This is a genomic window from Singulisphaera rosea, from assembly GCF_054877945.1.
Genome location: NZ_JBTYIP020000003.1, coordinates 115344 through 230686, shown reverse-complemented (window position 1 = coordinate 230686; position 115343 = coordinate 115344). Strand labels below are relative to the sequence as shown.

The window sequence follows — 115343 nt, the reverse complement described above, 5'->3', positions numbered from 1 at the left end:
GGACGCAGATTGGAAATGCGACTGGATTTTCTAGGTATTCCTATAATTTTATTGTGCTGATGTTTGTAATCTGTTTTAAAAAATAATTGTCTCATTTATTGGGTCATGGAAATTAGGCCGATTCCATTCGTTGCGTTCCCTCTTCGCTCCTCTGTGAAGACTTCGGGGTCCGGCTCGTCGCATGCTTTCGAGGAATCCATGAATCGACGTTGGCTTGGTTGTGCCGTGCTCTCCCTGATCCTTGCGCCTGGCATCGCTTCGGGTCAGCCCCTGCCGGCCCCGGCGCCGATGGCGATCGAGCATGTCAACGTGGTTCCGATGACCAGGAACGGCGGCATTCTTCGGGACCAGACGGTGACGCTTCGGGACGGACGCATTGCGGGGGTTGAGGCGTCGGCGGATGCGAGAGTCGGTACGGACGTAAGGCGGATCGACGGCGCGGGAAAGTTCTTGATGCCAGGTCTCACGGATGCGCATGTTCATATGGAGAACGACCGCATTCTGCGGATGTTCTTGAAGAACCCCAAGATTCCTACGGGGACGATCCACACCGAGGACATCCTCCTGCCGTACCTGGCGAACGGTGTGCTGCAGGTGTTCAATTTGTCGGCGACCTCCGAGACGGTGGGGCAGCGCGATGAGGTCGAGAGTGGTCGGGTGGTCGGGCCTCACATCGCTTTGGCCGCGATGATCGATGGGCCCGATCCGCTCTGGCCGCTGGGGATGACGCGGGTTGCCGCAACGCCGGGTGATGGACGGCAAGTGGTGCGCGACGCCTCCGTTGAGGGCTACGAGATCATCAAGGTGTACAGCAAGCTGGATCTGCCGACGTTTACGGCGATCGTGGACGAGGCACGCAAGCTGAACATGCCGGTCGTCGGCCATCTTCCCCAGCGCGGGAAGGGGATCACGGAGTCGTTCTTTCAGCCCGGGTTCGGGATGGTGGCCCATGCGGAGGAGTTTGCACAGCAGACCGCGACTCCGACCGAAGCAGACATTCCTCGCTATGTTGAGATGGCGAAGCGGAACGGGACGTGGCTGACGGGCACCCTGTCACTGGACGAACGTCTGCTGGAGGAGACCTCGCATCCGGAGACGTTGAAGTCGCGGCCCGAGCTGCGTTTCCTCACTCCACTGGTTTATGAGATGGTGACCGAGCACAACCCGTACGTGGCGCAAGCAAACGGGAAGTATGTGGAGTATCTGCGTTCGATCGTGGCGTTCAACCGAAAACTGGTCCAGGGCTTCGCCGAGGCGGGGATACCGGTGCTCGCGGGTTCGGACACGCCGGTTCCGGGGATGGTGGCGGGCTTCTCCTTGCACGATGAGCTGGAGGTGATGGCCCGGTACGGTCTGAGCAACACGCAGGTGCTGGAGGGAGCGACGCGGCTGCCGGCGGAGTGGCTGGGTGTCGCGAATGACCGCGGTGTGGTCGCATTGGGAATGCGCGCGGATCTCTTGCTGCTGGATGCCGATCCGATGGCGGATGTCGCAAATACGCGGGGGATCGCGGCCGTGGTCGTGGGTGGCCGCTTCCTGTCGCGTTCCGAGCTCGATCAACGGATGGCAGCCCTGGATGAGCGATATGCGAAATTGAGAAAGGAAGCTGCCGCGAGGCCTGTCCGCTGATTGGCCCAGATGGAATTGCCATCCATTCTCATCTCATCGGAGTCGATCGGTGCCGTCTGCAGATCGTCCCCAGCCTTTCTTCCTTGGTGTGAGGAACTCGGGGCGCATCGAAGGAGCCGGGGAATCCGACCGTCTTCTCCTGGTGGGAGAGGACGGAGGGGACTCCTCGGCTCCTTGAGACCCAGCGTCAGCGGGGTCGGCCCTGGACGCGATGATTGTCGAGGGTTCAGGCGCCCGGGCGTCGCTCGAAGCGGACTTCGAACGGCTCGCCCGTCATTTCCTTCCAGCTCTTCTTCTGGTCGTCGCTGAGGAGGGCGGCGGCCTTCTCGAATGACTCTTTTCGGAGGGTCGCCATCTTCTGCATGGCGCCTTCGCGGTCGTCCTGGAAGGACTGCATGATCTCTCGGCTTTGCTCGCGGGTGTCTTCCGAAATGTCCTGGATCTTGGCGGCCTGGTCTGAGGACAGGCTCAGCTTCTCTTTCACCTTCGCGTCGGCGAAGGCCTCGAGGCCCCGCTGCTGGAGGACGATCTGGTCGAGCCGCGCGAACTGCTCGGCGGTCAGGAGATCCTTCACGGCGGCCTTCACCTCTTCGTTGTGGGCCTTCATGAGCTCGGGCATCTTCTCACGGCGCTCTTCCTGGGGGATCTCCTGCATCTTCTCGCGGAGCTTCGCATTGATCTCCGTAACGGCCGCTGTGACCTTCTCGGCCTTGTCGTCGCTGAGCTTCAGTTCCTTCTGGACGCCCTTGTTCGAGAGCAGCGCGTAGCCGCCTCGTCCCCCCATGCCGCCGCCGAAGCGGCCGCCGCCCTGACCCTGGGCTTGGGCCGCGGTCGAAACCATCAGGATCGCGGCGAGAGCCGGGAACGCGAACACAGGTTTCTTCATCGTCTTCTCCCCTCAGATTAATGGTGCCGGCACATTTCGAGACCGACCGATCCGCTCGCCTGAGCGACCTGCGACGCGAGCCTTTTCCGCCGCGTCGGGCCGGTCCCGCGCATCGAGTTGCGTGTCCCCTCTTGTAAGCGACATCGGCCGAAGAAACGGCCGGTGATCGAACCCCGGATTGATGGGATCGTGGGGACGATCGCCCAGGTTATGGAATCCTAAGGAATTCGGCAGGAACGTCCGCCAAAAAAGGACGCCGCGTTCGCCAGTCGGAAACGGCGATCGCGGCACGAGGAATTGGCGCTCGGCATCTCCTTCAGCTTCCAGGTGCGAGTGACGCGGGAGGGCGCCGGCTCAGGCCGGCCAGGCGGTCTGGATCGCCTTGGCGAGCTCGATGTAGATGGGGATGCCGACCGTGACGTTCCACGAGAAGGTCAGGCCGAGCGAAGCGGCCAGGGGGAGGGTCGGACTCGCCTCGGGGATCGCGAGTCGTTGGACGGCCGGGACGGCGATGTACGACGCCGCGCCGCAGAGGACGGCGAAGAGGACGTAGGTCCCCGGCTCGAAGTGGGTGCCGGTGAGGTGGCTGTACACGTGGGCGATGAGGATCCCGGTCGGGGCGAACAGGTTCGGGGCCAGCAGGCCGTAGATCAAGAACCCGGTCCCGGCCGACCGCAAGTCCTTGAGCTTCCTCGACGCCGTCATCCCCATCTCGAGGAGGAAGAGGCAGAGGATCCCTTGGAACAGCCCGATGAACAGCCGGTCGTCGTCGGCCGTAACTTTCTCTCCTTGGAGGCCACTGATGAAGCCGATCGTGATGCCGCCGAAGAGGAGGTAAAGGCCCGCGTTGAGGAAGACCTCATGGAGTAACTTCCCGCTGAGCAGGCCCGGGGGCGTCTTCAAGTCGACGACGGGCATCTCGCCCGAGTCGACGACTTCGAGGGTCAGCTTATCCACCTCGTCGATGATGTGCTCTCCATGTCCGTGTGCGTGTTCATGCCCGTGCGAGCGGATCGGTGCGGACGCCCTGGGGTTGTACCCCGTCTCATCGGGCATGTTGCCGAGGGCATCCATCCCCTTGTGGCGGAGCCTTGAGACGAGGTAAAGGGCGACGAGGCAGCCGGGGATCTCCATGACCGCCAGCATGACCGGCATGTAGGCGTCGAACTTGATGGCGCTCATCGTGAGGACGCCCTGGCAGATCGCGAACGTCCCGGCCGAGTCGGAGCCGTAGTAGCCCGCCACCGTCGCCTTGTCGACCCGTCGCATCTTCGTCAATGCGCTCAGCAGCGCGTAGGCGACGATCCCGATGACGACGTTCGTGACGAAGCCGGTCAGCATGAAGCCCAGCACCGGCCCCAGTGCGCTGGCTTCGAGGTGGGCAAGCTCCTCCCCGCCTTTCCAGCCGATCGCCAGGAGCAGGTAGATCACCAGGGCCTGGTAGACGGTGTACGGGAACTCGAGCTGGACCTTCAAGATCGGGACGAGGAAGCCCATCGCGAAGAAGAGGAGCAACGGCTTGAACAGGTTGTGCGTGAAGTTGTGCCAGAACTCGGCGAGGACTCCCCTCGATCCTTTCTCCATAAGGATCTCGGCCGCCGCGATCTTGGGGGGCGATCCTGGTTCCTTCGCGTGCGCCGCGGCATCCCTGGTCGGACTCGCGCCGGCGTCCTTCGGGGCCTCGGCGACGGCCGGGATCGGGGTTGTCGCCAGCGCGACCACCCCACTCAACAGCGCGAGGACCATGACTTGCCGCAACATCTTCATCAAAAGGCACTCCTCGAAGTCACTCCGGCCGACGACTCGGTGCCCGATTGGCGCGGGGCGTTCGCGGGTTCGGTGGGGGGAAGGCTGTGAGGCGGACTCCTCTCGGACGGCGAGCACGGTACTACCTTCGCGAAACCCAGCCCAGCACCTTGGGCGGGACGCGCATGCTCATCGGACCTGAGGCGTCGCGTGTGGCTCGGGGATCGCGTCGTTGCGACGTGGGGAATGGTCGGCACGCGGGACCTCGAAGAGGTGTCGGGAACCGATCCGAGGCGGGATCGTCCTTCGGCTCTCCGGACTCGACGAGACTTGCACCATCGCTGAACATTCTGGGCGAGACCGACGGTCGTTGACTTCGATGTACGTTTCACGGGATAGAGACGGGGGCCACGATTCGTCGTGGTGAGATCACGGAGGATCGAGTTGCACCGATTCCCACCCCTTCGCGCCTTCTCAACTTATCGAGAACGACGGGTTGCCGCAAGATTTGGAGCAGGCTCGAGGTCGACGGATTGGGCTTTTCCTGCTGGGAATGCTGTGTGAAGTAAATGGTAAGATTTTTTAGCCACGGATTGAACACGGATGAAACACGGGTAATGAAATGAATGAAATTCATTATCTAAAATAAATTATAAACGTGTCGATTTCGAGTGGGTCGGCAGTTGGGTTTTGGGGTGATTTCTGACTGGGTCTGGTAAAGCGCGAAGCCCGCCCCTCTTTCCAAAAGGGGCGGGCTTCGGGATAGGCGGCCTCCGCCGCGACGAACGTGTCAGGAGAGCGTCCGTCGTGGCGGAGGTTGGTGAGGGTGGGCGTTTCGTTGGGTCTTTTAGGCGCGACCTCCTCGCCCGAAGGCGTTGCCGGTGCGGTTGGCGTTCGTGTTGTGGACGAACCCCACGGCTTGCGTGCCGGTCGAATGGGATGCCTGGGTCCTGAACGTCGAGGCCCAGTTCGCGGTGACCCTCGGGCCTCCCGGCACGGCCCCACCTTGACGGAGCGACATGCCGGTCGCGCCTCGGACGGTGCCCATGCGGAAGCTGGCTCCGGCGCCTCCGAGACCCACCTCGCCGCGGGAAAGCGTCACCGTCCCCTGGCCGCCGGCAGCCGCGTTGATGGATGTCGTCTGGGCCTGGGAGGCGTCTCCTTGGCCGCCTCCCATCGGGGCGGAGGTGGGTATTGCCTGGCTGCCCGCTCCCGAAGTGGTGGGCGTCGCCTGGCTGCCGGAATCCTGCCCTCCCATCCCAAGGCCCACCGGGAATCCGTGCGCCCCGACGTCGAAGGCGCCCGACGAGGTCATGTCGGAGTAGCCTCCCATCGAGCCCGAGACGTCGCCGCCCGAACCGTCCATCGGCGTGCTGTGGGCGTCGAAGGGGATCGCGAACGAGGAGCCACCCTGGCTATCGAAACCTTGCGTCATCCCGCCGCCGAACGGCATGCCCATCCCTTGGCCCGTAGACGAATACGACCAGGAGGCGTCGGGCCCGCCCGCGAACTGGAACGAGTGCGGGGCCTGGCCCGAGACGCTGAGGGACGTCGGGGTGGCCCCGCCGTTCAGTTGGACGGCGAACGCCATGGCGATGGGATTGCTCGACAGGTCGTCGGTCGAAGTCCCCAACGCGCCCTGGATCGCGGCCTGGTCGGTTGCGATCGTGGCCAGGTCGTCCGACGTGATATTCGAGGACGTGAAGACGGCCCCGAGGTCGGTGATCGCCTGGGTGATGTCGTTTTGGTCGGTGACCCCCGCGCTGGTGAGCACGGCGGTGAAGTCGGACTGGAGCTGGGTCGTCTGGTCGGCGGTGGGGAGCTGGTTGCCGACGGCCTTGAGGTCACTCATGAGGGTCGTGACCGAGGCCTGGGACGGGGACGACGTGGACTCGGCCTCGAGTTTCTTCGAGTCGGCGGTGATCGCGGCGATCTGCGCCGGGGTCACGCTCGACTTGTCATAGATCTTGGTGAGGTCGGACTGGAGCGTGGAGAAGGCCGTCTGAGCGTCGCCGGTCGCTCCCGTCGAGCCCGAAGTGGCCGAGGAGTCCGAGCTCGTCGTCGTGCTCGGGTCGGTTTGGCTCGGATCACCCGCGAAGTCCTTGAGGAGCCAGGAGAACGGCATCGACGAGGAAGGGCTCGCCATCGCGCCTCCCGGGCTCATGGAGGTGCTCGCACCGCCGTTCAACTCCTGTCCGAGGACGACCATGAGAGGGCTGGCGGCCAGGGGGGCCGAGGCACCCGCCCCCTGCCCTCGGTCGTTCTGCACGGCCGTGAGGTCGGTCGCGATCGTGGCGAGGTCGTCCGACGTGACATTCGAGGACGTGATGATCGCCTCGAGGTCGGTGACCGTCTGGGTGATGTCATCCTGGTCGGTGACCCCCGCGCTGGTGAACACCGCGGTGAGGTCGGTCGCGAGCTGAGTCGTCTGGTCGGTGGTGGGGAGTTGGTTGCCGACCGCTTGAAGGTCGGTCATGAGGGTCGTGATCGAGGCCTGGGACGGGGACGACGTGGATTCGGCCTCGAGTTTCTTCGAGTCGATGTTGATCGCCGAGAGTTGGGCCGGGGTGACCCCCGACTTGTCATGAATCTTCGTAAGGTCGGACTGGAGCGTCGAGAGGTCCGTCTTGAGGTTACCCGTCGGGCTCGTCGTTCCCGAGGAGGTCGACGACGACGAGTCGCTCGAAGTCGTGCCGGTGCTGGTCCCTGAGAAGAGCCAGGCGTAGGGGTCGGACGTCGCCGCGTCGGTCATCCCCCCCGATGGGCTCATCGAGGTCGGTGCAAAGTCCCCGGTCGGAGCTCCCTGGGAGAAGAGAGCCGGCACGTCCGCCTGACTTGCCGCGGCCGTCGACAGGAGTTGCCGGCCTTCGAGCGATTCGCAGCTCGGCGCTGCGGAGGTGGACCGATGTCGGGCCGGCGCTTGATCCTTCGTGCCCAGCCCGAGTCCAACCAGCTTGCGCAGGGACGAATCCATTTCTTCACCTTGTGTTCGGGTCTTCTTCGGACCCCGAGCATCGGCCGCCTGCCGAATTCACTCGGACCCCATCTTCAGGTGTCCGGTGCTCAATCCTTCGTAGCGTTCTTCTAACCACTCTATTGGCGTTTTCCGGCTCCGACTCCGTTAAGGTTTGTTAATTTGCGGAAGATTTGTCGATTGTAACGGACTGTGTAGGCGGCTCGATTATGTGAACAAAGTTATACAGCTCCGGAGTCGTCCGGCGAATCGACGCACCGAGAGTCGCGGCTCGGGTGTCCATGGGGCAAAGGATTTAGAAAAATAGATTCTTCGCCTCGTCGAGACCGGAGTCGCTCTGCATGTCCTAGAGTCCAAGGGTGGGTCTCGGGCCACGGTGAATGGGCCCGATGGTGGAGTACAGCCCGACGCTCTCGCCGATTCGCCGTCGGAGTTCGATCCTAATTACAACCACGGTGATGCACCGGGATGCTATTAATTGTTTTGGGCATTGTTGTTTAGGCCGGACGCCGGTAATATCCTCCTCGCGAACGTCGGCTTGGTTGCGATGGATGGCGGGTTCCCGACGTCGATGGCGGATGGAGTTCCGTCCGGCGGACGTTCGACACGGACGAGGGTACGGCCGGCTCGACCATCGGAACCCGCGTCCCTTCGCCTCTGCTGCGGCCGGTAATCCCGAAGATCTCCCTGGCGCGGGTTGCCGGAGTTCATCCGGAATGATATGAGGATTTCCCTCTAACTGCCGTGCTCCCATCCTCGATGACATTCGGGACGCCTCCTCCACTCCCATGCCCAGAACGTGGGCATCACTTCTCGCCGAACTGTAGTGGTTGAAGGATTTACCCCGATTGGACGCTCGGTCGTATTGTGTAGTCGCCGCGAATTCCGGCGGCTCTGTAATCCGGAAAATCTTTTGAGATTGCGGTGTCGTGCCGCGCCGACCCCACCGGCCCAGACTTGCGATTTTGAGATCCTTAACACTCCAACTTTTTTGGAAATGACAGTATTTTGTAGTTGCCTTTGTCGGGAGATTTCGTTTATTTGTTAAGACGAGCATGCCCTTCGACCCATGGTCGTGGCCAGCTCATGCGTGCGACATCGCCCGTCGAACGCTGCGCCGGGATTCGCGTCGGGCCTCTCGAGAGGCTTCGGTCCGCCGAGGGACCGTGACGACGTCCGGGATCCCCGGCGGCCTGCCTCCCAACTAAGGGGAGTGCGATGCGTCCGGGATGGGGTTCGGAAAACTTTTTGGGGAGGGCCTGAATTTCTTGTCGCGGCGGATCCTCGATTACGGTTCCTCAATCATGGCGGGACGTGGTGGCGAGGAGTGACGCAACGTTCGCCGGGATGAGGTGATCGTGCTCGCGACACAAGAGATGATCGAATCGTTGGCGTTGCGGATCGAGCGGGCGTATGTCCTGCGACAACCCGTCTGGCTCCCGGCCTGTTCGGCTCCGGGCGTCTGGTCGGCCGCGGCAGCGACCCTGCTCCAGGTGCATCGCGACCATCCGGCAGTCCCCCTCGACCCCGAGTTGTATGTCGCGGCGCAGTCGATTTCCTCAACCCTGGTCGACCCTTGGGCTGACCTGGTTCAGGCGTCCTCGGCGCAGCGGTATGTGAAGCGAGTCCGCCGGATCATCGCCACGCTCCGACTCGAGCTGCGTTACGAGGTCCGACGGGCCCACCGCCGGATCGACCGCGGCGAGAGCATCGCAACGGTCCTGATCACCAAGAGTCGGTCGCTCTCCCCCCTCGGTCGCTACATCGTCGCCCGCCGCACAGGCCGGCACGACCTGGCGGACCGCCTGAGGCCCGACGCCGCGAATCAACATTGGATGTGTCCGCTCTATCGCCAGGCCAGTCTCTCGCTGCTGTCCCCGGAGTCTTATCCGGTTCGAGACCTCGAACTCGAGCGTGACGGCACGACGGACCTTTTGACCCGGATGGAAGACTCGAGCGTCGACTGGAACTGACGCTCGGGCGCCGAAGGTCATCGAACATGGACAGGCGGGAGTCGCCTCGCAACACGCGGGGTGTGCGCCCCCGCTTCGTCCCGAAGAGACTCAAGGAAGGTGCCCTCCGGGGCAGATGAATTGAGTGAGGAGTCAGGAGCGTGCTCGCGGCCGCCCCTGCGCCGAACCCCGCGTGGCGGGGGGCGTGGAAGGTACGTCCCGAGGGAATCCGGAAGTCCTCGTCCTAAGTCCGAAAGCTGAAGGGGATGCGGTCCGATCCCCGAGCCCGGGGAATCCCAGGCTGCGAATCCCCCGAACATATGAATCGTTTGCGTGGTTAGGCAGTTAGGAGAAGTCAACGTGCGAAGCCGCCGATACCGTCCCCTATTCGATGAACTCTCCAGCCGTATCGCCCCGTCGGGGGTGACTCCGCTGGCCGCAGCGGCGACTTCCGCCGCCGTCGTGGCCTCGCCACCCAAGGCCAACACCAACGACGGCTCGGACCCGCCCACGGCGGCCGTCCCGGCGCCCCCCCTCCCGCCGCCCCCTTGATCGATCGTGAATCGCACTCGGTCGCGGCTCGCACGATTCTCCTGGCCGTGGGCTCGCTTCGACTCGAGCCACGGCCACCGGGGACGTCCGGGACGGGTCGGATTCCGTCGGCGTCCCCAAGCTCAAGCCTCCGCTAGGTTTGCAATGCCCGTTCGCAGCCCTCGACACCCCCGAGGACGACGAATGGGCCTGTTCGCATTTCGCATCGCGACGAAATCCCGAGGTCACTGCTTTCTCCCGCGGCACGACGACGCTACAATCGGTCGTGGCGGTGGGAGACCCGGGTAAGATCGCCTCGACCTCCACTTCATCCTGAAGGGGCGGTGCATCGATCGATCCTCCTCCCATCCCTACTCCGGGAGGATCGGTCCCATGACACCAATGTCGGAACCGCAATCCCTCGACCCCAGCAGCCTCTTGGCGCGCGCCCGGGCCGGGGATCAGGACGCTTGGGAAGAACTCTTTCAGACCTGCTACCCCAAGGTCGTCCGTGTCGTCCGGCGCAAGCTCGATCGGCCGCTTCGTAACCTGTACGATTCGACCGACTTCGCCAACGACGTCATGAAGAGCCTTGCCGCGAACTTCGACCGGCTCGACTTCCCCTCGCTCCACTCCCTGATGGCCTTCCTGGCGCAGGCCGCCGAGCAGAAGGTCATCGACGAATATCGCCGACGCCATACGCTCAAGCGCGACATCAAGCGCGACCGAGCGATTACGAACGACCCTGACTCGGGCTCACCGACGATGGGCCTCGCCTCCCCCGATCCCACGGCGAGCCAGGTCGCCCAGGCGACCGAAGTTCATCAGCATCTCCTCGCTCACCAGGGCGACGATGAACGAACCATTATCGAGCTCAAACGCGAAGGCTATTCGAATAACGAGATTGCCATCCGGACTGGGTGGAATATCCGGAAAGTTCAGCGCTTCCTCAAAGACCTCCAGGAATCGCTCCGTGATTCGGAGGCGAGTTCATGAGGACGGGCGTCAGTGTCGCCTCCGACATTCGGCATGCCGCCGACCTCGGACCGGGTCGTGAGGCCGCCCTCGCCTTTCAAGATGCGTGGCGTTTCGGGGAACCGTCGCTTGCGGAGCACTGGGCCGCCGCCGGCCCCTCGGCCCCGATCTCATGGCTCGTCGGCCTGATCAAGGTCGACCTCCGTTGCCGTCATCGACGTGGCGACGGGGTAACCGTTCAGGACTATATCGTCCGGTTCCCTGAGCTGCGTGCCGAGAACGATCGAGTGTTGAGCCTCATCTATGAGGAATTCTGCATCCTCGAGGAGTCCGGCGAACGCCCGGAAGCGGATAGCTTCTGTGATCGCTATGAGCCCTGGCGCGACTCGCTGGCTTCGCAGTTGGACTATCACCACCTCTTGAGCCAGGCAGCCGGTGTCCAATCGGCCCCGGCCCCGAAATTTCCCCTGCCCGGCGAGGACTTCGAGGAGTTTCACCTCGAGTCGCTCCTCGGCCAGGGGAAGTCGGCGCGGGTCTACTTGGCGCGTGATGAGTCGCTGGCGGGGCGTAAGGTCGCGCTCAAGGTCTCGCCCGATAGCGGTCAGGAACCGTCCATCCTCGCGAGGCTCGACCACAAGCACATCGTGCCGGTCCATTCGGTCGTCTTTCAGATCAAGACGAATCTCCGCGGCCTTTGCATGCCGTATCGGCCGGGGCTTCCGCTCGATCAGCTCATCTTTCGCCTCGACCCCGAGGGCCTGCCCAGGCACGCCTCGGCCCTCCGCGATTTCGTCGCCACCACTCCGCTTCCCGCGGAGAGCGGCATCGCCTCGAAAGCCGGCGGTTGGGAAGGCTTCCCGGCCCAAGGCACCTATGCGGAAGGGGTCGCCTGGGTCGTCGCCATGCTCGCCCGGGCCCTGGCGCACGCGCATTCGATGGGGATCCTCCACCGCGACGTGAAGCCGGCCAACGTGCTCATCACGGCGCGAGACGGCCCGCAGCTGCTCGACTTCAACCTCGCCCACGACCCGCACTCCGCCGACCAGGCCGAGGCGGCGCTCCGGGGCGGGACGTTGCCCTACATGGCGCCCGAGCAGCTCGAGGCCTTCCTCGATCCCGAATGCTGGGAGAGTGTCGGGGCTTCGGCGGATCTCTACTCACTCGGCCTGCTGATGTGCGAACTGCTCACGGGCCGGGCGCCGGAGACGCCCGATGTCGGCCATTCGTTGCCCCGGACGATCCGCACGATGCTCGACCTCCGGAGCTGCCCCCCCGTCCTCCCTCGCCGATTCAATCCGGCCGTTCCGCATGCCCTCGAAGCCATCGCGGCGCGTTGCCTCGCCTACTCCCCAGCGGACCGCTATTCGAACGCGACGGCATTGGCCGAGGATCTCGAGTGCTTCCTCGACCGTCGCGACTTGCAACACGCTTCGAACCCGTCGATACGGGAGCGGACTCGAAATTGGGTCAGCCGGCATCGCAAGGTTCTTCTGGCCGCGTCGCTCGTCATCGGCATCGCCGGTGCGGCAACCGCTCGGCCGCTCGGCAAGCTCCTGATCCCGGTCGAGCGGAGTTCAGCCTTCTTGACTGCCATCCGGGACATCGATGCCTCGCGGTTCCGCGACGCGGTCCGGCCACTCGAGACCATGGTCGAGGATTCGCCCAACTCCCCCGTGGCTCGATTTTACCTCGCGATTGCCCGACAGGACACCGACCTGGACGGGGCCAGCACGGAGCTCACCGAGGCGATTAAGAACAAGGCTGCTCTCGTCGAATGGGGGAAGACGCATCCGAAGGTCGTCGAGCAGCTCGAATCGCTTGGAATGGCTTTGTTCAACGAGAACCATCGCGAGCTGGCGGGGAGTGCCTTCCTGACCACGCTTGAGCTCGACGCCTCGCGGCAGATCGCGCGACAGGGGGCGGCGGACTTTCACGAGTTTATGCGACGGTATCCGGAGTCCTACAAAATCCTTTCGGGCCTGATCAAGGAGGCCGAGGGACACTTGAACGACAAAAACCGGAACTATCTCGCTGTCTGGTACCCGATGCGGGCCCGGACAGCCGTGCGGTTGGGCGAGTATCTGCCGAGCTACCCTAACCCTGACGCGAAGTCGACAACCGGATCGGCCCGAGATCACTTCCTATCCGCCCTCAACGACCTGGAACGTGGCCAGACGTACTTGGGCGAGATCCATGACAAACGGGCCTTCCTGGCCCAGGCGGTTCGGGTTGAGGCTTTGATTGCCCTGGGGGCTCTCGACGCCAATGAAAGTCGGCTTGTGGCGTCCCGAGAGCATTTCCAAGAAGCTCGCCGCGTCTTCGAGAAAATCGTCCCGGATACTGAGAAGCAGAAGGAAGAGCGCGAGTCGTTGAAACGGAAGATCGAGGGCACCGAAAGGTTAGTTCAGAACCTCGCCGTCCACACCTCGAATTGAGTGCTCATCCCGAAGCCCACTTGTCTGACAACGGCCCTGGTGCAGCGTCAACGCTAGGAATCGGGGTCATCTGTACGGCTTTATCGCGTGAGGGCGGTCCCCCCCCCCGTTAGACGGAGCATACCTGTTCCGTCGAGGGTAATGACGTCTGTCAGACATGTCTCCCATGTCAAGGCGTGATGGGGCACTCAATTGATTGAAAGGGTCGTTAGCTTGGGACTTCGCGCCCAAGGCTCCCCTGAGTCACTCTGAGGACGGAGCCATTCAAAACGGCCTGAAGGCAAATCGCCGGAGATGCCTCGGTTTTCGCCTGGTCTTCAACCTAACGATCGCTCATTGATGATTCGCTGAGGGCGATACTCAGCGCGTCCGGGGCGAGAGCGACCCCTCGAGGGTCACGGGGCCGAGGGTCGTCCGATCACCTGGGAGTGTGGGGGCGGGTGAGCCCGGTCGAGTGGTTGGCCTTCGGGCTGGACCGGACGAAGGTGACGGCGGAGACGCTGGCCAGGATCTGGGACGAGCCCGGGTAGTAGGCATAGGCGAAACGTCCCGCTGCGCGGACGAGCGGCACGACGGTCTTCGCGGCGCCATGGTCGAGGTCGAGGATCCTGGCATGATTGGGCCCGAAGACGAGGGTGACCGTCCCCGACGGCTCGCCCGTGCCGAATGCGCCGACCGGGGCCACGCGGACCTCGAACGACAGGAACCGGCGTCCGCGCACGGTCAGATAGGTGGGGATCAACTGCGTCACCGATCCCGGGACGGTACTCGGGGGCGGCAGATAGATCGGCGTAACGGCGGCCTGAATGATCTCGTCGAACGCGAGTGACGCGCTCGAGGCGAGCACGGTATTGCCATGATAGGTCGCTACGATCGAGTGCCCGCCCACCGCGAGATTGGAGGTGCTCAACGAGCCCTCACCCGTGCTCGAAAGGGTCGCGTCTCCGAGGGGCTGGTTCGTGGTCTGATCGAAGAACGTGACGGTGCCCGTTGGTGCGGGGAGTCCCGTGCCGATCGGAGAGACAATCGCCGTGAACGTGATCGCCTGGCCGGCCGTCGCTTCGCCCTGGGAGCTGAACAAGGTTGTTGAGGACGCGGCCGCCGCGGTTGTCGTCGTCTGCGACAACGGTGCTGAGAGATAAGCCTCGTGAGTGGGATCGCCACTATAGAAAGCCTCGATGTTCACCGTACCCGCCGGCATCGAGGGGAGAACCAGTGTCGCGGTCCCCGACGCACTCAGGGGGACCGTTCCGAGGATCGCTCCGGGGACCAATGACGGTGAGACGAGCGCATCGAAGGTCTCACTGACGACGACCTCGAAGGTCACGGTCCCCGTCGGTGCCGTCCCAGCCGCGACCGGCGGTATGACCTGCGCCGTGAGCGTGACCGCCTGGCCGGCCGAGGCGGTGGGGGCGGAGCTCGTGAGCGTGACCGCGGGCTGCGAATTCACCGCGAAGTTGACGATCTCGGCGTCCGAGAGCGGTGCGACCGCGGGCGACGCCCCTGGGAAGAGAGCGTTGATTTGGGTGACGATCGCCTGCGCCAGCACTCCCTGGAGGATCGTCCCCGGGTGGAACCCATCCGCGGAGAAACCGTCCGTGTACGCTTGACCGGCCGCCGACATGTTCACCGAGACGCCGTCGATCACGGGATCCTGCGCGAAGTCCTTGATCAGTTTCTGGGTGTCGACCACCTTCACGTTTGTCAGATTTCCGTACGTCGCGTTCAGGTAGGTGTCCAGATCGGCCGCGTCCCGGTTGATGGCGGGCTCGAGGTTGGGGTAGAACGCGCCGACGGCGGACAGCAAGTCCTGCATGAGCGGGGTGGCGGCGATGTTGGGTGTTGTCATCAGCACGATTTTGGTATTCGGACTCGCAGCCTGGATCGCCGAGATCGCCGATGCGATGGAGGTCTCGATGGCGTCATTAATCACCCATTGGCCGGACGACCCTTTGGTTTCCAGGGGCGCCGTGTCGCTCTTCAAGACGTAGTTCACGGCCGCCTGGGCATAGTCGTTGCCCCCGATGAGAATCGTCGCCACATTGACGTCCTGGATCGTGTATTGCGACGAGGGGGTGCTCTGTGTGATCAGACCAGGCTGGGACTGGTTGCCTGTCGTGGCGAATTCGTTGGGGAAACCCTCGTATTCTTGCGCGAAGGTGGTGCCCGTCCGAGCGATGTTGTATCCCGCCGCGGTCGTCCCGCTGAGTGCCCAGTTCTCCTCGAACCCTTGGTTTCGCGTCTGGCCTCGGCCGGCACTGACGAAATTGCCGAAAGTGAGTTCGGCGGACCGATTCGCGGCGAGGTTCTCGACCCAGTTGCGTGCGGAGCTACGGCCCGTGAGGAATAACTCGGGGGGGAGTGTCAGGAGTGCCGAGCCGGCCCTGTCGCCGGGGGCCGAGGAGGCGCCGGAGAGCAAGCTCAGCAGGCTCGTCACCTCCTCCGACCCGCCCACGACACCGGACGTACCCGGGGAGCCGACCAAGGTGCTGACCGAGCTGACCGGTAGGGGACCGTAGAACTGGTATTCATCGGTCAAACTATCGCCGAGTGACGCCAGGACGAGCGGTTGAGCGGCGAGCAGGGTCCGCGCCTCGACGCCTTCGACACCGGGACGGAGCCCGAGTCGCAAGGCCCGGCCGGTTCGACGTAGCCCCCGGGAGCGGCCTCGCTTCACGGAAGACCAGACGCCCTTGACCCTCGAGATCGCTCGCATAATAGGCCTTTATCTCATCCTTGGAAAAATGAAAATAAATACGAAGTGTCGATCGCACCGGGAGGAAGTGGCCCGACGCGAGCGGAGTGGCGCGGTTAGTCGCTCGACCTCAGTCAACGCGTCGCCCTGGCCTGCCTCGTCACGAGTCCGCGGGTGTGCGTGGTCTCGCCAAGACCAAGGATCCTCCGAGGAGTTAAGTGTCTCGATCCCACCGTCGAACTCTCGGTGGGGGGCGACATGCCCCGACGGGCCTGCAATTCGGACCGGATCGGGGTGGCTGAGAACGATCCTCGAATGACACGACGACCAGTAACCCACGCTCTCGCTCGCACATCCTCGTGGTCCCGTTGCGCAATGGCTACGGCCAGGAACGTCATCGTTCCACTAAGATTCGGCCGCTCTGATAGATTTGTTTAGGTCGGGGAGATGGTTCGATTACCGCTTCGGCCAATAAAGGGTCGCAAAATGTAACGGGTATGGTTTGCTGATTTTGTGTTTGATGGGAGGATTTGACCGTCCTGTTGGACTCCGATTGCCGAGGCCCGATGGCACTCGTTCGTGAGTCTCGTCGCGAAGGATTGCTCTGTTCGAGGCCTGGTCCGTAGCACAGAGTCTCGAAGGGATCGCTGCGCAGTCCGCGACGATTCGATATGGAATAGTTCGGAGGGTCAACCTTGGTCGCGGTTGAGTTCGGTTCGACGTCGATCGTCAGCCACGGGGGTGGAACTTCCCGTGGACCTCGCGGAGCCGGCTCAGCTCGACCCGGGTGTAGATCTGGGTCGTGGCGATCGAGGCGTGGCCGAGCATCTCCTGCACGACGCGGAGGTCGGCCCCACCGGCCAGGAGATGGGTGGCGAAACTGTGCCGGAGGGTGTGCGGGCTGATCTCGCCGTGCAGCCCCGCGGCCTGGGCGTGGATCTTGACGATTCGCCAGAGCCCGATTCGTGAGAGGGGCCGCCCGGTCCTCGACACGAAGACCGACTCCGTCTCGGGGCGACGTGCGACGAGGTTGGGGCGGTCCTTGGCGAGATAGGTCTCGATGGCGTCACGGGCCTGGGCCCCCAGGGGCACGATCCGCTCCTTGTCTCCCTTGCCGATGCAGCGAGCCGTCCCCGATTTCAGGTCGAGGTCTCTGGGACGGAGCCCGACGACCTCGGAGGCCCGGCATCCCGTCGCATAAAGCGTCTCGAGCGCCGCGCGATCGCGACGGCCGAGTCGAGTGTTCTCGCTCGGCGTCGTGAGCAACTTCGCGACGGCGGTAGGGCCGAGCACGGTGGGGAGGCTATCCCAGATCGCCGGCGCGACCAGGAGCTTGGCCACGTTCTCGGTGACGTGGCCGTCGAGGATCAGGAACCGGAAGTAGGTGGAGAGGCTGGCCAGGTGGCGAGCGATGCTCGTCGGGGCCAGGCCGCAACCCCCGAGATAGGCAACGTACCCGGTCAGGACGGTGATGCCGATCTTTTCGAGGGGGCCTGGCGCATGCTCCTTGCGCCACTGGACGAACTTGGCGAGGTCGGTCCGATAGGCCGTCTGCGTGTGCGGCGAGACGCCGCATTCCGCCATGAGATAGTGGAGGAACGGCCCGACATGGTCCGGCACATTCCGAGGGGCCTTCGGCATCGGCTTGAAACCTCCAGTCGCCAGGCAACAAGACGGGTGTCCGGCGATGCACCCGCACCTTGTTCCTTCGACCGGCCCGACTCGTCGACTTCATCGCGGTACGGCGGCGGCGATCCGATGCGTTCCGGACCGGGCGGATGTGACGCTGGAGACGAGGGGGTGACTTTGGTAGGGTGGCGGGTCGGCAAGACTTGAGACGATCGGATGTCGAGGGGTGAGAGCGATGGGCGGGAGCTTTGACCGAGGGCGGTTGTTGGAACTGTTGAAGCGTGATGCCCTCAAGACGGGGACATTCACCCTGGCGAGCGGGCGGAGCTCGCACTACTACGTCGACGGTCGCAAGGTGACCCTCTCGGCGGAAGGGGCCGCGGTGATCGGGGCGGGCGTCCTCGACGCATTGGCCGACCTCCCCGGCCTCGCGGCGGTGGGGGGCCTCACGATGGGGGCCGACCCGATCGTCGGGGCGACGCTGGCCGTGGCCGGGGCGCGGGGCGGGTCGAGCTTGCGCGGGTTCCTCGTGCGCAAGGAGGCCAAGGCCCACGGGACCGGGCAACTCGTCGAGGGGCCGCTCGAGCCGGGCTCGACCGTCGTGATCGTCGACGATGTCGCGACCACCGGTGGCTCGTCGCTCCAGGCGGTCTCGGCCGTCGAGGCGCTCGGATGCAAGGTCGCGCGGGTGATCGTCGTGCTCGACCGGCTCGAAGGCGCGGCCGAGGCCTTCGCCGCCCGAGGGCTCGACTTCCACGCCCTGGTCACGATCCGAGACCTCGGGGTCGAACCGCTCGCGCGTTGACCGCGCCGGGGAAGGACGCCGAGTGGGTTTGGATCTCGATGGGGGGACGGATCGTGGAGATGAGCCTGCACCGAGAGCTCAAGGAACGCTACGGCATCGGTGCCGGCGGGCAGAATGAGGTGGTGCTCAAAGGCTTTCGCGTGGATGCGTTGGCACTCGACGGCGCGGTGATCGAGGTCCAGTCGGGGGCACTCGGCCCCCTGCGGCCGAAGCTCGCACGCCTCCTCCCCGAGCATCGGATCCGCGTGGTGAAGCCCGTCGTGGTCGCGCGACGGGTCGTTCGCCGGACACGCCGCGACGGGAAGGACCTCTCGGCACGATTCAGCCCGAAGCGTGGCGCGTTGTGCGACGTTTTCGACGACTTGATCGGCCTGGCCAAGGTCTTCCCCCACCCGAACCTTCGCGTCGATGTCCTGGCCGTCGAGATCGACGAGGTCCGCACGCCTCGACGGCGATGGCCGGGCTACACGGTCGTTGATCGCCGGCTCCGCGAGGTCTCGGCGACCGTCTCCTTGCTCGAGGCCCGAGACCTGATGGGCCTCCTTCCTTGCGAGTTCTCAGACGCATTCACGACGCTCGACCTGGCAGAACGCCTCGGGCGATCGCTCGCGTTCGCCCAACGTGTGGCCTATTGCCTCCGGCACTCCGGGGCGGTGGACGTCGTCGGCAAGGCCGGGAATCGTCGAATCTATATATTCTCGAAGAATCCTGCCCTTTCCCCTGCCCCGTTGCCGGTCGGTTCCACGGCCTGAGCCCGGGTGACTGTCGCGGCGTTCGTCTCGGCCACCACACAAAAGCACCTCAAAATGGCGGAACGCTGGGTTGCGCCTTGTGGTCGGGCGCGGGGCGAATTAGTTTCGTTGGACATCGTCATCTGCTCGACGTCGAGGTGTCCATTCGCGGCCCTCGGCGACTCCGCCGGAACACCCGGGACCTCGACGGTGAATGCTCCTCGCCTCCGCCCCGCCTTTGCCTGGATCTTGGTTTCCCTGGCGTTTACAACGCCCCCGCTCCGGGCGCAAAGCCCGATCGTCCGTCTCGAAACCCCGACGCCGCCGCCGAGTTGGGCCCTCCTGGAAAGGGAACTCCTCCGAGTCCAGGCGGACGCCTGCCGTGAATACTTTCACAAGTATTTCGGTGATCAAGGCGACTTGCTCTGCGTCGAGCGTTGGGGGGGAGACGACGGGCCCGACGACGCCATCGAATGTCTCAGCGACTGGCCGGTGCTCCATGCCCTCGGAGCTCCCGACTCGATTCGTCAAATGTACGAGCGGGCCTGGGAAGGGCACTTGCGCCAGTTCACGTTGGCGAAGACCGTCGACGTGGCTTTCGCTCGAGACGGGATGTACTACAAAGAATTCCCCGTCATGTTCGACTGGGTCCACCACGGCGAAGGCTTGACCGTCTTCGACCTCCAGGGGCTCTCGGACCCCCATGACCCTCGCTTCCTGCGCCGGGTTCGGCGGTTCGCCGGCTTCTATATGAATGAGGAGCCCAACGCGGCGAACTACGACCCCGTACACCGGATCATCCGGAGTCTGTTCAACGGGAGTCGAGGGCCCCTGCTCCGCGAGGCCACGCCGGTCGAGTGGGCGGGCGACCCGATCGAGGTCGAGGGCCGGTTCCGGCCGAAGCACGGCGAACGCACGTATGCCGAAATGCTGGCGCATTTCAAGGATTATGGGCCGATCGTCGGCGACCATCCCCAGAACCTTGTTGCGACCTCGTTGGCGACGAACGCGTTCATGGCGACGGGCGAGAAGAAATATCGAGATTGGGTCGTCGAGTACGTCGACGCCTGGGTCAAGAGGGCGGGCGAGAACGGCGGCATCCTCCCCACGAATATCGGGTTGAACGGAAAGATCGGTGGCGCGGCCGGCGGCAAGTGGTACGGCGGGGTCTACGGCTGGGCGTTCTCCGTCGTCGAGCCCCAGTCCGGGAAGATCATCCACCGGAATACTCATCAACTCGGACTCAACGGCTTCGCCAACGCGCTCCTCCTGACGGGAGACCCGCGCTACGTCGACGTCTGGCGGAAGCAGATCGAGACGGTCAACGCCCAGAAGAAGGTCGTCGACGGCAAGACCCTCTATCCCCACATGTTCGGCGACCAGGGGTGGTACGACTTCACACCGAGCCCGTATGCCCACGGGGTCGCCGAGGTCTATTACTGGTCGATGCGGGCCGAGGACCGGTCGCGACTCCCCGAGGGGGGATGGTACGGGTTCCTCGAAGGGCGTGATCCGGGTTATCCGGAGCGGGCGCTGCGTGAGGACTTCGCGACGCTCCGCACCAAGGTCCGCGGCATGCGCGAAGACGAGACGACACCCGACACCCGTCTCGCCGATGACCCGTTGCCGTTCAACCCGGCGACCGTCGGCAACCTACTGAACCTGATGCTGGGAGGCCTCGCGACCAAGCACCAGGGGGAAGTGCTCCACTCCCGCGTCCGATACTTCGACGCCGAGGCACGTCGACCGGGCCTTCCGCCGGATGTCGGGGCGCTCGTCGAGCGGATGACGGCCGACGAGGTGACCCTCACACTCGTCAATCTCGACCCGTCGAATGACCGCAAGGTCATCGTCCAGGCCGGGGGCTACGGCGAGCACCAATTCACCGACGTGTCCGAGGATGGCCGGACCGTCCCGGTCAATCGGTCGATGCTCGAGGTCCGGCTCGCGCCGGGATCGGGGGGGCGCTTGACGATCCGGATGAAGCGTTACGCGAATCCGCCGACGTTGTCCCAACCTTGGGACCGAAGTTGATGGATTTGGTCTGACTGGAGACCCGAAGGCGAGGTCTTTTTGGAGGTCCGGATATGTCGGCAGGACGTCCGTGAGACGGGCGAGAGGGCCATTCGATCGCTGTCGGAAGGCGATCGGCATGAGGCGTGGAATGGACGCTTTGTGAACACATCACGCGGAGAGAATGGAGGACGCCGCTTGGTGGTCGAGGTGTGGGGTGAGGAGGGAGGTCGCGATGGGGACAAAGCGAGGGGGGAAACGAAAACAGCGGCAGCCCTCCGAGAACGGAGGGCGCCGCCGTGAGTCATGGAATGACCGGGCCGCCTCGAACGGGCGGCCCGGCCTCGTCATGAATCAATACTGCGGGGCGGCCTTGATCGGGGCCTGGGGGGCGCTCAGCGGGGCCGGGGTGTACTTGGCCGGGGCCTGGGGAGCGGGCAGGACCTTCGAAGGAGCCGGGGCGCACTTCGTCGGGGCCTGGGGGGCCGGGAGGACCTTGCTCGGGGCCGGGGCGCACTTGGTGGGCGCCTGGGGGGCCGGGAGGACCTTGCTCGGGGCCGGGGCGCACTTGGTGGGCGCCTGGGGGGCCGGGAGGACCTTGCTCGGGGCCGGGGCGCACTTCGTCGGGGCCTGGGGCGCCGGCAGGACCTTCGAGGGGGCCTGGGCCGAGGCGTAGGTGGAGTGGTGGCCCAGACCGGTGACGCTCAAGGCAAGAATCATAGCCGCAGTGGTCATCGCGATGTCCTCTATTATAAGTGAGGTTGTCGGTCGACGTCTCGATCGAGTCTGTGAACAGACAATCCCTTGGTGGCTTGGCACGGTCGATGCAAGACAACGTCCGATCGCCAACACCACCATCCCTGTCGGGGGATCTCCTCGACCTTCGGCCGATTAAGGCGAGGGTCTCGGAAAGCCTTGTCCCCAACCCGCAACGGGGACTCGTCTCACGTTGGCCTCGGGACGGTGGCGGGAGCCTAGGGTCGGTCATCTTGGCCGGCCTTCGCTCTCCACCCCAAAGGTGGCCAGGGTTGTGTATCGTCATCCGCCGCCGTTCGGTTCACTGAACTTGATAAGATCGAGGGAATGGCACCTTTGGCGAACTCTAGGGTCTCTGCCGAGTTTCAAGACTCTGGGGTGAGAGTCTCCCGGATTTGGCCCACCTCCTGATCGCGGGATGCCGAACCATCATGGGTATCAAGCAGGCGGTGAAGTCCCTCGACGTCCGCGTCGGCCTTGGCCGCCGGCGAGGCGGAGATAAGAGGGATTCGGCGGATTTCACTCTATGAGTTTTCGGGAGGCAGCATGCGTACTGGCAACAGGCTCGGCGGGTCGATGATATGGTCGCTCGTCATCCTAGTCACCGGCTCCTGGGCATTCGCCCAGGCCCCCACCGAGCGAGTCCAGCCGATTCCATTGGGGGGGACGCTTCCCGACCAGTCTGGGGATCGCCACTTCGGCATCTATATCCCCACGCGCTTCGGCGGCGACCTGACGCTCAAGGCCTCCTCGGGCACGATCGGCAAGATCGTCGGCCCCGATGGTAAGGAGCGTGTGAACGGGCAGGACGTCGGGCAAGGGCAGCAAGGGTGGTATTCGTTCTCCGTCACCGGGGCGACCGGCACCTACTCCGTGGACTCGACCTTCATCCAGGTCGGGCAGAGCACGAAGAAGCCCTGGAACTACTACTACTGGCCCACCAAGTCCGACGCGATCCACGAGCCCTGGGCCGGTGGCAACGGCCGGGTCGACACGATGCAGGCCTACGGCGACGACGAGATGGTCGCCACCCCCGGCGGGTACATCCCCCCTGGCCAGGACATCGTCCGCGCGGGGGCCAACGGCATCCTCGAGACCCCCGTCGCCCCCGGCGACGACTCGACCTGGTTCCCCAACCAGTACGACAACCTGACCTTCCGAGGCGCCGACGGCACGCTCTTCAAGACCCCCGCGCCCATGCTGAAGTATGACCAGATCTTCCGCAGCTCGGCCCGGAACTGGGAAGCCGCCAACAGCCAGAACCACGACATCTCGCGCTGGCCGGGCCACTGCCTCGGTGGAGCCGTCGCCTCGATCCTCCTCAACGAGCCGACCCCCTCCCCCGGCTCGGGGATGACCCAGGACGAGCTCAAGGCGCTCTGGGCCGAGCTCGGCGAGAACCACTACAACCATCAGATCGGCGATTACGCCAACGAGATCCCCGCCGGCCCGCCGCACGCCGGCTCGGACCCCTGCGACTACTCGGTGGCCCGCTTCCATAACATGCTCGAGAAGCACATCCGAGGTGACAAGCGAGCCCTGCTCGCCAACCTTCGGGCGTTTCCCCCTCGCGGGACGATGAACGAGGTCTGGAATCACGGCGTCGGCAAGTACACCGCGGAGTTCCACGCGATCCCCGGCAAGGGCCCCCGCGCGGTCGATCTCAAGATCACCCTCGAAGGCACCTCCGGCTCGTGCCTCAACGGGCAGGATGACAAGCCCCGGATCGTCAACTACGAGTACACCCTGGTCTATGGCCTCGACGGCAACGTCGACCTGAACAATCCCTACGGCTGCGACTGGATTTCGGTGGGTGGCGAGGCGATGTTCGCCCCGCTGAACATGCTCCAGGTGGTCCAGACGCGATGGGCCGGGCACAACCCGTACGTCACCGAGTCGAACGTCCGGGCCATCGACCTGGCGAACGGCGGCGGCGGCTACAACCGGTCCATCTCGAACCGGGCCCCGGACTTCAAGCCGGTCGAAACTTATGAGTCCGGCCGCGCTCCGCTCTTCGCGGGGAACACCCCCAACAACAACGGCGACACCAACAGCCTCCTCCCGCGCCGGGGCCTGTTCCGGATCTTCGGAGGCCGCTAATCACGGCCCCCTTCTCCGCCTGGCCAACACCCCTGTTTGCTCTTCCCCGCCCCGGGGCTGCCGCCTGAGACGGGCGGCCCCGGGGCGGGGTTGCCGTTGCTCCGAACCGTCGAGACCCCTTCGTCTTCGCACTCGCCAAGGTCAACCGGTACGGACAACTTCCCGGTTTCGGTATTTTCGTCACGGCCGTTCAAGTTTCCCGCGGTGCCCGGTCGATACCATTGGCGAACGGAAGAGTCTGCCGAGCTTCGCTAGACGAAGCGACCCGCGCGACGATCCGAAACCCACAAACCCGACATGCTTTCCAAATTGATGAGTGTGGGGGACCCCGCCGTGAACCAGGAACAAGGTCTCCGAGCCTATTCACCAACCCGACGCCCACGCCTTCACGAACGTCCGACGCTTCCCGTCCTGATCGAGGTCCCAACGCTCTCGGCCAGAGCCCGCCCTTCGGCATGTGCCACGGTCCGAACCGGCGTCCGCCGTCGCCGTCGGCTTCGCCGAGAGGTTCGAATGGTGGCCTGGGCGTTGCTGATGGCCATCCCGATTGCGATGGCGTATTCGTTCTATCGCGTGGGCCGGACGAGTCTGTCGATGGCCTCCGCATCCGTGTCGGATGCAGGAAGTCTCAATGCATCGACGACCAAGGATCGGTCGCCCCGTCCTCCTTCGATCTCGATGTCGATCGAGCCGGCCGTGCTGGCTCCGGTCGTCGAGGTTGAGCCTCCGGTCGTCTTCCCCGGCTACCTCCTTCCCGACGACGATTCCGAGGAGCCCTCCCATGCGGGAAGTTGACCAGGCGCTTGCCCGAGCCTATACCCAACGCGTCACCTCCGATAGGACGGCCGTCCCACCGGCGCCCCACCTCTCCTCGAGGGCCCCGGAGCCTGCGGCCCCTCTCATCGACGGGATGCCTACGGCGAGCGACATCGAGGCGAATGCCCATGTCGATTCGCCCCAGCTCCAGTGGCCGGCCACGATCCGTACGCTCGAGCGTCAGTTCGGCGACAGGTTCTCCCGGCTGGCCGACGCCTTGATCGAAGCCCGGGACCTCCAACACCTGAAGGTCCTCCTCTTCACGAGCTGCCATCGAGCCGAGGGGAGGACCACGCTCGTCCTGACCTTGGCCCGTGCCCTGGCCCGGCGCTCGGGGCGGACCCTGCTCGTGGACGCCGACTTGACGGGCCCGATGCTCGCGAGGCAACTTGGCCTTCGTCCTGCGCTAGGCCTGGACGACGTGGTCGAAGGGGGCCTTGCCCTGTCCGACGCCCTGATCGAGGCCCCGGATGATCACCTGACGATCCTCCCCTTGCGTGCCCCGATCGCCCGTCCTCGCGAGTTCCTGGAGAACCCGGCCTGGTCGTGTTCGCTGGCCCGGCTTCGTCGGGAATATGACCTGGTGCTCCTCGACGGGAGCCCGCTTTTCTCCGGGCTTGGTGCGTCGGCGCTCCACCGATCAGTCGATGCGGCGATCCTGGTCCGTAATCGGTCGTTGACGGGCGAACGCGCCCTCCTTAGAGCCCGAGAGGCCCTCGACGAGGGGGGGATCCCGCTCCTTGGCCTTGCGGAGACCTTCGTCTGAGGTCCCGGAGGCACGGTCGTCTTCCGGGGCGACACCACGTTTCGGTGGTCAATCGTCCCGGGTCACGGAGGACATCCGTTTGTATGAGGCGCATTTCGGCCTGATTGGCCGACCCTTCGGCGAGTCCGTGAGCCCGTCGGCCTACATCTCCCTGCCGAGCCGACAGTCCGTGATCCGTCGAGTCCGCTATGGCCTCGAGGAAGGACCCGGTCCCGTACTGGTCTTCGGACCTCCGGGTACGGGAAAGACGCTCCTGGCCCGGGCCCTCTGCCACGATTCCGGCGTGGCCTCCGCGCACCTCACCTTCCCGTCGCTGTCGTCGGCCGAGCTCCTCGCTCTGGTTGCCGACGAATTCGGCGTTGGTGGAGGTTCCGAGGCGACGCTCGTCGGCGGCCTGCGCCGGGTGCGAGACTGGCTCTCGGGTGCCTCCGCCCGGGGGGAGCGTCCCCTGCTGGTCGTCGACGAGGCCCAGTTGATCGACGACCCGGCGACTTTCGAGACGTTGCGCCTTCTCCTGAACTTCGCGAGCGCCGGCCCCCCCGACCTTTCCTTGCTGCTGGTCGGCGGTCCCGAGGTGTTGCTGCGACTCCCCGCCAGCCTCTCCGAGCGCCTGATGGCCCGCTGCCTGCTCGGGCCCCTCACGGAATCCGAGTCGGCCACCTACGTCCTCGGCCGACTCGCGGCCGCCGGTGCCCCGGACCCGCTCTTCACACCCGATCAGATCGCGATCCTCCACCGCGCCTCCGACGGCATCCCCCGCCGGCTCAATCGCCTCGCCGACCTCGCCCTCCTGATCGCCTACGCCGAAGGGCTCCCACACCCCGACGCCCGCGCCGTCGCGGTCGCCGCACGGGAGTTCGAGATCGACGGACTCGCGGCTTGATAGTAAGAGATCGATTAGCCACGGATTGAACACGGATCGTGTAAAAGCGAGTGTGTCAACCGATGGCGCGGATGAACGCAGATTTTAAAGAGAATTTTAAAATCTGCGTTCATCCGCGCCATCGGTTGAGATGTTGGGTTTTTAACTATTTTCCGGACTTTGCGGATATCCTCGTGAGCCACTTAGCCGGGTTCAACCCCTCGGAACATACCGGAGGTGGACGTCGCCGAGGTCGACCGTCTCGCCCGGCTTGGTGGTGATCTTGCGGAAGACGTCGTCGACCTTCAGCCTCTGGTTCGGTTGGGGTTGGCCTTCGACGCTGACGCCGACGCCGAGTTCGGGGTTGATCCCTTCGATGCGGAATCGCCCGTCTGTTCCCGTGGTGACGACCTCGCCCTCCGGCCAGAAGCCCGAGTTGCCAGGGACGGTGCGGCCGGCCTGGACGATCGGGGACGGCCGAAGCTTGACGCCGGCCAGGGGTCGGCCGTCTTCGTCGACGATGCGGCCCGTCGCGGTGCCGCAGGGGACGAGGTGGACCTGGAGCTGGCTCGGGTCGAGTCCGTCCTTGACGACGAGGGAACCCGCGAGTCGTCGCCCTTTGTGCGAGAACGCGACGAGGCGTTCGTTCTTCGCGGCGAGGCCTGGGACCTTGAAGGTGTCGCCGTTCGAGTTCCGGACCTTCTCGAGGCCGAGGACCTCGAACGTGTCGCCGTCCAGGATCCGGACCTGCCAACCGGAGGTGAGGCCATAGGTCTGGACGCCGGTCACGGGCCCGCCGTCAGGCCCGATGACCTTGCCCACGCGGGTCGCCCCTCGAGTCAACTCCAGGTCCAGGTTGAAGACGTCGGCGTCGGCGGGTACGTCGATGAACCGGTAGGTGTGATTTGCCTCGAGGACGATTCGTCTCGGCTCATTGTCCTCGATCCCACCGACCCCTTTGCCCTTGTCGGCCGGGGCGAGCCGGGCGCGGAGATAGGGAATGTCGGGGCCTTTCACCCTGGCATAGAAGATTCCCGGCCCCGGGGGGACGGTCATGACGAACCTCGGGTCGGTCCCGGAGGTCGGCACGGGGTCGGCGTGGCCTTCGTTGAGGTTGCTCGGGAGCTTGGTGTGCGAGACCTGCGGGCTGGGGACGGAATGGCCGTCCGACCTGTCCACAAGCCTCCCCTTCACGATGACCCCCTTGGGAAGGTCGAGCCTAATCTCGACCGGGCTCAATCCAGCGGTGTCGGTCACCCTGGCACTGGTCTGGAGGAGGGGGGTGCCCCGTGGCGGTGTGGCACGGACCTCATAGGCTTCGGCCTTGGGTAGACCAGTGAGGAGGAAGCGACCCTCGGCGTCGGTCGTGGCCCCGACCTCGGTCGACGTCAAGGGTTCGACCCCATAGACGTTCACCCCGGCGACGGGCTTTCCCGAGGCCTTTGCTCGCACCACCCCGGCGATCGGCTTGGTCGGAGCGCCGACCTGCTCGAACGTCGCCCCGAAGAGCTGGGGTGGCGGGGGCGGGCCGATCCTCGGGCTTCCCGCCTCGGCTCTGCTCGGTCGTGGGCGTGGCTTGGTCGGGGCCTTCGACGGCCGGGTCATCGCATAAAGAACGACCTTTTCGAGTCGAGGGCTCGCGAATTCGAGGGCGACAACTCGGTCCTGGCCGATCCCACGGACTTCGAACCGGCCGTCCGCGTCCGTGGAGAGCGTGTTGATCCGTTCCAGCCAGCTTGGTCCTGGGAAACTCGAGGCGGAGTCCCGGTAGTTGAACTCGCCGGACTCGAGCATGGCATCGCGGTCCGCGACATCCTTGACCTCCATAATCTGGGGGATGCGGAACCCGACGCCCGGGACGGGTCTCCCTTGCGTGTCGAGGATCCGACCGCGGATCGGGACATCGTCGCGCACCAGCCTGAGTACCGCCTCTCCACCCTTGGCGATGGCGCCGGCGTCGATCCAGGCGGGGCCGAAGCCCGGCGCGCTTGCGGCGATCCCCGCCTGACGCCAGGCGGGTTCATCGCCATACGGCCAGTCGCTGGCCGCCTTGTCGAGCATGAATCGGAATCGACCGTCGGCGTCGGTCGCGGCGACGCGGTCGGAGTGGTAGTGGGGAATCGTGTTGGTCGTCCCCTCGCCGATCCGAACGTGGTTGCGGAGGAAGATTTCGGCGCCCGCGGTCGCCTTTCCCTCGGGGTCGAGAACGCGTCCCCGGATCTCCAACGACCCGACCGAATCGTCGAGCGGTGCGGCCGCCTTGGCTCGAGAGGCCGTGGATGCTGAAGCCTTCGGCGGATCCGCCTCGGGTACTGGCTTCGGCCCGTCGACCGACGCGGCCCCCGCCGCCCAGGCCAAGGCGCCGACCCCGGCGAGCGTCCCGATGGTGATGCTCAACTTGGTCCGTCCCATCATTTTAAGAACCTCCTCGGAGAGTCTTGTCGCTGTTGATAGTCCCCCGGCTCCCGCGACCGACCCGGTCGCGGCATCGACCGCGGCCCGAATCCAGGCGTCGGGGACGTTCGCATCCGCCTGCCGAGCGAACGCCGTGGTGACGAGGCCGGCCGAAAGCGTGACGCCTCGAAGCGCGAGCCGGTCTCTCAACCGATCTCGCCCCCTGGCGAGGCGGCTGCCGACCGTGCCGGGAGGAATCCCGAGTTGTTCAGCCGCCTCGTCGCGAGTCAGGCCTTCGAATTCGCAGAGCACGACCGGGGCGCGGAATTTCTCCGGCAACCGATCGATTTCTTCGTGGAGTGCGGGGAGGAGGTCGTGCCAGGGGCCAGGCCGCTCCGATCCGGGGTTCATCTCAAGCCCTCTCCTCCATTCGCTCGCCCGACGTCGGGCCGTGGCCTTGTTCGCCTGGAGGGCGACCCGGTAGGCCACGCAGTAGAGCCAACTGCTCAACGATCCCCTGAGCCAGAGCGTCCCGGCCTTCTTGACGAGGACCAGGAAAGTCGCCTGGAAGGCGTCCTCGGCGTCGTGGGGATCCTTGAGGATGTCCCGACAGACGGCCAGGACCATCCGGCCGTGTCGGGTGACCAGGGCCTCGAACGATGCCCCGTCGCCCACGGAGGCAAACCGCTCCAGGAGCTGCGCATCGGTGAGCCCCGCGGTCGTCCCCTCGCCGAAGAGCCGGTGGACCTGTCCCAGGGCAGCCCTGATTCGACCGTCGTTCATCTCACCGACCCTTTTGCCTGGACGTTGACTTCGCTTTCCCGCTCTCCAAAGACTGGAGAAGTCGCGAACCCTCGCGATTGATCCGTCGATTTTCGGTACGTCTCGGTTTTCGGGCGGAGACGGTCCGAGAGGTGCCGACGGCTCGTGATTGAACGCTCGAGCGTCGGTTCAATCTGGTTTGGAGGGGAAATTCGACCCCGAACCGACCGGGTTCTCGGACGATTCCGGTGGGCGAGACTTGGCCCCATGCCTAACATAATGACGCCGGGCGTCGGGTCACGTCGCGTCGGGCTGGCACACGACTCGAGATGTTTCGGGGGCCGTCGTCGAGACTGTCGGGCGCGGCCGGCCTTCCACGGCTCTTCCAGAGAGAGGCTACTGGCGAAATGAACTCCCAAGGTGCGGCCGCGGACCAGGAACTCTCGCTCAACGCCCTCGCCGAGGCCCAGTCCGATCCCGACCTGCTAGGAACGCGGTATCAAGACGTCCGACGCGTCACCGAGTTGCTCTGCGCGCCGCTGGAGACCGAGGATTACGTCGTCCAGTCGATGCCCGACGCCAGCCCGGCGAAGTGGCACCTGGCGCACACGAGCTGGTTCTTCGAGACCTTCGTCCTCAAGCCGGCCTCGGCCGAGTTGCCCGCCGAGTCGAGCGAGCAGTTCGGCTTCCTGTTCAATTCGTATTACAACGCGTTGGGCGAGCGGATCGCCAGGGCCGACCGAGGACTCCTCTCGAGGCCCACGGTCGCCGAGGTCTATCAGTACCGCGAGGCCGTCGACGCCCGGATGTATTCGCTGATCGCGGGCGGCGACGAGGAGTTGTTGAAGAGGCTCGCCCCGAGCATCATCCTCGGACTCCACCACGAGCAGCAGCACCAGGAATTGATCCTCACCGACCTCAAGCATGCGTTCTCACGGAACCCCCTCCGCCCCGTCTATCGGGATCGAGACGAACCGGCGGCGGTCGAGATCCCGGCGTTGCGCTGGCTCGATTGCTCGGAAGGATTGCATCGGGTCGGGCACCACGGCCCGTTCTTCGCGTTCGACAACGAGAACCCTCGGCACTCGGTCTTCGCCGACGCCTATCAACTCGCCGACCGCCTGGTCACGAACGCCGAGTATCTCGCCTTCATCGACGACGGCGGATACGATCGACCCGAGTTCTGGCTCTCCGACGGCTGGAATACTCGAAAGACGAGAGGTTGGACGGCGCCTTTGTATTGGGAGACGTCCGAGGGCGGTTGGCGCGTGATGACGCTCGCGGGCATGGTCACGCTCAATCCGAACGAGCCGGTCTGTCACGTCAGCTTCTACGAGGCCGACGCCTTCGCACGCTGGGCCGGGGCTCGCCTGCCGACCGAGGTCGAGTGGGAGGTCGCGGCGGAGGCCGTCCCTCGCGCCGGCAATCTCCTCGAGAGTGGTCGGTATCACCCGTTGCCGCTTGCTGGGCCCGGCAAGGACGGGATCCCTTCCCAGCTCTTCGGGGACGTCTGGGAGTGGACCGCCAGCCCCTACACCCCCTACCCCGGCTTCAAGCCTGCCGCGGGGGCCCTCGGCGAATACAACGGCAAATTCATGTGTAATCAAATGGTGCTCCGCGGCGGTTCCTGCGCCACGCCCCGCTCGCACATCCGCTCCACCTACCGGAACTTCTTCCCGCCCGACGCCCGATGGCAATTCTCGGGGATCCGGCTGGCCAAGGACGGAGCGGACTCGGCTTCTGGGTGAGATCGAGCCACGGATGAGGGGAGATTTTTGGCCACGGATTGAACACGGATGTAACACGGATAAGAGAGTAAAATTTAAAAATTCTCTCTATTCTGTTTGTTGGATCTGCGTCATCTGTGAAATCTGTTGATTGGTTGCGTTTTGGGGCGTCTCATGACTCCGGTCGGAGTTGTCGTCGAGAGGCTCGAGAATTGGCTTGGTTTTGCCCGTATTTATACGCGACGGGAGTAGGGGTTTTGGCCGCCGGAACGGGTCTCGCGCCGATAGGCCCCCGGAGTTGTCCCGGTGGCAAGACGGAACGCGGCGATCAGGTATTCCACGTGGGTGAAGCCGGCCCGCTCGGCGACGGCAGGGAGGGCGAGGTCGGTCTCGATCAGGAGTTGCTTGACGCGTTGGATCCGGACCCCGGCGATTGCGTCGTGGATGGTCCGGCCCAGCGTCTTCCGGAATCGGCGCTGGAGGACACTGCGAGAGACGGCGGTGTGCTCGAGGACGTCTTCGACCCGGATCCCGTCGCAGGCCCGTTCGCGGATGAACCGCATCGCCTCGGCGAGGAGGGGGTCGGAGATCGCCATGATGCTCGTCGACTGCCGGGTCGCGATCCCGATCGGCGGGACGCTCGGGTGCGGGCCGGAACCGTCTTCGCCCTTCATCAGTCGGTTGAGGATCTCGGCCGCCCTGTAGCCGATGGTCCGGCAGTCGGGGATGACGCTGGAGAGCGGCGGGTAGGCGAGCTCGCAGGCAAGGGTCTCGTCGTCGACGCCGATGACCGCGACCTCCTCCGGGACCGCGATATTCGCCCGGCGGCAGGCGTCGAGCGCCTGGAGCCCTCGGAAGTCGTTGCAGGCCATCAAGCCCAGGGGCTTGGGACGGCTCGCGATCCATTCCGAGACCGCGTTGATCTCTTCTTCCCAGGAGGGCAGTTGGTGGCCCCAGGAGACGGCCTGGGCCAGGAGGTATTCGTCGGAGGTGTACCCGGCGGCCCGGACGGTCTCGGCGAACCCGTCGCGACGCCTGCGCGACCACTCGAACTGCGAGTAACCGAAGTACGCGAACTGCGTGAATCCGCGCTCGAGCAGGTGCTCCGCGGCCAACGCGCCGATGGCTTCCTGGTCGCTCTGAACCGTCGGGAGCTTGGAACTCGGCGTCTGGTCGTCGAGGTCGACCGTCGGGATCTTGGTCCCCAGGATGATCTCGGAGAACTGGGGGAAGAGCGTCGTGATGATCCCGTCGCCGTCCCAGTCCCTCAGCCAAGGGGGCGCCGGGTCCTGGAGCGATCGGGGCTCGAAGAAGATCGTCCAGGGCCCGTTCTCGCGAACGTATTGGGCCATACCGTGGAGGATCTCGCGCCCATACGCCATGGACGTCTCGACGATGAACGCGACGTGCAGAGGGCGAGATCCCGATTTCGGTTTCATGGTCTCTTCGGGCGTCCGGGCCGGGGCTGCTTCGTTGGCCGGACGAGGCTCGCGTGGGTTAGGTCGGTCGCATCATCAACGCATCAGCGTCGCAGGTTCTCAATCGATGCCGGCGGCTTTGGGGCTGCGACGAATCCGCGACGATCCATTTCGAGACGTCCTCGCACACTTCGATCAGAGACCAGATTGTGAAGATACGGCCGGATTGACTCATGTGGCGAAAATGGCGATGAGGATCTGTACCTGGGTGCCACGGGGTCCGAGGACGGAACCCGTGGCACCCACATCCGATTTTATGCTCACCTATTTCGCCCCATGAGCAAGTCGAGGGTCGGGGCAGGGTCTCAGGCAAAGGCCCGGAAGCCGCACGACTCGCCGAGCGAGAAGCATTCCGCGACGGTGCGGAGGCCGGCCGAGGCCGTCGGGTGGGAGAGCGACGTCGCGGCGGTGCAGACCGCCAAGCGGAGCCGTTCCTGCGGCGAGAGTCCTTCGTGCAAGCCATAGAGGTAGCCCGCGGCGAACGCGTCCCCGGCGCCTGTCGCCCCTTGGCTGAACGACGGAGGGAGGCACAAGGCCCCTTGCGAACAACTCGGGCCGTCCTTCGAGGCGGCGACGGCTCCGGCCTCGGTGTGGATCACCGCGACCTTCGCCACGCCGGCGTCGATCAGGGCGCCCGCCGCGGCCAAGAGGTCGCGGGCGACGTCCGCCGGCAGCGGGCGGCCCAGGATCCTCGAGGCCTCGACCTCGTTGATGATGAGGTGGTCCGTGTACGGCAGGGCGCTCCGCGCGATCTCGACGAATTGCGGGTGCTCCGTGCTCACGATGTCGACGCTCGTCTCCAACCCCGCCCGCTTCGCCTTCTCCAGCACGCGCGCGGCCCGCGTCGTCCCGGTCTCGTCGAAGGTGTCGAGCCGGTCGAGCAGCATCAGGTAGCCCAGGTGGAATAGCCTGGCGGAGGTCTCGTCGAAGCGGAAGTCGTCGACGTCCAGGAGGGCGTTCGCCCCTCGCTGGTGGAAGAACGTCCGCCGACCCGTCCCCTTCACCGTCATCGCGTCGGTGTACGAGGTCGGGCTGGTCGTGCTCCGGCGCAACTGGCCGGTGTCGATCCCGTGGGCGGTGCAGTCTTCGAGGATGTAGTCCCCTTCGGCGTCCTGGCCGACCATGCCGGCGGCGGCGAGCGGGAACCCGGCCTTCATCGCGGCGAGGTCCTTCAAGACGTTGTACGGCCCGCCGCCGTTCGAGCTGGACCTGGACAGGATGCTCGCCAGCATGTCTTGCGCCGGGTAGTGGTCGATCACCTTCACGTGATCGACGATGAAGTTCCCCCCGGCGAGGATGCCCCTGCGCTCGGAATTCATGCGGTCGGCCCCAATCGAGAGAAGACAGAACCGACGCGCGGGCGGCTGCGCGTCGGCGGAGAGGTTCGGTCCGGCGGCCGACTTACTTCGCACCCATGAGGTGCTTCAGGACGTAGAGCTCGAGGGCTTCGTAGTCCCGTGCGTCCTGGTACTGCTTGACCAGCTTCGAGTCGAGCGTGCGGACCTTCTCGACGAGGAGGAGGAAGATCTCGCGGCTGCCTTCCAGGTGCTTGGTGACGGGCACGCCGGCCTGGGTCCGCATCGCCTTGACGTCGAGGCCGACGAACTCGCCGCGCTGACCGTAGCCGGCCTCTTCGAGGACGCGGACCTGGTTGAAGCCGGCGCGGAGGTTCGAGCCGCCGAAATTCTTGTCCTGGTCGTACTTCAAGCCGTTCTGGTCGTTGAGGTGGACGCTGCCGAGCTTGTCGTGGGCCAGGGCGAAGGCCATCTCGTCGCTCGGGTCCAGGCCCGCGAGCAGGGCGTGGGCGCTCTCGATGAGCCCCTTGACTCGGGTGTGGTCCTTCGAGGCGTACGAGAGCGCGACCGCGTGGCCGATCGTGGGCACATAGGCCTGGTCGGTCGGCTCGTTGGGCTTCGGCTCGATCCAGATCTCGATTTCCTTGTCGTAGTCGAGGAGCCGATCGATCGTCTCGGCGATCCGCTTGTAGGCCAGGCGTGCGTCCTTCGCTTCGCGGATGTAGGTCCCTTCGCGGGCGAGCCAGAAAACGATCGCCTTGCAGCCGATGGCGCGGGCGATGTCGACGCAACGGGTGGTGCGTTCCCAGGCATAGAGCCGGTCGGAGGCGCTGTTGGAGGTATATCCGCCGTCGATCGTCTTCTCGCTGAACCAGAGGCGAGGGGCGACGAATTCGGGGGTCAGCCCGGAGTCGTCGAGCATCGCCTTGACTTCGCCGGCCTTGCGGAGGACCTGGTCGGGCGACTGGGCGTCGAGGTCGGGGACCACGTCATCGTCGTGGAACTGGACGCCGTCGAAGCCGAGCGACTTGTAGAGGGCGAATTTCTTCTCGTGGGGGAAGGCGGCCCGGACTTCGGGGCCGAACGGGTCGGACCCTTCGGAGATGTTCCAGGGGCCGAACGAGAATCGGTACGTGGTGGGCGTACTCATTTAAGGCGCGTCCCGTCGTGTGGGTGGGGGCGAGGGGGGTACCCTCGTGGAAAGGCCCGAGACTGAACGCCGAATGTTCAGCCATCAAAGGCTCTTATCGCATTTTTGCCGGCGTGCTTCTACGCCTTACGTCTCGTCTGCTGAGATGATTGTCTCACGTTTCTCGCCCAAGGCCCGCCGGACGGGATATTATTGGGGTATGCTCGGAAGTCCCGAACACATCGAACTCCCCAGCGGGCATTCGTTCCGAGTGCTCCGATGGGCCCGTAGCCTCCGAGAGACGGAGGTGATCCTCGGGCCGGGTGCCTTCGCGCCCGTGCGAGGCGAGGGGGAGCACTGGCATTATCACGTTGCCATGGAGCTCACCCTGTTTACTTCCGGCGAGGGGACGCGCTTCGTCGGGGACAGCATCGCCCCCTTCGCCGAGGGGGACCTCGTGCTGATCGGCAAGACGCTGCCGCACCACTGGCACGTACGAGGGCGCTCGGCGGGGGTCTCCGTCCAGTGGGACTTCCCGATCGGACACCCCTTCTGGGCCTTCCCCGAATCGCGACCGCTCGGACCGCTTTTCTCGGAAGCCTCACGCGGGCTTCGCTATCAAGGGAGGCCCGCCGAAGACGTCGGGACGGGGTTGCTCGAGTTGGCGAGGACCACGGGGCCCGACCGCCTCGGCCTCCTCTTCCGGCTCTTCGCAAGGATGGCCGACGTCGCGCCGGCGGACCGGGACCAACTCTCCTCGCAGGCGTTCGACCTCCGCTCGGCCTCGGCGCACGAGCCGGCGATGGCGGAGGCGGTGCGCTACCTGATCGCCAACTTCCGCGAAGAAATCCGGCTCGAGGACGTGCTCCGGCGGACGGGGATGTGCAAGCCGACCTTCTCGCGACAGTTCAGGAAGCACTCGGGGAAGACCTTCAGCGACTTCGTGAACCACCTCCGGCTCGACGCCGTCTGCCGCGACCTGCTCGAGACCGACCGGCCCGTCCTCGAGATCGCGCTCGCGAACGGCTTTACCCAGGTCTCGTTCTTCAACCGCGTCTTCCGCCGGATCCACGGCTGTAGCCCGAGCCAGCTCCGGGCCTCGCATCGGCGTATTCGGAATTGAGGAATCGCCAGACCCATCCGACGATCTCGTCCCGGACAGGGTAGGCTCGCATGGGCGTTGACCGGCAACGCCGAATCGCGGCGGCGCGACCCGATTTCTTAGGGAGCGATACCGGAAACCTCAGTGTTCACGGCGGGTCCCCGCTTGCTACGATCCTGCCAACGCCCTTACGGCTCCTCGCCGGATCCGCGTCCCGAGACGGGCGGGATGGAGGCCCGAAAACTTCATCGCCCGGCTCCCTTCCCTCGTCGATTGGCGTTCTCGGTCGGGCGATCCCGGCCGGTGCTCCCGCCCCCGGCACTTGACTCGAGTCGTCCGTCGAATTATCTGAGGACGTATGGTGGCCCTTCCTTCGACGACCGAGCCGGCCGAACCCGTCCGGAGAGGACGTGGCCCGTCTGCCGGACCGCGTGACGTCGACGGCTCTCGTGGCGGCCCCTCCTCGACCCTCACCAGGAGTCTTCTTGCGTGAACGCCCGATCGCTCGTCGTGCCCCTGTGCGTTGCCGGCCTCCTCGGCCCCGGCGGCCAGCTCCTCTTCGGTGCCGACCAGCCCGCGTCCGCGTCCGTTACACCCCCGTCGACACCGAAGGTGGAGACGTTCGAACCGCTCTTCAATGGACGCAACCTCGACGGGTGGTACACGTTCCTCCAGAAACACGGGAAGGATAGCGATCCCGACCACGTGATCAGCATCGAAGACGGCGCCATCCACCTCTACAAACATGCCGAGGAGAAGAGCATGGTGGTGATGGGCTACATCGCCACCCAGAAAGAATACGGGAACTATCATGTGAGGTTCCAGTATCGTTGGGGCGAGAAGAAGTTCGAGCCGCGATACGCGCTCAAGCGTGACGCCGGGTTCTACTATCACATCCTCGGGCCCGACCTGGTCTGGCCTCGCTCGCTCCAATTCCAGGTGCAGCAGACCGACGTCGGCGACCTGATCACGCTCTTCGACATCTATGCCGACACCTGGATCGACTCGAAGACCAAGGACGACGAGATCCCCACCTTCCAGCCCCCCGAATCGGGGGGGCACCCTCGCGTCCTCGGCCAACGCGGGATCGCCTACCAGAAGCGGCTCCCCGGGCCCTTGGAGGTCGACGGCTGGAACACGGTCGAGGTCATCGCCCGAGGCGACTCGACGGTCCACCTCCTGAACGGTCACGTGGTCAACCGGGCGGACAAGATCCGACTGGTCGACTCGACCAAGCCCGGGACGACGGTGCCCGTGACCAGGGGCCGGATCGCGCTCGAGATCGAGGCGGCCGAGATCTACTTCCGGAACGTCGAGATCCGGAGCCTGGACGAGACCCCCGCCGCGAAACCCTGACCCTTGACCCTGACCCCTGACCCTGAACCTACCCCGCCGGGACGGCCGAACCGCGAGCGGCCTCCCGGTACCTCGGCGTCCCCAGACGACCTCCCACCACCTCTGTCGTCGGTGAGGCCTGCGATGGCCCAATCCCCAGGGCCGTCGTCGCGCCTCGCGCGAGTCCCACTCCCCTCGAATGAGGAAATCGATTTGATGCGCCGAACCTCGACGTGTTTGATACTCCCGATCCTGCTGTCCTTGATCCCCGCCGTACCCGCCGCGGAGCTCGAAGCCGGCGCCGCCGCTTCGGGATTGGTCGCCGACGACACCCTGGTCATCGGCGGCGGAATCGGGCCGAACAAAGTGAAGGGCCAGGAGGGCGAGCTCCGCGCCTCGGCGATCGTGATTCGGGACCCCCAGGGGGGTAAGGTCGCCCTCGTCGCCTGCGACGTCTTGATGGTCAACCGCGACATCCTCGACGACGCCGCCAGGCGGATCGAACGCGAGACCGGGATCCCGTTCGACAACATCCTGATCAACGCGACCCACACCCATCACGCCCCGACGACCGTCTCGATCCACGGTTATCGACGCGAAGAAGCCTTCACCCGCCTGGTCGGCGACAAGGTCGTCGAGGCGACTGTCGCCGCCTCGAAGCGGCTCGGGCCGGTGACGATGCGTTTCCGGCTTGGCGAGGAGTCGTCGGTCGGCCGGAACAGTCGGCTCCTCCTCTCGAGCGGCAAGATCTACTGGACCGGCCCGATGGCCGACGCCGTCCGGCCGACCGGCCCGTTCGACCCCGAGCTCCCCGTCTGGGCCTTCCAGCGGCCTGATGGCGATTATGAGGCCGTCCTGTTCAACCACTCGACCCACACGATCGGGACCCACGCCGCGGGCGTCCGGTCGCCCTCGTTCTACGGACTCGCGGCCCAGGGGATCGAGAAGGAGAAGGGGGGTACGGTCATCTTCTTCGAGGGTGCCTCGGGCTCGACCCACAACCTCGACCTCAACGCCAAGGAGGCGACGCTGCGGATCACCCAGGCGGTGAACGACGCGTTGGCCCAGGCCACACCCCGGCCCGTCGCCCGCGTGAAGGGGCTCCGGACCGAGATGAGCTACAAGGTCCGCCGCTTCGACGAGGCCAAGGACGACAAGGCCGTCGTCGAGTACGAGACCAAATACATTCAGCCGATCAACGCCCAGGCCGCCGAGTTCGTGATCGACACGTTCCGCGAGATGCGCAAGGAGCTCGCCCCGCTCCAGGGGCAGGAGCGCAAGACCTGGATCCAGGCGATCGCGATCGGCGATACCGCGGTCGTGGGCGTCCCCGGCGAATTCTTCACGGTCCTCGGCGAAGACATCAAACGCCGTTCTCCGTACCGGTATACTTACGTCTTCGAGCTGGCCAACGACTACATCGGGTACATCCCCGACCGCGTCGGCTTCGAGCGCGGGGGATACCAGGTCTGGACCGGCCTGCATAGCTTCCTCGAACCGGGGACCGGCGAGGCGATCGTCGACGAATCGGTGAAGCTCCTCGAACGACTCCACGACGAGAAGGCCGCCCCGGCCATGCCTTGAGCGAAGTTGCCCAACGTGAATGACTGTCCCAAACCCCGGACTCTTCTCCAGGGCCGGGGTCGTGAGGCCACGGATGGGAATCGGGGATTTTTAGCCACGGATGGAACACGGATCGATCAGGGGATCGGAGAATTTATCAACAGATGGCGCAGATAGACACAAATCACAAATTCAATAGAAAATTAAACTATTGAATGAATGGTCTCGGCCGTCTTCCGATCGTTCTCTCCCCTTGCTTATCCGTGTTCCATCCGTGGCTAAAGAATCTTCGATTTCCATCCGTGGCGGATTCTAGCCCGCTACTGGAACGGATCGCCGCCCATGACCGCCTTCCCCGCTCCCTCTCGGATCCTGGCCCTCGGCCTGCTCGGACTTCTGTGGCTCTCCTCGCCGACGAGGGCGGAGGGCCCGTCGACCTCGCCGATTTCGCCGGCCGACGAGCACGCGAAGTTCCGGCTGGCCGACCCGGGCTTGCGGATCGAGCTTGTCGCCGCCGAGCCCGACGTGGTCAGCCCGGTCGCCGTCGCCTGGGACGAAGATGGGCGGATGTACGTCGCCGAGATGATCGACTACCCCTCGGGGCCGACCGCGGGCCGCATCAAGCAGCTCGAGGACCGCGATGGTGACGGCAAATATGAACGAGTGTCGGTCTTTGCCGAAGGGCTCCCCTACCCCTCCGGAGTCCTCCCTTGGCGGGGCGGCCTCCTCGTGACCGCCGCGCCGAACCTCTGGTACTTCCGCGACGCCGACGGCGATGGTCGGGCCGAGGAGCGCCGGGTGATCCTCACCGGTTTCGGCGAAGGAAACACCCAGCTCCGGGTCAACGGCCTGACCTGGGGACGGGACAACTGGGTCTACGGGGCGAACGGCCGGAGCGACGGCGCGATCCGGCGCCCGGACGACGCCCCCGAGAAGGCCATCCCGCTCCGGTTCCACGACTTCCGCTTCAGGCCCGACACGGGTGAGCTCGAGCCGGTCACCGGCTTCAGCCAGTTCGGGCTCCCGAGGGACGATCGGGGCGACCGGTTCCCCTCGTGGAACACGATCCCGATCCGGCACGTCGTGCTCGAGGAACGGACCCTGAGCCGGAACCCATACCTGGCCGAGTCGTCCACCGTGGCGCCGATCCTCGACTCGGCCGACGGCGGTCGCGTCTATTCGATCAGCCCCGCCCCGGCGACGTTCAACCGCGAGCCGGTCGCCTACTTCAACGCGAGTTGCGGCCCGACGATCTACCGGGGCGACGCCCTCGGCGCCGACTACCGGGGCAACGCATTCGTCTGCGAGTCGCTGACGAACCTCGTCCACCGTCGGGTCCTCGCCGAGTCCGGTCCCACCTACGTCGCGCGCCGGGTCGAGAAGGAGAAGGAGTTCCTCGCCTCGACCGACTCCGCCTTCCGCCCCGTGAACCTCGCCACCGGCCCCGACGGGGCCCTCTATGTAATCGACTTCTATCGCGAGATGGTCGAGCACCCGCAATTCGTCCCCGAGGATGTCCGGCAGAAGGTCGAGTTCCGGCGCTGGAACAACCGAGGTCGGATCTGGCGGATTCTCCCGACGATGTCCGGTACCGGCGCGAAGGTGGCCTCGCCGTCTCCTCGGCTCGGCAAGTCCTCGACGGCCGAGCTCGTCGCGTCCCTGGGGCATCCCAACGGCTGGTGGCGTGACACCGCCCAGCGCCTGCTCGTGGAGCGTGGCGACCGGGGCGTCGTGCCTGCGCTCGTCGAGGCCTCGACGGGCTCGAGGGAGCCACTGGGCCGCCTGCATGCCCTCTGGACCTTGGACGGGCTCGAGGCCCTCGATGATGCCGTCCTGGCGAAGGCGCTCCGTGACGCGCATCCGATCGTCCGCGAAGGGGTGGCCCGGCTGTCCCTCGGCCGGGAAGCCCTGGCCCGTGATCTCGTCACGCTCGCCGACGACCCCGAAGTCCGCGTCCGGTTCCAGGCGGCCATCGCTCTCGGCGGGGCCAACAACTACGCTCCCGCCGCCCTGGCCCGGATCGCCGCCCGAGATGTCGGCGACGACTGGATGCGGCTGGCGGTCCTCAGCGGCCTGCGCGACTCGTCCTGGACGTTCCTGAAAGCCTTGCTCGCCTCCCACCCCGACTGGTTGACCACCCCTTCGCCGGCAGGGGCCAGGCTCCTCGCCCAGACGGCCGCCATCCTCGGCGCCCGGAACCAGGCGGAGGAGCTCAAGGCGCTCGCCGACGTGTTGAAGCCGGGGCCCGCGGACCAGCCCGACGTCGGCCGGATCGCCCTCCTGTCCGGCCTGGCCGAAGGGCTGGCGAGGAGCGGCGACCCCTTGCCTACCCGCCTGGCCGGGGGGCCGAACACCTGGGGAGAGTCGTCCCGCAAGGCGATCGAAGGCCTGTTGGATCGGGCGAAGGTGATCGCCCTGTCGTCGGAAGGGAACGCCCAGGCCCGAGACCAGGCCCTTCGCGTCCTCGCCCGTTGCCGGCCTTCGGCCGCCGCCGAACTAATCCCTGGCCTGTTGAGTGCGACCCAGCCGCAAGCCGTCCAGTCGGCCGCAGCTCGCGCGATCTCCGACGTCGGTTCCGCCGAGTTGGCAACCCAGGCCTTGAACCAGTGGGGCGAGCTCACGATCGCCACCAGACGCGAGCTCCTCGCGGCTGTTTTGGGCTCCGTGGCCCTGACCGGGTCGCTCGTCGATGCCCTCGAGCAGGATCGCGTCGGCCTGACCGAGCTCGACGTGGCGACCCGCGACGTCCTCCGGCGGATCCCCGACGCGGCGCTCCGTGACCGGGCGTTGGCCCTGTTGGCGAAGTCGGCCCCTCCCGATCGTGCCGACGTCCTCAAGGCGTTCCAGCCCGCGCTCTCCCTCTCGGGTGATCCCAGGCGAGGCGCCGAGCACTTCGCGAAGAACTGCCAGTCGTGCCACCAGCGACAGGGCCAGGGGAACCGCGTCGGCCCGGATCTCTCGGGCGTCGCGGGCCGCCCCGCCGCCGCCCTCCTGAGCGACGTCCTCGACCCGAACAAGAACGTCTCGCCCGACTTCGTCAGCTTCCTCGTCGTGACCAAGCGTGGCCAGATCTTCTCCGGCCTCCTCATCGAGGAGACCCCCTCGAGCCTCAAGCTCCGACGCGCCGAGGGCAACGACGAGACCGTCCTCCGCTCCGAAGTCGAGGAGTTCCGGTCGACCGGCCGCTCCCTGATGCCCGAAGGTTTGGAGCAGACCCTCGGCGTCCAGGGAGTCGCCGACCTGCTGTCCTTCCTGCGGCAACCCTGAGTCGAAGCCCTCCGCGAGTGGTACCTCGAACGTGTGGGGCGGTGTGGAACCCGGCCGGTTTATGTCGCGAAAGGGCGGCTGATTCCAAGATCCGGGTGCCAAGGACCGAGACTTGGCACCCGTGAAAGGATTGCCTCCTCCAAGCGATATCGAGTGCAACCGTACAGGAAGACTACAGTCTTCGGCTGTGCTTCTGCTATTCCAATTCGTCGTTCGTATCCTCGTTTTCGACTTCTTCGGTAAGAACCCCGTCGTAGCCGTTCACGGCCCAATCCAGCTTTTTCGGCCTGATGTCGATTACTTTTTGAGGATGAGCGCAACATCCAGCGAGTGTCCCCGGTGCCAAGCCCTCGCGGCCAAAGTGGCTGCACTCGAAACGGAATTGGAGAGTATCCGCGCCCAGTTGGCTGCCGCCAAGAAGGACTCCGCGACCTCGTCCAAGCCGCCTTCCTCGGACATCGTCAAGCCGAAGCCTCCCGAGAGATCCGACGGCATGCCTCGCTCCATCGGCGGGCAACCCGGGCACGAGAAGCACGAGCGTCAGCCGTTCCCGCCCGAGCAAATCACTCGGTTTGAGACACACGACCTCCACGCCTCCCCGATTGCGGCGGGAGCTTGCGACCCAACCCGACGATCCCTCGCGTCATCCAACCGATCGACATCGAAAAGATGCCGTTGACCATCGAGCCGCATACCTGCCCCGAATACTGGTGTGATGCCTGTCGGAGGCCGTGCTGGGCACCGTTCCCCCTGAAGATCGCACGTGGCGGCCTGGTGGGCCCCTATGACGAGTTGCTTCGATTCCTGCCCGACGCGAGGCTGTTGAACATCGATGAGACGGGCCACCAGTGCAACAAGGAGGCCTGGTGGACTTGGTGCCTACGGGCCGACTTGTATACGATCTTCAAGATCGACCCGCATCGCAGCGCCGATGTGTTGATGGACCTCTTGGGCCGGGATTTCCAGGGCGTAATCGGTTGCGATTATTTCTCGGCGTACCGGAGATTCATGCGGGAATGCGGCGTCACGGTCCAGTTCTGCATGGCGCATATCCTTCGTGACCTCACCAAGGCGGTGCTGGGCGCCGTGGCAAAGCTCCGGAAGGCCTTGGCGGCCGAGGCCCCCAAGGTCCCTCGAGGTCGTCCCGCCTCGAAGGCGGCCAAGCGAGCCGCTCGGCTCAAGAAGCGGTTGATGGCGAAGGTCGCCGATTTGTTCGAGCACCGCTACCTGTTCGTCAGGAAGCACCTGACCGCATCCGAGCGTAAGACCTTGGCACGGATCACTCGAGGCCAGCCGCAACTGCACCGCCTCCGCGAGCTGATGGAGGAGATCTATCGACTGTTCGATCGTCGCTGCCGGATGGCGACCGCGTTGGCGAAGCTGGCCCGACTCCGGGCGCACTTGCGGCGATTCGTGCGACTCCGGGAGGTGCTCAAGAAGTTGTTCAGTCCGAGCCTTGAGAAGGCTCTGATGTTCCTGGACGACAAGGGCCTCGGGACGACCTCAAACGCAGTCGAGCGAGGTAACCGCCGATATCGCAAGATGCAGAAGACGGTGTACCGAGTGCGGACGCAGGAGGCGATCGAGGAGCGATTGGCGTTGGACCTACTCCGAGAGCAGCAGGCTGGCGGTCGGTCCGAGACGATCGAGGCGCTTCACCTGGCGAGGGCTGCATAATCGGACAACCCGATATCCTTGCTACAGTGTCGCAAAATGGCGATTTATGCCAAACGCGGTTGTCTCATCAACCCTAGGGCCGCGGACTACGTCCGAGGGTTCAGAGATCCAGGCGTGAGTTTCGAGGATTGCGGAACTTGCCTGCACCCACCTCCCGATTCTCGGTTCGTTCGTTAATCCTCTGCCGCTCTTCGAGAGCTCGAAATCAGGACGGGGGAGTTTCTGCACGCGAGCTTGGAGGCCACGCTGGCAGACGACATCCTGCCGCTTTGTCGGAGCATGGTTCATAAAATTGATGACACGTTAGAATTCATGCTCAGTTGAACCAGAGGGCGAATCCGATGAACTCGCCCCGGAAGATCCGGTTGATGCGGGCCCAGGTCTCGGCGGAGGTGACGTGGCCGCGTTCGAGGTAGGGGGAAACGCCGGTTCCCTGGATCCAGAGGACGAGGTCGAAGATGCGGGGCTCGGTGAAGACCTTGCGCACGTTGATGCCCCGGCTCCGGTCCTGGCCTCGCCAGAAGGGGGCGAGGGTCTTCCCCTTGAGGATCGACTCGAGCTCGTCCAGGACATGCCCCCAGCCTTCAACCATCTCGGCGTTGACCTCGACGTTGGGGACGACCGAATGCTGGCCGGGCTTCGGGATCCATTCGCGGTCATCGTCCGATTCGGCCTTGATGAAGGCCCAGGACGATCGGCTGAGCGCGACCATCGACTCGAGATGGGCGAGGGCCGAGGTGAGCCGGGCGGGCTCGGTCGCGGGCAGTCGGATCAGGTGGATGGTCGCGGCGATGTCGAGGATCTGGCCGACGAAGTCGTCCTTCTGGCCAGTCCCTTCCTCGAGGAATTTCTCCGGAGCCTTGGCCCCTCGGAAGAGGAGATAGGACGTGTGGTTGAAGACGTCCTCGAAGTCGTAGGTGAGCAGGATCTCGGTCAAGGCGGAGAGGACGTGGCAATAGCCTCGGAGCCAGTCGACGTCGCCCCGGTCGAAGGCGATCACGAACGCCCGGGCCGCTTCGGCCGTGACGTTCGCTTGCCTGTTGAAGTTCGCATAGATCTTCCACAAGGTCTCGTCCTCGCCGGCGGTGCCGTCGCCGTCGAAGTCGAGCCGGATCAGGCCGAAGCGGAGCGGCAGCTTGACGTCGGGGGACGTGATCCCGGCCAAGGTGGCATCGACCTCGGCGAGGTCGTGGAGCCAGGCCTGGAGCAGCGCCCGGGCGGTCCTGTAGTCGAGCGGCTCGGGCTTGGCATTCGCCCGGATCGGGAGATTTGTCGCCGAGAACGCCCCCCCTAGATCGGTCCGGTAGCCGTGGCGGTGGAACGCCTGCATCCGACGTTCGACCGCGTGGACGAATTGGACCACGCCGAGCGCGAACCTCGACCGATCGTCCTTCGGATCGGCCTTCAACGCATCGTCGAGCACTCGCTCGGCTTGCGTGAACTCCCCTCGCGAGAGGACGTCTTCGTACGGGGGCTCGGCCGCTCGGGCCCGGGCCGCCGAGACGCCGGCCAACGCCACGGCGACGACGAACGCCCACCTCGATCTTGTGCGGAACATCGGGGGGAAACCCTCCTGGCTTTGGGAATTGTCGAGAGGTGTGGCCACTCCATCCCCGAGATCAGAACCGATCGCTCGCGATTTCGCCAGCCATCGGCGGTCGAACTCCTCGGGCGTTCGTGCCTGGACGCAATTTCAGCTCGAATCGTGCTCGATCTTTCGAGGAATTCGATTGTGCCGCCAAGACAGGACGATAATAACTCTGCTACGATGAATCGCTGAGGATCTGAGGACGCAACACGCCGGCCCGAGCCGGCGATGTCCCCGAGGAGCGAGCGTGGCGCAGGATGTGCCGCGTTTGTGCTGGGATGCTCATTCCAGGATCGGAGAATCCGGGGCCGTTATCCGCTTTGATGGGGCCGGTCCGCGACTGGTTCGCGGCGGCCTTTCCGGGGGGGCCGACGCCTGCGCAACGTCTGGCGTGGCCGATCATCGGCTCGAGCGAAAATCTCCTGCTGGTCTCGCCAACGGGGACGGGCAAGACGCTGGCCGGTTTCCTCGCGATCCTCGACCGGCTCTTTCGCGAGCACGCCTCCGGGACCCTCGTCCCGGGGATCCGCTGCCTCTACGTCTCGCCCCTGCGGAGCCTCGGCTACGACATCGAGCGGAACCTCTCGGGCCCTCTCGACGCGATTCGGCAGTCGCTCGGGCTCGAACGCAGCCCGGTCTCGATCGGCGTCCGGACCGGGGACACCTCGGCCTACCAGCGCCGGAAGCTCCGCGATGACCCTCCTCATCTCCTGATCACGACCCCCGAAAGCCTCTCGCTGATGCTCGCGCAGTCGGCCTGGCATGACCGCTGGGGCGGCGTTGGCCACCTGATCGTCGACGAGGTCCACGCCCTTGTCTCGAACAAGCGAGGGGCCGACCTCGCGGTCTCGCTCGAGCGACTCTCGGCCATGGCCAAGTCCGACCCGGCCCGCGTCGGCCTCTCGGCGACCTGCCGCCCCGCCGAGCCGGTGGCACGCTTCCTGGTCGGCAACGGGCGTGATTGCCGCGTGGTTGAGGCTGCGCCCCCCGAGGGGACGCCCTCCCTGGAGCTCGAGGTCGACTCTCTCATCCGGTCGGACGAGGAACCCCACCGCGGCCTCTCGTATCGAAGGCTCCTGAGGCGCATCGGGCAGGAGGTCGGGCGCAACCGCACGACGATCGTCTTTGCCAACACGCGTGCCCTCACCGAGAAGCTCACCCACGACCTTCGCCGGACGCTGGACGGGGGAGACGCGACCGTCGCCGCGCACCACTCGGCGCTCGACGCGACCCGGCGTCGCGAGGTCGAGGCGGCGCTGAAGGCCGGAGACCTGCGAGCGGTCGTCACGAGTACGAGCCTCGAGCTCGGGGTCGACATCGGCTCGGCCGACTTGACCATCCAGGTCGGCCTGCCGGGGGGCGTCTCGAGGTGCCTCCAACGTGTCGGCCGTTCGGGGCACCGTGTCGATGCGGCCTCTCGAGGGCTCCTGCTCGCCGCGACGGCCGGCGAGCTGGCCGGGGCCGTGGTCACGGCCCATGAGGCCCGCACCGGGAACGTCGAGCCGCTCCGGGTGCTTTCCGCCCCGCTCGACGTCCTCTGCCAGCAGCTCATCGGCATGGCCTGCGGCGGCGAGTGGTCGGCCGACGCCGCGTATGACCTCGTCCGCAAGGCGTCCCCGATGGCGACGCTCACCCGGGCCGACTTCGACGCCTGCCTCGTGTTCCTGGCGGGGGAACTCGCGTCCCCGGCCGGGGCGTTCGAGCCGGAGCCGGGGGCCACCCCGCGCTGGACCTCGCCGAGGATCTGGAAGAAGGCGGGGCTGTTCGGGCTCCGGAGCCGTCGCGTGCTCCGTTGGTTCCTCGGCAACGTCGGGACGATCACCTCGGAGGAGTCGGTCCGCGTCCTGGCCGACGGCGCCGACATCGGCACGCTCGAAGGGGCCTATGCCGAGCGGCTCCAGCCCGGCGAACGGTTCGTTCTCGACGGACGTGTGCTCGAGTTCCGCAGGCTGGAAGGCCTGGTCGTCCACGCCAAGGCGGCGGAAGGAGATCCGACCTTGCCCCGCTGGTCGAGCGACCGTCAGTCGCTCACCCCCGAGCTCGCGCTGGCCCTGGCACGGTTCCGCGACGAGTCGGCCCGGTGTCTACTCGACGGCCCCCAGGCGTTCCGAGCCCGGCTCTGTGAGGAGCACGGCCTCGACCCCGAGTCGGCCGAGGTCCTGGTCGACCTGTTCGAGGCGCAAGAGCGATACAGCGAGATCCCGACGGCCGACGCCTTGCTCGTCGAGGAGTCGCCCCGGGAGGATAACTCCTGGACTTACACCTTCCATGCCCCGCTGAGTCGATCGACCTGCGAGGCGCTCGGCCGAGCGATCGCGGCTCGCCTCGGTCGACGGTTCGGCCGGAACCTGACGATGGCCGCCTCCGACCTCGGTTGGTCGATCCGCCTGCCCGAAGGGGCCCGCCTCTCCCGCGACGAGCTCGGCTCCCTGCTCGATCCCGAAGGCTTCGACGACGACGTGATGGAAGGCGTCGACCGGGGCGAACTCCCCGCACGGCGGTTCCGCCACATCGCCGGGACGGCCCTGATGGTCTTGCGGAACCCGGAAGGGGGCCGACGCCGGGTCGGGGGCTTGCTCTGGGTCAGCACCCGGCTCTATCCTCTCGTCAAGGCGGCCTGCCCCGACCACCCCCTGCTCCGCGAGACTCGCCGCGAGATCCTGGAAGACCTGCTCGATGCGCCGGGAGCCCGGGAATGGCTCCATCGCCGGCCTCATCTCCATTTCCGGAGCCTCCAGGGCCCTTCACCGTTCGCGACGGCCTGGATCGAGCTGTCCGAGCCCGAGCCGTTGCAGTACGAGTCCCCCGCCGACGCCCTCCGGCGGCTGCACGCCCGGTTGAGCACCGGTTGAGGAGGTCGCCGTTGACTCGGATGCGGAAGTCGAACGACGGGTCGAAGACACTCATGGCTCCCGAGTCCGGATCCTCAACCTATTCTGCATCGGCAGAGCGGGTCGTTGCCCCGCTCTTCCCTGGCCCCGAAGGCTGGTGCCTCTCGCCCGAAGGGGCGGCGGTCCACCCCGGTGAGCGGATCGCCGTGATCGCCGACGTCCACCTGGGGTATGAGTGGGCACGCGGCAACGGGGGCGACTGCGTCCCGGCCCATTCGCTGGCCGAGACCCTCGCCAAGCTGTCACTGCTTCTGGAGCGTTCGACGATCGAGCGCCTGGTCGTCGCGGGAGACCTCGTCGAATCCAACACCCCTTGCCCGAGGACCCTCGCGGACGTCCGGCAACTCAGGAGATGGCTCGCCGACCGTGGCGTCACGCTCGTCCCGCTGTCGGGCAACCACGACCCTCGCCAGTACCCCCCCCTCCCCGAAGCCTGCGTGGTTGCCGGTTGGACGATTGCCCACGGCCACCGACCAATCGCTTCCTCACGCACGATCACAGGGCATGTCCACCCAGTCTTCCGGGCGTCGGGTGTGACCGCCCCCAGCTTCCTCGTCGGCCCCGAGACGATCGTCCTCCCCGCCTTCTCGGCCAACGCGGCCGGCTGGAACGTCGCGGCCGGAACCTGCCCTCCTCCATTCCCGGCCGGGACACTCCGTTGCCTCGCCAGCACGGGCTCCGAGTTGCTCGACTTCGGCCCCGTCGCCCGCCTCGCTGGCCAGTTCGAGGGACGTTGAATCACAAACCGAGCCGGAATACAGTCGCAGGGGGCCTCGTCCGGGCGTTTCCCCTGGGAAATAGAAAGGTGCGATGGTGTCGGGCTTGCCGATAATTTTGAAAATCGCGGCTGCGGTGACGCGCCGACGTCGGACCTTCCCCGGATCGAGGAGTGCGAACCATGTCCAAGCCGTATCCTTGTGGCGGTTTCGGCCGTCGGCAATTCCTCTGGAGCGCTGCCGCGATGCCGGCGCTCGCGGCGATGAACGTCTCGGCCGCAGAGCCGAAGGCCGTGAAGTCCCCGAGGAAGCCCGAGGGGAAGCTCGGGATCCCGGGCCCCTACCCCGGCCAGGTCGTCGAGGCCCGCAACAAGGCGATGATCAAGGACGGCGTGAAGGACGAGAAGGCGATCCGCGCGACCGTCGACCGGGGCATGAGAGAGCTCACCGGCGCCGACGACGCGGTCGAGGCCTGGCGGGCCTTCTTCGAGCCCGGTGACGTCGTCGGCATCAAGATGAACCCGGTCGGCAACCCCCTCGCCAACACCTCGAGCGAGTTGATGCTCGCGGTGATCGATGGCCTGAAGACGGCCGGCGTGAAGACGAAAGATATGTTCGTCTTCGAAAGATATAAGAGCGAATTTGTCACGTCGGGGATGTCCGCGGCCGTCCCCGACGGGGTGCGCTGGGGGGGCCTGACGCCGGAGGACGACCCGTCCCAACTCACGATCCACTGGCCGGGCGACGACCCCGTCTCCGGATATGACCCCGACGAATACATGACGATGGAACTCGTCGGCCAGGGGGCGGACCCGAAGGACGATCGCACGATCCGCTCGCACCTGGGCCTGCTCGTGACCCGGCGGGTGAACAAGCTCGTGATGCTCCCCGTGCTCAAGGACCACGGCTCGGCGGGCGTCACCGGGGCGCTCAAGAACATGAGCCACGGCCTGGTGAACAACGTGGCCCGGTCGCACAGCACGGCCGCCACCAACGTCTGCAACCAGTTCATCCCGCAGGTCGTCAGCCACCCGATCATCCGGAGGAAATGCGTCCTCCAGATCCTGGACGGCATCCGAGGGGTCTTCCAAAAAGGGCCGTTCGGGCGCAATCCCGAGTTCGTCTGGGACTACAACGCCCTCTTCTTCGCGACCGACCCGGTGGCCCTCGACCACGTCGAGTGGCGGATCATCGACGCCAAGCGCAAGGAGAAGAACCTGCCGCCCGTCGCCGCGACCGGCAAGACGGGCCTCGACCCGCTCGGCACCGAAGGGTTCGACGTCCGGCAGCCCCAGCACATCGCCCTGGCCGGGAACCTCGGACTCGGCAACTTCGAGTTCACGTCGCCCCTGGGGAAATCCCGCTCGATCGACCACCGGATCCTCGACGTGAGCTGAGTTTGTGAACAACGCAAGTCGGCTCTCGGCATCGGCTGCACCGTCTTGTGACGATGCTGTCGATGGCGAGAGCCGTTTGGTTGGTCAGATCCGGGACCCGCGGCTTATCGACGCCTGGTCCTCGAGGCGAGTTTCTGACGCGAGGTGAGGTCGAACGTGAAGGCGTTTGCTTCAGCCGTCTTCACCTCGACCTTCAACTCGGTCTGGGCGTTATAGCGGACGGGGATGATGTTTTGGACTTCCTCGATCGTTTCGGAGGGGAGGTCGGGGTGGGGGATTCGCTTGCCCGTCGGGCGGACGGCGAGGATTTCCACCTGGTAACGCCCCGCGGGCGGACCCGAACTCGATCCGAACTGGAATTGGCCGTCGGAGACCTCGCCGGTCGCGGCCGCACCCCCCTCGATCGGGGCGAAGGTGATCGACCCCGAGGGGAGCGGCTTGCCGTCGAGCTTGATCGCACCCGAGACCGGTTGCCGGGGCGGACCTTGCTCGCCGCCGCAACCGACGGCGAGCAGGATCGCGGGGGTAACCAGCCAAGGCCGCCGAGCACGAATCGGGAACCCTCGGCGACGGACCGGATGACCGTTCTCGGTCCTCATCAGTAGCTACTCCCGTCGATCACCTCTCCCCCAGCCCGGCTGCTCAGGGCCTTCCAGACGGGGATCGAGAGCGAGTCCTTGGTGAATCGGACCGAGCCGTCAGCTAGCAGGGTGTTGACCCCGCCGGGGTGCTGGCTCCGCGAGGCGATGTAGTGGTTGATCGCGTCGCCCGTGTTCCGGTTGCAGGGGGCCTTCGGCTCGGTCCAGCAGGCGCCGTAGTCGGGGACCTGGCTGTTCGGACCGTTCCGGGTCGAGATCTGGTGCGACGAGGCTTGGTCGCTCCAAACTCGGCCCCGGCGGTCGATCACCGAGACGTCCTGGCCGGGCGGGTGCGGCGTCTGGATCAGCTCCGACATCAAGAACGTCTGGCTCGTCCCGTCCGTGATCTCGGCGAGCGACGCGCCGTAGTTCAGGGCGAAGGTCGCGGGGAGGACCTGGTTGTTATAGGTGTTCTGCCCCCAGTTGACCCCGTAGCTCCCCTTCACGTCCGTGATGCCCCCGGCATTATTCACGAACAAAACTTGCTGATCCGAGGGGCAATCGAAGGCGTTCACCCTCGCGGCCCGGGTCGTGCTGTTGGCCGTCTCCTGGAAGGAGAGGCTGTAGTTGAAGCTGTTGGAGAGGTTCGACTGCTCGAGGTACGGCAGGAGCGAGGTGATGAAGGGCTGCCGATACGAGTAACCCTTGGTCGACGTCACCTGGATCGAGCCGGGGGCGAACCGGCCGTGGACGTCGTGGTAGTTGTGCATGGACAGCCCGAGCTGCTTCAGGTTGTTGGTGCACTGGATCCGACGGGCCGCCTCACGCGCCGACTGCACCGCCGGCAACAGCAGTGCAATGAGCACCGCGATAATAGCGATCACCACCAAAAGCTCGATCAGGGTGAAGCCCCGTCGGAATCGCTCGCCGCGACGCGATCCCATCTCGCACGAACCCAGACCCTCGAACCCAACCGGAACCATCCTCAAGCTTTGACTGCCTTTCATCACCTCAACTCTCCTTTCCAACAATCTTCCGAGGAGCGACGGCCGATCGCGTCGACCCGGTCCGCGAATTTTTCGCCGTCCGTAATGCCGCCGGCATCCTCAGGATTCGGGGGGCGTGTCGGCTGTTATTCTTGCTAGTTCATCGGTATTGTCAAGATTATTCTTTATAAACTTGACCGGATTGGTGATCGATTGGTAGGCTTGGCCTCGACGAAGGCGGAGGATTTGGCCACAAGCCGAGGGAATTCGAGCCACCCGAGGGCGGTTCGGGGGTTTCTCGATAGGACGAGGATGCCGAAACTGGGCTGCAGTCGGCTCATTCCGGCATCCCGGCCGGCCGTGCTTTGGGGCGACCCGTGTTCGATGGCCATCGCAATCGACGGGGAAACCCGCAACCCGATCGGCAAACCAAGTTCGAGAGGAGTCAGCCTTGATGCGAGAGCTGAGACAGAGATCGATGGGTCGGCTTTTGAGGATGATCGCCCTCGTGGCCGGCCTGGCCGCGGCCGGGGGAACGGACGCGGTCGCGGCGGGCCAGCCGAATATCGTGATCCTGCTAGCTGACGACCTGGGCTATGCCGACGTCGGCTTCCACGGGGCCCGCGACATCCCGACGCCGAACCTCGACGCCCTGGCCAAGGGGGGCGTCCGCTGCTCCAACGGCTACGTCTCCGGGCCGTATTGCAGCCCGACGCGAGCCGGCCTGTTGACGGGCCGCTACCAGCAGCGTTTCGGCCACGAGTTCAATCCGGGGGCGGTCGCCGCGCCCGGCGTGCGCCTGGGGCTCCCGCTGTCTGAGTCGACGATCGCCGACCGACTGAAGGCCGCGGGGTATGCCACCGGGCTCGTCGGCAAGTGGCACCTGGGGGCGGATCCGGATTTCCATCCCAACAAACGAGGATTCGACGAGTTCTTCGGGTTCCTCCCCGGGCACCACGATTATTTCGTGGAAGAGAGTCAGGATATCTATAGAGACCAAAAGATCGTGACCGAGAAGGCGTACCTCACCGACGCCTTCTCCCGCGAGGCCGTCGCGTTCATCGACCGACACAAGGACCAGCCGTTCTTCCTCGAGCTGGCCTTCAACGCCGTTCATACCCCGATGCACGCGGATGACGCCCGACTCGCGAAGTTCGCGTCGATCGAGGACAAGACCCGGCGGACCTACGCGGCCATGCTCTTCGCCCTGGACGAGGCCGTGGGGGCCGTCCTCGCGAAGCTCCGTTCGGCCGGCGTCGAGGACAACACGCTCATCGTGTTCCTGAGCGACAACGGCGGCCCGACCATGCTGGGCACGACGATCAACGCCTCGCGAAACACGCCGCTGCGTGGTTCGAAGCGGACCACGCTCGAGGGGGGAATCCGCGTCCCGTTCGTGGTCAGTTGGAAGGGCAAGCTCCCCGAGGGGGCCGTGTACGACAAGCCGGTCATCCAACTCGACATCCTCCCGACGGCCCTGGCCGCCGCCGGCGTCGCGATCGACCCGAAGGCCAAACTCGACGGTGTCAACCTCGTGCCGTTCCTCAGCGGCAAGGACCAGGGTACCCCGCACCATTCGCTCTACTGGCGGTTGGGCGACCAGTTCGCGATCCGTCGAGGTGACTGGAAGCTCGTCCGCTACGACAAGGCGCTGGACACCCCCGGGGCGAAGTCGGACGCCGCGACCGCCAAGAGTGGGCCCGTCCGTCTCTACAACCTCGCCAGCGACATCGGCGAGGCCCATGACCTCATCACCGAGCAGCCGGAGAAAGCCCGGGAGCTGCAAGAGGCCTGGAAGTCCTGGAGCGACCAACTCGCCAAGCCGCTCTGGGGCCCCGGTGCGGCCGCCAGGACGGCCGTGCGATAGTCGTCGGCCCCCTTGTCTGTCCCGAACCACGGTTTTCCCTCGAAGACCGGGTTTCTGACGTACTCGACATGGACAACCCCTTTCGGGGTATCTTCGCCGACTCCCATAGAAACTCGGCATATCAAAAAATCAATTGGCGTGGTCCGATCTCAAAGGACCATTGCAAGACAAGGAGTATGCTCCCTTGAAACGACTCGGATTCCCCCTCGCCGCGACCCTGCTGCTCGCGGCGATCGCGGGCGGGCCGGCGGTCGCCGCCGAGAAGAAGCCCAACGTCCTGTTCATCGCCGTGGACGACCTGAATCACTGGGTCGGCTACCTGGGACGGAACGCCCAGACGATCACCCCGAACATCGACAAGCTCGCGGCGAGGGGCGTGCGGTTCTCCCGCAGCTATTGCGCGGCGCCGGTCTGCAACCCGTCGCGAGCGGCCCTGATGTCGGGCCTGCGGCCGTCGACCTCGGGGGTCTACGAGAACAACAACGACTGGCGCAAGGCGATCCCAGAAGACCTGCCGCTGACGACGACGTTCCGCAAGGCAGGGTATTACGTCGCGGGGGCGGGCAAGATCTACCACGAAGCCTACCGCCGTCGGGCCGAGTGGGACGACTACTTCGAGTCCGAAGGGAAGGACCCGCTTCCTAAGGGTGACACGGGCGTCGGCGGGATCAAATTCGCGCCTCTCGACTGCAACGACGAGGACCTTCGCGAGTGGAAGATCGTCCAGTATGGCATCGACCAACTGGCCAAGGCACGCGACAAGCCGTTCTTCCTTGCGGTCGGCCTGCACAAGCCGCACATGCCCTGGAACGTCCCGCGCAAGTACTACGACATGCACCCGCTCGACGCGATCCAACTCCCGCCGCATCGCGAGGACGACCTCGCCGACATCCCCCCCGCGGGGATCAAGATGGGCAAGCCCGAGGGTGACCACAAGGCGATCCTCGAATCCGGCCGTTGGAAGGAGGCCGTGCAGGGCTACCTCGCAGCCATCTCCTACTGCGACGCGATGATCGGCCGCCTCGTCGAGGCCTACGACAAATCCCCCGAGCGGGACAACACCATCGTCGTCTTCTGGGGCGACCACGGCTGGCACCTCGGCGAGAAGCAGCACTGGCGCAAGTTCGCCCTCTGGGAAGAGGCCACGCGCGCCCCCCTCATCTGGGTCGTGCCCGGCCTCACCCAACCCGGCCAACTCTGCGAGCGCACGGTCGATTTCATGAGCATCTATCCGACGCTCACCGACCTCTGCGGGATCCCGACTCCTTCCCACATCGAGGGACGGACTATCCGCAACCTCCTCGCCGATCCGAAGGCCGCCTGGGACCAACCCGCCCTCACGACCTATCGCTTCGGCAACCACGCCGTGCGGTCCGACCTCTGGCGCTACATCCGTTACGAGAACGGCGACGAGGAACTCTACGACGAAAGAGCGGATCCCTACGAGTGGACCAACCTCGCGAAGGATCCAAGCCATGCGGCCGTCATCTCGGAATTGGCCAAACGGCTCCCCGCAACGAACCATCCCGACATCGGCGGGGTCGTCGGAGCCGCCGCGAAGAAGAAGGCGGCTCGATAGTCAAAAATCCTGTCCTGATCTGATCTGCCCTGCCCTTCCCTGCCCGAAACCCGGCTTCTTCCTCAAGCCGGGTTTCGGGAGGTTCATTCAAACGGATTTGAGCCCGAACACCTTGGCATAGACGTCGAGCTTTTCGCCGAGAGAGGGGGGCCGGACGCCGTCCCCCGTGTGGAAGAGAGCGACGAGCGTCGTGTCGTCGTCGGCCGATCGCCCCCCCCGGTAGTCCTCGACTCTCGCCAGGAGCGTTGGACCCATTCGATGAGGGTCGGAGAGGTCGAGCCCTCGAGCGAGGTTGAGCAACCCTTCTTCACCGAGCATGGCACCGGACGGGGTCGTCGCCTCGATCAGGGCGTCGGTGTAAAAGAAGACAGCGTCGCCCTGGCCGAGCGTGACCGAGAACTGGTGATAGTTCGTCTCATCGTCGAATCCGAGCGGGAGATTCCCGGCCTCGCCGACGTTCCGATCCATCAGGCCCCACGTCCCTGCCTTCGCGTGATACCAGAGCGGTCGAGGGTGGCCGGCGTTGCAGACAGTGAGCGTCTTCTTGTTCGCCAGGTAGGTGGCGATCACCGCCGTGGCGAAGCGCTGCCATTGGGCGAACTCGGTGAACTGTTGGTTGAGCGAGCGGACCAGCCTCGTCTGGCTCTTCGTGTTGATGTTCTTCCGCATGAGGTCGCGGAGCGTCGCCGAGAAGTCGGCGACTTGTGACCCGTGCCCCGACACATCCGCGACGATCAGTCGACTCGTCATCCCCCCGCCGCAGACCGACAAATAGTGAATGTCGCCCCCCCGCGCGGCCCCTTCATACGGCAGGCTGTATACCCAGGCCTCGAGCCCGGGCATGCTCAGCGCCTCCTGGACGGCATGGCTCCCGCCCCGGATCTCCATGCAATGCATCGCCGCCCCCTCGCGTGGGCTCGCTTTCGATGTCATCGGGTCCCCTCGACAAGGGTCTTCGATCGTGGCGGTTCCCGCCGGAGCCGACCTCGGTCGGTGACATCTCGGCGTTCGACGTCCAACCCGCCAGCGTAGCCGGCGCAGACGACTCTGGAAAGAGTCCTCATCGCCTCGTGACCGTCACCCCGAAGGCCGTAGATGAACATCGTCGCCGGCTGGCTCTCAGGCACTGAGACGAGCACCTTCAGTCGGAGGATGTGGTCCGCCGCTCGTCAGAGCACTTGCACGACACCCATGTCGAAATGTCCTCGTAAAGCAACATCCAACCGGCCAAAACGCGACGTATCCTAAGCAGTAGCCCGTCTCCTGCCAACGGTTCAACACGACGGCCGACGCCGACCGCCCTCATCCTGTATACGGGTTCTGATGCTTTATGGCGACATGCCACGCGATCGTGACTTGCCTAGATCTCCTCGATTCTCGGAATTCCCTCGGACGGATGGCGAGAAGAATCGGGTCGAGAGTATGAATTGGGTTGAATTCGTAGGCGGCGGGGATTGGGTTGAGCGGGGGGGTGCCAGGTTTTGATTCTGTGATCAAAAATGAATCGGCGAATGCGTGGAATGGAAAAAAGGGATGAATGTCGCGAAGAATCTTCGCCAAGACTTGGGAATGCATTCTATTGTCGAAATAGATTGAAAAAACGTGATGTTGTTACGATAAGCCTGCGAGAAGGACGGTCGGGGACGTTGTAGGAACACCGACCAACGTAACAAGACGGAGCGGCGGCCCGAAGTCCGCGCCCCCTCCGAGTCGTGCAACGACGGAGAATGCACCCTCGATGCTGGGAATCCGAGCTCTGCGCCCGCGAAGAACTCCCCGAAGATCGACCCGCCAGGCCTGGACGTTTTCGGGCGGGCTCGAATCACTGGAATCTCGGGTCGTCATGTCGGTGGCGATCCAGTACGACTACACCTATGACAACTCCGGCTTCTTCGCGAACAATCCCGCGGCGAAGACGGTCCTGGAGCAGGCCGCGGCGATCATCGGGGGTGGCCTGCACGACAGTCTCACGGCGATCACGCCCAATGCGGCCGGGGGCAACAACTGGTCGATCACTTTCGCCAACCCGAGCAGCCCGAGGTCGGGCTCGTTGGTCACGGTGAAAAATCCGACCGTGGCTGCCAACACGCTGCTCGTCTACGTGGGGGGCTTCGCCTCGCCGACCAGTGGCTATTCGTATTACACCGGCGCGGGGGAGTCTTATAGCGGCTCGAAGGATTTCATCCAGAACATCAATTCGCGAGGCCAGGCGGGGGCCCTGGGGGCGAAGCCGACGGACACCTCCCCTTGGGGCGGCATGCTCACCTTCAGCGCGAATTCGAACTGGAGCTTCGCGGGTACCGGCGGGACGCCCGGGGCCGGCCGGTACGATTTCCTCTCGGTCGCCGAACAAATGCTCGTGAGCACGCTCGGTTTCGGTACGTCGCTCCCATGGACGGCCAACGTCGACTTGATGAACCGCACCTTCACCGGAACCCATGCCTCGGTGAGCAACGGGGGGCCCGTCCCCTTGGCGACCGACAGCAACGGCATGTGGTCGACGAAGCTCTCCTCGAACGGCAAGGAGCCGTTGATGGACGGGCTGCTCGCCCCGGGCCAGCGTCGCGGGATGACCTCGCTCGACTGGGCCGGTCTGGCCGACGTCGGTTGGGTGACCGACGCGCTCTCGTTCACGACCCAACCCCCAACGAAGGTAACAACCGGAACCCGATTCGGCGTGGCCGTCACGGTCGTCGATCCCAACGGGTACAAGGATGCGTCGTTCAACGGTCCCGTCACCCTGAGGATGGGAGCAAACCCGGGCGGCGCGACGCTCGGCGGCACCCTCACCGTAAATGCCGTGGGCGGGGTGGCGACCTTCACTGGTCTGACCCTCGACAAGTCCGGCACCGGTGAGACCCTCCTGGCCACGAGCTCGCTCCTCCCCGCCTTCGCGACGACGACCCCGTTCTCCTCGTCCGCGTCATCGGCGGCGCAGCTGGCGATCACGACGTCGCCACCGAGCCGCGTGACGATCGGCGCCCCGTTCTCGATGGCTGTTACGATAAGGGACGGTAATGGGAATCCGGACAATAGCTACACCGGGCCCGTCACTCTGAGCCTCGCGACCAACCCCGGAGCTGGCGTTCTCGGTGGGACCTTGACGGCCCAGGCCGTCCGGGGGGTGGCGACATTCTCGGGCTTGACCCTAAGTGCGACAGGGGCGGGCTACCAGATCAAGGCGACCGCAACCGGCGTGTCGGCGGCGACATCCTCGGCAATCACGGTCACTCCGTCGGCGGTGACGGTCAAACCCGCGGCAACGCAGTTGGCGATCACCGCGCAGCCGCCGAGCAGCGTGAAGACGGCGGGCAGCTTTGGTCTGACGGTGACGGCGAAGGACGCGAGCGGGAATGTGGATCCCAACTACTCCGGATCGATCACGTTGAGCCTCGCGGCCAACCCCGGCGGTGCGGTCCTCGGAGGTACACCGACGGTCCAGGCGGTCCGAGGCGTGGCGACGTTTACGGGCCTGAAGTTGAACACCTCTGCGTCCGGTTACCAGATCAAGGCGACCGCAACGGGCCTTTCCGCGGCGACGACCACAGCCATCACGGTGACGCCCGCTGCGACGCGATTGGTGGTCTCGACGCTCCCGCCGAGCAGTGCGAAGACGGCGGCCGGCTTTGGTTTGAAGGTCACGGCGAAGGATGCGCAAGGCAACGTGGACCCGAATTACTCCGGCCCGGTGACGCTGAGCCTCGCGGCGAACCCTTCCGGCGGGGTGCTCGGTGGGACGCTGACGGTCCGGTCCGTGGGCGGTGTGGCGACGTTCTCGGGACTGACGTTGAACGCGGCCGGGGCCGGCTACCAACTCCTGGCTACGGCGGCGGGCTTGCAGTCCGCGACGACGACGTCCATGACCGTGATTCCCGCCGCGACACAGTTGACCATCTCAACTCAACCACCGAGCAACGTGAAGACGCTGAGCGGATTCTCGCTGACGGTCACCGCGAAGGACGCGAGCGGCAACATCGATCCGAACTACACCGGTACCATCACGCTCACCTTGGCCGCAAACCCCAGCAACGGCATGCTGGGTGGGACCTTGACCGTCAAGGCCGTCCGCGGTGTGGCGACCTTTACCAACCTCTACCTGACCAGGTCGGGAGTCGGTTATCTGATCAAGGCCACAGCCGCGGGGCTGACCCCGGCCACGACGTCGACGATCACGGCCAAGACGGCGTGAGGAGGCTCGGGGGCTCGGGGCCTCGCGATTGGGACCGCCGCTCCTTGACTGGGGCCGATGAGGTTGGTTCTAATCCCATGCTCGACGGGTGCTCCCCATCTCGAGAGGGGTCGGGAGATAATAGGGAAGACGGTGAGAATCCGTCGCGGGGCCGCCGCTGTGATCGGCTAGGCCCCCGGACATTCGTGCCACTGCCGCGAGGTGGGAAGGCGGTCCGGGAGCCGTTGGATGCCGAGAGCCAGAAGACCTGCCCGTCGAGTCGCTGTTCCGATGCTTCGGCCACGAGCATCCGGACGGGCCGCTGGCAGACGTTCTGCAACGGGCCGTGCGCTCGAGGGCCGAAGCTGGTCCCTTGCCCGTCCCGGCAGAAAGATCTCACCCCATGCCTTCCCTCCCGTCCGTCCGCCGTCAGGGTTTCACCCTGATCGAGCTCTTGGTGGTGATCGCGATCATCGCCGTCCTCATCGCGTTGCTCTTGCCCGCCGTCCAGGCCGCCCGCGAGGCCGCGCGTCGCGCCCAGTGCTCGAACAACCTCAAGCAGATCGCCATCGGGGCGATGAATTACGAGTCCTCGACGGGCGTCCTGCCGTCCAGCAGCTTCCCTTATCCCGCCGACCCCACCAGCACGAAGCCTTACCCGGACCACAGCGCGTTCGAGCGGATCCTCGGCTTCATGGAGCAGGTCCCCGCCTACAACGCCATCAACTTCTCTCGGACGATCTACGACAACGAGAACCTCACGATCGAGGGCCTCGGGATCGCCACGTTGTGGTGCCCGAGCGACTCGACCGTGTCGAAGACCGCTCCCCTGGTCCGGGTCGCCGCGGCGGCCGGCGGGATCAGCCTCCCGTTCTGGAATCCCGACCCGTTGCCGGCCGGCGTCTGGGCCCAGGCCCACGCGAGCTACCGGGGCGTCTCCGGCCTCTGGATCAACCCGCCGAAGAACATGACCCCCGCCGAGCTCCAGCGTGCCAAGGCGACCCACAACGGCATCGTGTTCATGGACAGCAACGTCCGGCTGGCCGACGTCACCGACGGCACGAGCTCCACGATGATCTTCGACGAGCGGGCCCAGGCCTACTACGTCAACGACGCCGCCACCACCCCGACGAGGGCGTTGTACTATCAGTCGATCTACGGGGCCTGGACCTACGGCTATTACTCGGCGCAGGGGATCTACAACGCGGCCCCGAACCGGTTCCGGAGCCCGTATTACCCCTCGAGCTTCCATCCCGGTGGCATCAACGTGGCCTTCTGCGACGGGTCGGTCCATTTCCTCAAAGATTCTATCGACGCCTTCCCCGTCGTGAACGACTACGCAGTGGCGGGCCCGCTCCTGAACGGGCCGAGCGGCTACAGCCTGGCCCCCAACGCGAGGATGGCGGTCTACCAGGCACTCGCCACCCGTGCCGGCGGCGAAGTGATCAGCGCCGACGCCTATTGATCCGCGAAGGTCTCGCTTTGAAGGACACCGGGCCGATGTTGCCATCGCATCCGAATCCGAGGCGCCCCAGCCGGCGCCCGTGGGGAACGATCGTCGCCACCCTGACTGCGGCCCTGGCCGTTGGGTGCGGGCCGCCCGACCCCGGGCCTCGTCCCACGCCCCCCGGCCAATCCCCGCCGGGGGCGCCGGACGCGTCGGGGCTTCCCAGCCCTCCGGGAAAGGCCTCCGAACGATGAGGTCCTACCGGGTCGTCCGCAAGGTCCACTCCGTTTTGGGCCTTGGTTGCGGCCTCGTCCTGGCCGCGACGGCGCTCAGCGGCGGGATCCTGGCGTTCCGCTCCCAAATCGATCGAGGACTCAACCCGTCCCTCTGGCGGGTCGAGCCCCTGCACGCCCGGGCGTCGCTCGATGCGGTTCGCCGCGCCGTGGAGTTGGAGTCCGCAGGTGGGCCGGCATTGCGCATGCTCCTCTTCCCCGACCGCGAAGGGGTGGCTCTCATGGCGTTCCTCGGCGGGCGAGACCCTTCGGATCGCTGGGAGGTCTTCGTCGACCCTCATTCGGCGAAGATCCAGGGCCGACGGCGATTCGGCACCGGCTTGATCGACCGGATCAAGGCGTTCCACGTCGAGCTCCTCCTCGGCAAGCAAGGCCGCCTGGTCGTTGGAGCGATCGGGCTGCTTTCCCTGACCCTCGGAGCGAGTGGCACCTGGCTCTGGTGGTGGACGAGACCCCGAAGTGTCGACGGGCCCAGGAGACGAGTTTGGACAGCCCTCGATGTCCACCGGCAGGTCGGCATCCTTGGATTGGTCCCGACGACCGTCCTGGCCGTCACCGGCGCATCCCTGATCTTCCGGCCCTATCTCGCGCCGATCGTTGAACGGATCACCGGCCCGATGCCCTTGGACCTCTCCGCCCGGTCCTCTGGGGATCGGACGCAGGCCCCGCCGTCGCTCGACCGGATCTGCGAGCTGGCCGCAAGAGCCTATCCCGACGCCCGGATCACGAGGCTCTATCTCCCCGAAGGACCGGAAGGTTCGTTCGCCGTCCGCCTGCGGCTCCCCGAAGAGGGGAACCCGCACGGCAATACGGCCATCCTCCTCGACCGCTACGACGGCAAGGTCCTCCGCAAGCTGACCTCTCGGTCCGCGAACTCGCTCCAGCAGATCCTCTGGTACGCGCCCTATCCGTGGCACACCGGCGACGCCCTGGGCCTTTCCGGTCGGTGGCTAGCCGCCGCCTCGGGAGCGATCCCCGCCATCTTGCTGGTTTCGGGGGTGCTCTGGTGGCGCCGTCGCATACCCTAAGTTGATATTGTTGTTTGTTGTTATCGTTTTTGAAAATAGGCGAAGGCGAAGTGGAACGCGAGGCGCCGTGCGGGAGTTGGACGACGTGGAGACTTGGAGGATGGACATGGGGCGAGGACACTTTGATCGAGACAGAAGGGCTTTGCACCTCTCGGCTTGGTCATCGACCGCGATGCGAGGAACTGGTGTCGCGGCTCGCCCATCAGGCCCTGTTCCGGTTCTCCTGGTTATGCGGGAAGGTGTCGTGATAAACGGGTGGCCCCCCGAACGAAGATAGGCTATGCTTCGTGATATCGACGGGTTCCTCTCGTTTCGACGTGAGGATGAAAAGGGAAGCCGGTGAGAATCCGGCGCAGGGCCGCTGCTGTAATCGGCGAGAATTCCGGGCATCGACGTCACTGCGACCCTTGAGTCGCGGGAAGACCGCCTGGGATTCGATCGTAGCCGTAAGCCAGAAGACCTGCCTGTCGATGACGCCAACGATGCTCCGGACCCGAGCACGCGGCAGGTCAGGCACATTCCGCTCGGGCGGCGCCTCCCTGCGACTCAGGTCCGGTATCCCACTGCCCGGACCGGCAGGAAGGTTGAAAGTGCCCAAGAAACCAGGCGGTTTTTCGCTGCGCGTCGATGCGTTCGTCCGGGATGTCCCATCGCCTACGGCGCTGCGGTCGTCCATCGACCACTCCGCATCCGTCTCGACTCCCCTCGCGACCATGCGGAATGGAACGCCCGCCGGTGGGCCTGCCCGGCTCACTCGAGCCTCGACCGGGGAGGCGGATGCGAAAGCGTCGGGCTCGGCCTCGTCGATGTCCGTGACTCGCGTAATCTTGGGCGTCGTTAGCCTTCTTTACGTGGCTTTCACGTTTTTTACGTTGGTTTGGGGCGTGAGATGGTCTCTCCGTTCGAGGTGTCGGCGTAGGCGGGTCGAGTCGGCCGCGTTGCCCATCAGCTTGGCCCACGCCGTGATGTTGAACGTCGCGCTGTGGAGCGATGCGGGCCGTGGGTCGACAACCCGCCGTCGTTGGGAAGGATTCAAACCCGCGTTGGCAACGTGGCTGGAGGAGGCGTGCGACCGACGCCTCGTCGGAGCCCTTGCCGGAGGGACGGAACCCAGATGAAGACGTCATTCGCGGGTTGTCTCCCGCCGGGTTGCGTGACGGGCGTTGGCAGCCTGCCTTTTCTCGAGGCCGACGAGGCCGTCGAGTTCGTGGCCGAGCATTGCCCGGAGCTCCCGTTCTGGCCCCAACTCCCCCGCCGCCACGCGGGGGAGGGCGTGATCGGCCAGGGGTTGGGGAGGCTCATCGAATACCTCGAACCGGCACGCCGACCCTACTGCTGGGCGGTGCGGCGGGGCGCGGCCTCGGATTTCGAGGCTGCGCTCGATTCGGGCGATGCGGGCCTCAAGCCCGAGACTGCGGCCGGATTCTTCGCCTTGGAGCGTGCGTTGGCCTCGGGCCGGTTCCCCGGGGCCAAGGGGGTGAAGGCCCAGCTTGAAGGGCCCGCGACCCTTGCCCGGTGCCTCTTCCTGGACGGTGTGCCGTTGGCCAAGGCCCCAGGCTGGCTCGAACGGCTCGCCGAATTCCTCGAACGCCAAGTGGTCTGGCAAATCCAACGTCTCCAGGAGTTCGGGCGACCCGTCCTGTTCGTGCTCGACGAACCGTCCTTGTCGCTGGTCGAGGAGGACGCCGACCCCGTCGTTTCGGCGTTGCGGCGCGTCCTCGAGGCGGCCCGACGCGAGGGGGCGGCCGTCGGGATCCACTGCTGCGCCCCGCTGCCGTCCATCGCGTTCGCCGGGCTCGACCTCGATGTCCTCTCGTTCGATGCCCATCTTCCCATCGAAGTCGACGAATTCACCCCGGTCGCCCGCGACTTGCTGGCACGCCATGGCCATCTCGCGTTCGGCCTCGCCCCGACCGGCGGGTCGAGCATGACCCTCGAGGCGATGCGATCGAGTTGGCTCGCACTCGCGTCGGCGCTCGGCGACCCGCGCGAGGTCGCCGCCAAGACCATCGTCACCGCCACGTGTGGGCTCGGGCTCTCCACCGGGTCGCAAACGCGCCGATCCTTCGAACTCGCCCGGAAATTCGGCGAGGAGATCCTCTCGACCGCGGCGGTCGACTGAGTGCCAATCCCGAAACCCGTTTTCTTCTTAGGACGAGTCCCATCCCTGAAAAGGAGTTTCGACAGACTGACGCCCGACGTAAGAATTCGCGACGCCCGGCGAAAGCACTCCGGAGGGCCGCGAATCCCGGCGGATTTCCGCGGCCTACGAGACTCATACCAGCCGTCCGGATTACCTGGCCCGGGGGAAACTCCGGCCGGGCTGCCGAGGATGGACGCAGAGGAATTGCAGGAGGATGTCGATCGAGATGTGTGAGACCGTCGATCGCGACGTTGCCTGGGTGCAGGGATTGCTGTACGCGTTCTCTCAGTGCAATGGCAGGACGAACGAGGATTACACCTTCACTCTGGAACCCCTCCCGAAGCCGACCTCGTTGCGCGAAGCCGTAGAGGGTCTGTTCCAGGGCTCACTGGAACCAAACGGACTGACGTTCAACTCGACCGATGATCCTCCGGCGTTATTACGCCAATTGCTCAACCGTTGGCTCTTCCCGTTCGACGGTACGGAGGTCAACGTTTCCGGCGACCAATTGCAACCGTACTGGGCATTCCTCGGTGACCAGCGAAAGAGGTTGGTGGACGAGGTGGTCGGCCATCTGGCGATCCTGCTCAAATCCTCGGTCGTGTGGAAAGTCGAGGTCCGGACGAGCGTCTGGTACGAAGCGGCGTACGACGATGTCGCCTTCGAACTCCCTGGCCGTGTCTTCTACCTGCACTTCGGTGTTTCGGATTAACCTTGGTCGGGCGCTGCTCCGCCCCGGTCGCTTCGCGGTTTTTGACGGGTTCGAAAGCCGAACGGCGGTGTCCGGAAGAATCCAGGACACCGCCGTTGGTGGGCGGCCATCGAGCGATCGTCGAAGGCCCGAAGGAGTACGTCAAGGGCAGGTCAAGCAGGCGGGGACGGCCACGGGGACCATCGTGCACTGCTGGACGGCGACCTGGCGGGGGACGACGCGGGCGACCCGGCGGGTCAGCGTCACCGGCACTTGTTCGGGGACGCAGACGGCGACCTGGCGTTGCGCGGTCTCGGCGACCATCCGGCAGGTGGTGACCGGGATCATCTCGACCTTCTCCTCGGCGACCATCGAGCAAGTGGTGACCGGGACGTTCTCGACGCGCTCTTCGGAGACCATCTGGCAGGTGCGGACCTCGTAGGGCTCGACCCGCTCCTCGGCGACCATCGAGCAGGTCGTGACCGGGATGTTCTGGACGCGCTCCTCGGAGACCATCTGGCAGGTGCGGACCTCGTAGGGCTCGACCCGCTCCTCGGCGACCATCGAGCAGGTCGTGACCGGGATGTTTTCCACCCGCTCTTCGGAGACCATCGAGCAGGTACGGACCTCATAGGGCTCGACCCGCTCCTCGGCGACCATCCGGCAGGTGGTCACGGGGATGTTCTCGACGCGCTCTTCGGCGACCGTGGTGCAGGTCTGGACCGGGACCTGCCGGGTCATCGTCTCGGAGACGTACCGGGTTTCGCTGATGTTGCGAGCGACGGGACGCGAGACGAACACCGTCTTGCAGACGGTCCGGGGCGGGCTCTGGACCGCGACCGTCGCGATCGTGGCGTAGGCCTGTCGTTTGTGGAAGCACTTGAAGAGCTTCTTCTTCACGCAACCACAAGGGGGTGCGACCGGGGCGACGACGGGCTGCTCGACCATCGGGCCGGGAACCACTTCCGCCTGGGTCTCGTAGTAGCCGGTTTCCTCGACCACCTGGCGGACGGTCGTCACGGGGCGGCAGACGGTGTAGGGCTGCTCGACCATGGTCGTCTGGACCACGGGGCGCATTACCGTGTAGCGTCGCTGGGTGTTGACCGTCTGGTAGACCGGCTTCATGACCTGGTAGCGCCGCTCGAGATGCTGGGTCGAGTAGACGGGCTTGCAGACGGTGTAGCGTCGCTGGGTATTGACGGTCTGATAGACCGGCTTCATGACCTGGTAGCGCCGCTCGAGGCGCTGGGTCGAGTAGACGGGCTTGCAGACGGTGTAGCGTCGCTGGGTGTTGACGGTCTGGTAGACCGGCTTCATGACCTGGTAGCGCCGTTCGAGGTGCTTGGTCGAGTAGACCGGCTTCGAGACGGTGTAACGTCGTTGGGTATTGACGGTCTGGTAGACCGGCTTCATGACGGTGTACTTGCGGGCCACCTGCGTGGTCTCGCTGACCGGCCGCATGACCGTGTAGTTCTCGGTCTGGAAGGCCTGGCGGTAGCGGGTCTCCATCACGGTGTAAGCCTGGTCTTCATACACCGTGTCGTAGACCGTCCGGTAGACGGTTTCGACCTGGGGGGCGAGCGTCACCACATTGCATTGGGTCTGCATCACGGGCGCCGGGGCGCAGCTCGTACAGGCCCCCCCGCCATAGGTCGCCCAGGCCGGGGTGGTCAGCCCCCAGACGGCCAGGGCCGCGCCCGCGATCGGACGCATCAGTTTCATGGACTCCGACATGCGTGTCTCCTCGACGGTTAAGCGGTCATCCGTGATGTCTTGCCAAGCGGTGTGGAACTGGTTGATGGCCGCAGGAGCGCCATGTCTCGTCCCTGAGATCTCCTCCTGTCAAATCCATTGCATCCTACCCACCCGAACAACTCTCAAAGGATGCGCCGGCCCTGCGACAGGTGCCTCCTATGCAATATAACATGGGCAAATTGGGATATTAGCGGTCTTCGGAAAATTCCCAAACTTCCAAGAGAGTTCCGACCGACTATAGAGGATTTCTTTCGGCAACGGTTCACGATCGGTCATCGATCCTGATCAAAGCAAGACGCGCGCCGATCCTCGCATTCTCCCAGATTCGCGCCTCGTCGAGCGCACTTCCTTCACCCAGTCTCAAGGAAAGCTTCGCCGATTATCTTGTTATCACGAAGGGTTTTACGACGGATCTCGCGACGGCCAGGGCCGGGCTCCACTCGAGGGGGCGCGATCAAGGGGTGGGGTCACACCTCCTGGCGGAACCGTCACCGGTTCATCGGACGTCTGAAGGCAAACTTTACAAAACAGAAGGAATTGCCGCGAGTGTCTCGAGGGTCGTCGGACGTGAGGCCGGTGCCGCGTTTGACGAGAATCTGGATGGTTGGTTCAGGGTGGGAGGGGAGTATTAGGGGGTAGGCGGCGAAGAGTCTTCGGGTCGTCAGGGGCTGCTGCTCTCGCGGACGATCAAGGTGCCGGGGATGAGGACCTTGGACGGGTCGGCGGTCGGATCCTCGATCCTCGCCCGCATGACCCGGACGGCATGTCGCGCGAGGGCTTCGGAGGAGAAGGCGTAGGTGGTGACGCCGATGGCGAAGGCCTTGCCGATCGGTAGGTTGTCGAACCCGGTGATGGCGACGTCGCGGGGGACGCGGGTCCCACGGGTGAGGAGCTCGAGGATGAGCCCGAGCGCGGTGTAGTCCTGATAGCAGACCACACCGTCGGCCCCCTGATCGAGCAGGCGGTCGGCGAGCTCGCCGTAGGCTTCTTTGCTCGAGAGGTCCGCGGGCTGCTCGAGGACGAGGGGCCCCCAGTCGGTCTCGGCTCGCTGCCAGGCCGTGAGATAGCCGGCGAGCCGGCCTTCGTGGCTGCTGGTCGGCGAGCCGCTGACGAAGGCGATCTTGCGCCGGCCTCGGTCGAGGAGGTGCTGCGTGCAGCGCAGCCCGCCGTCGACGTCGTCGGCGGCGACGAGGTCGTGCTCCAGGGGACGCGCCAGTCCCCGGAGATTGCGCTCGATCAGGACCACGGCCATCCCGGCCTCGCGACAGGCCCCGAGGAACACTTCGTCGCGACGGGCCGCCTCGACGCTGATCCGCGTCGGGAGCAGGAGGACGCCGGTGACCCCCTCGTCCTTGGCCTGTCGTATCGCCCGCGAGTCGTCGGCCGATCGCGAGGCGTCGAGGTCGAACCGATCGGTCTCGAACCGGATCGATTGGTCTCGCGCGACCGCCTCGAAGCCCGACTGCATGAACGAGAGGCTCGCCTGGAACCAGGGCCCGGGCGTGCTCCGGAGCATGAGGGCCCAACGCTCACGGATCTTCGGGGGATCGACCGGTGTCGTCCGGTAGTTCCCGGACCGATCGACCACGCGGATCAGGCCCTTGTCCCTGAGGACCTGGAGCGCCCTCGAGGCCGTCACCAGCGAGACGCCGTACGCCGCGGCCACCTGCCGTGAGCTCGGGACCTTGTCGCGATCCGACGAGGCCGACAGGACCTGAGATTCGACCAGGCGCGCGATCTCCAGGTATTTCGGCAACGGTGCGGAAGGCATCGATCCCCCGTCAATCTCGCCGTCAAAGGACATGCCTCACGCGGTCGTCGCGCGTTTCCCGTCGGCGTCTAAGTCTAACGTGTCCCTTGCCCTCGTGAAACTGGATAGCGCAGATGTCTCGTCAATGGTTTGTCGACTCGGGCTTAGGTTCTCGGGATTTTTCGCGGAATCTTCATCCGTTATTCTCTTGTGATCTCCGAATGATGTTGGAAGCTGTGTCGGTCAAGAGGGGATCTGTATATACGATTTTCGGTTTTCCGGAGGAACTGTGCTCTTCGGTTCCGGGGCTCCGTCGACTCGAGGTCGAGGTGTCCGGGAACCTCGCGGGGATGGCCCTCACCCCCTGGATCGAAGATCCTTCCCTCCCTTTTCGGAGTCTCGACGATGCTCCACGTCCGAACGAAGCCCCGAGTCGGTTTCACGCTGATTGAATTGCTGGTGGTGATCGCGATCATCGCGGTCTTGATCGGGCTGCTCCTGCCCGCGGTGCAGGCCGCCCGGGAGGCCGCCCGAAGGATGCAGTGCACGAACAACCTGAAGCAACTCGGCCTCGCGGTCCACAACTACGAGAGCGCGGCGGGCTCCCTACCCTGGGGACACGGTTTCCTCGACTGGAACGACTGGTCGGCGGCGGCGCTTCTGTTGAACCATTTCGAGCAGGCGTCGATTTATAACTCGATCAACTTCGGGTACGGCTTCGCCAGCCCGTCGCTGCCCCAGAACACGACCATCATGCGGATCACGCTGAACGTCCTCTCCTGCCCGTCTGACCTCGACCGGTTGACGAACGCGGAGGGGCACACGAACTACGCGACCAACACGGGCAACATCCCCGTGACGTTCGACGACACGCGGACCTTCCCCGCGTTCAACGGGGTCTTCGGAGAGATCGGCCGAGGTCCGGGATATGCCTCCGACGGCGTGGTCGCTTTCCGAGACATCACCGACGGCCTGAGCCAGACTGCGGCGATCAGCGAGAAGGTCAAGGGCGTCGGCACACGGTCCACGCTGGTCCGCGACGCGATGAAGCCCACTTCGACGAACATCTCCATGCCGGACCCGGGCTACCCGAGCAACATGACGCCGAACAGCACCTATAACGCCTGCATCAATCTCGACCCATTTAGCGCGAGCAACGACATGGTCGACGACCGCCCGCAAGGGTCGTTTTGGTTCCTCGGCCAGCCGACGATCTCCCTCTACAACCACGTCATGCCCCCGAACACGTGGGGCTGCCGCGTCGACGGGAACAACGACGCCGGCGGTGCGGTCACGGCGTCGAGCCGGCACCCGGGCATCATCAACGTCCTGATGTGCGACGGCTCGGTCCACGCGATCAAGCAGACGATCGGCCTGCCCGTCTGGTGGGGCCTCGGGTCGAGGAATGGCGGCGAGGTCCTCTCGGCCGACTCCTACTGACCGACGCGTCAACCCAGCCCGGGATGTCGTCGACGACTGGCCCAGAAACCCGGTCATTAAGAAAAGACCGGGTTTCGGGACAGGCACCCTCTGCCGAGGAATGCGGGCCGAGGATTCGGTCGTCGCCTCTCGGGCCTGAGTCGATCGGCCCCTTATATTGGAGAAGAAGCCAACATGCGATCGTATCTACGTGCGACCGGCGGCGGTTCCTGGAGCTGGTTTTGTGTCCCCGCCCTGGTCGCCGCGACGGGTTGCGAGGGCGGCATGCCCTCGGTGTCGTCCTCATTCGACCAGGCCACGGTCCACGGGACCGTCACGGTCAAGGGCAAGCGCGTATCGTCGGGGAAGGTCGTCTTCGACCCTTCGAACGTGTATCGCAAGCAGACGACCTCGGCCTCGGCCGAAATCGGCAAGGACGGGACCTACACGATCTCGACGCTCGTCGGAGAGAACCGCATCAACGTCGTCTCCCCCGAGACCACCAAGGAGCGCCGGCTCCAATTCCTCTCGCTCGATTACGAGGTCCAGGGAGGCGACAATACCTTCGATATCGAGCTCCCGCCGCCTCGACGTTGAACCGTGCGAGGCCGGTGGGCGTCCGCCCAAGACCGTTGCGAGATCGACGACCCAACCCACCAACAGGGAGATGTGACGATGCGAGAGGCACGACGAAGGGACTTCCTCAAGGGGATCGGGCTCGGGGCGACGGTCGCGGCCGTCCCCGGCTTTGCCCGAGCGGTCGGGGCGAATGACCGGCTGGCGGTGGCCGTGATCGGCTGCGGCGGGATGGGGGGGAATCACGTCCGGCTCCTCTCGGAGCGTCCGGACGTCGACCTCGCCTACGTCTGCGACGTCGACCGCTCCCGGGCCGCGAGCGCGGCGGCCCGGGCCGAGAAGGCGGGGAAGGCGCCGAAGGTCGAGCACGACCTGCGCCGGGTGCTCGATGACAAGGCCGTCGACGCGGTCTGGGTCGCCACCCCCGACCACTGGCACGGGCCCGCCGCGATCCTCGCGTGCGACGCGGGCAAGCATGTCTATGTGGAAAAACCTTGCTCGCACAACATCCGCGAGGGCCGGCTCATGCTCGAGGCTGCCCGGAGAAATAAACGCGTGATGCAGGTCGGTATGCAGAGCCGAAGCAGCGAGACGGTCCGCCAGGGGATCCAACTCCTCCGCGACGGGGCGATCGGCGACGTCCTCGTCGCCAAGGCCTGGAACAGCCAGAAGCGGAAAGATATCGGCCGAGCCCAACCGAGCACCCCCCCCGAGGGGCTCGACTACGACCTCTGGATCGGCCCTGCCCCGATGGTCCCCTACCAGGCCAACCGCCTCCACTACAACTGGCACTGGTGGTACGCCTTCGGCACCGGCGACATGGGGAATGACGGCGTCCACGAGCTCGACATCGCCCGTTGGGGGCTGGGCGTCGAGGATCCCCCTGCGACGGTCGCCGCGATCGGCGGCAAATATGCCTTCGATGACGACCAGCAATTCCCCGACACCCAGTATGTCGTCTTCGAATTCCCCGGCGACGGCCGGGTCGGTCACAAGAAGCAACTCGTCTTCGAACAGCGGATCTGGTCCCCCTACCCCGAGCATGGCGCCGAGAATGGCAACGCCTTCTACGGCACCAAGGGGATGATGATCCTGACCAAGAACGAAGGCTGGACGATCGCGGGAGGGGCCTCGGCGAAGGGGGCCGTCTCGGTCGCGTCGAACCACCAGAACTTCCTCGACTGCATCCGCAACGGCGGAACCCCCAACGCCGACATCGAGGTCGGCCATCGCTCGGCGACCTTGTGCCACCTCGGCAACCTCGCCGCGAGGGTCGGGCGGGTCCTCCATTACGACGGGGCCTCCGAGACGATCTCCGGCGACGAGCAGGCTGCGGGCCTGGTCCGTCGGGAGTACCGGGCCGGCCACTGGGCGGTCCCGACTGGCGTCTGACATTGCCTTCAGCGGAAGGTCTTCACCACAAAGGCACAAAGACACAAAGGGGGAGAATCTCAGATGGGCGGTTTCCGTGGGGTTTCTTCCTTTTGTGCCTCTGTGGTGGGTCTCCCGACGAGTCAACCGGTGGACTTCGGCGAAGAGTCTCGGAGATCCGCTAGACGGCCTTCGCCTGCGCTGCGACGATTGGGGGTCAGGGAGAACCTCGGGCGATGACAACGGATCGCTCGGGAACGGGATCGGCCCGTCCGGGGCCTTGAGAGGGAAACGGTGAATCAGGTCGAAACCCGCCTCCGCAACCGCCAGGTCCTCACCGTGGCGCTCATGTTCCTGGGTTACTCGGGATACTACCTCTGCCGATCGAATTTTTCCGTCGCGCTGACGTCAATCCAGGACGAGCTCGTGGCGGGCGGGTTGGATCGTGACCAGGCGAAGCTTGGCCTGGGCTGGATCACCTCGATGGGGATCCTGGCCTATGCGTTCGGCAAGCCCTTCGCCGGGCCGCTGGCCGACTTCCTTGGCGGGCGTCGGAACTATCTCGTCGGGATGGTCGGCGCGATCCTCATGACCCTGGCCTTCGCCTCCAGCAGCGGCCTCTTCGCCTTCGGCCTGATTTGGTTCGGGAACCGGTTCGTCCAGTCGTTCGGATGGGCGGGGATGATCAAGATCACCTCGCGATGGTTCGGGTATACGCGCTACGGGAGCGTGATGGGGATCATCAGCCTGAGCTACCTCTTCGGCGACGCCCTGGCCCGGGCCTTCATGGGGCGGCTCCTTTACCTCGGGTTGGGTTGGAGAAGTGTCTTCTTCGTCGCGGCCGGGGTGCTGGCCACCCTCTTCGTCCTGAACGCCTGGCTGCTCCGCGAGTCGCCCGGCGAACTCGGCCTGCCCGAGCCCGAGACGAACCCCGAGAACCTTTTCGGGCACGAAGGAGCCGACCCGGAGCCCCTGGGCGTCGGCGACCTCCTGAAGCCCCTCCTGCAGAGCCCGGCGTTCTGGCTGGTCTGCCTGCTTTCGTCGGGCCTGACCTTACTTCGTGAGACGTTCAACACCTGGACGCCTACGTATCTCGAGGAAGGGGTCGGCCTCGACAAATCGACCGCCGCGTCCGCGAGCGCCCTGTTCCCGCTCTTCGGGGGGATCTCGGTCGTGCTGGCCGGGTACCTCGGCGACCGGCTCGGCCGAGGGGGGCGGGCGTTGGTGATCCTGGCCGGTATGGTCCTGGCCGGGACGACGCTGGCGGTCCTCGGGTACGTCGACTTCCACGGGGCGACCCTTTGGCCGATCGTGCTGGTGTCTACCGTGGGCTTCTTCTTGATCGGCCCGTATTCCTACCTGGCCGGTGCGATCTCGCTCGACCTGGGGGGGAAGCACGGCAGCGCGACGGCCTCGGGGTTCATCGACTTCGCCGGCTATCTCGGCGGGTTCCTGGCCGGCTGGGGGCTCGCCCGGCTGACGATGTCGGTCGGCTGGCGGGGTACGTTCGTCGTGCTGGCCGGGGTCGCTTGGCTCTCGAGCGCCCTCGCCGCCGTCTATTACTGGGAGCAGCGTCGGAAGGCCGGAAAGCCGGCCCCGGTTCTCGAGGGAGACTTATGATCGCCGACTTGTATGACGAGATCGTCCGCTTGTTCGATCGCCGGGGCGAGGACGCCTATTTCGGCGAGGCCGTCTCCCAGGCCGAGCACGCGCTCCAGTCCGCCGCGCTGGCGGAGCGAGAAGGGGCGCCCGACTCGCTCGTCGTGGCCGCGCTGCTGCACGACGTCGGCCACCTCGTCGGCGGGCATGACGAAGACATCGCCGATCACGGCATCGACGGCGCCCACGAGGACTCCGGGGCGGCCTGGCTGGCCGGGAACTTCGGCCCCGAAGTCGTCGAGCCGATCCGGCTCCACGTCGCCGCCAAGCGATACCTCTGCGCCGTCGACCCCGCCTATTTCGAGTCGCTCTCCCCGGCCTCGAAGCGGAGCCTTGAGCTCCAGGGCGGCCCCTTCGAAGGCGACGGTCTCCGCGCGTTCGAGTCGAACCCTTTCTGCAAGGATGCCGTCCGCCTGCGACACTGGGACGACTCCGCCAAAGTCCCCGGCCTCGACGTCCCCGGCCTCGACCACTACCGCTCTCGGATCGAGGGGGCCGTTCTGGCTTGATTTACGGGGTGGCTTGCCCGACGCGACCCAGCCTCCAGAGGTAATATACGGGGATGCCCGCGAGGATGCTTATGAGAGAATATCCCGAAACCTCGGGACGCTGGGTGAACGCGGCGCCGGTCAGGATCGAGGTCACGATCAGGTAGACGGCCGGGGTGACGGGATAGCCGGGGGTCCGGAAAGGGCGAGGGAGGTCGGGGCGTCGCCACCTCAGGACGTAGATCGCGCTGATCGCGAGCATCGAGAAGATCGCCAACCCCACGCTCGCATAGACCAGGAGGCTCTCGAACGACCCGGTCCAGAGCAGCACCAGGCTGCATGAGACTTGGAGTGCCGTGGCAATCGCGGGGGTCTCGGCCCGCCGGGTCAGTCGGCCCGCGAACGTCGGGAACTGGCCCGCCTTCGCCATCGCGTAGATGACCCGAGGGCCGGTCAGGACATACGCGCTGAGCGACGAGAGCAGCATCAGGCCGATCGTCGTCGAGAACGCCCGCGAAACGCCCGTCCCGAAGAGCTGCTTGGCGGCCAACTGGCCGATCGGTGCGAGGGCCCCCATCTTGGGCTCTAATTTGTTTTCGGGTGAATCGACGATCGCCCGGATATCGTCGACCGACAACGCCAGCGCGTAGACGACATTCAGGCCGAGATAGAGCACGACGACCCCCGCGGTCCCGATCAGGATGGCCCGGGGGAGGTTCCTCCTCGGGTCGACCACCTCGCCGGCCAGGTACGACGCCGCATTCCAGCCGATGTAAGCGTAAGAGATATAAACGAGCGAAAACATCATCGAGACGACGAGCGGGCCGGTCATCGGAGGCCGGTCGGCGAGGTGGGCATATCGCGGCCAGCCGACGGCCAGGCCCGCGATGACGAACAGGACCAGCAGGATCAGCTTCAGTGCGGTGATCCAGGCCTGGACCCGTGCGGTCCTCTTCCTCCCCGACGTGTGGATCGCGGCGAATCCGAGGATGGCGAGGGTGGCCAGGCACCTCTGCACCACGAGGGCCTTAGCGCCTTCGAGGTGGAACGGCTCCAGCAGGTACGTCGCCATCCCGAACGCGGCCAAGGCGCTCGGCGCCGCGAAGCCGAGGACGAACGAGACCCATCCCGACAGGAACGCGACGAGCGGCCCATAGGCTTCGTACAGGAAGACGTAGTCCCCGCCCGTCCTCGGCAGCGCGGCCGAGAGCTCGCAGAGCGTCAGGGCCCCGCAGGCGGCGACGATGCCTCCCAGGATCCAGAGCCCGAGCATCAACTGATTGCTGCCGACCGAGTACACCGTGTACCCCGAGGTCGTGAGGACCCCGGTACCGACCATGCTCGCCACGATGATGAACGTGGCGGTCGCCGGGCCGAACTCGGCGGGCATCGCCTCGGATGGGGCAGACTCGGGTTCGACGGCGGACATTCGAGCGGCTCCGGCCAAATGGGGGATTTCAGGGCGGCGTGGCGTTTCCTGACCTGGTTGGTGAAACATCTGAGGGTCTGATTGCCGGATCGGCAAGCGATGCGGTAGCCGTCGCGGCCGCCTCCGCATCCACTAAGCCAAGGAACTGTCCAAGCCTGGAACGAGCGGGATCCGGCTCGACGTTATTGCTGACCACTTTGCGACGGCCGTGGGCGACCCGGTTTCGGTAGCGTCTCACCTGGTCGACCAGGGTCCTGAGATCCGGATCTAGACCCTTGTAGGATTCCGTGAGGCGGCCGAAACTCCCATGCTCGACCGTGTCCTTCGCGTCGGCGATTGCCTTCTTGGGAACGATATGGCGTGGGGTCTCTAATTCTCGCTCCATCTCCTCGAAATTTCGTTCCCTGACGGAGGCCTCGAAGACGGAGAAGAGCAGGAGAACCGCCAAGTCGTCCAGATCCTCAAGAACCTGGCTTGCGAGGTCCTGAATGGTTGTGGATTCGATATGTCGAAAAACATTGTCATTATGAAGAGTATCTCTCAACGTCCGTCCTTCAACTTCTTCGCTCCAATACCGTTTCCCGATGCGATCCATCCAACGCACGAGATTCCTGACCGCCTCATATTATTGCCAGGCATCCTCGAGAGACTGGATCACGAGAGGAGTTCCTGGAGAATGTGGCCGAGGGAATCCGAACTCAAGTAGGTAAAGTGATTTCGCTCGTCCATGATTTGCCAGCATTCCTTTCCGTCGCGGATCTCCCTGTACAGGTGGTACTTGCGGAGTCCATCGGTGATATCAACTCGGCCAGCGAACTGTGTCGGACTGCCCGAAGCACCGCGAATTGCCATGAAAGGGACGTCCCGTCCCATCGGAACGATGCTGACCTCCCCTGCGCCAAGTCGGATCATTAATGCCGGTGCCGTTGTAGGTTCCTAGGTTGTACTCGGTTCGTGCGACCTCGTAGGTCCTGAGATCGAGCACTCTTTCGGGATCCGCATCGGCAAGCCAATCGTGACTCTGATCGAAGAGACGCTGAATGGCCTTGAGCCACTCGTCTCGCCGATGGTGTCGGTCTCGGATACCCGATTCCTCGGCCTTGGCTTTCAAGAAGTCCCGAAAACTCAGTATTGACCCATGTCGTTCAGAAGTCGAAGCCCTGGGTGGTGAAGTCGCATCTCCGTTGGGCATGAGAGCTCCCTCGTTAGAGGAGGACGAATCCTATCTCCGACTCTAACAAATCGGTTTCGAGCCTGCGTCAGACTCGCCTTCGGATCGTCCGGTAAGCTTCAAACGAAAGAATAGCGGTGGCGGACATTGTTCCGACAAATACGCCCGAATCAGAAGCCGTACGGTCAGGGGTTTCGCCCCTGTCGCTTTAGGGGAGGTCGGGATTCTTCGAGTCGCGACGGGCTCTACGTCAATCCAATGAAAGCGACCGGCGGTCACTCCCGATTCAGGAGCGGCCGCCGGCCGATTCGGGTGATTTGTGGATTCCGACGCCGGGATCGATTCGATCAGGGGTTCGAGCCGAAGCCGGGGGTGTAGGCCGGGCTGGGCGGCGGTGGGACGTTCTCGATCGGGCCGGAGGGGACCGACGGGGCGTTGATCACGCCGGCGGGGGCGGTGTTCGCGCTGATTTCTTGAGTGAAGCGGGTCAGCGACGACTTGGCTGCGTCTCGGACGTCTTCCTTCTTGTCGTAGACGACCGCCTTCTCGAGGTAGACGATGGCGCGGGGGTCGCCGATCTCGCCGAGGGCGAACGCGGCGGCTTCGCGGACCTCGGTGGTCCAGTCGTTCTTGAGACGATCGACCAGAGGGGCGACGCCGCGCGGGTCGCGCAGGCGGCCGAGGGTGACGCAGCCGTCGCGACGGCTGTGAGCGTGGTGGCTTTGGAGTCGGCCGATGGCGTCGGCGACGGGGTCGACGACGACGGTCGCCGACGGCGGCGGGACCGGCGAGTAGGGTTGTGGCTGGGCGACCACGACCGTCGGCGGAGGTGCGATGTAGACCGGGGCGGGCGGGGGCGGCGAGGAGATGGCCGAGCCCGTCAGCATGCCCAGGCCGAAGAGGCCCGCGCCTCCGATCAACGCCGGGGCGAGGCCGATGCCGCCGCCTCCGTTGTTGACCACGACGGTCCGGGGGCCAGGGTATCCCCAACGCGGGGGAGGAGGCATGAAGCCCCGGGCGTGAGGGCCCGGCATGGGGCCGGGCGGGCGGCCCGGGATCCGCTGCGCCATGACGTTGCTATGAAAAGACCCGCCGGGTCGTTGGACGTTCACTTGCCGGTCGACGAAGCCCGGTCCGCGCTCCGTCGTGATGCTCCGCTCAATCGTCCGACCGCGGGGGCCGGTGATCTTCACGTCACGCTCTCGTTCGACGACCTGTCCCCAACTTACCGTGCCACTCATCCCCAGGGCCAAGACCAGGCCCGCGCCAATCCTTCGCGTCATGTCAGAAGACTCCTTCGGTTCCGTCGTCGGAGAGCATGCACCTGCCGGCCCGAATCGGATCCGTCCCGGGTCGGCGGACCGAGATTGTTGTGGGCTCGGCCGTTTTTGTGAAGCCCAAACGACCGGCGCGCGGGGTCCTCTCGAGTCGCCGTCGGGACCGCGCTCGTCTCAACGAAGGGGCCCCGCCGAGGCCGCGACGACGTCCTGTCGCCCGGCCGCCGATCGCCATCATTGGCGACGTCCGGGGGGGTTAGGAACGCCGCTTCTTCCCTTTCTTGCCGCTCTTACCGCGTGTTTTCGGACCTTTGCCGCGTCCTGGTTTTAGGGATTTCGGTCGCGACGGTCCTTTCGCTTGAGCCGACGTTGCCGACCTCGTTGGCCGAGGCGCGGGCTCGGGAGGCACCCCTTCGACGAGCATCAGGTCGAGGACTCGGCGGTCGACATCGATGTGAGCGACCCGCACCTCGACCTTGTCTCCGAGCTGGTAACGTCGGCCGGAGCGGCGGCCGATCAGGGTGTGCGTCTCGGGCTCGAGATAGTAGTAGTCGTCGGAGAGGCCGGTGATGTGGATCAGGCCCTCGACGGGGAGCTCGATCAGTCGGCAGAAGAAGCCGAAGTCCTCGACCCCGATGATCACGGCGTGGAAGGGGTCGCCGATCCTCGACTCCAGGTAGGTGAGCAGCTTGATCTTGATCAGCTCACGCTCGGCCGACTCGGCCCGGCGCTCGGTCCGGTTGCAGTGCTCGGCCAGGACGGTCAGCTCGTCGAGGTCGGTCTTCGGCCGCTTCCCCGCGAGGAGCGTGGTCAGTTGCCGGTGGACCTGGAGGTCGGGGTAGCGTCGGATGGGCGAGGTGAAGTGGCAGTAGTCGTCGCTCGCCAGCGCGAAGTGGCCTTCGGGCTCCGGGGAGTAGACGGCCTGCTTCAGGCTCCGGAGCAGCCCGTAGTGGACGGCGTGCTCTTCGGGCTTTCCCGTGGTCTCGGCGAGGATCCGCTGGAGCTCGAACCGACTCTGGGGCTTGTCGATCTCCAGGCCGAGGCTGCGGGCGAAGTCGGCGAACTCGTCGAGCTTGGCGGGGTCGGGGTCGGCGTGCGTCCGCCGGAGGAACCCGGCGTGCGAGTCCGTCAAGAACGAGGCGACGGCCTCGTTCGCCGCGAGCATGAATTCCTCGATGACCTGGTGGCTCTCGTCGTGCGAGGCGAGGTGTGCCCCGACCACTTGCCCCTGGTCGCCCAGATCGATCTCGACCTCCGGCATGTTCAGCTCGAGCGCCCCGCGCTCGAATCGCCGACGCCTGAGGATCATCGCGAGCTCGAGCATTTGCCCCAGCATGGCCGCCACTTCGGGAGCAACCCCCTCGCGGGGGGCGCCGGGGGCCTTCATCACTTCGAAGGCCTGCTCATAACTGAATCGGTGGTCGACCCGGATCGCCGATCGGGCGAAAGACCGGTCGGTGCGGACCCCGTCCGAGTCGAACTCGAGGTGGGCGCTCAGGGTATAGCGGACCCGGCCGGCCTGGAGGCTCGCGAGGCTGTTGGAGAGTACCTCGGGGAGCATCGGGATCACGCGGTCGGGCAGGTACACGCTGGTCCCGCGGAGCCGGGCGGTCCGGTCGAGGTCCGAGCCCACCTTGACGAAGTGGGAGACGTCCGCGATGTGCACCCCGAGGCTCCAGAACCCGCGTTCGTCGCGCGCGAGGGTGATCGCGTCGTCGAAGTCGCGCGCCGTGGCCGGGTCGATGGTGACGGTGAGCGTTCCCCTGAGGTCGAGCCGGTCGCCGATCTCGTCCTCGGAGAAAAGCTTGGCCTGCTCGCGGGAGTCCTCGAGGGTCTCGTCGTCGAACGTGTCGGGGATGTTGAAGGCGCGGATGATCGAGAGGGTGTCGACGCCGGGCGCCCCGCGCGCGCCGAGGATCTCGGTGATAACTCCCTCCCCCTCGAGGTAAGGGGTGGGGTACCGGACCATCTCGATCGCGACCTTGTCCCCCGGCTTCGCCCCCTTGGCCCCGGGGTCGCCGACATACACGGGATGCTGGACCGTCGTGCCGTCGACTTTGACGAAGCCGGAGCCCGACTGCTCGAAGTAGGTGCCGACGAACAGCCCGGAGGCGCGGGCGACGACCTGGACGATGCGCCCTTCGAGGTTCATCCCCGGCCCTTTCGGCCGCTTGGTGATCTTGACCGCCACCTCGTCTCCGCTGGAGGCGTCTCGGGTGGAGTCGATCGGGATGTAGATGTGGGCGGACTTGTCGGTGGTGTTGTGGGGGCGGACGAAGCCGAAGCCTTTGGAGGTGCGCCGGAAGAGGCCGATGATCGTCCCCTGGACGCTCGGCTTGCTCAGCCGCTTGTCCTTGGCGAGCTCGAGCCGCTCTTCCTTGACGAGTCGCTTGACCGCGGAGCGGAAGTCGGCGTAGTCGTCGGCGGTGACGTCGAACCGCCGAGACATCGCCTTCAAGGTCAGCGGCACATAGCCGGGTTCGGCGACGAGCTTGAGTACCCTCTCCGTGTAGTCTGTCATCCGTTGGGCCTCGGAGCGGTCGAGGGCGACGTCCGTGCGGCCCGCTCGGTCCGCGTGGGGGGGCTTGGCCCGAGTTCGCTCAGTCGACGACGTCGTCCTGGACGCCTTCGGCGGCCGTCGCCCCCTTGAAGAGCCGACGCCCGAGGTTCTGGTGGAACGGGGTCCAGCTCGACTCCCGGACAGGGTCGTCGCGGATCTCGCGACCGAATGTGTGGATCTTGGCGTCGAGGTTGTCGAGGTAGTGGAGCGCGATCGCCTCGATGGTCATCGGGAGCTTGGGGCTGCCGAATTCGTGAGTCCCGTGGTGGCTCACGATCATATGCTTGAGCCTGAGCAACAGTTCGGACGGGAATGGCTCGCCCGTCAGGTCCGCCGTCCGCTCGACCTTGTCGCGGAGCATCTCCACGCCCATGACGAGGTGGCCGACGAGCTGCCCTTCGTCGCTGTAGCCGAACGCCCGGTCGTAGCTCAGCTCGTCGATCTTGCCGATGTCGTGGAGGAAGATCCCCATCATCAGCAAGTCGCGGTCGAGCTCCGGATAGAGGTCGGCGATCCGGTCGGCCACCGTGAGCAGTGTGACCACGTGCTCGAGCAGGCCGGAGTGATACGCGTGGTGATTCTTGATCCCCGCCGGGGCGGTGGTGAACTTGCGGACGAACTCGTCGTCGATCAGGAAGCATTCGGCCAGGGCCCGCAGGTGCGGGTTGGTCATGCTGAAGAGGCGCTCCCGGAGCCTCGCCGTGAGCCTCGCGACGTTCTGGGTGCTCTGCGGGAGGTAGTCTTCGGGCTCGACCCGGCTCGGATCGACGACCTCGACGTGCGAGAGGATGAGCTGGAGGGCACCCTGGAAGACCTGGGTCTTGCCCTTCACGTGGAGGTAGTCTCCCGGCTCGAAGGTCCGGGCGAGCCCTTCGCTCGCGTTCCAGAGCCGCGCGCCGACGCTCCCCGTCTTGTCACGCAGTTCGAGATGCAGGTAGAGGTTGCCTTGACGATTCGCTCGAAGTTGCTTGTCGGCAACCAGGAACGACTCATCGACGGAATCCCCATTACCGAGTTGATTGACGTAACGGCGGGTCATGCGGCAGTTCGACCGTGGGTGCGGAACCAGGGGGGTTCGGTTCGTTAGGATTCGGGCGCGGCGGCCACAGAGGGGAGATTGTAGGGACCGATCGGCGCCGGGGTCAAGGGACCCGAACGCTCCCGGTCGAATCCGTTTCTTCGGCCCGAAACGCCCCGAGGCGGGCCGTCGGCTTGCCAGGGAATGTCCATGGACCCGGCCGATGGCTTGGTCTCCACCGAGGGCCGTCCGGGCGCGAACGCCCGCCGGCCTGGTGCGAGGCTCGTCGCTCGGGCCCATTTTGCCCTGATCGACGCCGACAACCCGGGAGGAGATGTCGGCGTCGAGTGGGGCAGAAACCCGGTTCTCAAGACAAAACCGGGTTTCGGGCCGGTGACTTACTCGCCGCTCAAGTTCCCGTAGCCGACGGTGGTCGCCGCGGCGGGGAACGGGAAGGCGTTGTTGTTGGCCGATCCGCCGGGCGTGACCACGCCCGCGGGGGGCAGGCCGGCGATCGGCGGGCCGACGAGCTGGGCCAGGCTGAATTGCTTCGAGCCGGTCTTGAAGCGGCCGATTCGACCACCGGAACCGATCTGCTGAATCTTGCTGTCCGGGTCGATGACGACTCCCAGGTAATAGGTCGCCGGGGAGTTCGGCAGCGTCACGGGCGAGCCCGAGATCGTCACGATGTTCGACGGGGTGTTGATGTTCGCGCTGCCGTTCGAGACGGTCTGCGACGGAACTCCCGCGATCGACGGGATGTTCGACACCGTGTAGCTCGCGACGATCGAGCTGCCCGGCCCGAACTTCTTCGTGGTGGAGGCCACGAGGTAGACGGTCACGGGGCCCTGGAGGTCGGTGTCGGCCGACCCGAGGTTTGCCACCTGGATCGTCGGCGAGATCGTGTCGCCGGGCTGCATGGTCGGGGGCACGTCGAGCGCGACGGCCTGGAGCTGAGGCAGCTTCGGCGAGATGACCACGGGGGTGTGGCCGCTGCCGTTGTTGGCGTAGCTCATCTCGGCGAACGCGTGGTTCGGGTTCACCACGTAGTGCAGGTAAATCGAACCCCCTTGCCTGGGGAACCCGGCGGGTTGCGTCGGCAAGGTCAGGGTCGACGTGATCTGCTGGATGCTGTTCTGGTCCAAGGCCGGGACGGCGATCGAGCCGACGTAGATCTGGCCACGGAAAGAATTCGGGTAGCGGGAGGCGAAGACGGCGACCGTCGTCGCCGGGGAGTCCGCCGTGCTCGTCGAGCCCGGCTGCAACGCCAACGGCTCGACGATCGTGCTGGCCCCCGTGTTGCTCACGTCGACGGTGACCGCCAGCGGGCCGCCCCACGAGGCCGTCGGCGCCGCGAAGCCCGACACCGAGAGGTCGGGGAGCGAGTAGCCCAACGGCGTGTACGCCATCAGCTCGCGTCCCTCGAGGCATTCTAACGAGGTCAGGTCCGGCCGACGTCCGGCGCGACCCTTCCGGCGCATCCGCCGGGATTCCCTTGGCAACACCGAACACCTCCCTGTATGTGGAGTAACCACGCCCATCCACCCCCTTCGTCGAGGGCGGCGGCTTCGGTCCTTCTTACGGGATGAACAAGGTTGATTCTCAGCGAGACGACGCGTTCCGTGCGGCCTGGAGCCCGAAGGGACCGCCGACTCCTGGTCTAGATTTTCGTCCGGCCCCGCCGCGAAATTGGGGCGATTTTGGGCATCTGCGAGGTTTCGGATCCCCCTGGGAACGACATGACGCCCGCGAGGGACGACGGGCCTGGCGCGACTGTGCACGTCGGTTCGATCCCGAGGGAAACGCAGCCCGCCTCGGCCCTCTCGCGACCACGCCCCCCTGCCCTCGAGATTTCGCGATCTGACGCATCCGCGGGCGAACCTGTGGGACGCGAAAAGGATCGATCATGTTTGCCCCCGATCGTCCCGGGCGGGCGTCGGCCGAGGGTTCCGATTGTCCGAAGGACCTCGCGGAGACCGATCTGCGCGGAGGGCCGGCGATCTGGTAGATTATCCATCCCGGCACCCGGCCCGGCTTCCTCGAGACCGAGGCGGCCATCTTGGGGCGATCCCGGCCTTCCCTCTCGTCCAAATATCGCGATTCGCAGGAGTGACGCCGTGCGCTGGTCGAAAGCCCTGATCCCGACGCTCAAGGAAACCCCGGCCGACGCCGTGGCGCCCAGCCACGTCCTGCTGTTGCGCGCGGGGATGGTCCGCCAACTCGGCGCGGGGGCGTACACCTACCTGCCGCTCGGCTTCCGGGTCCTCAACAAGGCGATCAAGATCATCCGCGAGGAGATGGACGCGGCGGGGGCCCAGGAACTCCTGATGCCCGCACTCCAGCCGGTCGAGCTCTGGAAGGAGTCGGGCCGCTACGAGACCTTCGGCGAGCTCCTCATGCAGCTCACCGTGGGCGGCAACCAAACCGTCGCGCTCGGTCCGACGCACGAAGAAGTCATCACCGACATCGTCCGGGGCCTGGTCAATTCCTACCGGCAACTGCCGATGACCCTCTACCAGATCCAGACGAAGTTCCGCGACGAGCCCAGGCCCCGGTTCGGGATCCTCCGCACCCGCGAGTTCCTGATGAAGGACGCGTATAGCTTCGACGCCGACGTCGAGCAGCTCAACTCCAGCTACGACGCGATGTACGAGGCCTATTGCCGGATCTTCGACCGCTGCGGGATCCCTTACGTCATCGTCGAGGCCGAGAGCGGTCCGATCGGCGGCGACAGCTCGCACGAGTTCATGGTCCCCTCGTCGACCGGCGAGGATACCGTGATCCAGTGCCTCAAGTGCGGATATGCCGCGAACGTGGAACGTGCCGAGATCGGCAAGGCGTCGGCCCCGGCGACCCCCGACGCGTCGGCCCCCGCCTTCGAGAAGGTCCAGACCCCCGGGCGCCGGACGATCGAAGAAGTCTGCGACTTCCTCAAGGTCGACGAGTCGTCGACCGCGAAGCTCCTCGTCTTCCTCGCCGACGGCAAGCCCGTCGCCGCCCTGATCCGGGGCGACCACGAGGCGAACGAGGCGAAGGTCCGGCGCGCCTTCGGGGCGTCGACGCTCGTCCCGGCCGACGCCGAGACCATCGAGCGAGCGACCGGGGCGCCGATGGGGTTCCTCGGCCCCGTCGCGATCAAGATCCCCTTGGCCGTCGACGGGAGCGTCGCCGCGATGTCCTCCGTGGTCGTGGGCGGGAATGAGACCGACGTCCACCTCAAGGGGGTCGTCCCCGGGCGCGACTTCTCGATCGACCGGGTCCTCGACCTCCGCAACGCGGCCGCGGGCGACCCCTGCCCTCGTTGCAACGAGGCGATGGACGTCAAGCAAGGGATCGAGATCGGCCACGTCTTCAAGCTCGGCACCAAGTATTCGAAGGCGATGGGGGCGACCTTCCTCGACGACAAGGGGGCGGAGATCCCGGTCATCATGGGGTGCTACGGCATCGGCGTGAACCGGATCGTCGCCGCCGCCGTCGAGGCCGGCCACGACGACAATGGGATCGTCTGGCCCCTCCCCCTCGCCCCCTACGAGGTTCTGATCGTCCCGCTCCAGCCCCAGAACGCCGCCGTCATGGAGGCGGCCGTGATGCTCGAGTCGCAATGCGAGGCCGCGGGCATCGACGTCCTGATGGACGACCGGGAACAGCGCCCGGGGGTCAAGTTCAAGGACGCCGACCTCATCGGCATCCCGCTCCGCGTCGTCATCGGTGAGCGCGGGCTCAAGGAAGGCACGGTCGAGGTCAAGTGGCGGACCGACACCGCCCCGCATCTCGTCTCGGCCGCCACCGCCGGCGAGGCGATCCTCGCGGAGCTCGACGCGACCCGCAAGGGCCTCACCACGAGCGCCATCGAACGTCGGCTGGCCCGGGCCGCGGTGAAGGGCCAATGAACGCCCGGGTCTCGAAGACCGCCTTCGTGCTCCTCGGGCTGATGACGGCATTGACCGTCATCGGCCCGTTCCTCATCGCCGCGACGATCCAGGGAGGTCAGGATTCCCACTGGCCCCCCGACCGCCCCGTCGAGTGGTGGATCTTCGGACTGATCACGGGTGCCGTGGTGATCCTGATGGGATTCTGCCTGGCGATCGGCATCGGCCAGTGGCGCCAACTCCTGGCGTCGCAGTCCAAGCCCCCTCGCGAGGAGGCGCCGTAACTGCCCGAAACCGGAGATCACAATCCTCCTTAAGGAAATCGACCCGGTCCTTGCCCGCCTCGTTCAAATGTAGGATCGTGATCGATGCCGATCGGGTCGAAGCGTCCTCCATGATCGGAGGGCCGACGCCGGGCTCGGGGCGAGGTGAGAAGGGCGAGAACTTTGGTGAACCCTCGAGGTGGTCTTCGGTTTGGGCTTGGCCCGGTCTTCGCTTACGAGTGGATCATCGCGTCGAGGCGTTGGCAGGGCTATGCGCTCCGCTCGGGCTTCGCGGGGATGCTTCTCGTGGCCTTGCTCGTCATCGTGGCCAATCCCGCCATCCCGCGTTCGGGGACGGTGTCCCGAGACCTGGCGAAGCTCGGCGAGTCCTTCTTCTTCGCCGTCATCGGGACCCAGTTGACCCTGGTACTCATCGCGGCGCCGGCCGCGACCGCTGGTGCGCTCTGCCTCGACCGGGCCTCCGGTACGCTCACCTATTTGCTGATGACCGACCTGACCGACTCCGAGATCGTCCTCGGTAAGCTCGCCTCGCGGCTTTTTCCCGTGCTGGGCCTGGTCGCCGCCGCCGTCCCCATGATGACGATCCTCTCACTCCTCGGAGGTGTCGATCCCAATGCACTCCTGGGGGCCTTCCTCGTCTCGGTCGGTATCGCAGTCCTCGGTTGTGCCCTCGCGCTCATGTTCTCCCTCGTCTCGAAGAAGACGCACGAGGCGTTACTTGCGACTTATGCCGTCTGGGGGATTTGGCTCGTCAGCCGCTCGTTCGTCAACCTCGTCAACGGGGCGTTCGGCTGGTCTCTGGCCGTCGTGCCCGCCATCGCCGACCCGTATTACTTGACCTTTGCGCCCTACTGGTCTCCCGGCCGAGTCTCGATCTACGACGACTTGTGGTTCCTGGCCGTCGCCTTGATGGTCGCGACTGTGGTTGTGATTGTGGCGATCTTGCGGCTCCGATCCGTGTGTACCCGAACCAAGGTCGCGCGGACTCCTAGCGTCCTCGACCGACTTTGCCGCCGACTGGATCCGAACCCCCATCTGCCCGCGCCGTCGCTCGATTTCAACCCGGTGCTCTGGCGTGAGTGGCATCGGGCTCGTCCGTCGCGAGCGGGTCGAATCGTGGCGAGCGTCTTCGTCCTCGGCGCATTGATCGCAAGCGTCGGGGCGATCGTGTCTCCCGCGTCGACATTCGCCAAGGCGTGGGTCAATGGATTACAGGTCGCGATCGGTCTGCTTTTGCTGAGCGTGACGGCGGCGACCTCCCTTGCGGAGGAGCGGACCCGAGGCAGCCTGGACGTGCTGATGACGACTCGGCTGTCCACTCGAGAGATCGTCCTCGGGAAATGGTTGGGGACGTATCGCGTGGTCCCGTGGCTGGCGCTATTGCCGGTTCTTGTCGTGATGTGCCACGACCCCTGGGATCCGTCCTATCTCACGACCATCGTATTGACCGGGCTCTTCGTCTTCGTCTGCGGCGCCGCCGTGACCAGTTTGGGCCTTGCGATGTCGACCTGGTGCGCCAGGCTCGGTCGAGCCGTGGCGTTGACGGTCACGATCTATGTACTCGTCACCGTCGGATGGTTGTTCCTAGAAACATGGATCGGAGGCCGCGGCGAGCAAGGACTCATGATGGGCAGTCCCTTCTTTTTCGCGGGCCAGCTCGCCGCGGACATTTGCAATCCGAGCCGGTCTGCAGAACACGTCGGGTGGGGACTCTTCTGGATCGTATTCTACGGCCTCGCCGCCCTCGGACTACTGAAGTCGACCCTGGCCACCTTCAACCGATGTCTCGGTCGGATTGAGGGAGGACATCCCCTGGGGCGTCGCGTCATGCCGTGGGATCGCCAGTACAAGAAACCTCGGGGCTATCCCGGGGATCGTTTCGAATGAGCAGGGAATGCCCAATGGAAATTGGATAGAAATCGCGTAGAAATGTTTATGGGTTTCTGGTCAATTCTCGATTTCCCATTCCCGCAGTCCAGGCGTTCCGCTCGGTGAAGGGTCAGGCCTCGACGCGAGCGCTCACGGAGAGGCCGGTTTCCCGGGCGTGGCCGGTGAGGCCTTGGCTTTCAGGAGCCTCAGGGTGCGGACGTTCTTCTTCGAACGGGCTGCGGGCGTCGAACGGCTCGTCGGCATGTCGGTATGAATCGGCGTCTGATCCGCGTTGGCGGGGATTCCGGTTTCAATGCCACCGGCCCCGCCGCACCCTGAGAGGACCCCGAGCACGAGGAGGACTCCTCGATGTCGCCAGGCAGAGTGTTTCATGATCGTACCACGCTCTCCCCGGCCTCGAGTCATCAGAACGAGCTCTGGTCGATCACTTCGCCCCTATTCCGGGTACCCAAGCCCCACCAGTTTTCGAGGTTCACGGAATTCCTGATGAACTTCACGGACCCGTCGGCGAAGCCGACGTTGACGCCACCGGAGTGGTTGCTCGTCGCAGGGACTGTGTCTTGGGCCGAACCCCAGAATCCGTCGAATGAGTTCGACGCGGTGCAGACGAGGCTATTGGGGGGGCCGACGTGGTTGTAGCGGTTCGCGGTGTAGCGCCAGGGGAATGCCAGGGTCCAGCAGAACCCGAGGGTCGTGGAATAGGCCGTGGATTCGGCCGTGTTGGGCAGCGTACTGCAGGCTTTGAGGAGAGACCGAGTCGTCGTGGTGTTGTTCACATTGATGTCGACCGCCACATCGACGGGATAGACTCCTCTCCTGGCATTGTTCCCATCGCCGGGATGGAGGATGGGATTGCCGGCGAGGCCGATCAGACGCTCGCTGAACATCGCCGTGGTCGAAGTCCCGTCGGTGACCGCGGCAACACCGATGGCCCCCGTCCAGGGTGCGTTGTCCGTGTCGCCCCACGGGTTCTCGATGATCATGCCGCTGAACGTCTGCTGCGAGCCGGGCCCTCCCCAGTTGCCGACGTAGCTGAGCGTCGCGTACGGGGGGACGGGACGATCGGTGACACCATCGGAGGGGCAGAGGAAGACGGCGAGCTGCGTGTACATCGTCGTCGCATTCATCGTGTTGCTGCCGCTGTCGATCGGGTCGCCCCAGCCGAAACAGGTGTTGAACGAACTGTACAAGTTCTGTTGCTCGATGAAGGGAAGGATCATGACCGGCCAGCCGTAGCTCCAGTCGGTGACGCCATTCCCCACCTCGCCGTTCGCACCCGAGCCGTAGGAGCCGGCGGGATACATGTCGCCGAGGGGGTAGACCCCGTGCGTGGATTCGTAAGTACAGGCGGCAAGGCCGAGTTGTTTCAGATTGTTGACGCATTGAATGCGTCTAGCGGACTCGCGCGCGGATTGGACCGCGGGTAGGATCAGGCCGACGAGTATGCCGATGATCGCGATGACGACCAGCAACTCGATCAAGCTGAAGCCGAGATTCGGCCTTCGACGCGAGGGATTCCTGAGTCGGGGCACGCCTGAATCCTTAATCAGCCGAGGGGGAGGTCTACGTCGACGTCCCTCGTCCTAAGTGGTGTTTCATGCATACATGTACGGTTCGGCAATCGGCCAACCGCCTCGCGGGAATCGGCCAATCCCAAGGGCTGGGGCAAAGGCGTCTTCCGAATTTTTCCCTGTTAAGGGCGTCGTGAATTGAGAGTCTTTAGTTATGGATAATCTGGGGGGACAAATAACGTCTAGGATGGAGGTTTTCGCTCTCAAACCATTCGGAAGGTACGGTCGCGGATCGTCCGAGTCCCGCTGGGAGGGAAGGGAGTGGGGCGACCTGGCGCACGCCGCTTCGATAAGAATTGAGAGTCTCAATAGTTCGGACCGTGTGAAATCTACCAGGTGCCGATCAGATTGGCAAGAAACTAGGCAAACCTTACGACCTCGATTGGGCCATTGCCCAATCCTTCAATTCCGGCTAAAATTTCCGTAAACCGCGGAGGTCGAAGGGAGTCGCGGTTTGGGCGGATGATCGATGGCGAAATCGGCCTTAGCGGTCCGAGAAAGAGGTAGGTTAGAGCCATGCCGACCGAAGCGTCACGCTTGGAGACGATTCGCGAGAAGGTCGAGGCCGGTCAGCGGTTGAGCTTCGAAGACGGTATCGCGCTCGAGGAGTCGAACGACCTGTTCGCGCTGGGGACGATGGCGAACCTGGTCCGGGAGCGCTACAACGGGAATTACGGCTACTACAACGTCAACACGCACATCAATCCCACGAATGTGTGCGTCTACACGTGCGACTTCTGTGCGTTCCGCGCCGACCTGGGCTCGGACCGGGCGTACGTCCTGGATCAGGACCAGATCGTCGAGAGGGCCCGCCAGGCGCACGACCGCGGGGCGACCGAGCTGCACATCGTCGGCGGCCTGCACAACAAGCTCCCGTTCGACTACTACGTCGACCTCGTCCGCTGGATCCACGAGCCCTTCCCCGAGATCCACATCAAGGCCTACACGGCCGTCGAGATCGAGTTCTTCGCCAAGATCGCCAAGCTCTCGATCAAGGACGTCCTCGTTCGTCTGGTTGAGGCCGGGCTGGGGAGCCTCCCCGGCGGCGGGGCCGAGATCTTCCATCCGGAGGTCCGCGAGGAGATCTGCGGCGCCAAGGCGTCGACCGAGACCTGGCTCAACGTCCACCGGACCGCCCACCAACTCGGCTTGCACTCGAACGCGACGATGCTCTACGGCCACATCGACAAGCCGAAGCACCGCATCGACCACATGATCCGCCTGCGGGAGCTCCAGGACGAGACCGGCGGGTTCCAGACGTTCATCCCGCTGGCCTTCCACCCGGATAACTCTCGGATGGACGAGCTGCCCAAGCCCTCCGGCGTCATGGACTTGAAGACCATGGCGATCAGCCGCCTGATGCTCGACAACTTCCCGCACATCAAGGCCTACTGGGTCATGCTCGGGATCAAGACGGCACAGGTTGCACTCTCATTCGGGGCCGACGACATCGACGGGACCGTCGTCCACGAGAAGATCTACCACGAGGCCGGTGCCGAGACTCCCCAGGAAGTCACCGTGACCGAGATCCAACGCCTCATCGCCGAGGCGGGTCGGATCCCCGTCGAACGCGACACCCTCTACCATCGCGTCGAGCGCGAAGGCACTCGCTGGACCTCCGGCGCGGCGATCGAGGTCTCCCTGGCCGGGGCCGGCGGCCCCCGCTGATTGCGAACGAGTCTCCCGACCGATCTCGACGAGTGAGTCCGTCGGTCGGCGAGTTTTTCAGGCTCTGGCCACGGACATGCGAGTCCGGATTGACCGATCCGGCGGGATGGCCTAAGATCCGGCCCTCTCGGTCCAGGCTCCGGGAAGGCATCGGGGCTGTCGGACTCGAAGTCCAGCGTAGGGACGTGCTCAAGGAGGAGCGCCCGCGATGCGAGACCACAATAAGGCGTTCTGCCAGCTCGTGGCGGAACACTTCGACTGTCCGGGGCCGGTCTACGAGTTCGGGTCGTACCAGGTCGAAGGGCAGGTCGAGTACGCCGACCTCCGCACCCTCTTCGCCGGAAAGGACTATGTCGGCTGCGACATGCGTCCCGGCCCGGGGGTCGACCGCGTCGAGGACGTGAGTGCGATTACCCTGCCCGACGGGGTTGCGGGGACCGTCCTCTGCATCGAGACGTTCGAACACGTCTTCGAGGTTCGGCGCGCGTTCGACGAGGTCTATCGGATCCTCAAGCCGGGCGGGCTGTTCGTGATCACGTCGCCGCTCAACTTCCGGATCCACGGCTATCCCGACGACTACTGGCGCATGACCCCCAATTGCCTGCGCCGGATGATGTCGACGTATGACCTTCGGCTCACCGGCTTCCAGGGCCATTACAAGTTCCCGCACTCGGTGATGGGCCTGGGCGTGAAGGCCCCCGCAGCCCAGGGGTTCGCCAAGAAGGCCGACCAACTCGTCGCGGCCTATCAGGCGTGGCTCCGCCAGACCGAGGCGAGTTTGCCCCTCTCTCAAAAGGTCCGCCGCGGACTGGCGCAGGTCTATCGCTCGAAGGGCGAGCGCCAGCACCTCTCGTCGTACTACTCGTCCGACTTCGCGATCGACGTCGCACACCCGCTCGCCAACGCGGGTTGACTATAGAAAACCCCGACGGCCCGTCCCCACCGCGTCCCGGAGGCCGAGCCTCCGCGGGTCGGGGACGGCGACCCGGGTTTCACTCCCGTCCGGTCCCTCCCTTCCCAAGAGGTCGCGCGCATGCCGACGCATAATCGCCTCGTCATTTTAGGACTTGATGGTGCGACTTGGTCGGTGCTCGACCCGATGCGTCGGCGAGGGGTGATGCCGAACCTCGACGCGCTGCTCGCGCGCTCGGCGTACGGCACCTTGCGGTCGATCATCCCCCCGATGACTTCGGCCGCGTGGACGTCGATGATGACCGGCTGCGGGCCAGCCCGTCATGGGGTCTTCGACCACCGCTATTACGATGTCGCGGCCGGGCAGATGAAGGTCAACCACTCGGGTCGGATCCGCGTGCCGACCGTCTGGCACCTCCTCTCCGACGCCGGGCGTTCGGTCGTCAGCCTGAACCTGCCGGCGACCTACCCGCCGCCCAAGGTCCGAGGCCTGATCGTCTCCGGCATGGACGCTCCCCACCTCGACGCCGCCCTCTCGGGGGCCCCCGAGTTCGCCGAGCGACTCCGTGCCGAGGTCCCCGCGTATAGCCTCCGCTACCCGTGGAAACGGGCCCCGCAGTCGCTCGCCGAGCTCACCGAGAACTCCCGGATCACGTGCGAAGGATTTAAGGGGCGGGCCGAAGGAGGACTCCTCGCCGACCGGATGATCTCCGACTGGTCGGCCCTGATGGTCCAGTTCCAGAACCTCGACCCGTTCCAGCACCGCGTCTGGCGCTACCTCAACGTCGACGAGACCGGCATCGACGACCCTGCCTGGAACGAAGCGGCCGCGGGTGTGATGCGTGGGCTCGACAACGCGATCGGCATGCTCATCGAGCTGGCCGAGACGCGCAACGCCGGAGTCATGATCGTCAGCGACCATGGCTTCGGCCCCTGCTTGGGGCGGATCCACGTGAACCGGATCCTCATCGACGCCGGCGTCGCGCGTGTGCCCGGGATCTCGGGCCGCCTGGTGCGTCGGGCGAAGCAAGTCTCCGACCGCGTCCGCCTCTGGGGGGCGAAGCAGAACGACCCCGAGGCCCGATCATCGTCATTCGACACATCGGTCGAGGCGCAGTTCCCGTTCGACTGGAAGCGGACGCTCGCCTTCGCGCCCCACCAGGATACGGCCGCGATGGTCTATCTGAACTCCGCCGCTCGCAGGGCCGGGGCTCCGCTGGTCACCCCTCGCCAGGTCGAGCAGGCCCTTGCGGACACTCGAGCCGCGCTCGCCGAGGCGCGGCACCCTGAGACATCCGCCCCGCTCTTCCCCCACATCGTCGCGACCGGCGAAGCTTACAATCTCGACCCGGCGCGTGAAGGGTATCCCGACCTGATCGCCCTCCCGGACGAATCCTACTGGGTCCGGACGAAGCTCGCGCCCGGGCGGGCCTGGGTCGAGCCCGACGCCAACCTCCCCGGCACGCACCGTCCCGAAGGGGTCGTCGCCTTCGCCGGTGCCGGCGTGATCCCGGGCCGGACGCTCCAGGCCGAGCTCCTCGACGTCACCCCCTCGATCCTCAAATTCCTGGGGATGCCGATCCCGGGCCACGTCGAAGGCAAGCCGCTCCCGTGCCTGGCCGACCTCGCCACCGTTCGCGAGGACCCGCCGAGCGACCCTTACTCCGGCCCGCACCAGCCCCAGTTCGAGTACTCGGCCGAGGAACAGGCGATCATCGAGCAAAGGCTCGCCGACCTCGGCTACCTCGAATAATCATCCTATGACGAACCCCGGTCTTTTCTTGAAGGCCGGGGTTCTGTAGGACAGGCGGCGAGGTCCCGTGCGGGATTGTCGACATCGACCGCGAAAGCCGAGAATCAGATCAGGTCGAGCCGTCGGCGCGGGCGAGGCCGGCTGCACGCCGAGCAAACACCCGTGATGACGAAGCGGTGACCGTTCGGCCGGAATCCGTGTTCTCGACTGACGGCCTCGCGGACGTTGCGGATCTCGTCGTTACGAAACTCGACGATTGCGTTGCACTCGGTGCAGTGCAAGTGGTCGTGCGACGGGTATCCGTAGTCGTGTTCGTACGCGGTCCGATTGGTGAGTCGAAGCTCTCTGAGGAGGCCGGCGTCGACGAGCAGCTTCAGGGTTCGATAGACCGTCGATCGGCTCACCCGGCCGCCCGCATTCCGCAGGTCCTGGATCAATTCGTCGGCGTCGAAATGCTTGTGCGTCTCGAAGATGTGGCGCACGAGAACTCGCCGGGGAGCAGTGAGCTTCTCCCCTCGAATCTCGAGGAACTCGCGGAACTTCTCTTCCGGGCTCTCGGATGTGGCCAGCGGGACGATGGGTGCGGAATCCGACACGAGAGCGGTCCTCGGGCAAAGCCTCGGCCCCGACGCTGGGGGATGGGAAGGGGCCGAGCCGCGAATCAATAACGATTCTTATTCTAGCGATCACCCCCGAGTTCTTCCACTCGGAGCGGTGGAATTTGACGCTAGTTGATGGGTGTCAAGGAGATGGTGTCTCCCTTCGGGTTCACCGGAACGGCCGAAGCCGGGAACGTGCCGGGGGCCGCAGGCACATTCGCGACCGGACCAGCCGGGCGGGCGATCTTGGCCTGGAGGGCGTCGAGGGCCGTGTGGAGGTGCCGCACGGCGTGGTCGCAGCCCGTGGGGTTGCCCGAGAACGAGAACGAGTTGGCCTTCAGCCGCCCGAGGCTACGCTCGTAGACGACCATGTAGACCTGCTCGACGTAGTCGGTCGCCGGGGCTCCGCAGTGCCCCTTGCTTCGAAAGAGATCGCCCGTGCCAAGCACGTCGGTGATCGGCTTCAGATCCTTTTGGCTCAGGTGGTGGACACCTTCGCTGTCGATGATCGTGCCGTCGGCATAGACCTGGAGGAACATGCCGAACTGGTTCCCATCATTCGAGCGCGTCAGGGCGACTCGCGTGACGATCGGGTCCGACTCGGTCGCGGGCTTGCTCACACGCGGCTGCGGGACGAGCCGGGGCGAGGGGCCGATTTGGGCACCTTCCGCCGGCGCGGCCATCGCCGGTTCCGGGTCGGACGACAGCGACGAGCCGGGGCCGAGGTACGGCGAGGGCGAAGGGGATGAATTGTTCGAAGCCTGGGTCCGCGACGCGGTCGAGGAACCGAGCTGGGACGGCGACGAGGACGACGAGTTCGACCCGCCGAACCGGAAAAGCCTGCTGAGCCGGCTCGGCTCGTCGCCGTAACTAGCCTGCCAACCGAACGCCGCAATAACGAATCCTGGGGCGATCATCGCGCCGACCCAGGTCTTGATTCCGGGATGCATGCCGACCTCCTTGCCGGATTGCTCTCGGTAATGGCCCGCCAGCGTGGATCACATCGAAACGACGCGATACGCCTCCTCCACGGTGGTCGTGCCCTCCAGGATCTTATCGACCGCGCTCTGTTTCAACGTTTGCATTCCCAGGTCGATTGCCACGCGGCGGAGGACGTCCTTGGGGATCTGCTGGAAGATCAACTCGCCGAGTTCCTCGCCGATCTCCATGATCTCGTAGATCCCGGTCCGGCCGAGGTAGCCGGTCTGGAAGCAGGCCGGGCAGCCGAGCCCGCGATGGAGGACGAGCGGCTCGTGTTCGGCCGGGTCGAGCTCGAGGGCGGCGAGGATCTTCGAGTCGGCCGAGTACGTGACCCGACAGTAGGGGCAGACCTTGCGGATCAGGCGCTGGGAGACGATGGCCAGCAGGCTGTTCGAGAGCAAGTAGCCTGGGATGCCGAAGTTATAGAGATTGCCGATCGTGGTCGCCGAGTCGGATCCGTGGATCGAGCTGAATACGAGGACGCCGGTGGCCGCGGCCCGCATCCCGATCCGGGCCGTTTCGTCGTCCCGGATTTCCCCGATCATGATCACGTCGGGGTCCTGGCGGAGCATGGCCCGAAGACCTTCGGTGAAATTGAGCTCGCGGTCGACCTGAGTCTGGTTCGCCCCCCCGATCCGGTTCTCGATCGGGTCTTCGATGGTCATCACGTTGCGGGTCGGGACGTTGACCTTCGAGAGGCAGGAGTAGAGCGTCGTCGTCTTGCCCGAGCCGACCGGCCCGGCGACGAGTACGGCCCCATATGGCTGCGCGACGAGCCGCTCGAGTTGGGCGACCTGCTTCGGCGACATGCCGAGGTATTCGAAACCGTGCGTCATGTCCAGGACGTCGTGGATCCGGATGACGATCTTCTCGCCCATCGCGGTCGGGCAGGTGGCGATCCGGAGGTCCCTGGGCCGGTTGCCGTACTGGATTGTGATCCGCCCGTCCTGCGAGTGTCGGCGGTCGACGATGTTCAGGTCCGACATGATCTTGAGGCGGCTGACGACCGGGGTCGCCAGGTTCGAGTCGATGTGCAGCATCTCCTGGAGCTGCCCGTCAATTCGGTAGCGGAGCCGGATCCCGTCCTCGAAGGGATCGAAATGGATGTCGGTCGCGCGGGATTCGAAGCCACTCTCGAGGATGTGCGTCACGAGGTTGGGGAGCGACGCGATGCCGATCTGGGCCTTCAGCGAGTTCTTGATATCGATCTGATGCTTGGTGCGGTCGGGCGAGACGCCGCCCATGCCCGCCAGCTCGCCTCGTTCGACGGCGGCCTGGGTCTCGCCGTTGCTGGCGGCGAGCGTCGTCAGGCGTTCGAAGGCGAGCGCATTGAGACGGTCCGGGGAGATCAGGTTCAGCTCGAGGATTGACTGCCTGAGGTCGCGATGGTGCTGCTGACCGTACTGGAGGGCGGACAGGAGCTGATCCGTCGTCACCAATCCATGTGTGATGAGTGCCGAGAGGAGAGCTTGATCGACTCGCGAGGAGAGCGGAGAGGCTTCGGGGGAGGAAGGCGAGGGTGGCGGGGATCCGCCCTGGGGGTCCGAGCCGGCACTCCGCGGGTGGGGAGATGGGGGTTCCACGTCGGGACCTTCCTGGGACGGGAAAGGTGGGCGCACCCCGACCCAAACAAAACCGCCCTCAAACGGCGAAGGCGAATCGGATTACTTGTTTGAGATCGAAGGAGGGCCGGCAGTCGAGAGATGATTGTTTCGGAATTCTTCCCCGGATGCCAGGGAATTTTTCGTGAGGACGGGGAAAAAAGGACTGGCGGCCGATGGGGCGACGAGTGGGTGACCCCGATCCAATTCGGAAAGGGGACCCGTCGTCGACCTATCGGTCGCCAGCACCGGACCAGGGGCCGGACGAGGCCGGGCCGGTGGTTACCAGCCCTGCAGCTCGTCGATCAGGCGATCCAGGGCCAATTCCAACTTTTCGGGGGTCTCGTAGGAGCCTGCGGCGATCTGCTGCCGGATCTCCTCGACCTTCTCGTGTCGGATCTCGGGCAGCCGGCTGATCCCGTCGAGCATCTGGCCGAGCGGCGAGATCTCGACGTGGTCGCGAGGCGTGCCCGCGTGCACGGTCTGGCCGGCGTCCACACTGAAAGCAGCCAGCCGCGGGTAAATGGGTTGGGGACCCTGAGTTCCCCCTGCGCCGTAGACTTCCATGTGTGCCTCCCCTGTTGGTGCTCTGGCCGGCGGTTCCTCCGTCGGCGCGCCCAGTCATTATCGGATCAGGATCCACTCGGAGGCCACTTTTTAGGGAAGAGCCGAGGTTAGTCGGGCCTTCCCTTCCTCCGGTCTCCGTCGTGGTTGCCCAAGCGTCTCGAGCGTCCACACCTATGTTATCGGTCGGAAGATGGGACGGATTTAACCAAAGACACGAAAATCGGGCCTTCGATCTGGGCGATTCTTAACGCTGGATCCGCATGTTCCGGGGCGTCGGCTTCAAGGCCTCGGCCAGGAGCTGCGAGGTCTGGCCGAGTCGGTCGGTCACCGCCAAGATGTTCTTCTGGACGAGTGTCAACTCCTTCTTCTGTTCGACGGTCGTCGCCCGGGCCTGCATGGCGTCGAGCGTCTTGATCATGTCGTTCAGTTCCTGGGCCCCTTTCGTGAAGACCTGCGCCGTGTCGTAGACCGTCTGGACTCGCAGGTCCTCGGGGGTCGGCTTGTAGAAGGGGCTCAGGACGAACGGGTTCGCGTAGATCTTCTGGACGAGCTTGTTCCCCCAGTCGGTGGCGTCCCGGACGTTGGCCACCGTCCGCTCGATGTCGGCGCGGCTCTTGGTGAGGGTCTGCACCCCCTGGCTGGCGATCAGGTCGGCCTGGTACAGGACCCGGTCGGTCCTCGCCCTGGTGCCGTCGAGTCCGTCGAGCAGTTTTTCGACCTTCACGCGATCCTTCATCGCGATGTCCTGGAGCGTGGCCGTGAGGTCACGCGCGCCGGCGAGGCTCGCGCGGATCGCCGGGCGATTTTCGCTCACGAGGACGTCGGCGTTGCCGGACAAGGATTCGAGCCGAGTGAGTGTGTTCTCAATCTTGGGCGCGGAGGCGGCGATCTTTCGAGAGAGTTCCTGGACGTGGGCGGCGGTCTCTTCGACCGCCGGCCGGATCGAGTCCGACGAGTTGCGGAGCCCGGCCGCCGTCTCCTGGAGCATCGCGAGGATCAACCGCACCCGCGGGCCGACGGCGTCGACCGTCTCGCGGACCTCGGCGATCGTGTGGCTCAGGTGCCCGCGCTCGACCGGGCCCATGCCGACCTGTTCGAGGATCGGGTCAAAGAATGTGGATTCAAATCCGGTGATCACCTGGCCGGGGGCCAGGGGGTCGACCGACTTGCCGGCGGAGACGATGTTCACGCGGCTCTGGCCGGCCAGCGACGCCTGGATCGTGATCTTGACGTCCTTGTGGAGCTTCTTCGCCAGGTTCGTCGGCACCGAGACCTTCACCCGGGCCCGGAGCGAGCCCTCGACTTCGGCCAGGTCGATCCCGACGACCTGCCCCGCGTCGAGGCCGGCGATCCGGACCGGGCTCCCGACGCGTATGCCCTGGCCGTCCCGGAAGTCGACGTGGAATGTCCGATGCGAGGCGAGGAACGCGGGGCCCCCCTCCGCCGCCGCGAACAGGCCGATGAGGCCCACGATCGACGCCAGGATGACCACACCCATGCTGATTTCGCGGACCGAGGATCGACTCGACATCGGGGTTCCCTCCCCTGGAGACGCATCAAAGTTCGTCGTTATCGCTCACACGGCCGGCGGGGCTAGCAGGGTCGGCCCGAACGCCGACCCGCTGTGGTAGAAGATCAGGAACCAGCCGCTGTTGACCATCAACATCGCGACCAAGGACAGGCAGACCGCCCGGCAGACGGCCGAGGGCACCAGGTCCGGCGCGGTCGAGGCGGGAGGCCCCCGGAACCCTTCGTGGCAGGCGAAGAGGGACGCCGCCAGCGCATTGATCATCCCCTTGAGGATGAGCCCCGCCACGTCTCGGGTCCAAAGCATATCAATAAACATCGAGAAGAAGTCGTGCGTCGAGACGCCCAGGACCGTCTGGGCGACCTGCCAGCCCACTACGGTCCCGACCAGCACGCCCCAGAGCGAGAGGATCGGCCCGGCGAGGAGCGCCGCGGTGACCCGGACCGCCGCGAGCCGCCCCGGATCGGGCGCGGCGACGGCCGCCGCCCAGCGGTCGGCGAGTGCGCGAGCCGCCTCCCCGATTCCTCGCGATGGCGACTTCCGCAACTCGCTGACCGTCCGCGCCCCGATGAGTCCCGCGAGGACCATCCCGGTCATCAGCGAGGCGAGGTTCCGGATCAGGCCGACCCCGACCACCGCCCCCGTCCCGTCCACGAACGTGCCTCCGAAGTAGGCCTGCATCGACAGGAATGAGCCGAGACCGACGTGGACCAAACAGACCAGCGGCACCCCCATCGCCATCAGCGTGGAGAGCTCTCGCATCACGGCTCGAAGGAATGGCGGATCATTCGCACCGGGGCGGACGATCGAACGGGCCGCGGCGATGCTGAGCGTGCCCATGCCGCCCAGGTACGCGATCATGTCGAACGCCCCCCGTCCGACCTTCCCCAATGGGGAGACGACGGCGGACTCCAGGACCGAGTTGGTCGACATGGCGCGGCCCTCCGTGACCGGTCGCAAATCGAGGGGTGGTTTCGTGTCGGTGGATTCGGAGGGGTACTTTAAGGGTTTTGACGATTCCTGGCCAGGTCGGGTTTCTGCTGCCCCCACCACTCACGCCACTTGGCGATGGCCACGCCTCGCTCGCCGGGCTGGGCCCAGGGGATGTACCCGAAATCCTGGCCGGTCCGACGTTTCAGCTCTTCGTGGGCCGAGAGGCGGACGACGGGGTCGGGGTCTTCGAGCCGATCGATCAAGGGCGGGATGACTTTCCAATCCGGAAGCTTCCCGCCGAGCCCGACCGAGCGGGCCCGGGTGATCGCGGCCGGGTTGTTCAAGGCGCGGAAGTTCTTCGGAGTAATTCCGCAACCGAGCGCCAGCACGATGAGGGGGAGGCAAATCCCGCCAAGCCGCCTCGCGTTTCGGCGGCCGGCCGGTCGCCCCGTCGAGCAGTCCTTGGCTCGGCGGCCCCGACTTCGGAGTGATTCAGGCTCGTTCATGGCTCGTTGGCCCATGCGCCCGCCGTCCCGGGCGGGTCGTGCGCGTGGCGAACCTGGGAATGACACCGGTCGGTATCGGCGGGAGTCCCAGTTCGCAAGGTGATCGCCATCATTAGGATTCCCTTCCTTCGAGAAGGCGAGGCGAACCCTATCCGAAGCGGTCGAAGGGGACAATGCCAGTCGCCGGAATCAGGGGGAGATTGGAAGACCTTCACCGTGGGCACGCCGGATGTCGTTGACGAACTCGTGGGCCTTCTGCGCCGGGACCGGGAGGCGAAACTTGACCGAGGTCGCCAGGACCACCGAGACCGCCCCGTCGATGTCGCACAGGTGTCCCGGCGACACGAAGAGGGGCTTGACCTTGTCCCGACTCCGGACGACGGCCCCGACGACCTCGCCGCGATCGACCAGTGGACTTCGGTCTCCTTTCTTGGGACCTGGTTCTTCGTGATCCCCGCAGAGCCACGACTTCGCGCAACCGATCGTGGGAAGGTTGATCCAAAGGCCGAGATGGCACGCGAGCCCGACGCGGCGAGGGTGGGCGTATCCCTGGCCGTCGCAGAGCACCACGTCTGGCCGCGTCTGAAGCAACCGGAAGGCTTCGAGGACTGGCGGCAGTTCGCGGAAGCTGAGCAGGCCGGGGACATAAGGAAATCGGGCTTCCCCCACGACCCCGACTCGTTCGATGACCTCGAGCGTCGCGGCACGCATCACGACCACCGAGGCACTGAGCCAGGGATCATACTTGTTGTACGAGACGTCGGCCGCCGCGACCGTCTCCCAAGGTCCCAGCGGCCGGCTCACGTCGACCTGCGTGGCCAACTCCTCCTGGAGCTTGCGGGCCTGGGCCACGTCGACGTCCCAGTGATGGCGTTCGGCGAATTCCATGGGCGACTCTCGTGGAACCGGTCAGCCTCGACTGGCGACGGGCGCCAGTCCGCGGATCGCCTCGGCGGCGAACTCGACGTCCTCGCGAGAGACGTCGAGGTGTGTACATGCGCGGATGACCCTCGGGCCGAGCGCCGAGACGAGCACGCCGGTACGTTCGAGCCTCGCCGCGACCTCGGCGGCCGTGCCGAGCGCGGGGTCGACCTCGATCCAGACGAGGTTTGTCTCGACGGGGCCCGACTCGAGCGAGAGCCCTTCGGTCTTTTCGACGGCGAGGGCGAGGATCTGGGCGTTGGCGTGGTCGTCCGCCAGGCGTTCGACGTGGTGGTCGAGCGCATGGATCGCCCCCGCGGCGATGATCCCGGCCTGTCGCATGCCCCCGCCGAGCACTTTCCGCAGCCGATGGGCCTTCGCGATCGCCGCCGCGGTCCCCGCGAGCGCCGAACCGATCGGGGCGCCGAGCCCCTTGGAGAAACAGATCGAGACGGTGTCGAAAAGGTCCGCCCACTCTCCTGCGGAGATGCCCGACGCGACGACCGCGTTCATGAGCCGGGCCCCGTCCAGGTGGATCGCCAGGCCGTTCGACTTTGCCCAGGCCGACAGCTCGACGACCGACTCACGAGGATGGACTCGCCCTCCCCCGCGGTTGTGGGTGTTCTCGAGCGACAGGAGCCGCGTCCGGACGTAGTGGCCGTCGTCGGGACGGATCTTGTCCCGCACCCTCTCCAGGGTCACGAGCCCACGGTCGCCGGCGATCGTCCGGGTCGTCACGCCCGAAAGTCGCGCGACCCCTCCCCCTTCCCAGACGTAGACGTGTGAGGTCTCGCCGCAGAGCAACTCGTCGCCAGGGCCGGCGTGGATGGCCACCGCCAACTGGTTGGCCATCGTCCCGGAGGGGACGAAGAGCGCGGCCTCCTTGCCGAGCAACCGGGCCGTCTTCCGCTCGAGCTCGAGGACGGTCGGGTCCTCGCCGTAGACGTCGTCGCCGACCTCTGCCTCGGCCATCGCTCGCCGCATCGCCGCCGTCGGGCGCGTGACGGTGTCGGATCTCAGATCGATCGGCGGCCTGCTGGTCATCGGCGGGGTTCTCGTGCTCGGGGTTCGATCGCTTGCGGAATTCACGGGGAGCCTCTCTGGGAGGGCTATTCTACCCCCGAGAGAACACCCGCGGCCATCACGCCCGACGTCCGATCCGCAACTCAACGGAAAAGGGGCACTCCTCGCCGATCTCCCATCCCGCGAAAACCGATCCTTTACTAAGGCCACCTCGCGGGACCCTTTGTGGCTTCGTGCCTTATATGGTGAATCTCCCGCAACGCCTCACCCGGAGTGCTCGGTCGACTTCAGCGAGGAGTCTCGAAAAAGGTGAGGCGGGCGGTTGTCCCCCGGGATAGAATGATCGGGTCCGACTTCAGGGAGAGGCCCCGGCCGATGACAGCGATGTTGAACATCTGTAGGATTGATTGTGCCAGCGAGGACGCACGCGAGGCGATCCTCGAGCTTCGCAGGCAGCTCAGCCCCCGAGGGGACGTCGTCAGCCCGCAAGGGAAGGCCCGGACGATCGCCGCGTTCGGCGAGCCGCTGACTCCGGTCCAGGTCGTCGAGCGGATCTGCGGCGACGTCCGCGACCGTGGTCTCGACGCGGTGCTCGAGTACACCGCCAAGCTCGACGGCGTGACCCTCGACCCCTCGGCGGTCCGGGTCTCGACCGACGAGCTGCACGAGGCCTACAAGAAGGCCGACCCGGCCTACTTGCGCACGCTCCGCCGGGTCCGGGACAACATCCTGGCGTTCCAGTCGGGCATCCTGAACCGCGACGCGACGATGCGGCGAGGACGCGACTGCGAGCTCCGCCTGCGCTATCGCCCGCTCAGACGCGCGGGGGTCTGCATCCCCGGCGGTGCGGCGGCCTACCCGTCGTCGTTGCTCATGACCGTCGTGCCCGCGCAGGCGGCCGGCGTGGAGGAGATCGCCGTGGTCGTCCCGCCGACACCCTTCGGCGGCTACAACACCGACCTTCTCGCCGCGTGCCACCTCCTGGGGGCGACCGAAGTCCACCGCGTCGGCGGGGCCCAGGCCGTTGCCGCCCTGGCTTATGGCGTGGACGGGATCCCCGCGGTCGACAAGATCGTCGGACCCGGGAACCTCTTCGTCGCCCTCGCCAAGCGGCAGGTCTACGGCGAGGTCGACATCGACAGCATCGCCGGGCCGAGCGAAGTCGTCCTGATCGCGGACTGGACCGCCGACCCCCGCTACGTCGCCGCCGACCTCATCAGCCAGGCCGAACATTCCCCGGGCGCGAGTGTCCTGATCACCTGGGAGGCCGACCTCATCGACCGCGTCGCCGACGCCCTCGAGCAGCAACTCGCCCGGCTCAGCCGCGGCGACCTCGCCCGGGACAGCCTCGAGCGGTTCGGCGCCCTGATCCTGGTCCGCGACGAGGACGAGGCGGTGACCCTGACGAACCTGATCGCCCCCGAACACCTGCACGTCTCGACCTCGGACCCCGACCGACTCGCCGAGCGGCTCACCAACGCCGGCGCGATCTTCCTCGGGCACGAGACCCCCGTCGCCGTCGGCGACTACGCGGCGGGCCCTTCGCACGTGCTCCCGACCGGCGGTACCGCACGCTGGGCGTCCGGGCTCTGCTCCAACGACTTCCTCAAGCGCACGAGCCTGATCTACGTCACCCACGAGGGCCTCGCGGACATCGCCCCCGACGTCCGCCTCCTCGCGGACAAGGAAGGGCTCACGGCCCACCGGTACAGCGTCGACGTCCGCTTCGAGGACGACCAGGTAACCCCCGGTTGAGAACCTGTCCCGAAACCTGTTTTCTCCCGAGAAAACGGGTTTCTGAAAGGAGAAGGCCCGGCGACTCGCGAGGGGTCGGCGACGTCGATGTCGTCACAATCCCCGCGATTACGCCAGCCCTCGACGTGCCACAACCTCTCCCCTTTGGCTGACGATGACCACAACGATCCGTCCCTGCCGCCCCGACGACGCCGAGACGCTCGTGGATCTGATCCGCGAGCTGGCGATCTACGAGAAGCTCGAGCACTTCGCGAACGCGACCCCGGAGTCCTTCCGGACTCATCTTTTCGGCCCTCGCCCGGCCGCCGAGGCGATCATCGCCGAGGTCGAGGGCGTGTCGGTCGGCTTCGCCCTGTTCTTCGCGACCTTCTCGACGTTCCGCGGCCAGCCGGGCCTCTACCTCGAGGACATCTTCGTCCGCGAGGCCTACCGAGGCCGAGGAATCGGCAAGGCGCTCCTCGCCACGGTCGCCCGGTTCGCCTTGGACCGCGGCTGCGGACGGCTGGAATGGTCGGTGCTCGACTGGAACGCCCCGTCAATCGGTTTCTACCGCTCGCTCGGGGCCCGGCCCATGGACGAGTGGACGGTCTATCGGATCGACGACTCGCTCGCCAAGCTTGCCGCCCTGGCTCCCGCCCCCGCTTCCTTCGAGAAGGCCTCCGAATCATGAGCCGATCGTATTTCCTCGCCCACATCGACCGGATGGCCGGGTACGTCCCGGGGGAACAGCCTCGCGAGGGGGGCTTCCTCAAGCTGAATACGAACGAGAACCCCTACCCCCCCTCCCCTCGCGTCGCCGAGGCGGTCGCCGCGGCCCTGAACGACCGCCTGCGGCTCTACCCCGACCCGGTCGGCACGACCTTCCGCCAGGCCGCTGCGCGCAAGCACGGCGTCGACCCCGCGATGATCCTGGCCGGCAACGGCTCGGACGACCTCCTGACGATCATCACCCGCGCCTTCGCCGGCCCCGGGGACCTCATCGTCTACCCGTCGCCCAGCTACATCCTCTACAAGACCCTGGCCGAGCTCCAGGACGCCCGAGTGGCCGAGGTCCCCTTCTCCGCCGACTGGACCCTCGACCCGTCCGCGTTCACCGTCGAGGGGGCTCGGCTCGCCTTCCTCGCCAACCCGAACAGCCCCTCCGGGACCTCACTCTCGCCCGAAGCCGTCGCCGCCCTCGCGAGTCGGCTCGACTGCCCCCTCGTCGTCGACGAGGCCTACGCCGACTTCGCCGCGACCGACTGCGTCGGCCTCCTGGCCGACCACCCCAACGTGATCGTCACCCGGAGCTTCAGCAAGGGCTACAGCCTCGCCGGCCTGCGTCTCGGCTACCTGATCGCACGCCCGGAGATGATCGCCGGCCTGGTCAAGGTCAAGGATTCTTATAACTGCGATACCTTGAGCCTCGCCGCCGGCGCGGCCGCGATCGAGGACCAGGCCTACCTGGCCGAGACCCGCTCGAAGATCCTCGCGACGCGAGCCCGCCTGACGTCGGCCATGCGCGGGCTAGGCTACCACGTCCCCGACAGCCAGGCCAACTTCGCCTGGTGCACCGGCGGCCCCCCCGCCACCGAGGTGTATCAGGCCCTGAAAGACCAAAAAATTCTCATTCGTCTGATGCGATATCCCGGCATCCCCGATGGCCTGCGTATCACCGTTGGCACCGACCACGAGATCGACCGATTCCTGGAGGCCCTCAAGGGTGTCCTGTCGTCCCGTTGAGGGACGCAGAGGAGCGAAGTCGCTTTGCGACGAGAGGATTTGAAGACGTCCCCGGTAGTCCGGTCAGGCATGCCGACTAGAATTCCGTTGGGTTGCCGATGGAAACCGACCATGACCGATTGGTTTACCTCTCGGCGGGGCCGTTGGCAATGAATCGAGGGCAGATCATGCTTAGGCAAGACCGGATTATCATCGACCCGACGATCCTTGCGGGAAAGCCCGTGATCAAGGGGACTCGCCTGGCCGTGGAATTCATCCTCGAGTTACTCGCCGAAGGATGGACTCATGAGCAGATCGAGCATGACTATGCTTGCGAGGCCGATGACATTCAAGCGGCTCTACGCTACGCTGCGGAGTCCCTGAAGCGGGAACGCGTCTATCCGTTGGCGGTGTAACACGTCGCGTTTCCTCGCCAACGAAAATGTCTCGGCCTCCGTCGTCGGGGCACTCCGAGCGGACGGCTTTGATGTCCTCTGGATCAAAGAGGTGGGGCGAGGTTCAAGCGACGAGGTCGTCTTGGAACTTGCCCTCTCGGAATGGCGCGTTCTCCCGACCTTCGATAAGGATTTCGGAGAGCTGGCGATCCGTCGTGGGAGAGCCGCGACCCCCGGTGTCCTCCTGTTCCGGCCTCGACTGAGGTCTCCGGACTTTCCGGTTCGATTCGCGCGGGCCGTTCTTGGTCGGGGACATGTTTGGGAAGGTCATTTCGCCGTGGCCGAGGATGGTCGTGTTCGCATCGTACCGCTGCCGGGCCAATAGTCTGCGTTGCGAGTTGCTTCGCGAGCCAATCGCCGTCTTTACTGCCTGGAGGATCCAAAGCCTCAACCGATCCTTGAAGGCCGAGCCGGCTCTCAATTCCCGTCGCTAACCCCCCATTCAAAGCCATTTGCGTCGATCCGTTGGAGCATCGCTCGGACTTCGAACGTCGATCCACCGGCCTGGATGGAATCGAACAACCCTCGAGATTCCCGGATGGCCGCATTTCCGGAAGGGTCGCCGGTGTGGATGACGATCCGATCGACCCCGGCCATCGCCGAGGCGATCGCCTGGAGCATTACCATCACGACACGGTTCCCACCAAAAGCACCGCAGCCCCAGAAGCCGGTGTGGATCACGACGGGTCCGGCTTCGCCACGGACACGGCGGGATTCGAGGACGGCGGCGCGAAAGCCCGTGAAGGCTGTGTCGAGGATGAATTCCAGGTCGCCGAGGCGATACCGGCCGCTCCGGCCCACCGGTGCGGCGATCGCGATCAGGTTCGTGATCGTCGGGGGATCGATTCGCGTCGTCGCGTTCCGGACCGCGTTCGGCTCGGCCCTTGCGAACAGATTCCCGTAGAGCCCCCGGGGCCGACCTTCCGCCACGTTCACGTCGGTTGCCACGCGACATTGGCGAGGTACGCCCATCACGAGCACCGGGGTCGGTTGATTCCCTTCCAGCGTCACGGCGTGATAGTTTCGAGCGACCAAGGCCTCCCGGAGCGATCCGAGCACGGGATGCTCGGCCACCTGCATCTCATCCTGGGCGAACAGGCCCGACCCGTACGCGAAGAAGAGGCGAGGGTCCGCGAAGTTGACGTGCCACTCGGTCGAGTTGGGCATGTCCTCTTCGTGTCGGTAGTCGAAGAACCCGGGACGCGCTGCGAAGTTCGCCTCCGCGGCTGCCGAGTCGACTCGCTCAGGCCATGGGAGCGGAGTCCAACGACTCGACTCGAGCCATCCTTCCAGTCGTGCTCCAGGCGGAGAAGCCACCGCGTAGACAACCTGCTTGTTCCGGTCGTTCAGGACGGGGGGGAACTCGTCGACGAGCGGTTGGATCTCGAACCGGTAACGCTCGATCGGAGCTGGCTCGTGGTTCATCGACGCAATCCCCTTCGGTACACCACGGATCGTTTCTCGACTGGCGCATCATAACTGGACCAATGGGACATTGGTGGCCCTTGGCATCGTCGACCCTGGGCGGTGTCGCCATGATTTCTTAGGATCGCCTGCGTGGAACTCCGAGGGAATGCGCCACGCGATACATCCTTGGCTCAGATTTCGGTAGGGAAGGAGAAGTCCGCCACGACAGGATAGTGGTCCGAGGCGTGGAGCACCGCACTCGGCCCCCGGATGACTGAGCAGCCCATCAGGGCATTTCTCATCGGCTGATTTGCCAAGAGATAATCAAGTCGCGTGTTTGGAGTGGGGGGAGGGAGCGTGAATCCTTCATCCTCGGGATTCATGAGTCGGTAGCAGTCGAACAGTCCCGACGCCAAATAGGCGTTCATCGAGAAGTGGTAAACGCGGTTGCCTTGGGCGAGGAGGATCAGCTTGAGCCAGGCCGGCATCGTGCCGGTTCGAACTCGGTCGCCGGGGGCGACGGCGTTGAAGTCCCCGGCGATCAGGAGCGGTTCGTCCGCGTATTGCCGGCAATGGCGGATGACACGGCGGGCTTCCCCGAGTCGCCAGGCTTCGCAGAGGATTCCCAGGTTCGGCATGGGATGGACGCCGATGAGCCGGAAGGTCCGGCCGGGCGCGTACTCGATCGAGGCGTCGATGACGTTTCGCCAGATCGGCGGCGACGGATGGAAGCTTCGGGGGTTCCGGATCGGGAATCGACTGAGGAGGGCAACGCGATGACTTGCATTGCTCGAGCCAAGGTAGTGGTCCATCTCCAACGCCCGGCCGAGCGAGTGCATGAAGCCTTCGGTATCGACCTCCTGGAGTACGACCACCTCGGGCCGTGCGGCCTCGATGACCTGCCGGATGAGATCCTCGCGGCCGTTCCCGCCGTTGGGGATGTTGTAGGTCATCACACGAATCGTCGTCGATTCCGAGGTGGATTCGTGTGTTCTTTTCTTCATGTTTAAGAAGATCCAATCGGGATCGGTCGGGTCAACTTCCCGATGGCGTTCGAGCGGATATCGTCCGATTCGCTGCTCTCCACATTGCAAGCCCGAAGCGCGAGCGAGTGGATTTTTTCCGATGTCCAGCGATCGCGATCCGATTTAACAGAGGTTGTAACTATTGTGATGTCTGGATTAAACGTTGTGAGCCAACCGTCGCCCGTGTGGACAAGAAACCGACTCCTCCTGCCAAATCCTGGCCTCTCCCCGATCCTGGAGTGTTCGCTCTCGCCGGGATCCTGGCGTCGTGAATTTGGGCGTCCGTCGTAGGTGACCTGTTGGGTTTAGGGTCACGTCTTGACAGATTGTCCAATATTCTGGAAACATTGTCCAGTATGGAGGACACGCCGACCGACATCAATCGACGCATCGCCGACCGAGTGCGAGAGCTCCGCGCGGGCCTCGCTCTTTCCTTGGAGGGGTTGTCCGAACGGTCGGGGGTGAGTCGTTCGATGCTCTCGCTGATCGAGCGGGGCGAGAGTAGTCCGACGGCGGTCGTCCTCGAGAAGGTCGCGTCGGCGCTGGGGGTGACTCTCGCGCTGTTCTTCGATCGAGGAGCGGAGTCGACTGGAGATGTGTCTTGTCCGTTGGTGAGGCGGGAGGACCAGCCGGTCTGGCAGGATCCCGAGTCGGGCTATGTCCGTCGCAACGTCTCGCCGCCGGGGATTCCTCAGCCGATGCGGATCGTCGAGGTCCGTTTTCCCCCCGGCGGCCGCGTGGCGTTCGAAACGTCCGTGCGCGACCGGCGGGTGTTCCAGCAGGTCTGGCTCCTCGACGGAACGATCGAGGTCACGATCGGCGAGGAACGGCACCAGCTCCGGCCGGGCGATTGCCTCGCGATGGAGCTCGACCGGCCGACGATGTTCTTCAATCCCTCGCGAAAGGCTGCGCGTTATGCCGTGGTCGTCGTCGAGGAGCCCCTTCCGAAGAGGTGAGGATGGCGTCGAAATGGTCACTCCGCCGCCCGACCGCGGCCGACGACGTGCCGGTCGGTCAACTCTCCGACGTCCTGATCGACTGCGTCGAAGGGGACGCCTCGGTGAGCTTCATGCACCCGCTCACACGAGAACGTGCCGACGCGTTCTGGCGACGCGTGGCGCAAGGCGTCGGGGCCGGCGAACGCGCCTTGCTGGTCGCGGAGGATGAGCTTGGAGTCTGCGGCACCGTGCAACTCGTACTCGAACAACCCGAAAACCAACCCCACCGCGCCGATCTGTCGAAGATGCTGGTGCATCGCCGAGCCCGCCGCCGAGGCCTCGGGGCCGCGTTGATGCGGGCCGCCGAAGATCTGGCCCTCGACTGCGGCAAGACGCTCCTGGTCCTCGACGCCGTCACCGACGGCGATGCCGCCAGGCTCTACGAACGTCTGGGTTGGATCCGCGTGGGCGAGGTCCCTGGCTTCGCACTCTTCCCGCGCGGGGGGCTTTGCGGGACGACGTTCTACTATCGCGAGCTCGGCGGGCGGTCCTGAGGCCGTTTCGCCAGTCGTGTCTCTCCCGACACCCGTTATTTAAGAAAATCACGGGTGTCGGGACCTGTTTCAGTGCTCGTGAGGCGACCCGTTGGCGATGGTGAGCTCGACGTCGGCGAGGAGCGGGGTCCCCTCGAGGTTGGCGTCTCGGGCCACCTGGGCGAGGGTCACCTTGAGGCGCGCGTCGTCGAGGACGACGAGGGCTCGGAGGGCCGCCTGGCGGGCGGGGAGGGAGGCGTCGGAGTCGGCCAGGAGGGCGTTGAGCCGCTCGCGGACGACGGGATCGTTCACGCCGGGGAGGGCGAGGAGCTTCACCGAGGCGCGAACGCCCGCGATGACGACAGCTTCGCGGCGGGATGCCAGGGCGTCCCGGACGCTCGGGAGGGCCTCGGGCGTCCCGAGGTCGCCCAGGGCGATCAAGGCGGAGTCGGCCAGGGGATCGCCGGGGGTGCGTGCGAGCCCCAGGAGCTTCGGGACGATGTCCCGCTGGCCGAGGCGGGCCAGGGCCCGGAACGCGGCGGCGTTCCAGGCGAGGTCGTTGCTGGTCTGCCAGATCCTCCGGAGCTCGGGGATCGCCCTCGGATCGCCCGTGGCGGCGACGGCGGCGACGGCCTCTTCGCGGAGCGAGGGCTGCGAGAGGTGCTCGAGGGCCTGGGAATACCCTTCGCCGAAACCGTGGCGGCCGAGGAAGGCGATGACCCTCAGTTTGCGAGCCACGTCCGCCTCCTCATCGAGGTGGGGCCAGAGCGCGCTCGCCGACTCGTCGGTGCCGATCCTCCGGAGCGCCTCCATGGCAAATGCTCGGATCTGCCACTGTCGAGGGTCGAGGAGTCTCTCCAACGCGGGGCCGAGCCGGGAGTCGGCGGCCTTCATACAGGCCTTCACGAAGGCGAGGGTCTCCGAAGCGTTCAAGGGCTGATTCCAAACCTCCAGGAGCGCCGGGCCAGCATCCACGCGCGGGAGCTCGCCGAGCAGGCCGATCTCGAGCGTGACGTCGAGCCCCGCGGCACGCTTCCTCGAGATCCTGGCCCGGATGAATTCTCCTCCCTTCGTGGCATCGAGGCGTCCGAGGGCCCGCCCGGCCTCTTCCTGGACTTCGGCGGGTGCGTCGAGCCGAAGCGATTCATAGGAGTGGATGACCTCCTCTTTCGCCCCGGCCGAAGCAATCTTGCCTAGTAGGCGAAGCCTCGCGGCCAACTCCGTGAAGCTCGAGGACGGTGATTCTGAGCCCAGCCAGAGCTTTGCCGAGGGCGTGCGGTCGAGGGCCGGCGCGCCCGCCGCGCCGAGGGCATCGATCATGGCGACTCGGACGGCGATGTTCGCGCCCGGTTTGTTGAGCTCCGAGGCGAGGGCGTGCGCGGCGTCGAGCTGCAATCGGCTCGGTTCCGTCGGCGTTTGGGGTTCGCCCTTGAGAACCTTGGCCCAGGGGATCGCGTCCAGGAGCGACGCCAGCGTCCTCGCCGCGACCTCTCGCAGGTCCAGAGAGATGGCATTCAGGTGGGGGAGGACCGCCTGGACGATCTCGGGATCCCGGGCCGCGAGCGAGCTTCGGCGTTGGAGCGATAGCAGGAGCGGCCCCGCGTCGCGCCCCTTGGCCGCCTTGAGCCCGTCGCGGAGGAGCGCGACCCGCTCCACGCGGTTTCGCTTGCGGGCCATGTCGATCAGGATGTCGACGGCCTCGAGCAGCGGGTCGTCCTTGTCCGTGAGCCGGGGGATCGACTGGCCGAGCGTCGGGGCACCGTTGCAGTTGAAGTAGTTCAGCCCCTGGCGGCCGAGAGTGACCAACATGAGTTGGCCGACCTTGAGTCGCTCCGAGCCCTCGGCGAAACGGTAGATTCCGAGGTCCTGCCCGGTCATCAACAACTCGCTGCGGGCGAAGATCCCCTTCAGGACCCGCACCGGCTCGAACCGGAACTGCTGCGTGACCTCGACGTTCTGCCCCCCTCGGACGATCTTCGTCTCGGTGACGTCGACGAGCCGGACCGCGAGCACCAACTCCGCCTGGGCGAGCGACGGCTCGAGGTCGAGGACCTCAGGACGGTTCGGCGGCGGGACTTCCGGCTTGGCCATCGCGCCGGGGAATAAAAAGTTGGCCTCCCGTTCTCCATCGATGATCGGAAACGGGCCCACGAACTGCGCCGTGGCTTGGTTGGTGATCGACGGAGCGAGCCAGGCTGCCGCGGTGATGATGAGGATCAAGCTCATCTCACGCCTCTCACGGCGATCGGGCGTCGACCCGTGCCTCAGACGGTCGAATCGATAAAACATCGCTCACGCCTCCGGAGGGCAAGAGTTATGGTAGACGATCCCCAACCCCTCAACGAGACCACGCCCGCCGAGGGCTCGGCTCAAATGGGAATACGTCGTCACGCTAAATTCGTGTAGGGTGGGCATTGCCCACGATGTCTCACGGATTACCATGCCTGATGGTGCTGGTGGGCGGCACCCACCCTACGGGAATGCTTCCCACCCTCATTTCTCGCAGCGACAATCCGAGTCGAATTCGCCCGACATCGAAGGAGTCCGGCTCCTCAAAGGATCAACTATGTGAACATGGGGCACGCTTCGCGACGTGAGTGGGCCTCGGTCGGAGGCCCCGAGGAGAAGTCGGGCGGATCCGCTCGATGACGCCAGCGTCAGGGCCGTGATGATCGCCAACGAGGCCAGGCGGATCCCTTTGCGCCAGGATCCGGGGCAGGACGGCTCGATGTGGAAGTCATGATCGAGGAGAAGCGCAATGCGCCTCGCCAACGCCGAGGCGCGTCCCCCGAGTCCGAGCGAGGGGAGGATGGCGTCGTGTCCACTCAAGTTCCCGGTGCGAGACCAGTCCACCAGAGCCTCAGCATAGGCGATCCGCCCCTCATTCGCCGCGGCTTCGGCGTCGGCGAGCGCCTCCTGATCGGCCCGGATTCGTCGGCGGAGCGCGACGTAAAGCGGGTGGGCGAACAGGAGCGGGAGCAAGAGTCGGCCCATGGCGAGCAGGCGGAGGTCGCCGTTGCGGACATGGGCCCACTCGTGGGCGAGCGCAGCCTCGATTCGGCCGAGGGGTTCCTGTTCGACGAACCGCGCCGGCAGGACGATCGAAGGCCGGAAGTGTCCGACGGCCATCGGGTGGCGGGCCCTCGTCGACAGGAGGAGGTGGGGCCGGCGGTGGTCCTCGCCGACGATTCGGTCGAGGATCGCCTCGATCGCATCGGGTGCTTCGCACGCCCGGCCGACGAGCCCCGCCGAGGCCATGGCCCCGAGCGCCAGCCATGCCGTCATCGCCGCGGATCCCGCGGCGAACAGGACGAGTACGGCGGAAATCCGGGCGTCCTCCCGGTTCGTCGTCGTGGCCGGCATCGGCGACGGTTCGGGGCAGCACAAGACGATCGAGGGTCGACTTCGGGGCCCACCGATCGTCGCGATTCGCGGTCCCACCCCGTCCCGGTTGATCCCGAACGACCGCACGCCTCTCGCCCCGGCCGAAAGCGGGCCGAGCAAGATGAGGGAGACGATCGTGGCCCTCGCGACGGCCTGTCTCCTCGCCGGTTGCCGGGTGACGCGCATCACCGACAACGCGAGGACAAGGACGACGGTCGAAAGGAGATAGACCTCGGCCAGCCAGGCGGCGAACGGTCCGGGCCACCCGCTCATGACGCCCCTCCTTTCGACTTCGCCTTCGCCTCGCCCGCCTCCCCTTTCCCTACGGTCTCTTGCTTCGCCTCGGCGATCATCCGCTCGAGCCCTTCGAGCTCTTCGAGGCTCGGCGGCCTCGACTGGAGGGCCCGGGCGACATACTCCCCGAGCGCTCCGTCGAAGACCTGGTCGAGGAAGCCCCCGGCGAGCCTGCGGAAGACGCTGTCTCGAGGGGCCTTGGCATAGTAGTGGTACGTCTTGCCGACGGCCTCATGTCCCACGAGCCCCTTCTGCTCCATCGTCTGGAGCAAGCTCAGGACCGTCGTGTACGCCATCTCGCCGCCGTCGATCGGGCGCAACTCCCCGTAGATGTCCCGCACGGTGGCCTTGCCCCGAGCCCAGAGAACCTTCAGCGCCTCCAACTCCCGGCTTGTCGGCAATGTCTCGGGCATCTCTAGTTTCCTGCGGGCCGTTCTTTGGTTCGACGACTTTTATAGTACGGCTCGTCCCGTAGATTGCAAGCGAGGAGACCTACGAATTCCACAGGCGGCTGAGACTGTATTCGAATCAGGATGTGAGGGGGCGAGAGAGGAAGGGCCATCCCGCAGGCCCAGTTTGCGGGCCTCGGGATGGCGCGGGGCGGAGGAGGCGGAGGCTTAGGCTCACGGATAGAAGCTGGGGACGGTCAGGAGCTGTCCGCCGGGGTACATGGCGGGATAGGCGTCGGCCTTGGTCCGCGTGGTCGCGTGGCCGTCGAGGTAGAGGCAATTCGCGGTGCCGTGGCGGTCCCACGCGACCCAGTTGTCGAGGGTGTTCGTCCCCAGCCAGATGTCGTAGTCGTCCTGCCTCGGCTCGGCGTTCGGATCCGTGCCCATGAACGTGCCGTTCCGCTCGTTGAAGGCGATGAAGTTCGAGGTCCCGATCTCATTTTGGAACCTCGGGAACGTCCAGCGCCCGTACCGCTGGGTCTTGTGGCTCAGGAGCGAGTTCATCAGGTAACTCGTCCGGTTCGTGATCCCGTCCGGCTTGTTGGTGTCCGCGTCGATATAGGGCTTCACGACCGAGACGTCCGAGAGGCAGCGGAAGATCTTCTCGTCGGCGACCTGCGTGCCCCCGTTTGCGATCGCGTCGTTGGCGTACGCCGGGTTCACGTAGGGCATGATCTTGTCTTCCCAGTAGATCTCCGCGAACGAGTCGGCGGCGTCGACCTGCGAATTGACGTCGGCCAGGAACGGGTGGTGGAGGAAGAACTGCCCGTTCCAGTCGTCGAAGTACTGCATGACCCCGAGCCCGATCTGGTGGAGGTGGCTCTGGCAGTCCATCCGCCTCGCCGCCTCGCGCGCCCCCTGCACCGCCGGTAAAAGAAGTCCCACCAATACCGCGATCACCGCGACCACGACCAGCAGCTC

Annotated in this window: 88 protein-coding genes and 2 riboswitches (1 of these 90 only partly in view); of the genes, 47 read left to right on the top strand and 41 right to left on the bottom strand. The window is 65.5% G+C overall.

Annotated features, from left to right (window positions below; translation table 11 throughout):
- Nucleotides 1–198 precede the first annotated feature (198 nt).
- Nucleotides 199–1629, top strand: a complete 1431-nt coding sequence (locus ACYOEI_RS07305) for an amidohydrolase family protein (RefSeq protein ID WP_462848716.1) — start codon at nt 199–201, stop codon at nt 1627–1629.
- Between the two features lie 226 nt (nt 1630–1855).
- On the opposite strand, the gene ACYOEI_RS07300 is transcribed toward ACYOEI_RS07305, so the two are convergent.
- The 3 genes from ACYOEI_RS07300 to ACYOEI_RS07290 all read right to left on the bottom strand — a co-directional run bounded on the left by ACYOEI_RS07300 (nt 1856) and on the right by ACYOEI_RS07290 (nt 7235).
- The gene (locus tag ACYOEI_RS07300; protein WP_462848715.1) at nt 1856–2515 is read right to left on the bottom strand and encodes a hypothetical protein; all 660 of its coding nucleotides are present in this window, start codon (nt 2513–2515) and stop codon (nt 1856–1858) included.
- A 354-nt stretch (nt 2516–2869) separates the two neighbouring features.
- Nucleotides 2870–4099, bottom strand: coding sequence for a sodium-dependent bicarbonate transport family permease (locus ACYOEI_RS07295; RefSeq protein ID WP_462849109.1), 1230 nt, complete (start codon nt 4097–4099; stop codon nt 2870–2872).
- A 1009-nt stretch (nt 4100–5108) separates the two neighbouring features.
- A complete protein-coding gene (locus ACYOEI_RS07290; protein ID WP_462848714.1) occupies nt 5109–7235 on the bottom strand; it encodes a hypothetical protein in 2127 nt (708 codons plus the stop codon).
- Nucleotides 7236–8593: 1358 nt separating this feature from the next.
- Here ACYOEI_RS07290 and ACYOEI_RS07285 point away from each other — a divergent pair.
- From ACYOEI_RS07285 to ACYOEI_RS07270, 4 genes are all read left to right on the top strand, one after another.
- Complete coding sequence (locus ACYOEI_RS07285; RefSeq protein WP_462848713.1) at nt 8594–9208, top strand: hypothetical protein; 615 nt, start codon at nt 8594–8596, stop codon at nt 9206–9208.
- 339 nt (nt 9209–9547) lie between these two features.
- Nucleotides 9548–9739, top strand: a complete 192-nt coding sequence (locus ACYOEI_RS07280; RefSeq protein WP_462848712.1) for a hypothetical protein — start codon at nt 9548–9550, stop codon at nt 9737–9739.
- A 372-nt stretch (nt 9740–10111) separates the two neighbouring features.
- On the top strand, nt 10112–10714 hold the full coding sequence (locus tag ACYOEI_RS07275; protein ID WP_462848711.1) for an RNA polymerase sigma factor: 603 nt from the start codon (nt 10112–10114) through the stop codon (nt 10712–10714).
- Nucleotides 10711–13128 (top strand): protein kinase domain-containing protein, encoded by a 2418-nt coding sequence (locus ACYOEI_RS07270; RefSeq protein ID WP_462848710.1) that lies wholly within the window; start codon nt 10711–10713, stop codon nt 13126–13128. The genes ACYOEI_RS07275 and ACYOEI_RS07270 overlap by 4 nt, the downstream gene beginning before the upstream one ends.
- Nucleotides 13129–13546: 418 nt before the next feature.
- Here the strand turns inward: ACYOEI_RS07270 and ACYOEI_RS07265 are convergent, their stop codons facing one another.
- Nucleotides 13547–15844 carry an Ig-like domain repeat protein gene (locus tag ACYOEI_RS07265; RefSeq protein WP_462848709.1) on the bottom strand — a complete coding sequence of 766 codons (2298 nt, stop codon included), beginning with the start codon at nt 15842–15844 and terminating at the stop codon, nt 13547–13549.
- A 708-nt stretch (nt 15845–16552) separates the two neighbouring features.
- The gene (gene xerD / locus ACYOEI_RS07260) at nt 16553–17464 is read right to left on the bottom strand and encodes a site-specific tyrosine recombinase XerD (RefSeq protein WP_462848708.1); all 912 of its coding nucleotides are present in this window, start codon (nt 17462–17464) and stop codon (nt 16553–16555) included.
- A 223-nt stretch (nt 17465–17687) separates the two neighbouring features.
- Here xerD and pyrE point away from each other — a divergent pair, with 223 nt between their 5' ends.
- The 3 genes from pyrE to ACYOEI_RS07245 all read left to right on the top strand — a co-directional run bounded on the left by pyrE (nt 17688) and on the right by ACYOEI_RS07245 (nt 21022).
- On the top strand, nt 17688–18257 hold the full coding sequence (gene pyrE / locus ACYOEI_RS07255) for an orotate phosphoribosyltransferase (RefSeq protein ID WP_462848707.1): 570 nt from the start codon (nt 17688–17690) through the stop codon (nt 18255–18257).
- Between the two features lie 59 nt (nt 18258–18316).
- Entirely contained in the window at nt 18317–19009 is a 693-nt protein-coding gene (locus ACYOEI_RS07250; RefSeq protein ID WP_462848706.1) for a DUF8091 domain-containing protein, read from the top strand.
- A gap of 189 nt (nt 19010–19198) precedes the next feature.
- On the top strand, nt 19199–21022 hold the full coding sequence (locus ACYOEI_RS07245) for a DUF8034 domain-containing protein (protein ID WP_462848705.1): 1824 nt from the start codon (nt 19199–19201) through the stop codon (nt 21020–21022).
- 333 nt (nt 21023–21355) lie between these two features.
- On the opposite strand, the gene ACYOEI_RS07240 is transcribed toward ACYOEI_RS07245, so the two are convergent.
- Nucleotides 21356–21736 (bottom strand): hypothetical protein, encoded by a 381-nt coding sequence (locus ACYOEI_RS07240; protein WP_462848704.1) that lies wholly within the window; start codon nt 21734–21736, stop codon nt 21356–21358.
- Between the two features lie 567 nt (nt 21737–22303).
- Between ACYOEI_RS07240 and ACYOEI_RS07235 the strand changes: the two genes are divergently transcribed.
- The 4 genes from ACYOEI_RS07235 (at nt 22304) to ACYOEI_RS07220 (ending at nt 26322) form a co-directional block, all read left to right on the top strand.
- Complete coding sequence (locus ACYOEI_RS07235; protein ID WP_462848703.1) at nt 22304–23857, top strand: hypothetical protein; 1554 nt, start codon at nt 22304–22306, stop codon at nt 23855–23857.
- A gap of 513 nt (nt 23858–24370) precedes the next feature.
- On the top strand, nt 24371–24652 hold the full coding sequence (locus ACYOEI_RS07230; RefSeq protein WP_462848702.1) for a hypothetical protein: 282 nt from the start codon (nt 24371–24373) through the stop codon (nt 24650–24652).
- A complete protein-coding gene (locus ACYOEI_RS07225; RefSeq protein ID WP_462848701.1) occupies nt 24639–25439 on the top strand; it encodes a CpsD/CapB family tyrosine-protein kinase in 801 nt (266 codons plus the stop codon). The genes ACYOEI_RS07230 and ACYOEI_RS07225 overlap by 14 nt, the downstream gene beginning before the upstream one ends.
- A 79-nt stretch (nt 25440–25518) precedes the next feature.
- The gene (locus ACYOEI_RS07220; protein WP_462848700.1) at nt 25519–26322 is read left to right on the top strand and encodes an ExeA family protein; all 804 of its coding nucleotides are present in this window, start codon (nt 25519–25521) and stop codon (nt 26320–26322) included.
- A gap of 192 nt (nt 26323–26514) precedes the next feature.
- Here ACYOEI_RS07220 and ACYOEI_RS07215 read toward each other — a convergent pair whose 3' ends face one another.
- A complete protein-coding gene (locus tag ACYOEI_RS07215; RefSeq protein ID WP_462848699.1) occupies nt 26515–29478 on the bottom strand; it encodes a sigma-70 family RNA polymerase sigma factor in 2964 nt (987 codons plus the stop codon).
- A gap of 386 nt (nt 29479–29864) precedes the next feature.
- Here ACYOEI_RS07215 and egtB point away from each other — a divergent pair, with 386 nt between their 5' ends.
- Entirely contained in the window at nt 29865–31205 is a 1341-nt protein-coding gene (gene egtB, locus ACYOEI_RS07210) for an ergothioneine biosynthesis protein EgtB (protein ID WP_462848698.1), read from the top strand.
- A gap of 212 nt (nt 31206–31417) precedes the next feature.
- On the opposite strand, the gene ACYOEI_RS07205 is transcribed toward egtB, so the two are convergent.
- From ACYOEI_RS07205 to ACYOEI_RS07195, 3 genes are all read right to left on the bottom strand, one after another.
- Entirely contained in the window at nt 31418–32623 is a 1206-nt protein-coding gene (locus ACYOEI_RS07205) for a XylR family transcriptional regulator (protein WP_462848697.1), read from the bottom strand.
- 344 nt (nt 32624–32967) lie between these two features.
- Complete coding sequence (locus ACYOEI_RS07200; RefSeq protein WP_462848696.1) at nt 32968–33981, bottom strand: carbohydrate kinase family protein; 1014 nt, start codon at nt 33979–33981, stop codon at nt 32968–32970.
- A gap of 82 nt (nt 33982–34063) precedes the next feature.
- On the bottom strand, nt 34064–35107 hold the full coding sequence (locus ACYOEI_RS07195) for a TIM barrel protein (RefSeq protein WP_462848695.1): 1044 nt from the start codon (nt 35105–35107) through the stop codon (nt 34064–34066).
- Between the two features lie 199 nt (nt 35108–35306).
- Between ACYOEI_RS07195 and ACYOEI_RS07190 the strand changes: the two genes are divergently transcribed.
- The 4 genes from ACYOEI_RS07190 to ACYOEI_RS07175 all read left to right on the top strand — a co-directional run bounded on the left by ACYOEI_RS07190 (nt 35307) and on the right by ACYOEI_RS07175 (nt 42353).
- Entirely contained in the window at nt 35307–36209 is a 903-nt protein-coding gene (locus ACYOEI_RS07190) for a helix-turn-helix domain-containing protein (RefSeq protein ID WP_462848694.1), read from the top strand.
- 468 nt (nt 36210–36677) lie between these two features.
- A complete protein-coding gene (locus tag ACYOEI_RS07185; RefSeq protein WP_462848693.1) occupies nt 36678–37544 on the top strand; it encodes a 3-keto-disaccharide hydrolase in 867 nt (288 codons plus the stop codon).
- 195 nt (nt 37545–37739) lie between these two features.
- Nucleotides 37740–39107, top strand: a complete 1368-nt coding sequence (locus tag ACYOEI_RS07180) for a hypothetical protein (RefSeq protein WP_462848692.1) — start codon at nt 37740–37742, stop codon at nt 39105–39107.
- Nucleotides 39108–39428: 321 nt separating this feature from the next.
- Complete coding sequence (locus ACYOEI_RS07175) at nt 39429–42353, top strand: PVC-type heme-binding CxxCH protein (protein ID WP_462848691.1); 2925 nt, start codon at nt 39429–39431, stop codon at nt 42351–42353.
- Nucleotides 42354–42650: 297 nt separating this feature from the next.
- Here ACYOEI_RS07175 and ACYOEI_RS07170 read toward each other — a convergent pair whose 3' ends face one another.
- Nucleotides 42651–42848 (bottom strand): hypothetical protein, encoded by a 198-nt coding sequence (locus ACYOEI_RS07170; RefSeq protein ID WP_462849122.1) that lies wholly within the window; start codon nt 42846–42848, stop codon nt 42651–42653.
- Between ACYOEI_RS07170 and ACYOEI_RS07165 the strand changes: the two genes are divergently transcribed.
- Nucleotides 42757–43032: a hypothetical protein gene (locus ACYOEI_RS07165; RefSeq protein WP_462849108.1), complete on the top strand. Its 276-nt coding sequence runs from the start codon at nt 42757–42759 to the stop codon at nt 43030–43032. The genes ACYOEI_RS07170 and ACYOEI_RS07165 overlap by 92 nt on opposite strands.
- Nucleotides 43023–44030, top strand: a complete 1008-nt coding sequence (locus ACYOEI_RS07160) for an IS66 family transposase (RefSeq protein WP_462848690.1) — start codon at nt 43023–43025, stop codon at nt 44028–44030. Before ACYOEI_RS07165 ends, ACYOEI_RS07160 begins: the two co-directional genes overlap by 10 nt.
- Before the next feature lie 316 nt (nt 44031–44346).
- On the opposite strand, the gene ACYOEI_RS07155 is transcribed toward ACYOEI_RS07160, so the two are convergent.
- A complete protein-coding gene (locus ACYOEI_RS07155; RefSeq protein ID WP_462848689.1) occupies nt 44347–45588 on the bottom strand; it encodes a hypothetical protein in 1242 nt (413 codons plus the stop codon).
- A 353-nt stretch (nt 45589–45941) separates the two neighbouring features.
- On the opposite strand from ACYOEI_RS07155, the gene ACYOEI_RS07150 reads away from it, so the two are divergent.
- The 3 genes from ACYOEI_RS07150 to ACYOEI_RS07140 all read left to right on the top strand — a co-directional run bounded on the left by ACYOEI_RS07150 (nt 45942) and on the right by ACYOEI_RS07140 (nt 50622).
- Entirely contained in the window at nt 45942–48470 is a 2529-nt protein-coding gene (locus ACYOEI_RS07150; RefSeq protein ID WP_462848688.1) for a DEAD/DEAH box helicase, read from the top strand.
- 20 nt (nt 48471–48490) lie between these two features.
- Nucleotides 48491–49246 carry a metallophosphoesterase gene (locus ACYOEI_RS07145; RefSeq protein ID WP_462849107.1) on the top strand — a complete coding sequence of 252 codons (756 nt, stop codon included), beginning with the start codon at nt 48491–48493 and terminating at the stop codon, nt 49244–49246.
- 161 nt (nt 49247–49407) lie between these two features.
- On the top strand, nt 49408–50622 hold the full coding sequence (locus ACYOEI_RS07140; protein WP_462848687.1) for a DUF362 domain-containing protein: 1215 nt from the start codon (nt 49408–49410) through the stop codon (nt 50620–50622).
- A 104-nt stretch (nt 50623–50726) separates the two neighbouring features.
- On the opposite strand, the gene ACYOEI_RS07135 is transcribed toward ACYOEI_RS07140, so the two are convergent.
- Together ACYOEI_RS07135 and ACYOEI_RS07130 are read right to left on the bottom strand one after the other, a co-directional pair.
- A complete protein-coding gene (locus ACYOEI_RS07135) occupies nt 50727–51221 on the bottom strand; it encodes a hypothetical protein (RefSeq protein WP_462848686.1) in 495 nt (164 codons plus the stop codon).
- On the bottom strand, nt 51221–52144 hold the full coding sequence (locus tag ACYOEI_RS07130) for a DUF1559 family PulG-like putative transporter (protein WP_462848685.1): 924 nt from the start codon (nt 52142–52144) through the stop codon (nt 51221–51223). The genes ACYOEI_RS07135 and ACYOEI_RS07130 overlap by 1 nt, the downstream gene beginning before the upstream one ends.
- A 496-nt stretch (nt 52145–52640) precedes the next feature.
- On the opposite strand from ACYOEI_RS07130, the gene ACYOEI_RS07125 reads away from it, so the two are divergent.
- The gene (locus ACYOEI_RS07125; RefSeq protein WP_462848684.1) at nt 52641–54053 is read left to right on the top strand and encodes a sulfatase; all 1413 of its coding nucleotides are present in this window, start codon (nt 52641–52643) and stop codon (nt 54051–54053) included.
- A 184-nt stretch (nt 54054–54237) separates the two neighbouring features.
- Nucleotides 54238–55632 carry a sulfatase gene (locus ACYOEI_RS07120; RefSeq protein ID WP_462848683.1) on the top strand — a complete coding sequence of 465 codons (1395 nt, stop codon included), beginning with the start codon at nt 54238–54240 and terminating at the stop codon, nt 55630–55632.
- An 87-nt stretch (nt 55633–55719) separates the two neighbouring features.
- Here ACYOEI_RS07120 and ACYOEI_RS07115 read toward each other — a convergent pair whose 3' ends face one another.
- Nucleotides 55720–56565 (bottom strand): PP2C family protein-serine/threonine phosphatase, encoded by an 846-nt coding sequence (locus tag ACYOEI_RS07115; protein WP_462848682.1) that lies wholly within the window; start codon nt 56563–56565, stop codon nt 55720–55722.
- A gap of 910 nt (nt 56566–57475) precedes the next feature.
- On the opposite strand from ACYOEI_RS07115, the gene ACYOEI_RS07110 reads away from it, so the two are divergent.
- The 5 genes from ACYOEI_RS07110 to ACYOEI_RS07090 all read left to right on the top strand — a co-directional run bounded on the left by ACYOEI_RS07110 (nt 57476) and on the right by ACYOEI_RS07090 (nt 65423).
- Nucleotides 57476–59821 carry a beta strand repeat-containing protein gene (locus ACYOEI_RS07110; RefSeq protein WP_462848681.1) on the top strand — a complete coding sequence of 782 codons (2346 nt, stop codon included), beginning with the start codon at nt 57476–57478 and terminating at the stop codon, nt 59819–59821.
- A 69-nt stretch (nt 59822–59890) separates the two neighbouring features.
- Nucleotides 59891–60090, top strand: a riboswitch (cobalamin riboswitch).
- 113 nt (nt 60091–60203) lie between these two features.
- Nucleotides 60204–61265 (top strand): DUF1559 domain-containing protein, encoded by a 1062-nt coding sequence (locus ACYOEI_RS07105; protein ID WP_462848680.1) that lies wholly within the window; start codon nt 60204–60206, stop codon nt 61263–61265.
- A gap of 232 nt (nt 61266–61497) precedes the next feature.
- The gene (locus ACYOEI_RS07100) at nt 61498–62568 is read left to right on the top strand and encodes a PepSY-associated TM helix domain-containing protein (RefSeq protein ID WP_462848679.1); all 1071 of its coding nucleotides are present in this window, start codon (nt 61498–61500) and stop codon (nt 62566–62568) included.
- A 281-nt stretch (nt 62569–62849) separates the two neighbouring features.
- Nucleotides 62850–63050: riboswitch (cobalamin riboswitch) on the top strand.
- Between the two features lie 632 nt (nt 63051–63682).
- Entirely contained in the window at nt 63683–64690 is a 1008-nt protein-coding gene (locus ACYOEI_RS07095) for a uroporphyrinogen decarboxylase/cobalamine-independent methonine synthase family protein (RefSeq protein ID WP_462848678.1), read from the top strand.
- A gap of 235 nt (nt 64691–64925) precedes the next feature.
- Nucleotides 64926–65423 carry a hypothetical protein gene (locus ACYOEI_RS07090; protein WP_462848677.1) on the top strand — a complete coding sequence of 166 codons (498 nt, stop codon included), beginning with the start codon at nt 64926–64928 and terminating at the stop codon, nt 65421–65423.
- A 141-nt stretch (nt 65424–65564) separates the two neighbouring features.
- On the opposite strand, the gene ACYOEI_RS07085 is transcribed toward ACYOEI_RS07090, so the two are convergent.
- Both ACYOEI_RS07085 and ACYOEI_RS07080 read right to left on the bottom strand, forming a co-directional pair.
- The gene (locus ACYOEI_RS07085; RefSeq protein WP_462848676.1) at nt 65565–67136 is read right to left on the bottom strand and encodes a hypothetical protein; all 1572 of its coding nucleotides are present in this window, start codon (nt 67134–67136) and stop codon (nt 65565–65567) included.
- 682 nt (nt 67137–67818) lie between these two features.
- The gene (locus ACYOEI_RS07080; protein ID WP_462848675.1) at nt 67819–68928 is read right to left on the bottom strand and encodes a LacI family DNA-binding transcriptional regulator; all 1110 of its coding nucleotides are present in this window, start codon (nt 68926–68928) and stop codon (nt 67819–67821) included.
- A 384-nt stretch (nt 68929–69312) separates the two neighbouring features.
- Here ACYOEI_RS07080 and ACYOEI_RS07075 point away from each other — a divergent pair, with 384 nt between their 5' ends.
- The 5 genes from ACYOEI_RS07075 (at nt 69313) to ACYOEI_RS07055 (ending at nt 74441) form a co-directional block, all read left to right on the top strand.
- Complete coding sequence (locus ACYOEI_RS07075; protein WP_462848674.1) at nt 69313–70347, top strand: DUF1559 family PulG-like putative transporter; 1035 nt, start codon at nt 69313–69315, stop codon at nt 70345–70347.
- Between the two features lie 174 nt (nt 70348–70521).
- Entirely contained in the window at nt 70522–70923 is a 402-nt protein-coding gene (locus tag ACYOEI_RS07070) for a hypothetical protein (RefSeq protein ID WP_462848673.1), read from the top strand.
- Between the two features lie 78 nt (nt 70924–71001).
- Nucleotides 71002–72294, top strand: a complete 1293-nt coding sequence (locus ACYOEI_RS07065) for a Gfo/Idh/MocA family protein (protein WP_462848671.1) — start codon at nt 71002–71004, stop codon at nt 72292–72294.
- 273 nt (nt 72295–72567) lie between these two features.
- Nucleotides 72568–73893, top strand: coding sequence for an MFS transporter (locus tag ACYOEI_RS07060; RefSeq protein WP_462848670.1), 1326 nt, complete (start codon nt 72568–72570; stop codon nt 73891–73893).
- The gene (locus tag ACYOEI_RS07055; RefSeq protein WP_462848669.1) at nt 73890–74441 is read left to right on the top strand and encodes a phosphonate degradation HD-domain oxygenase; all 552 of its coding nucleotides are present in this window, start codon (nt 73890–73892) and stop codon (nt 74439–74441) included. The genes ACYOEI_RS07060 and ACYOEI_RS07055 overlap by 4 nt, the downstream gene beginning before the upstream one ends.
- Nucleotide 74442: 1 nt before the next feature.
- Here ACYOEI_RS07055 and ACYOEI_RS07050 read toward each other — a convergent pair whose 3' ends face one another.
- From ACYOEI_RS07050 to ACYOEI_RS07020, 7 genes are all read right to left on the bottom strand, one after another.
- Complete coding sequence (locus ACYOEI_RS07050; RefSeq protein ID WP_462848668.1) at nt 74443–75849, bottom strand: APC family permease; 1407 nt, start codon at nt 75847–75849, stop codon at nt 74443–74445.
- Nucleotides 75850–75877: 28 nt separating this feature from the next.
- Complete coding sequence (locus ACYOEI_RS07045) at nt 75878–76444, bottom strand: hypothetical protein (protein ID WP_462848667.1); 567 nt, start codon at nt 76442–76444, stop codon at nt 75878–75880.
- A 59-nt stretch (nt 76445–76503) separates the two neighbouring features.
- Nucleotides 76504–76701, bottom strand: coding sequence for a hypothetical protein (locus ACYOEI_RS07040; RefSeq protein WP_462848666.1), 198 nt, complete (start codon nt 76699–76701; stop codon nt 76504–76506).
- A 666-nt stretch (nt 76702–77367) separates the two neighbouring features.
- The gene (locus tag ACYOEI_RS07035) at nt 77368–78303 is read right to left on the bottom strand and encodes a HEAT repeat domain-containing protein (protein WP_462848665.1); all 936 of its coding nucleotides are present in this window, start codon (nt 78301–78303) and stop codon (nt 77368–77370) included.
- Nucleotides 78304–78553: 250 nt separating this feature from the next.
- Nucleotides 78554–80818, bottom strand: coding sequence for a ribonuclease R (rnr, locus tag ACYOEI_RS07030; RefSeq protein WP_462848664.1), 2265 nt, complete (start codon nt 80816–80818; stop codon nt 78554–78556).
- A gap of 79 nt (nt 80819–80897) precedes the next feature.
- Nucleotides 80898–81896 (bottom strand): 3'-5' exoribonuclease YhaM family protein, encoded by a 999-nt coding sequence (locus ACYOEI_RS07025; protein ID WP_462848663.1) that lies wholly within the window; start codon nt 81894–81896, stop codon nt 80898–80900.
- A 377-nt stretch (nt 81897–82273) separates the two neighbouring features.
- On the bottom strand, nt 82274–83356 hold the full coding sequence (locus ACYOEI_RS07020) for a hypothetical protein (RefSeq protein WP_462848662.1): 1083 nt from the start codon (nt 83354–83356) through the stop codon (nt 82274–82276).
- A gap of 636 nt (nt 83357–83992) precedes the next feature.
- Between ACYOEI_RS07020 and ACYOEI_RS07015 the strand changes: the two genes are divergently transcribed.
- The 3 genes from ACYOEI_RS07015 to ACYOEI_RS07005 all read left to right on the top strand — a co-directional run bounded on the left by ACYOEI_RS07015 (nt 83993) and on the right by ACYOEI_RS07005 (nt 87915).
- A complete protein-coding gene (locus tag ACYOEI_RS07015) occupies nt 83993–85765 on the top strand; it encodes a proline--tRNA ligase (protein ID WP_462848660.1) in 1773 nt (590 codons plus the stop codon).
- On the top strand, nt 85762–86028 hold the full coding sequence (locus ACYOEI_RS07010) for a hypothetical protein (RefSeq protein WP_462848659.1): 267 nt from the start codon (nt 85762–85764) through the stop codon (nt 86026–86028). The genes ACYOEI_RS07015 and ACYOEI_RS07010 overlap by 4 nt, the downstream gene beginning before the upstream one ends.
- A 165-nt stretch (nt 86029–86193) precedes the next feature.
- A complete protein-coding gene (locus tag ACYOEI_RS07005) occupies nt 86194–87915 on the top strand; it encodes an ABC transporter permease (protein ID WP_462848658.1) in 1722 nt (573 codons plus the stop codon).
- A 132-nt stretch (nt 87916–88047) separates the two neighbouring features.
- Here ACYOEI_RS07005 and ACYOEI_RS07000 read toward each other — a convergent pair whose 3' ends face one another.
- Both ACYOEI_RS07000 and ACYOEI_RS06995 read right to left on the bottom strand, forming a co-directional pair.
- Nucleotides 88048–88290 carry a hypothetical protein gene (locus ACYOEI_RS07000; protein WP_462848657.1) on the bottom strand — a complete coding sequence of 81 codons (243 nt, stop codon included), beginning with the start codon at nt 88288–88290 and terminating at the stop codon, nt 88048–88050.
- A gap of 32 nt (nt 88291–88322) precedes the next feature.
- Nucleotides 88323–89450, bottom strand: a complete 1128-nt coding sequence (locus ACYOEI_RS06995; protein ID WP_462848656.1) for a DUF1559 domain-containing protein — start codon at nt 89448–89450, stop codon at nt 88323–88325.
- A 555-nt stretch (nt 89451–90005) separates the two neighbouring features.
- On the opposite strand from ACYOEI_RS06995, the gene mqnE reads away from it, so the two are divergent.
- The 3 genes from mqnE (at nt 90006) to ACYOEI_RS06980 (ending at nt 93822) form a co-directional block, all read left to right on the top strand.
- A complete protein-coding gene (gene mqnE / locus ACYOEI_RS06990; RefSeq protein ID WP_462848655.1) occupies nt 90006–91157 on the top strand; it encodes an aminofutalosine synthase MqnE in 1152 nt (383 codons plus the stop codon).
- A 208-nt stretch (nt 91158–91365) separates the two neighbouring features.
- A complete protein-coding gene (locus ACYOEI_RS06985; protein WP_462848654.1) occupies nt 91366–92070 on the top strand; it encodes a methyltransferase domain-containing protein in 705 nt (234 codons plus the stop codon).
- A 120-nt stretch (nt 92071–92190) separates the two neighbouring features.
- On the top strand, nt 92191–93822 hold the full coding sequence (locus ACYOEI_RS06980; protein WP_462848653.1) for an alkaline phosphatase family protein: 1632 nt from the start codon (nt 92191–92193) through the stop codon (nt 93820–93822).
- A gap of 104 nt (nt 93823–93926) precedes the next feature.
- On the opposite strand, the gene ACYOEI_RS06975 is transcribed toward ACYOEI_RS06980, so the two are convergent.
- From ACYOEI_RS06975 to ltaE, 9 genes are all read right to left on the bottom strand, one after another.
- Nucleotides 93927–94418, bottom strand: a complete 492-nt coding sequence (locus ACYOEI_RS06975; RefSeq protein WP_462848652.1) for a Fur family transcriptional regulator — start codon at nt 94416–94418, stop codon at nt 93927–93929.
- 131 nt (nt 94419–94549) lie between these two features.
- A complete protein-coding gene (locus tag ACYOEI_RS06970; RefSeq protein ID WP_462848650.1) occupies nt 94550–95371 on the bottom strand; it encodes a hypothetical protein in 822 nt (273 codons plus the stop codon).
- Between the two features lie 48 nt (nt 95372–95419).
- The gene (locus ACYOEI_RS06965) at nt 95420–96838 is read right to left on the bottom strand and encodes a GspE/PulE family protein (protein ID WP_462848649.1); all 1419 of its coding nucleotides are present in this window, start codon (nt 96836–96838) and stop codon (nt 95420–95422) included.
- Between the two features lie 447 nt (nt 96839–97285).
- Nucleotides 97286–97570, bottom strand: coding sequence for a flagellar biosynthesis anti-sigma factor FlgM (locus ACYOEI_RS06960; protein WP_462848648.1), 285 nt, complete (start codon nt 97568–97570; stop codon nt 97286–97288).
- 244 nt (nt 97571–97814) lie between these two features.
- Complete coding sequence (locus tag ACYOEI_RS06955; RefSeq protein WP_462848647.1) at nt 97815–99101, bottom strand: MlaD family protein; 1287 nt, start codon at nt 99099–99101, stop codon at nt 97815–97817.
- Between the two features lie 45 nt (nt 99102–99146).
- Nucleotides 99147–100031: an ABC transporter permease gene (locus tag ACYOEI_RS06950; RefSeq protein WP_462848645.1), complete on the bottom strand. Its 885-nt coding sequence runs from the start codon at nt 100029–100031 to the stop codon at nt 99147–99149.
- A 68-nt stretch (nt 100032–100099) separates the two neighbouring features.
- Nucleotides 100100–100537 (bottom strand): HEAT repeat domain-containing protein, encoded by a 438-nt coding sequence (locus ACYOEI_RS06945; protein WP_462848644.1) that lies wholly within the window; start codon nt 100535–100537, stop codon nt 100100–100102.
- 189 nt (nt 100538–100726) lie between these two features.
- On the bottom strand, nt 100727–101425 hold the full coding sequence (locus ACYOEI_RS06940) for an endonuclease V (RefSeq protein WP_462848643.1): 699 nt from the start codon (nt 101423–101425) through the stop codon (nt 100727–100729).
- A 21-nt stretch (nt 101426–101446) separates the two neighbouring features.
- Entirely contained in the window at nt 101447–102502 is a 1056-nt protein-coding gene (ltaE, locus tag ACYOEI_RS06935; protein ID WP_462848642.1) for a low-specificity L-threonine aldolase, read from the bottom strand.
- Nucleotides 102503–102856: 354 nt separating this feature from the next.
- Here ltaE and hisD point away from each other — a divergent pair, with 354 nt between their 5' ends.
- The 5 genes from hisD (at nt 102857) to ACYOEI_RS06910 (ending at nt 106717) form a co-directional block, all read left to right on the top strand.
- Nucleotides 102857–104236: a histidinol dehydrogenase gene (gene hisD, locus ACYOEI_RS06930; RefSeq protein ID WP_462848641.1), complete on the top strand. Its 1380-nt coding sequence runs from the start codon at nt 102857–102859 to the stop codon at nt 104234–104236.
- Nucleotides 104237–104390: 154 nt separating this feature from the next.
- The gene (locus tag ACYOEI_RS06925; RefSeq protein ID WP_462848640.1) at nt 104391–104906 is read left to right on the top strand and encodes a GNAT family N-acetyltransferase; all 516 of its coding nucleotides are present in this window, start codon (nt 104391–104393) and stop codon (nt 104904–104906) included.
- Entirely contained in the window at nt 104903–105958 is a 1056-nt protein-coding gene (hisC, locus tag ACYOEI_RS06920) for a histidinol-phosphate transaminase (RefSeq protein ID WP_462848639.1), read from the top strand. Before ACYOEI_RS06925 ends, hisC begins: the two co-directional genes overlap by 4 nt.
- Before the next feature lie 167 nt (nt 105959–106125).
- Nucleotides 106126–106353: a DUF433 domain-containing protein gene (locus ACYOEI_RS06915; protein WP_462848638.1), complete on the top strand. Its 228-nt coding sequence runs from the start codon at nt 106126–106128 to the stop codon at nt 106351–106353.
- Nucleotides 106337–106717 carry a DUF5615 family PIN-like protein gene (locus ACYOEI_RS06910; RefSeq protein WP_462849106.1) on the top strand — a complete coding sequence of 127 codons (381 nt, stop codon included), beginning with the start codon at nt 106337–106339 and terminating at the stop codon, nt 106715–106717. The genes ACYOEI_RS06915 and ACYOEI_RS06910 overlap by 17 nt, the downstream gene beginning before the upstream one ends.
- A 92-nt stretch (nt 106718–106809) precedes the next feature.
- Here ACYOEI_RS06910 and ACYOEI_RS06905 read toward each other — a convergent pair whose 3' ends face one another.
- Together ACYOEI_RS06905 and ACYOEI_RS06900 are read right to left on the bottom strand one after the other, a co-directional pair.
- Nucleotides 106810–107817 (bottom strand): hypothetical protein, encoded by a 1008-nt coding sequence (locus tag ACYOEI_RS06905; protein ID WP_462848637.1) that lies wholly within the window; start codon nt 107815–107817, stop codon nt 106810–106812.
- A gap of 173 nt (nt 107818–107990) precedes the next feature.
- Nucleotides 107991–108803: an endonuclease/exonuclease/phosphatase family protein gene (locus ACYOEI_RS06900; RefSeq protein ID WP_462848635.1), complete on the bottom strand. Its 813-nt coding sequence runs from the start codon at nt 108801–108803 to the stop codon at nt 107991–107993.
- A 377-nt stretch (nt 108804–109180) separates the two neighbouring features.
- Here ACYOEI_RS06900 and ACYOEI_RS06895 point away from each other — a divergent pair, with 377 nt between their 5' ends.
- Both ACYOEI_RS06895 and ACYOEI_RS06890 read left to right on the top strand, forming a co-directional pair.
- The gene (locus ACYOEI_RS06895; RefSeq protein ID WP_462848634.1) at nt 109181–109780 is read left to right on the top strand and encodes a helix-turn-helix domain-containing protein; all 600 of its coding nucleotides are present in this window, start codon (nt 109181–109183) and stop codon (nt 109778–109780) included.
- Nucleotides 109781–109782: 2 nt separating this feature from the next.
- A complete protein-coding gene (locus tag ACYOEI_RS06890; protein ID WP_462848633.1) occupies nt 109783–110316 on the top strand; it encodes a GNAT family N-acetyltransferase in 534 nt (177 codons plus the stop codon).
- A gap of 69 nt (nt 110317–110385) precedes the next feature.
- Here ACYOEI_RS06890 and ACYOEI_RS06885 read toward each other — a convergent pair whose 3' ends face one another.
- The 4 genes from ACYOEI_RS06885 to ACYOEI_RS06870 form a co-directional block, all read right to left on the bottom strand.
- Nucleotides 110386–112521 carry a HEAT repeat domain-containing protein gene (locus ACYOEI_RS06885; protein ID WP_462848631.1) on the bottom strand — a complete coding sequence of 712 codons (2136 nt, stop codon included), beginning with the start codon at nt 112519–112521 and terminating at the stop codon, nt 110386–110388.
- Between the two features lie 267 nt (nt 112522–112788).
- Nucleotides 112789–113952 (bottom strand): M56 family metallopeptidase, encoded by a 1164-nt coding sequence (locus tag ACYOEI_RS06880; protein ID WP_462848630.1) that lies wholly within the window; start codon nt 113950–113952, stop codon nt 112789–112791.
- Entirely contained in the window at nt 113949–114386 is a 438-nt protein-coding gene (locus tag ACYOEI_RS06875) for a BlaI/MecI/CopY family transcriptional regulator (protein WP_462848629.1), read from the bottom strand. The genes ACYOEI_RS06880 and ACYOEI_RS06875 overlap by 4 nt, the downstream gene beginning before the upstream one ends.
- A 210-nt stretch (nt 114387–114596) precedes the next feature.
- Nucleotides 114597–115343 carry the 3' portion of a DUF1559 family PulG-like putative transporter gene (locus ACYOEI_RS06870; protein WP_462848628.1) on the bottom strand. The gene runs 36 nt beyond the window's last position, so the window shows 747 of its 783 coding nt (coding positions 37–783); the start codon falls outside the window, past its right edge; the stop codon is at nt 114597–114599.

Bases quoted from the DNA above. Each gene is read 5' to 3' on its own strand.
- ACYOEI_RS07035 (WP_462848665.1), bottom strand. From the start codon at position 78,303: ATGACGCGAAGGATTGGCGCGGGCCTGGTCTTGGCCCTGGGGATGAGT.
- ACYOEI_RS07075 (WP_462848674.1), top strand. From the start codon at position 69,313: ATGCTCCACGTCCGAACGAAGCCCCGAGTCGGTTTCACGCTGATTGAA.
- ACYOEI_RS07125 (WP_462848684.1), top strand. From the start codon at position 52,641: ATGCGAGAGCTGAGACAGAGATCGATGGGTCGGCTTTTGAGGATGATC.
- ACYOEI_RS07110 (WP_462848681.1), top strand. From the start codon at position 57,476: ATGTCGGTGGCGATCCAGTACGACTACACCTATGACAACTCCGGCTTC.
- ACYOEI_RS06875 (WP_462848629.1), bottom strand. From the start codon at position 114,386: ATGCCCGAGACATTGCCGACAAGCCGGGAGTTGGAGGCGCTGAAGGTT.
- ACYOEI_RS07055 (WP_462848669.1), top strand. From the start codon at position 73,890: ATGATCGCCGACTTGTATGACGAGATCGTCCGCTTGTTCGATCGCCGG.
- ACYOEI_RS07160 (WP_462848690.1), top strand. From the start codon at position 43,023: ATGCCGTTGACCATCGAGCCGCATACCTGCCCCGAATACTGGTGTGAT.
- ACYOEI_RS06925 (WP_462848640.1), top strand. From the start codon at position 104,391: ATGACCACAACGATCCGTCCCTGCCGCCCCGACGACGCCGAGACGCTC.
- ACYOEI_RS07190 (WP_462848694.1), top strand. From the start codon at position 35,307: ATGCTCGGAAGTCCCGAACACATCGAACTCCCCAGCGGGCATTCGTTC.
- ACYOEI_RS07080 (WP_462848675.1), bottom strand. From the start codon at position 68,928: ATGCCTTCCGCACCGTTGCCGAAATACCTGGAGATCGCGCGCCTGGTC.
- ACYOEI_RS07140 (WP_462848687.1), top strand. From the start codon at position 49,408: ATGTCCAAGCCGTATCCTTGTGGCGGTTTCGGCCGTCGGCAATTCCTC.
- ACYOEI_RS07215 (WP_462848699.1), bottom strand. From the start codon at position 29,478: ATGAACGACGGTCGAATCAGGGCTGCCCTGGGACAGGTCCACCGGCTC.
- ACYOEI_RS06915 (WP_462848638.1), top strand. From the start codon at position 106,126: ATGCTTAGGCAAGACCGGATTATCATCGACCCGACGATCCTTGCGGGA.
- ACYOEI_RS06980 (WP_462848653.1), top strand. From the start codon at position 92,191: ATGCCGACGCATAATCGCCTCGTCATTTTAGGACTTGATGGTGCGACT.
- ACYOEI_RS06940 (WP_462848643.1), bottom strand. From the start codon at position 101,425: ATGGAATTCGCCGAACGCCATCACTGGGACGTCGACGTGGCCCAGGCC.
- ACYOEI_RS07170 (WP_462849122.1), bottom strand. From the start codon at position 42,848: ATGCCGTCGGATCTCTCGGGAGGCTTCGGCTTGACGATGTCCGAGGAA.
- ACYOEI_RS07040 (WP_462848666.1), bottom strand. From the start codon at position 76,701: ATGGCAATTCGCGGTGCTTCGGGCAGTCCGACACAGTTCGCTGGCCGA.
- ACYOEI_RS06955 (WP_462848647.1), bottom strand. From the start codon at position 99,101: ATGTCGAGTCGATCCTCGGTCCGCGAAATCAGCATGGGTGTGGTCATC.
- ACYOEI_RS07065 (WP_462848671.1), top strand. From the start codon at position 71,002: ATGCGAGAGGCACGACGAAGGGACTTCCTCAAGGGGATCGGGCTCGGG.
- ACYOEI_RS06905 (WP_462848637.1), bottom strand. From the start codon at position 107,817: ATGAACCACGAGCCAGCTCCGATCGAGCGTTACCGGTTCGAGATCCAA.
- ACYOEI_RS07295 (WP_462849109.1), bottom strand. From the start codon at position 4,099: ATGGAGAAAGGATCGAGGGGAGTCCTCGCCGAGTTCTGGCACAACTTC.
- ltaE (WP_462848642.1), bottom strand. From the start codon at position 102,502: ATGACCAGCAGGCCGCCGATCGATCTGAGATCCGACACCGTCACGCGC.
- ACYOEI_RS07205 (WP_462848697.1), bottom strand. From the start codon at position 32,623: ATGAAACCGAAATCGGGATCTCGCCCTCTGCACGTCGCGTTCATCGTC.
- ACYOEI_RS06985 (WP_462848654.1), top strand. From the start codon at position 91,366: ATGCGAGACCACAATAAGGCGTTCTGCCAGCTCGTGGCGGAACACTTC.
- ACYOEI_RS06880 (WP_462848630.1), bottom strand. From the start codon at position 113,952: ATGAGCGGGTGGCCCGGACCGTTCGCCGCCTGGCTGGCCGAGGTCTAT.
- ACYOEI_RS07270 (WP_462848710.1), top strand. From the start codon at position 10,711: ATGAGGACGGGCGTCAGTGTCGCCTCCGACATTCGGCATGCCGCCGAC.
- ACYOEI_RS06970 (WP_462848650.1), bottom strand. From the start codon at position 95,371: ATGCATCCCGGAATCAAGACCTGGGTCGGCGCGATGATCGCCCCAGGA.
- ACYOEI_RS07100 (WP_462848679.1), top strand. From the start codon at position 61,498: ATGAGGTCCTACCGGGTCGTCCGCAAGGTCCACTCCGTTTTGGGCCTT.
- ACYOEI_RS07290 (WP_462848714.1), bottom strand. From the start codon at position 7,235: ATGGATTCGTCCCTGCGCAAGCTGGTTGGACTCGGGCTGGGCACGAAG.
- ACYOEI_RS07090 (WP_462848677.1), top strand. From the start codon at position 64,926: ATGTCGATCGAGATGTGTGAGACCGTCGATCGCGACGTTGCCTGGGTG.
- ACYOEI_RS07000 (WP_462848657.1), bottom strand. From the start codon at position 88,290: ATGAAACACTCTGCCTGGCGACATCGAGGAGTCCTCCTCGTGCTCGGG.
- ACYOEI_RS07145 (WP_462849107.1), top strand. From the start codon at position 48,491: ATGCGGAAGTCGAACGACGGGTCGAAGACACTCATGGCTCCCGAGTCC.
- hisC (WP_462848639.1), top strand. From the start codon at position 104,903: ATGAGCCGATCGTATTTCCTCGCCCACATCGACCGGATGGCCGGGTAC.
- ACYOEI_RS06945 (WP_462848644.1), bottom strand. From the start codon at position 100,537: ATGAACGAGCCTGAATCACTCCGAAGTCGGGGCCGCCGAGCCAAGGAC.
- ACYOEI_RS06895 (WP_462848634.1), top strand. From the start codon at position 109,181: ATGGAGGACACGCCGACCGACATCAATCGACGCATCGCCGACCGAGTG.
- ACYOEI_RS07180 (WP_462848692.1), top strand. From the start codon at position 37,740: ATGCGCCGAACCTCGACGTGTTTGATACTCCCGATCCTGCTGTCCTTG.
- ACYOEI_RS07085 (WP_462848676.1), bottom strand. From the start codon at position 67,136: ATGTCGGAGTCCATGAAACTGATGCGTCCGATCGCGGGCGCGGCCCTG.
- ACYOEI_RS07155 (WP_462848689.1), bottom strand. From the start codon at position 45,588: ATGTTCCGCACAAGATCGAGGTGGGCGTTCGTCGTCGCCGTGGCGTTG.
- ACYOEI_RS07240 (WP_462848704.1), bottom strand. From the start codon at position 21,736: ATGACCACTGCGGCTATGATTCTTGCCTTGAGCGTCACCGGTCTGGGC.
- ACYOEI_RS06890 (WP_462848633.1), top strand. From the start codon at position 109,783: ATGGCGTCGAAATGGTCACTCCGCCGCCCGACCGCGGCCGACGACGTG.
- ACYOEI_RS06900 (WP_462848635.1), bottom strand. From the start codon at position 108,803: ATGAAGAAAAGAACACACGAATCCACCTCGGAATCGACGACGATTCGT.
- ACYOEI_RS07200 (WP_462848696.1), bottom strand. From the start codon at position 33,981: ATGAATTCCGAGCGCAGGGGCATCCTCGCCGGGGGGAACTTCATCGTC.
- hisD (WP_462848641.1), top strand. From the start codon at position 102,857: ATGACAGCGATGTTGAACATCTGTAGGATTGATTGTGCCAGCGAGGAC.
- ACYOEI_RS07225 (WP_462848701.1), top strand. From the start codon at position 24,639: ATGCGGGAAGTTGACCAGGCGCTTGCCCGAGCCTATACCCAACGCGTC.
- ACYOEI_RS07010 (WP_462848659.1), top strand. From the start codon at position 85,762: ATGAACGCCCGGGTCTCGAAGACCGCCTTCGTGCTCCTCGGGCTGATG.
- ACYOEI_RS07020 (WP_462848662.1), bottom strand. From the start codon at position 83,356: ATGCGCCGGAAGGGTCGCGCCGGACGTCGGCCGGACCTGACCTCGTTA.
- ACYOEI_RS07070 (WP_462848673.1), top strand. From the start codon at position 70,522: ATGCGATCGTATCTACGTGCGACCGGCGGCGGTTCCTGGAGCTGGTTT.
- ACYOEI_RS07130 (WP_462848685.1), bottom strand. From the start codon at position 52,144: ATGGGATCGCGTCGCGGCGAGCGATTCCGACGGGGCTTCACCCTGATC.
- ACYOEI_RS07230 (WP_462848702.1), top strand. From the start codon at position 24,371: ATGGTGGCCTGGGCGTTGCTGATGGCCATCCCGATTGCGATGGCGTAT.
- ACYOEI_RS07095 (WP_462848678.1), top strand. From the start codon at position 63,683: ATGAAGACGTCATTCGCGGGTTGTCTCCCGCCGGGTTGCGTGACGGGC.
- xerD (WP_462848708.1), bottom strand. From the start codon at position 17,464: ATGCCGAAGGCCCCTCGGAATGTGCCGGACCATGTCGGGCCGTTCCTC.
- ACYOEI_RS07050 (WP_462848668.1), bottom strand. From the start codon at position 75,849: ATGTCCGCCGTCGAACCCGAGTCTGCCCCATCCGAGGCGATGCCCGCC.
- ACYOEI_RS07305 (WP_462848716.1), top strand. From the start codon at position 199: ATGAATCGACGTTGGCTTGGTTGTGCCGTGCTCTCCCTGATCCTTGCG.
- ACYOEI_RS07300 (WP_462848715.1), bottom strand. From the start codon at position 2,515: ATGAAGAAACCTGTGTTCGCGTTCCCGGCTCTCGCCGCGATCCTGATG.
- rnr (WP_462848664.1), bottom strand. From the start codon at position 80,818: ATGACAGACTACACGGAGAGGGTACTCAAGCTCGTCGCCGAACCCGGC.
- ACYOEI_RS07275 (WP_462848711.1), top strand. From the start codon at position 10,112: ATGACACCAATGTCGGAACCGCAATCCCTCGACCCCAGCAGCCTCTTG.
- ACYOEI_RS07135 (WP_462848686.1), bottom strand. From the start codon at position 51,221: ATGAGGACCGAGAACGGTCATCCGGTCCGTCGCCGAGGGTTCCCGATT.
- ACYOEI_RS07115 (WP_462848682.1), bottom strand. From the start codon at position 56,565: ATGACATCGAAAGCGAGCCCACGCGAGGGGGCGGCGATGCATTGCATG.
- ACYOEI_RS06960 (WP_462848648.1), bottom strand. From the start codon at position 97,570: ATGGAAGTCTACGGCGCAGGGGGAACTCAGGGTCCCCAACCCATTTAC.
- ACYOEI_RS07025 (WP_462848663.1), bottom strand. From the start codon at position 81,896: ATGACCCGCCGTTACGTCAATCAACTCGGTAATGGGGATTCCGTCGAT.
- ACYOEI_RS07045 (WP_462848667.1), bottom strand. From the start codon at position 76,444: ATGGATCGCATCGGGAAACGGTATTGGAGCGAAGAAGTTGAAGGACGG.
- ACYOEI_RS06885 (WP_462848631.1), bottom strand. From the start codon at position 112,521: ATGAGCTTGATCCTCATCATCACCGCGGCAGCCTGGCTCGCTCCGTCG.
- ACYOEI_RS06950 (WP_462848645.1), bottom strand. From the start codon at position 100,031: ATGTCGACCAACTCGGTCCTGGAGTCCGCCGTCGTCTCCCCATTGGGG.
- ACYOEI_RS07195 (WP_462848695.1), bottom strand. From the start codon at position 35,107: ATGAGTACGCCCACCACGTACCGATTCTCGTTCGGCCCCTGGAACATC.
- egtB (WP_462848698.1), top strand. From the start codon at position 29,865: ATGAACTCCCAAGGTGCGGCCGCGGACCAGGAACTCTCGCTCAACGCC.
- pyrE (WP_462848707.1), top strand. From the start codon at position 17,688: ATGGGCGGGAGCTTTGACCGAGGGCGGTTGTTGGAACTGTTGAAGCGT.
- ACYOEI_RS07265 (WP_462848709.1), bottom strand. From the start codon at position 15,844: ATGCGAGCGATCTCGAGGGTCAAGGGCGTCTGGTCTTCCGTGAAGCGA.
- ACYOEI_RS07105 (WP_462848680.1), top strand. From the start codon at position 60,204: ATGCCTTCCCTCCCGTCCGTCCGCCGTCAGGGTTTCACCCTGATCGAG.
- ACYOEI_RS07150 (WP_462848688.1), top strand. From the start codon at position 45,942: ATGGGGCCGGTCCGCGACTGGTTCGCGGCGGCCTTTCCGGGGGGGCCG.
- mqnE (WP_462848655.1), top strand. From the start codon at position 90,006: ATGCCGACCGAAGCGTCACGCTTGGAGACGATTCGCGAGAAGGTCGAG.
- ACYOEI_RS07235 (WP_462848703.1), top strand. From the start codon at position 22,304: ATGCGTACTGGCAACAGGCTCGGCGGGTCGATGATATGGTCGCTCGTC.
- ACYOEI_RS07175 (WP_462848691.1), top strand. From the start codon at position 39,429: ATGACCGCCTTCCCCGCTCCCTCTCGGATCCTGGCCCTCGGCCTGCTC.
- ACYOEI_RS07250 (WP_462848706.1), top strand. From the start codon at position 18,317: ATGAGCCTGCACCGAGAGCTCAAGGAACGCTACGGCATCGGTGCCGGC.